The following is a 115,343-nucleotide window of genomic DNA, read 5'->3' on the forward strand; positions in this document are numbered from 1 at the left end:
GTGACGTTCACCTAAATCCAGAAAGAGAAGCTGCTTAGTAAATAAGCAAATGATGACAACTACCTTGAAAAACGCCGGTCATTGGCTTATATCAACTATCTGGTAGCTTTATCACACTGAGTCTTTATTTTTTTCATGGCTTTAACTTATTCTTACCTTTTACTGATTCCGCCTTTAAGTCGTTACTTAAGAAAGTATGGTCAGGGGACCACGGAAGGATCTCTGTTAAATAGAAATTAGAATCGATGAAACACTTTAGCACACGTAATGAGAGTATTACTTAAACCATTAAGTCAGTTTCAATCGAAGCATCTGCATACTGAAAGCCTCTTACAGAGTTACCATTTGTCTATCAAATATCACCTAGCCAATGAACAAACGGCCTTAATTAGACTTGGGCAAGTTTGCCTATGTCGCCACTGTTGCATCTAAGTTTACACACTTTGTACTAATAGTCAGACTTCTTAAATATCATAACCTTAAACATAACAATGGCATAAAATGGTAAGTAGAGTAGGATCAATTAGTCTAAAATTATGACTTCTAATCAAACTATTGTAAAAAGATTCAGACTATGTTGTTAGACAGGCCAATTCAATACTTGACTTACCTAAATCAAGAACCGATTTGTATTTTTTCCCCCAACAGTTCTAGCACGCTACATACTCTCAGTATCTCTGAGTCGCAAAACTCAATCGTATTCATCCAGAGGGCTGGTATAAAAATCGGTACCTGGACGTTTCTTAACAATGGTGAATTGCACGAAGCTATTGAAGTTATAAAACCTAAATTAGGAATTCAATAAAGCTACGTATAAACAACCTATTAACGCAAATAACGGTACCGCTAACCGATTGATTCAACTCTCTCCTTAGTCAACATTGATAGAATTAACATTATCAGAAACTATAAAAGGAAATTATTACTTTATGAAAATAAATGCCGCATGGAATATATTGATATCATTATTCGTGCTTACAGGGTGCAATGATACCTCTTCGGACTCCCCTACCTTACCACCAACAGAGCCCCCCCCAACAAAGCCAGTTCCACCGCCGGTTATTGAAACAGATATATGTAGCGCCCAAACTTCCCCTCAACCCTTTGACGCTTACCGTTTCTCGCAACAAGCAACACTCGGGGTAACTAGCGAGCAGCTTGATCAAATAAGACAAAGCCAAAGTCTTTGCGATTGGATTGACTCACAAATAGCCATGGAGCAAGATTATTCTTACTTCCAGGCAACGAAAGATACAGCTCATCATAGTGATCCAGATAATGCAATTTTCGATGTAAAACATCCTGAATATAACGGCTTTAATAATTTATCAACAACAGGTCAAACCGGAGGTAGCTTCGATTTAACAAGATACCAAAGTTATGCTTGGTGGGAGGGTACACTGGAGTCTGAGACCTTGTTAAGAAACCGGGTCGCCTATGCATTAAGTCAATTACTAGTAGTATCTCATACAGAAACACCTCTTCATCGTAGAGGTGAGTCTTTAGCTTATTACTATGACCTACTCTATACCAATGCCTTTGGTAACTATCGCGATATTTTAAAGGCAATCGCTATTTCACCAACAATGGGAGTATTCTTATCCCATGAAGGTAACCAAAAGTTAACGACACTGTCTGACGGTAGTATTGTAAGACCTGACGAAAACTTTGCTCGAGAAATTATGCAACTATTTTCTCTTGGTTTAAACCAATTAAATCAAGATGGATCTCTAAAGGCTGATTCGGAAGGTAACCCAATTCCTACTTACACTCTTGACGATGTAATTGAAGTTAGTCGAGTGCTAACAGGCTGGTACATAGATAATGACAACTACAACGGAAAAGGTGATAACTTTGGGCGCGCAAACTACAACAATGGTGAATATAGTTCACCTATGCTTGCTGATGAGAGTTATCATGACAAACAAGCAAAGACAGTTCTTGGTATCACTATTCCAGCAGGACAAACTGCTGAAGAAGATTTAGATGCTCTTATCGATATTTTGATGACTTCAAGCAACATCGCTCCGCATGTCTCTAGCTTTCTCATAACTCAATTGGTTACAGCCAACCCTACTCAAGGGTACATAGCTGATATTGTCAAAGTCTTTGAAGACAATGGTACTGGTGAAAAAGGAGATATGGCTTCTGTAATTAAAGCTATCTTGGTCCATCCTGAAGCTCGGGATGCTAAGTATTATACTTCGGATAGTTATGGACGAGCAAAAGAACCAGTATTTTTCATGGCTGATATAATGAAAAAGTTTGCTGTTCAAAAAGTACCAGGCATCCCTACGATAAGTGGTAATACATTTAAATCAAACGCAACTGACGGTATTTATGCAATTATAAACCCTATCACTGTATTTGGTTATGGGCCTCTACGTTCACCCACGGTTTTTAATTTTTATCCAACAGATAAAGCATACAATATTGAAGAAACATCATTACTAGCTCCTTCACTAGATCTCTACACTGACGCTTCGCTAGCCAAACTCACTTTCTATACAAGAGGTATAATTCAGAGCTCGCCTTATGAACTAATAATGTCTCCAACCGGAAGCATGTGTGGAGGAAACTCTTGTTCAAGCCTTTTTGAGTGGGGACAAACTTGGGGGCCAAGTAATGAAGCAAAAATAGTGCTGTCCTACGCTCAAGAAATTGAACTTTTGAAGTCTCATCTTAATGGTGATTTAAAGAATATCACTAGGCCTGAATTTCGGGAACCCGCAATACGAGCACTGATCGCTCACCTACATTCAAAAATAAATCACGAAACTTTACCAGATGGAATGATTGAAGAGCTCATCACGCACTTTGACGCTGCCGACTCATTTCCGATTTGGCAATGTCGAGAAGGCCAGGTTGTCGAAGAACAACTAGCACTAGAATGTTCGATCAATACGATCGGAGACGCGATTCAAACAATGGTATTTAACAGTTACAACCTGCTACAAAGGTAATAAAATCATGAAAAGAAGAGACTTTATTAAGAGCCTTGTGGGTTCGGTTCCAGCCACTGCGCTACCTATATCATTACTATCTCACTCAACCAAAGCAGCGACCGGAGACTACAAAGCTTTGGTAATAATAGAATTTGAAGGTGGAAACGACACATTAAGCATGTTTCCACCGATTAAGACTTCAGAGCCATCAACTGGTTTTGATCATGACACGTACTCAGCTATGAGACCATTGTTAGCTGTTGGCAACTTATCGCTAGGGGCACCGGTTACAGATGGCTCAAACCCTTACTGGCCAGGGACCGGAGGTGATATAACACAATGTTATACTAAGGGCTATTATGATGTGGGTAATGAACACATTGGCATAAATGGATTAATGCCTGAGTTAGCCGCAATGTATAAAAGCGGTGATTTAGCGACGGTAAATAATATTGGTACGTTAGTTTCCCCGTATGTAAAGGGTGCTCCAGTTTCAGAGCAGCCCCCACAACTAATGGGCCATAATAACCAGCGTAAACTTCAGCACAATGGCAATTCAAAGCAACTATTCTCAGATGGCTGGGCCAGTCGAGTTCACCAAGCAATGGGAAGTAGCGCCTCTGGGCCTAATGTTTCTCTTGATGGGTCAGCACAAATCATGCAGGGGGGAGCTGACTTTATGTCTTTAAATCCTGTAAAACCTGACAGGTTCAACCTAAATTCATCATTGAGTATTTCTCAAAAGTATAATGAATCAAACGACAATAAGATAGCAAGACTCATAGGAACCAAGATATTTTCGAGTGTAGATAAAACTACCGAATTAGTGAACCTATGGGATACTCTTCCACTCAATGGATACGGTGTGTATGGGGGAGATCTGTTTACTATCCCCGGAAAGAACGATACAGGCCTAACGTCCTCCAATGGACGGAATACTAATGACGGAAATTTAAAAGGAACGATGCTTAATGGGCTAGCATCAGTAGCACGCTTAATAGAGCTCGCAACTGGCTCTTACTCCTACTACCCTAGTACTCCCAATAGACAAGTTTTTTTCGTAAAGGTAGGCGGGCTTGACCATCATACTCGCCAAGATATCAAACATGCAGCCTATCTCAGAGAGATTTCACTAGCAATGTGGGACTTCAAAACTGCAATGGAAAATAAAGGCTTATGGAATAATGTCATTGTTCTGTCACAAACAGACTTTGGACGCACAGGACAAGAAAATAACGGAGGAACCGATCACGGTTGGTCTAGCCACCAGTTTATTGCTGGTGGAGCTGTATCAGGTAATCAAACCTATCACAGAGGCAACACACCAACAAATTTAGTACTTGGTGGTGAACATGATATTAGTGATCAAGGTCGTTATATCCCCACAACAAGTATCGATCAGTTATTTGCTACAGCAGCAAGCTGGTATGGTTTAGACTCAAAATTGTTAGATGCTGTTTTCCCCACCTTGGTAAACTTTAGGTCAAGTAGTGAGCCTGTAACAAAATCACTTATACCTGGTTTAGTTAACGGTGTTAGTTAATTAAGTTTAATCTAATCCATCATGCGTAATAAAGTGCTACATAAATAAACAAAGAATTAATGCTATTCCTAATATATGCATGTAGTAATCAACTTTTATTGCTTATATCTCAACACTTTACTCCAAAAAAAACCGCCTTACAACAAGGCGGTTTACCTAATAACCTACGAAAGAAATAATTCACGCTAATAATTCTTAAATTACTATAGTCTCTAACCCTGCTCTATTTCCTAAAAATTTGATCAAGTCGAACGACCATTTAACTCACATATAGAGAAATAACTACTCAGACAACAGCTCATTATTACTTTGGGGCATTTTATCATCTGAGTTTTTTGCAAAACTTGACAGTTCTCTAAAGTCTTCGTGTGTCCAAGTATCCTTATTTTTTAGAAATTTAGGTAACGACAAAAAAGCTTGTTCACTCTCTGACGAAACTAAGGTTAATTCCGCCAACTTTTCAACTTTTTTAAGGTGACGAATCGATAATGAATAAGGCTCATCCCCAAAGTCTGGCGTCATCTCTAAACTAAGTGTGTAGTCGCGGACTTTCACAACCCATTTTTCAGGTAAACGCTCTGAACTATCCCACCATTGGCCGTCGATGGCTTCTAACTCTTTTATGGTTTTTTCCTTGCTCACCGCTCCCATTTTTTTTAATACCGTTTGAAGTTGAGATGAGAATGCCTTTTCATACTCTCTAATCTGGATAGTCGGATTTTTCTGCAAAATTTTAATCGCAATAATTGCTCCAATTAAGTTTGAATATAGATCTTCAGTAGAAAACGCGGAAGCGTACTCTTTAAATCCACCGACAGATTCAAGACCAAACCATTGCGCAATTTCATGCCATTGAGCCAACCTAAAAGCCAATAACCCGCTTAAATTATGGATTACATCCATACGTTCTTGCTCTGTTTTAAACGAAATATCTTGTGGATAAATTTGAATAATACGTGCACGAAGCTCATCTGATAATACGATTTGATAATTTTTACCTAAATGCTTTCTTAACTCTACATTTAAATAATAAGTGTAGTCAGCTGTGTCACGAATATGCGCAGTATCGAGGAAGCCACCACGTTCGGTATAGATAATGCCATTTTTCTCTTCAGCACCACCAAATAAACTGCTAGTAACACTCTCGGAGCCATCATTGTATTTATGTTGATTTAGGTCACTAACATCAACGACATTCTCAAGGGAAAAAAATGGAACAGGAACAGGCCCTAACTCAGCCTTTAAGCCAGTTCCAAGGGCACAACACGGACGAACTCCTGTTGGTGGATCTATGGCAAAGGCATTCATGCTTATTATTGATAAGAAAAAGCTTAGTTTATATATTAGTTTCATAGTTAAAATGCTTCATTGATATTAAAGTAAACCGCAGATTCTTCGTTTCCGAACCCAAAATCTAAACGAACATTCACGCGAGGCTTAAAGGCAAAGCGATAACCAACACCATAAGTGGGAAGCCACTTCGTATCAGTTAATTCACTCATTTTTGAGCCTATGTTTCCCGCACCTACCCATGTCACTATTCCATGACGGTTATTGAATCTATATCTGTACTCAAGTTGGGCCGAAGCTTGAATACGATCGCGATATTGACCAGAGTAGTAGCCACGCATCCGTTCATCGCCTCCCATTTTGCTCATAGCAAACCAAGGTAAATTATCTTCGTCACTCAAGCCTTGTATGAAAAAATCAGCCGCGAGAATATTGCTTTTATTTACGTGGATAAACTCGCGATAATTTAGGGTTAGTTGTTGGTAATCATAATCCGATGAAAGTTTCTTGGAATAGGTTCTGTATTCTGCCAACAAATATCGGCCTTTATAAGGGGTTGGGATAAAATCACGACTGTCATATTCCAAGCCGAAAATAAGGCCAACATTATTTTTATCTTCGAGATTTTTTTTTGTTAAAGAACTTCCGTTTGATTTCTGGTTTCTTAAGATGGTGTAATCAAGGCCCGTCAAAAAGTAGAAATTGGGCGCAAACTGAAACGATATAGATGGTTCAGTATTAAAATACAATGCTTCATGCTCTGTTTTGTTCGATGATTCTTCCGCAGCTTCTCGACCAATGCCCCAAAATTGACTTGGGGTTTGGCTTATCCAAGTTGTGAAATTTAGCTTAATACTGTCTTGATTAAGATAGGTGGAGTTTGTTAAACCGACCCCGTAAGTACCTGCTGTCGATGCATAGCCCGAAATGTTAATCGTTGAGAGCTGATTTCCGGCATTTTCTCCCTGCGGGGCATACAGTCCCATAACAGCAACCCCGATCCCAAAACCTTGCTCTGGATTAGAAAATGGACCGGGTAGTACTCCCCAATCGATGTTCCCATCGGAAACATCAACGGATTCACTTGATCCTAGGTATTCCAGAGCAACTTCTGCCCAGTTGTTCTCCTCTTCTGCCAAAGTAAGTTGAATAGACAAGCTCCAAACGACAGCAATGTAGAATATTAGTTTTAGATACATGAAGATGAGTCTCAATTTCCTTGATAACAAGATTGTTAATTTAGGTGTACTAATAGAATTCAAGGCTCATTTAAAAGCGAGTATCTAACGTAATAAATGCACTTCTACGCTCTCCAAAACTAAACTCACCAATGAGATTAAATGTTGAGTTGATAGTGTATTGGAAGCCCATTACTGGTGCCCAATCCGTTGCTAGGCTTTGCTCAACGTTAAAGTGCCCATCATTATCTTTATTTACAAGATCGAGAAGGTTATGTAATTCCGGAGGTAAATCTAAATCCGATATGTTACCTGATAGGCTTTGCTGAATATTTTGATATTGACCACCAACCCAAGCTCTAATTGGTACGCCACGAGAGGCAAAGTCATAACCAAACCTTGGTGTGACTACAATAGATTGGATTCCACCGTCAATGATAGTTAGATTAGTTTTAGTGTAACTACCATCAACTATCGTAAACCAGTTTTTGAAACCGCCTGCAATAACGACGCCCCCGCCATACATGTCACCTTCAAGGTCTAATTGAAATGGCAAGTTTTGGGCTGATTTGATTGGTAGACCTTTAATATCAACACTGATATTAGTCTCTGAATACCCAGAAATTTTCCCACCGATGGCATAAAAATTAAGAAAGGGAAAAAGCCACATATCGGCTCTTAAGGTTAATACGTCGCTGCTTTGTCGGCCTCCAGTTGTTTCGATACCTATTGAGTCTTGTCCTATTGGCATGCTACCGAGTTTAAGTCCATCAAAGTTGATTGAGTCAACATTAATTCCTTGTTCTACATGCATATAGCCAACACTGATACCGAAAGCTTCGGGTAAAATATAGCCTTGTTCTTCTGCTTCGGACCTCCAAATAGGTAACTCAAGTGATTGTGCATTTACGTTAGTGGATAGCAATAGCATCGGAAGACTTATTAACGCTAATAAATTATTGTTATGCTTGAATGGTTGCCGAACAACGTTTGAGACAGCACTCATAATAGGATTTGTTGGGATTGATTTTATCACGTGCTTTAAACATTATGTATTAATTTATATATTAAGAATAATAAAGCACTTAGTTTTACTTAATAGCCATTTTACGACATTAATTGAAGATACTTTTAATTAACACTTGGGTGATTTATTAGATTGTTATTGGTTTTTAATAAAATCAACATCTACTCTTATTCCTATGAATGATTTATCGACCTCTCCATTGACTTCTACTATGGATTGAGTGTTAGAAGCCTGCATCATCCAATTATCATATTCGATTTCAACATTAATATACCCTGTTTCATCTCGAAACGTATAAATATCATCACCATGATATTCCATAATCTTACCTACCAAAGCTACCGGTAAGCCATCGATTAATAAGTCGCTATCGATAATGTCATTAGCAGTTGTCAAATAATACCTATATTCATTAGATCGACGCTCTAGTTCACTCATCATACTTTTAGTTATGAAAAACACAATAAAAATCAACATGATTACTGACTCAATAAAACCACTAAACCTTACCCATGTTGTTTCATGATCTTCGTAAACATAAAAACATTATTGGCCCCCATATTCTAACGTCATCTTCCTTCGACAAAATTCATATCGACTTATGCACCAAGCCTTATTCTCTTTTGAGCTAGAAACTCTTGCTGCCCTGAACCATTCTGCCGACGCTTCAAAATAATAGCCTCTTCTTTCTAACTCTGCCGCATATTCACTTAGCAAAACCGATTCATCATATTGCATGTTATTAACCATAAAACAATAACTCTATTTATAGTGAATTATCAAAAAAAGATATAGTATCAAATCACATAAAACTATATTTACCATCTTACGACAAGCATATAAATTAAACTATTTATCCAAACCGCTATGACCATACGTTATTTTAATTTTACTATGCGACATGTTAAAAATTCGTATATTTATGTAGATAGCAAGTTAGGTCGTAGTTCACCCCGAGTAGAAAAAACAACTCATTCTTAGAAGACGGTTTTGCTTTCCCTCCCCTAGAAGGGGGCGTCCGCAATATTAGCTCTTCAATAACTGCAATTGTTGTTCATACTCTATGTCCTTTTTATCTTGGTTCCGTCCATATCTAAAAAACACCCTCGAGCGAGTAAGTGATTTCCCTGCCGTAACTCTCCAAGTCTCATGCCTGTACTTCTGAGTCCAACGATATGGTATTTTCTACGCCAATAGACATGTTATGAACTTCTGAAATCGCCCATGTCATTGTTTCCTCTTGCTGGTAGTGGATAAGAGATTACTTCTAACATTGGAACTTCTTGAGGCTATTTTAGCCTCAAGGAACCATGACCACCGCCCTAGATGGTGGTTTTGAGGAGTCAATATAAATTAAGTTCTTAAAATATGCCGTAGATTTACTAAAGTACACGTTTTGTTTGATTTGGAATTGAGATTGAACTTTTACATAGAAAAATATAGCATTTATGATGTGCTTAATTTTACGTTCCGATGTGACTATAACATTTCCACCAATATCCGATGTAGTTAACTATGATATTTAGTGAAAGAGTGAATTTATAATACCTACAGCCTACAACAACATCAGGCCGCTAGCATTTTAATATTTTTTATCCGTTGGATATAATCATCAAACGGAACAATGCTACGTCTATAATTCAGTTAATACGCTCACATAACGTAAAAATATGGTTTCTTTAGGGGCTTTTTTATTAAAAAAAACTCAGCACTAATTGCTGAGTTTTCATAAATACAGTCCAGGTTGGAAATGGCTATTTTGCTAGAGTCAAATAGTCTACTTCAATATAGGTACTACCCCAATCACTATCCACTTCACCAACAATGGTCAACAATGTAGTTTCATCCGAAATAATACCCTCCCACCCTTCAAGGTCAACCTCAAGTTCAATAGTGTCATCACTATCATTAGTTTTGAACAAGTACATTTCATGGCCCAATGCTTTAATTATATAACCTGTAAGGGAAACAACGCTGCCATCTGACATCTGTTTGACCTCTGCGACAGTGGTCGTTGGATTTTCAGAGATCGCGTATTTTACACCAGGTCCTATATAGCCACCTCGAGCATGAGTAAACAAAGGTACTAATAATAGGATGACTATAAATTTGTTCATGATGTTCCGGAAATAGAATATATTCGGTTATTGTACCAATTTAAGAAACTCAACTTCAATATAGTTGCTACCCCATTCGCTATCTACTTCACCGACGATCTTCAACAACGTCTTGTCATCTGCGGTTATATTTCTCCACTCTTCGGCTTCGATTTCTACCTCAATAGTGTCACTACTGTCAGCGGTCTTAAACAAGTACATTTCCTTTCCTAAAGATTCAACAATGTAGCCTGATAAAGTCACCATACTATCTTCTGACATCCTTTTAGCCTGTGCAACAGATATTGTAGTTCTTTCGGAATTAGCTTGCTCGGAAGCTGGGCCAGTGAACCCACCTTGAGCATATGTAAATGAAGAAACCGTTAGAAGTGCAGCCGTTGATAGTAACTTTTTCATAATGACCTCAAATTAAAATGTGTAAGATGCGTTAATGCCAGCGTTAATATTTTGTGCTTTCTCGTCAGCTTGATAGCTAACTTCAGCGCCTAATGCAAAATGATTAGTGAAATTGTAAGCTAAACCTAGACTAGCAATGCCGCCCACAATCCATTCTTCGCTATTTTCATTATGAAGTACAGCTGACGTTTCAATGTCCTCTGGAAACTTCTCTTCATCTGTTTCGTGAACAACTTTTGAAGAATACTGATATTGAGTCAGACTCACTCCCGCCCCCAACTTAAAATCAAGCTTTTCTGTCAAGTGGAACGAATAAATAGGTTTTAACGTTAATTGGTGCACGTTAATCTCAGAACTAGCTTCTATCGACTCTTCATATAATTCAGTATCGGTAATATATAACTCTGATTCCCCTTCGTTGCTAAAATGACGATAACCTAACTCTAATGCCCAGCTTTCATTGAACTTGTAGCCCACAGCACCACCGAAACTTGCCGAGTCTTCATCAGTCGTCGCCATTGGAACTAAGTTCGATGGAGTGCTTATAGCCTGATCAGTATTGTTGAAACCGTAGTTCAAACTTACATAAGGATTAGCTAGTGCTACTGTTGGTACAGCTACGATTACACCGATAAGAAATAACTTTTTCATGTTTGTATGCCTTTTACTTTGAGAACTAATCTTTGTTGCAGGTATACTAATGACAAGAATGTGAAGGAGGAGTGAAGGAAAATATGAAAATTTTACTTGTTGACGATAGTTTCCAAATTTCAGAAACAATCGCCGACTACCTAGAGTTACGAAACTGTATCGTTGATTTTGCCTATAACGGCCAAGACGCTCTTTCCATTATTGAGGAGCAGTCTTTCGATGTTGTTGTCATGGACATTATGATGCCTAAAATGGATGGCATTAGCGCAGTCAAAAAAATACGTAGTGAACTGAACAAGACAGTCCCAATCATATACCTCAGTGCAAAAGATAAGCTAGAAGATCGCTTAGAAGGCTTTGATTCCGGTGCCGATGACTATCTCGTTAAGCCTTTTTCCTTAGAAGAGCTATATGCACGGATTACCGCTTTATACAATCGTACAAATAAGATGGTCTCTGCTATCGCAACTTTTAAAGACATTCAAATAAACACTGAACAAAAGCAGGTCAGTTTAGGCAGTAACCAGCTAAAACTTCCTCCTATTCAATACAAAATACTACTACTGCTTATCAAAAAAGCACCAAATCTAGTCACTAAGTCAGACATTATTGAACACATTTGGGGAGACAGTGAACCCAATAGTGACGCTCTACGCAGCCATATGTACGGAGTAAGAAATGCAATAAGTAAACAAGACTCTCAAACTCAACTGGAAACCGTATTTGGTAAAGGGTTCAAGCTGTCATGAGACCAACACCTAGTCTATTCACTAGCGTAAGAAGAACGCTAGCGCTTTTGATACTGACGCTGTGTGGCAGTTTTTGGGCCGTAGTCTACGTAGGAGAGACCAAACTGGAAAAATTAAGCTTGCACCAATGGCTCAAAAGTGAAGCTAAGCGAGTCACTATTGAAACTATCGAAGGTAACCCTGATTATCAGCCCGCTCCTGAAGTATTTGACTATTATAAGCTAACCCAACCCAAGGTTTTACCCGCTTGGCTGGCTGAATATAAAAAAGTAGGCCTATACGAACATATGCTCGGGACTGAGGACAAACACTTTATTATCAGCCGAATGCCTAATAGCAATATTTTGTTCTATATCGTATTCAAACACAATAAAGATGATTTTCTAGACACGTATGAGTCCGAGATTTACAAAAATTCATTGGTTATTGTGGTTAGTGCAACATTAATCATCTTCTTGTACTGCTACTTACTTTCATTGTGGTTATCTCGCCCACTTTCAATTTTGCAGGCTCAAGCAAGATCTGTTGGTCTGCGGAATAAAAAAATAAAGATCGAGACTAAATACAAAGAGACTCAAAACATCGAACAATCTCTTATTAAGAGTCAGGACGATTTAGAGCATTTCCTACAACGGGAAAATGAGTTCAATCGCTTTGCCTCCCATGAACTGCGTACCCCTATAGCTGTCATTGCTGGCTCAGTTGAACTATTGCAAGATGTGAATTTTGATCCGACGAGTCGAATTGGTGCAAAAACGGTCGAACGTATGCAAAGCGCCTCGAAAGAGATGCAACTGCTAACTGACGCATTTCTGCTACTTGGTAAAGAGCATATCGCAGAGGATCGAATAGACAAATGCGACCTCGGTCTGATAGTTGAAAATCAAATTGATAAATTATCAACGCTATTTAAACACCAGAAAGTAAAGGTTTCCTATGAAAGCCATAATCCTGCAAGCATGGAATCCCCTGTGAGTTTTGTAACGATTGCCATCAACAACTTACTTAAAAATGCATTTAGCTATGGCGAAGAGAGTATTCATATCCAGTTGAATCAAACTCGTTTGACTGTGAACAATCAATATGGCGCAAATAAAGAAGATTTTGCAGGGTATGGTGTAGGACTTGTGATTGTAGAAAGAGTAAGTCAAAAGATGGGGTGGTCTTTTTCGATTGAGAAGAATCAAAACCACTTTATCAGCCAGATTGACTTTAGTAACACTAGTAAAGTCTAGGAAACATTCAATTAGGTCCATAAGCATGGCGTCGTAAGTTCTTATTGGGCCTCTAGACAAATAGTTTAATTGTATGTTGATTTCGCCCACCTTTTTGTAACCCTGCTTGGGAAAAGTCAACTTACTTCAAGAACCGTTACCAATCATTTCGGTGCGTACGACGTGAAGTCATTGCAAACCATAATCGGATAAATGTTAGATAGACACAAGCTGTGCAGTGTTACATGATTGGTACTGGCTCAAACAGAAACCAAACCACCTAAAATTTAAGTGATTATTAAACAACATGTACTGAATCTTAGATACCCAAAACCTTGTAAGCTTGTTCAGCACTTTCGTTCAGTGCCAAAATTTAGGTACTAGCAACCATAACTGTCCATGAGGTAACTTTTACCCTATGCTTTCTTTGTATAAGATTCCGGCTACTGATGTACCTTCCTGGCAATTTTCTAATGTCAGAACTAAACATCTCCTAAATCAATATACTTGAAGCCCCTCACCTTATGTGTAATCCCCATGTCACAAAACTAAGAGGGTTTTCGCATATCTATTTTCGCCATAAACAACAGTTAGCTATAGGTTGTTATCTGACTTTACCCTATCTTACTGAAAAATAATCTATTTTTACATATTCGATCGGTTTGAATATTCAACTCATCTAACCATTGCATTCTATAATGTGATTTGCCTATAGCGTTGATGTCGAATGCCACTAGCCTTTACCAGACATTTTTAGCTTGTGCTAAAAATTCTGTATCGATTCTCTCCACGATTACCGCCTGTCTATCTTCTCACAATAATTTAGTAACCCTTAATATACCGACTGAACTTATGCCCCTGTACCTCTTTGTATCCGTTGAACTGGCCAATTTCGCGTATGTATGGCGGTAGACTGACTGCCCTGTTGCAATCCAATTGCTATCAGATAATGAGTTTTCACTTTATATTTGACGAATGGCACAGAATGACAATTAGACTTGTAAAGTATCTATTACTATTTACTAAATCCAATAATCATTAGAACTTTTATTCTATGCGAACAATACTACCAATTTTTATAATCAACTTTAGCGCTTCTTTTTCATTGCCAGTCCATTGTGAATACCTATATGGATGGGGGGATATTTCAATTAACTATTACGATTGGACAAAAGATACTGAAACTCGTAGTTACGGTTTTAAAAATGACTATGGTTTTATAGAAATTGAAGGTGGAGCGAACTTTTCTTGGGGTGAGATTTATGGATTATTTGATATGGAACTGCAAGAAAATGTGAATGAGTTTGGACAAAAAATATCTGGGCAATCTATCGGTTCAACATCAAAAGGGAATATTGCAGTAAAGACTGGTTTAGGCGACCTTCGGTATTTTTCTCAAACATACTCTACTGAGAGCCTTGGTTATCATTTCCGTGACAGTGTTTTTGGCGTTTCTTATTTAATCACAGACAGTAACTGGTCATTTGCGCCATTTATTGGCATTCATCATGTAAATACTGAGGATTTCGCTGACTTCAATGGTGGTATGTTTGGTTGGGTTGGATACTACAATTTTGAATTATCAGATCAAAGCTTCTCTATAACTCATTGGTTTGAAAGTGAGTTTTCCCGCTCGAGTGAGTATTTAGAAAGTAACATAGCAAGTGGCACCGAAACAGACTCTTTATCAGCGAATGGAGCTATTTCTTTGTGGTGGAATGCTACAAGTAATGTCTCTACGGGAATCCAATATTATTACGCACATAATAAGTTACAGCAGTCAAAGACTGATAGTGCAATAATCTACACCATAAAATACAACTTTTAATAACTACGGCCTATGGAGACAATTATGAAAAAACACAGAATAATACTTTTACTTGGTACGTCAATTTTAATCGGCTGCGCAGCCAGTAACAACAATAATAGTGAAAATATTATTCGCGCACATGGTATAGATACGGAGTTTCATATAGATGAGAAATCTAATCTAATTAATAAATTAGATTATTACAGTGTAAACACCGTCAACTCTGGAGTTTTAAACAACACTCACACGATTATAAAGACATTTAAAAGTGAAGATGGCGAATTGACGCATGCTTTCATCACAAGCTGCAACAATTGCAATTATAATCTTAATCCAAGCAGATCAGAGGGTATTACCTTTTCTGTTAAAGAGAAGAAAAACACATATCAAAGTCAGGTGAAACTTAAAGAAATATATAAGAAATACTCAATAAAAGGTGAGATTTTAAAAAAATCACTTCCTGATACAATGAAAAGCACTAGGTCTGAGTTATGCCTAAATTACTATACATCTAACACTGATAAAGTGAAGTTACACGTAGGTACAATACAAGAGTGTAGAAAAATCCCTGAAAAAGTAGAAAATGTACAACTAGTTAGCCTTGACTAAAATATTAAGGATAGACAATGAAGAATATATTATCGATACAGTCTCATGTTGTTTACGGTCATGCAGGCAACAGCTCAGCTGTATTCCCTATGCAGCGATTAGGCTGCGAGGTTTGGCCTATTCATACTGTGCAGTTTTCTAACCATACACAGTATGTTGAAGGGTGGAAAGGAAAAGTTTTTCCAGCTTCAGATATTGATAGCCTTATTGATGGCCTAAGCAACTTAAATGTACTGAATACTTGCGATGCAATTTTAACAGGTTATTTAGGAAGTCAAGAACAATGTAACTCTATATTACAAGCGTTAAATCGAATCAAAACAGTAAACCCTGCGACAATTTATATCTGCGATCCTGTAATGGGTGATGTAAACAAAGGATGTATTTTAGCTCCCGGCATTACAAAACGCTTGGTTGAGGATATTATGCCTATCGCTGATGTCATCATCCCAAACCAATTTGAGCTAACTCAGTTTACTAAGATTGATATACATAATATTGAGGATGCAGTTAGAGCATGTAAAAAAGCTCTTAAAATAGGGCCTGATGTTGTACTTGTCAAGCATGTACATACTCTATCAGATAAGCTATTTTCTACGATGTATGCTGATAGTACTGGTTGTTACCTAATTCAACGCCCCTATTTGTCGTTTATTAAACAGCCTGTAGGTGTTGGTGATTTAATTTCTGCAATTTTTACCGCAAAAATCGTAAACGGAAGTTCAAATCTTATTGCATTTAAACATACTGCTGAAGCGGTGTTTGGCATACTCAGTGAAACGAACAAGCTCAAGCAGTGGGAGTTGGCGACAGTAGAATTTCAAAGCGAGATATTTTCGCCCACAAATCACTTTGAGGTTCGAAAGTTACCTATGTAAACAATATCAATCTGACAAAGCTTTCTTGAAATTAGTGATATATGACTGCAAGCTAGAAAATATCGAAGCCCCCTATTTCGTATTTATTTTATAGAAGCCTTGCTCACTAATGACTAGCTCCAAGAATAAATCGCATAAGCCTTCACCTTAGCTGTGGCTACAGTGGATCATGAATGGGTTTACCATGGATAACGGGCAGACCTCATGGAGCATGAATACATTTTAAATTTATAGGCGTAGTTATATTTCACTCACCGAGACAGCGCTTTCAAGCTTAGTTAATAAAGCGCGATTCTGTACATAAAGGAAAAACGGCTCGGAGAACTATTATTGAAAATGATTTTGATAAAGCACATCCACGGGTTAAGTATCGTCAGAAAAAGTGTTTTAGTTTCAAACCGTCCTTCGTCATTTTAAAGAAATGACTAAGCTTGTATAAAATCAGGAGCATGGCAGTTCGGGGGGGCATTCGGCGCTAAAAAAGTATGTTTGCGCTCCGTCTAGAAGTCATAAAATGACAACAACTTGAGTGACTTTTCTGATAACATTCAATAATTAAGTGAAGGGGGAATGAGATTATCATGTGGCAAACTTGTAAGAGAATCCCATTAGTCAAATCTGCGTGTTTTCATGATCTTAGCGAGCTATTTGGGGACAAGAAAACAAATAAACAACGCTTAATGTCAATCGCTAACGTTCCTGATGATCTTCAATATCAATCACCTACCTGCCTACCAGAAAAAACGCTCCATAACCTGATTTTTGAATTTGGCGAGAATACCAGTAACGAACTATTTATCGACAAAATCAAAACCACATGTATAGAGAATTATGTCCCCAGTACGCTACGAATATTAAACCTAAACAATAAGTCAACTGTACGAGATGCTTTAGAAGAATTTTGTAAAGTAATTGATTGTTACAGTAACAACACATTAATAACGGTCGAAAAGTACCATGACAGTTATTGGTTAGCTAGATATAAAGGGGGAGAAAATGAGAAGTGGTATAAATACGGTGAGATGTTCACCATAATTTTCATGGTCACTCTACTAGAAAATTTAGCTTCGAGTAAAACCAAAACTGTTCAAGTAAGCGTTAAAAAACCAGAACTGGCAGAGTACTTTAAGTGCAAGCCATTGAGTCATATTCAACTTTATTTGGGCAGAAATGCCACAGGTATAAAAATAGATAATGATATTCTAGAACAGAGTTTAAACATAGAATCGACGTTTAATCTGAACTGTTTTGAGGAGCCTATTCCCAAAGGTTTCCTGGCATCCTTTGAGCTGGCGATAAAGCCTTATATACATTCTGGTCGATTGCCTATCTCTAGAGCGGCTAAAATCTTGGGCATCCACCCAAGGGCATTACAAAGGCAATTAAAAAATTCGGGGGTAACTTACTCGAATGTTATAGAAGATATGATACTGAAAAGATGTATAAAGCTACTTACATGCTCAAAAATATCTATTACCGAGATAGCAATGTCGATGGGCTACGCTGACACTGCGAATTTTACCCGCTTCATTCGAAAAAATCTGGGGTATAGTCCTTTACAATATCGAAAGAAATATAGAAATCCGGAAGCAAGTTAAAGTGAACGGTTGAACATTTGTTTGTTAAAGTAAGGTCCATTGATTAGCCGAAGGGAAAATTGTTGAGAGACTGAAATGTCTTTGTGTTGAGCTATCGTTCAAAGATTATGATCAATTCTATCGACTCAGTTGTGAGCAAGCATAAACTCAGGCTATAAACCAAATACGAGCACGTCTTGAATCAGACTCCACATTGATAAACTCAAACAATCCACTATCAGCCAAAGCTTGGAGAGCGCGCCGCTTGCGTAGCTCGGCAATCTAGCAGTAGTTAGCCATTAATGATTTCATTTATACTGTTAGCTCAAAGTACTAACTAAACGATTAAGGGAAATATCTTGATAGTGCTTTGAAAAAACTCACGCTGACCACAGCTCGAAGCTTTATGTCAAGATTTGGGCTCGGCGTAAATGTAGCACTGACACTCTTCGTAGCGGATGGAGACAGCACCAACCGATAAAGGATAGAATCATCATTCGCTGTATTATGGGGAGTTAATCCTATTCCAGCTTGATCGGATAAACCACCAGTATTAGGCTGAATCTTGGAGGTTGTCGCAGTGCGGGCAACGTTTCTGAAGGGTTATCAACTAAGAAAGGCATTCAATATGGAGCAATTATAACGCGAGAATAAATGCGTCAAGCACTCATTGGATATATAGACGTTGATGATAGTCAAACCAAACAGCACAGTCACTGGGTAGCTAAACCCGGTTAACATGAAAAACAACATGTCGATTAATGAAGTATCTAGCCTATCTAATTCAAATCACTTCTTCAATGCTATAGCTTCAAGGAACAATCACCACCGCCCTAAGCGGTGGTTTGATGAGCCTGTCAGCTAAACTAAATCTGCTAACTTCTTTGCTTGAGAGAGGTGCTTATTTGCCTAGACGCTAAGCTAGGCTTGCATATCTTTGTCTCGTAGCGGTATTATCAAACCAAGAGCCACCATAACACCACCGCCAATAAGTGTGTACCAAAGACGTGGCATAAACACGAGTTCAACGATTTCCAAGTTAAATGGACCTACGCCAATGGTGAGAATAAGAAACATGATTGATGCAGAGGCTACTGTGTAGTTATACTCGAGATATATCAAAATCATGTATAGAGATAAAATGACCAGCGACCACATCAGCACAACCTGAATCTCTGGAGATGCAATGTAGTTCAATAACACACCGACCGGGAGATAAAATAACGCGCCAATAACAGTACCGCTCAAACGTTCCCACGCTTTATGTGCTAAATTTTTTGAAACAGGACTGTGAATCATCATAAGTAGATAAGCCCCTAGAGCAGCCCCCATCCAGCCAAAGAACTCCAATGATAGAATAAGTCCGATGCCTAATCCCTTTCGTGATGAGTACTTTAAATCAGTAGTGTTTATTTTACGTTTTGGTTGACCTGTTTTTTTATCTTCTTTTGTCGTGTTATTGGGCCAAATAAGTATGCTCGCAATTATTGCGGCAGTGACCCCCAAAACAACTGATGCTGAGCGTTGTATCATCAACGCAGTATTCTCAATGTCACTCGGTATCATCATCATAGACAACAGCAAAAAGCTGAGTGGAAGAATATACTTAGGTACACCTTGGTGATGATTGTCACGCTCAATAAGAACTAAGACAAAAACGAACAATGATGTTGTTATTGGTGCAAAAGGCATCGAAGCCAGAGATAACGGTACAGCAATTAAAGTCATCAGCAAAGGTTCGAGACTCCCCTTTATGGTCGATTTTCCGTTGGAAAATTTAAGGTTGTAAAGAAATTGAATGATCCCTACTTCAACCGCAATAAAAGCCTCATTAGCATCATAGAAGTAGGCACTAATAACCAGAAGTACCATAGACAACAAAAACATTCTGTTACCTAAAATTAGATACTGTACAGGAGGTATTACACTCTTAATTTGATGTTTAAACATGATTGTTTCCGCAGTTTATTGAATGGAAATACGTAAATGTCTTTTTCTACATTTAGGTCTTGGATTATCTAGATTACATTTTTAACTTAGTTTTCAATTGTCATTTCATGACAAATCTCAAACAAAAGGCTTTATTGCGTACGTGCTGATCAGCTACGTCCACGACCTCTCGTAGCCATATGCCCAAACCACATAGAAAACAACTAATTGAAAATAAGACAACCAATCACTTATTAACCCCGACTCTCTGTTTTTGGGTTGATTAAGTGGTAAAAGAGGGGGGGTTTAAGGACCTCGCGAATTCTTTCTTCCTGCAAACGGTGAACAACTCGATCCGTGAGTTCATTGTGGTAGATATCTTCGCCTTCACCAAATTGTGCTGAGAAACGATAGGATACAACATCGTTCAGAATTGTGATGTTTTTACTACGGAAAGTTTTTTCGCCATACGCTCTACTAGTTCAGTGCAACGATCCATGAGCTCAAAAATCCTTTCTTTACGTAATAATTTGAACGCTGCATATACAGGAACGCCACGTGCTCTTCTTGATGCAGAACTACCAAAGTTAATTGCGTTTCGCTCTGGTTTTTCCATTGCATCGTCAAGGTAATCACCCATAGCTTTAGATCACTCAGCGGCGTATTTTATAATAATCATTCCACTGTCATACGGCATATTGAACTATTTATGGCTATCCGCATCAATAGAATCAGCTATCTCAATACCTTTAAATAGGTATTTTTCTTTATCACTTGCGACAGCCCATAAACCAATTGCACCATCTACGTGAAGCCACGCGTTGCCATGGTTCTCGACAGCATCAGCCAATTCATAAAATTGGTCGAAAGCACCGGAATCAATACAACAGGTTGAGCGTAAACAAGCATTGTGCCTTCTAAGCCTGAAATAATTTCTTTTAGGTTATCCGGGATAATGCGTAAGTTATCGTCAGTTGGTACTTTGAAAATCGTTTCAAGGGCTATGCCAATCTTTGATAGGTATTGCAAAATTAATTTCCAAACGAGTATCTACGAATAAATGTAATTTATAGCAGAGGTCGTTACTGTTTATTTAACCACTTCCCAATGTAAATCATCCGGTAAAACAAGATTGGAAGTACAAAGCGTAGCTTCCGAAGGTGTCTACAAATGCTGTACTTATATCAGCTGAATAACGCATCACGTTATTCGCACATCCTTATAGTAATCAAGGCGTATCTTAAACTTAGATACTAATTTCGAATCTATTTTGCATTAAGCAGAAAGTGTAAATAGTTGTCTTTTCATCATTGAACACCTAATTTAGCGCATGGGTTGTTAGCCACACAACAAAAATGCAAAACCAACAAAAACAGCAAGTTATAATTGGTTAATTACTCTAAAATCATATGAATTATTTTTGTTTAGTTGCTATTAACACCTCAACTTGAGATTCTAGTTGGGAGATTTGAAGCTACGCAGTCAACAAATTTTTCTAGCCCCCAGTATTTTTACTGTGTTTGATTTGCTTGAGCTTAGAAGAACTTAAGACTTTTTGACAGGGAAGAACGTAGCCCGAAAGTAATTGTTAACGTAGTTTGGAATGTTTAGTTTTGGAAAAACAAGATGATGTATGGGTTTTTAACCCCTTAAGTAGAGAGCAATTAACCCACGCTTTGACTAAAAAAACAAAGAAGCTCAAAGGTCCTGAATCTCGAGTCCTTGAACTACTGATAGCTAACCAAGGAACTGTGGTTTCTAAACAGGCAATTCTAGCTCATGCCTGGGGAGAGCGCATAGTAACAGACGCAAGCTTAACGCAAAGCATTTCGCAGATTCGCTTAGCATTAGGAGATAATGGTAGAGAGCAGAAAGTGATTAAGACCATGCCTAATGCAGGATACTTACTATTTGATAACATAATCGAACTGACTCATGACAGCAAAAGTTATGAAGACAATTTGGAGGATCCCCTTTCGACACTCCCCATCTCCCCTTCCCTCAATGATGAAAGTAGCCAACCGAGTAAAATAACAGGAAATCTGTTTGAACGCTACAACGCCGCACACTTATCAAAAGTGATTCTTTTTGTAGTAGCACTAATCCAAGTAACAAGCCTCCTTTATAAAATCAACACGCGAACACAATTACCAGCCGAAAACTGGGAGCAAGATCATAGCCAGGGGGTAACTTATATATATTCACCAAACCCTGTTAGTAAGCAACTTTATCAATATATCCAACAAAATAGTAAGCTTATAGATAAAAGCAAGCTTTCAATGCTTCTCATAACAGCAAACATTAGTGAATACTATATTTCTTGCATTTATCAGCATAGTGAGAACATGCAACACAGAGTGAAAAACCTAACTTTTTCGTTACAAGAAAGCCATTATTTTATTAGAGACACAATTCATGAAATTTGCCAATAGACCCAGGGTAACATTACTTATTATCATACTGTTATCAACAGGGGCTAAAATGTTTATGAATATAAACACTTGCCCAGACTTTATGTCCGGGCAAACTAGCCAGCTTTTTTATAGCAATAATTTGGACTTTACTCTTAAGGGAGATATTTACTTTTACGAGGATTATCAAACAATGAATTGTGGTGTTTTCAACTTTGAAAAATCACATATGAGCCGCTTTATCTATGGAGACAAGCAAGCTGTTTATACGAGTTATTTTGTTGACTTTTCAAATGATAATTTCATATACTTACACGACATGACTCGTGAAAGCAACAAAGTAGCACAGCCTAGTATGATTCAAACAGAAGCACATACACTTAGAGGGAAAAATAACCGAATACTTCCTATAGTGTTTTCAAATGACAAAGTAGTGTGCTACTCCAGTTTAATTGAGGGTGGTGTTAAATGCCTATCGCACCATACTTAATTAAATATCAACCTATCGATTACAGCGCCAAATAATGCATTTGGCGTTTCACTTTATAGTCATCTGTCTTCACAAACACCATAATCAGAGCACTCTTCATAGAAGATTAAACGAATGCATTCAGTCTAAAAACCAGAATGGCACTTAGAAGTAATCTAGATACTGTCTAAAGTATTTCATCGCAACATAAACATATCGGCTATATACCTTACTCATTCGTTTTATGAAACTATATGAGTTCGAAAGGTTGTGATTTAACTTCGTAAATTATACTATACTTAGTATTATCAATAGGATCTAGATTCAAAGGCGTTCATAAATGTCTGACTTAAGGAACACACCTGACTGGGTACTAAACCCCCGAAAAAACAAGCAGCTAACAAACATCACCACCAAGCAAACGAAAAAATTAAAGAGCCCTGAATGCAGAGTACTTGAATTATTATTAGAGCACCCAGGAAAGACCTTAACTAAAGACTCTCTACTATCTAACGCTTGGCCCGGGCGTGTAGTAACAGAAGCCAGCTTAACTCAAAGTATCGCTCAAATAAGACTAGCTTTAGGGGATAATGGGAAAAAACAAACATATATTAAAACCCTCCCTGGTATTGGCTATTCTATTAATGAAAATATGGTCAAACTCGAATCGGATACAGAAAAACAGATTCGTTGTTCAAAATCTAACTCAGCCTGTAGTAATAATTTTCCGACCTTAGAAGAGAGCATTCATGATAATAACATTCAGAAAAATCCAATTCATAATGACGAAGTCAAGGAAACCTTAAAAAATTCACACCACATCAACAACCCTGGTACTTTCACGGCCAAAAATTTAGCAAAATACACACTACTATTGACATTAACATTCATATCTTCAGCAAATTTATTCAGCTTGTTTGGTTTTTTTTATCAACCTTCATCTTTACCTATAGAAAAGTGGCATGAAGAAACCTTTGATGGTATCCAGTACAACTTCATAAAGTCGAATAGTAGCGAAAAGTTATCTAACTACCTAAAATCCGAGTTCAGCTCATTAAAGGGTCAAACGATAAAAAAGTTGTTTATCTCGCCTACTATACACAACACGTACGTAGTCTGTGTATACCAGCCACTTGCAAAAGACGATGATACGATGGTACGTAACTTTTCATTTAATACGACTCAAAGTAGTTATTTCATAAAGGAGGCCTTAATTGAACATTGTCAATAAATGGCTTTATGGCTTATCGGTTAGTGCATTATTAACAACTTTTATTCATATGTATGTATATGCTACACAAACCCCTGCGTTAATAAAATATTCAGATGAAGCTCTGGTTTTCAGTCATAATATTAACTACAAAGAAAACGGAGAATTCGACCAATACAAAGATTACCATACCATTAGACATTCTCTACTATTCCCCATGTCTTCAACAACTACCCGCGTATTCAAACCAGAAAACCACTCATTAACCTATCACTTTAAGATAGGTATATATGCTCGTGGAGTTATATCTCTCTACGATCTAAATCCTATGTTACGACCAGATTTTCACCCTATCAAAGCTACTTCACATACCCTTGCAAGCTACGAAAGTGTTTACATTCAAACCATTTACTCGGATAACGATTTTGTCTGTGTTTCAGAATTATTGCTCAACAGCATTCGGTGTCTAAGTAGAGGATAACGTAATTTTTAGAGTTGTAGTAATTTGGGAAGAATCTGATTTTGCTTGTCGCTATAGCGATACAACTTGCATAAATAAGTTTGAATTTGAATGATTCAGATTAGTTTACTAGCCTATGGCCCCCTTACAAGCTAATTTCCTTAACGAAAATAAGCAATTTTGCTAATTCAAAAACAATCGTAGGAAAGGTATGTCAAATCATTTTAAAGGTTACTCATTATCATCATTAAACGTTTTTAGGACTTATGTAAACACAAATAATTCAACAGCGAAAAAATCAGAAAAAGTCAAATCAACTCCATGCGCCGCTTGGGCAAGGTCTGCTTTTCTAACTAAAGAGTTGAAGCCAAAATGTCGCTAAGGTATGTATTAGATTCACTAGAAGAGTATCAAGCGTTAACAAGCCAAGAAGGACAGTATATTGACAAATTAACCATTGCATTAAAGTGTGCTTTCATTCAAAGCAAGTGGTTATCTAGAGTAGAGCGTGAGCAGCTTAAGAGCAAAGCATTAACACTCTTGAAACTTGAGGAGGAATTCTGCTCTAAAATAGATAATCACCTCGCCAAGGACATTATCCTCAAAATGAAACACCTTATTATGGTTAAATATTAGCCAAGCAAACCAAGAAAAAGAACATATTTGGGAGATCCCCCCCCGGATATGTTCTAAAATAAGTGCAACTTAAGGAGCGAGCTCCTTATTAATCCTAAGCTTTACGATAAGTTTTTGTCAGACATTTCTATTCAGCAGCTCTTAATTTTAGTCAGACTACGTTGAAATTCATCGTACACGCAGCCAAGCTCACCTAATACCCTCCCCTCTCTACTTAGATTGCTCACGATAGACGCACATAAAGAAAATGATAAGTTATGAGGAGTAATACCAACAGCATCTATATGATATGGTTCAATCTTAAAACCGTACTCCCTAAAACATTAAATACTGCACGATACGCATTACAATTTCTTTCTAACACTGATTTCTAATATTTTCTATTCTTCTTAGCAAAAACCTATCCCATTTAAAATGCTATGAGTTTATGCAACCAACCATACGGCTGCCACCTTATCTAATTTTTGATGAACAGTAGATTACTTCTGATAAGGGCCAGGGCTTCTTCAGCGGTTCAACTTAAATAGATAGTATTTACCACCCACTTTATAGGGTTATTATCCAAATAGACCTTAAAATTAATGGAGTTAATAATATTATTCACAATAGATCAGAACACTTTGCGTGGAAAAATTGTGATTTCGGATTAAGATGGCCCCGCTTCCACGATACATCCGATGTGCGATAAGTGGTTAAGCTTACAATAAACAGACTTAACAATTAAAATAGAGAGCAATATGTTAGTAACATTTCTAGGAAATCCAGTAGAACTAGTAGGTAACTTTCCAAAACACGGTCATAGTGCACCTGACTTTACGTTATGTGATAAGAACCTAAATGACATTAATCTAAGCAGTTTTTACGGCAAAAAAGTAGTATTAAACATTTTTCCTAGTATCGACACCCCTGTTTGTGCAAACAGCGTAAAAACCTTTAACAACTTAGCCAGAGAAATGCCGAATACCGTTGTGTTATGCGTATCTGCAGATTTGCCTTTCGCTCAAGCACGATTTATAGAAGCTGAAAGGTTAGAAAACGTAAGTATTGCATCATGTTTCCGTTCTCCTACATTTAGCACCTCATATGGAGTTAATATTAATGAAGGTGCTCTTAAAGGCTTAACATCACGCGCTGTCATCGTATTTGATGAATCATGTAGTGTAATTCATTCAGAGCTTGTTGATGAGATCACTGAAGAACCGAACTATGAGAATGTTACAGCAGCAGTAAAGGGGGCTTAACATGAAACATAATAGTGTGATTTTAGTAAGTTTATTAGTGTCAAGCTGGGCGAACGCAGCATTTGATGTGACCATACAATCTGCTGAATTGGGTGAGAACCAAAGTGTTACATTAGAAAACTCTACCATTTTTCATTTATCAGGACATTCTTTAAAAGAAGGAGACTTATTACCCAATATGGTTCTAAAGAGCTCCACCTTGGAACCTGTACCAACACGGGGAAGTGAAAAAGTGCGAATTTACAACATTCTTGTTTCAGTTGACACGCCAGTTTGTGTTGAGCAAGCAATTGAATTCGATAAATTAGCTCAAGAGTATAGCGATTACAGCGACAATATTGAATTCATTAGTGTAAGTGCAGATACCCCATTCGCTCAATCTCGTTTTATCAGTGAACAGAATATAAGTAATCACTCTAGCTTTTTATCAGACTCATTAAATCATGAATTTGGTACCATGACGGGAACGAATATTAAGGAGCTAGGACTATTATCGAGAGCTATTTTAGTTGTGGATAAGGAAGATCGCATAGTGCATATTCAAAGGGTTCCAGAACTTACACTTCTACCAGATCTAAAAACAGCTTTTGACAAAGCAATATTCCAAATCTAGTAAATAATCTACCGCGATGCAGCGTTATTTTGATTATGCATCGCGGTAATTTATATTATCTATAAAAAAACAGACTAATGACATTATCGACAGTTAAGTTACTACTACTTCTCGGATTATCTCTTATATCTATCTTCTATTGCACATCTATACTTCCGGAACCAGGAAACGTATGCAGTAACTTTAAAAAGTTAGAACTCTATCAATTCCAACCAAGATTAAACTATCAAATGTATCATACGAGCCCAATTGTACAATGTATATGGAGGTAAAGCACATTTAAAAAAACCACCGTCTCTAGAAGGTGGTTCCGAACATAAAGGACAAGCATATTACTATACACAAATCATTTAAACATTATCATTCATCACGCCAATAAAAACATTTAATCAAAGCATATCCAATGTGTACCATGTTAAAAAAAAATGAATTTAAATCCGTAACAGGAATTACGACTCCTATCATAGAGCATATCGTATTAGACGTTATAGTTATAAAAGAACAATTGTTCCATTCTTTGAAAACATCTCCTAGTGATTTTAGCGTTTACTACCAGCCAATTTATCAGATAAATAACCTAATAAACCCAAGCGCATTTGAAGCTCTAGCTCGTTGGTCAAATCCATACAACCTCGGCCCTGCACAATTTATGCAGATTATAGAAAGCGATGATTACCTCCGTCGAAAGTTTGCCATGTTAATTTCTCAACAAGTTCTAGCTGGAGCGCAGTTGCTGCTTTCGTATAGCCCAAATCTTCAATACGTTTCATTGAACGTAACGTTCAACGACCTCAATGAGCCTCATTATGTCGAAGCACTTAAACATTTAATCCTAAAATACCCTTCTGTTCATTCACGTATAGTGATCGAAATAACTGAAACACAACGCGTACATTTAACAAAAAAATTCATTGATAATATCAGCGAATTACATAAAATAGGTGTAGATGTCGCATTAGATGATCTTGGGGCTGGTTTTTCAACTATCGACTTAGTTCAATTATCGATATGGCAATTCGTTAAGTTGGATAAAAAATTAGTCGAAGGGATTGAAAAGTCTGAAAAAAAGTATCAAAATCTAAAGCTAACAATCGAACAATGCTTACCTTATCAATCAAAACTAGTAATAGAAGGTATTGAGAACATCAAACAACATGTCCTCATCAATCAGATTGAAAATTCAAACCTTCTCCTTCAAGGGTACTATTATGGTAAACCTAAATCTATTTCTTCGACAATAAAAGACATCTACAATAATACATACTCCTCATGTGAGTTTTAGTTTTTCCATTCAATCACTAGTACTATGAAATCGACCAATATTATATATATTCAGTCCCCCTTAGAATATAATTACACTCTGAGTAAGTGGTTTATCCTGGCCTTACTGAGGACGCTGCTTTTATATTTAAGAAGAACTATCTTACCTCTCTGTAGCCATGCCCCTTTCATCTGATTAGCTATATCTTGTTGTTTTCCTGTTCTAGTGGACTTTGTTGCCTCAATTAAATGAAACTAATTTTACAACCCATGACATGATCTACAATCATTCACCACAAAGCCTCGTTACAATACAAACCACAGGCATTAGACGTATTCAAACGATAAGTAACCGGGCCTAGAGTAAACATTAGAGACCACACCGATTCAGTAATCTAGTTATCATGATTCCGCGACTATCCGATCACCTCTTACATAACTCCAAAATTGGTGATCGGAATAATGGAAATACGCAGAAACTAGCTTTTCACTCTGTTTTGAGTGCTACAATGATTCATTACTCTATATTTGGACTAGCCGCATTTCGTTTAGTTATCCGTATTGCATCAGTCGCAGAGCAAAAACTAACCGTAGTCTCATTTTAGTGGGACAATGCTTAGACATTAATGTTACTGGCGCTAAGGCGTGTAGTTAAGATGCTTGATAAGTCAAAAAGCACTGAACGGATGTGAAATGTTGAATATAGCAGTAGAAGCAAGAACTTATTAAATCATTACTGAGAGTTAAACTTGTAGACAGTTACCGCTAGAAACATAAGTCGAGACATTATCTTGATGCCTGGTGGTCGTGCTTGCGACATGAACGGCTAACTCGAAATCTGTAGGTTGGTTCGGCCAAACTGTGTTGGAGCCAAAGACATTACTACCAAAGACGTCGACGCTCAGGAAAGGCAATGTATCAAATTAGACAGTTACTCGGGGACGTTAAGCTTAAGAAACAGCACAAAGATGTTCGAACTTTCGCCACAACTACAGCATTTAGGTTATCTAGAGGTAAAATTTTCGTATTGACTACAGCTATAAGTAGCAGGTGACTCTGTACCTAATTTAGACACATAATTAAAGCCATAAATCAACAGAAGGATGGGTTTTTTATCATTATTCGCTTTTCATAACCGAGTTTTCTAACTTTCCATTCACCTTAACCAAATACTTTTATGCCTGTGGAATCAATTGCGATTTTTTACTTGCATAGTCTACCTCTACACTTACCGATGCTGGTGTAGAGGGAGACCTGAGTGATACGATCTTCAACTTAAATACTGAAATCAATGACCCCTTGAATAGCATGAAGTGGAAAAAAAGAAGATCTTTATCATAAGGGCTGTTTCAGTCGTAGTATTAGAGCTCTCGGCCTCGATTCCGATGTGCTTGGTTATATTGGCTCGAGTCCGTGATTTTAGCTTTCGAATGTCCCATTTTCGTCCTCGTTCCATCACTCATATAAGATCCGGGTCATCATTATGGAGAACGGTTCAATTTAATTTAAGTAACAACTCCTACGAACGCCATAAGCCCATAACTCAGTGGGCGGTTTGTTGTTAACAAAATAATAAATTCAGTAAATCTGGCAAACCTAGTATAGGCTGATAGAACTAGTCGTCATAAAACATCAGTCTCATTAGTAATAGTTACGAAATCTGGGGTATGATTTACAAGAAAAGTTAAAAATCGGCTTCAAAAACTAAAGTCACTGTATCCGAATATGTACTACCAACTAAACCAACATCTCTAACCCCTTCAAGAGTAAAATCAATATAACCTGTATAGGGATTTTTACTGTCGGTAAAATTCGTCCCTTCTATATCTACTGGGATGTTGTGCTTCAAGCTGAATTCGTTCCCTTGCTGAGGAAACCTTACGTCCACACCCAATTTCATTGAAGTTCCGTCAAAATTACACCTTCCATCCCCAGAAGCTACGCCCGAACATGCCATTGTGATCGTATACTTCTGATTACTATGAGCACGAAACCATAATTCCCCATTATGAATATTGTCATCGCTAGATGGATTCAAAGAAATCGATGTATAAGGCATATATATTTTGAACACATGCCCAACAACCAAAGTTAGATTTGGGATTGACGGTGTTGTGAAAGTATGGCCAGTATGTGGATTATTTCTTGAAGTGATTCTGTATTCGGATTCTTGAAATTGGTAGCCCCCAGAAATTGAGTACACTCCGGGAGTAACAGTGCCTGCATTAATTACCTCAAAAGCTAATGAAGTCGAAAAATTGGCGTCATTGCCGAGGGCTTGACTTCCCCACACCAAAGGTGGATTTTCTCCAAATTGTCTCGCTATAGAAAAATTTGTAGCAGTACGAAGGTCAACGCAATTAGCATTGTTTGATGCGCCCAACCATCCACCTTGCACCACCCCTGTTTTACGCACACCTAGTGGAGTGATTCTTATTTGAACGGTTTCATCACTATCTCGCTCATTAAGTACGACGATGGCAGGATTAAGTAAATTAAATTTCCAGGCCCGTTGACCACTCTCCGGATGATTACCCGATATTTCAAAGAGAGAGCCAACCGCCCCATTGCTGTTACAGATAGGGGGGCGTGGATCACTTGGAAACGCGAAGTTATTGCCTCCAGACTCGTAATATAGGTAACCAATTGGTATTGAATATTCTGCGGAATGTGTTGAGGCCGAGGTTAAAATTAGACAACAAACAATGTAGTTATACAAGAGAGCAGCGCACGATTTCATAAATTTTCCTTGTAGTATTGATAGAAACATTAATTAAGTGACAATTAGTAATATATAATCAACATTTCACACCTCCTAGAAAAACAAAATCTTCACTATTGCGTCGCCCGACCATGTTCTCTATATCAATAGCACAAAGACTATTTCCTTGACCGTCAATCAATTCAATTATTGGATATTGTCTAGATACCGTCATTTGAAAATAACCATCGCTATCTTTGGAAGAAATATCAACTGATGATTCGTGATTTTTTATGGTAATATTGTTAACATTTATACTTTTAAAATCAACGAACCCTGCAGCTTCAAATGTTTTTCTTGGTGTTATTTTTAAATATGAAACATTACCTTTATACAATGTATATTCATTACTATAATTTTCTACCACTGCATTATGAGAGTTTATATATATATCACTTCTTGAATAAGTCGGTGTTGCTACAAAATTATTCCCAGACAGTAGTTTGACTGATCCCCCCCCACTAACATCGGCATAGACGTCAACATTCTTCCCCTGAGACTCATCTAGGTTGATGATAACACCTGATAAAGAGTTGTTGGAATTAGCCGCATATTGGCCTCCGGAAAAGTAGACGCTACCACTGGCATGACCATATGTACTTTGTCTATTTTTATTGGAAATAATATCACGATATAATTGACTACCAAAATACATATTGGCGCTATCAAGGGTGAATTCAGCATGAGTACCAGCGCTCACAAATTCTTTGCTAGCAGCAGCCGTTAGGCTCAGGGAGTTTAGCATTTCCCCTTCAGGCAAGTGCTTAGAAAGAATAACTTCGCTATAAGGAGATTCACCTCGACCAGCATAAGAAAAGTTTGTATTCAACATATAATCACCATTTTTTCCAAAATTAAAGTTAACTGATAGGTTACCAAATATACTGTCCTTAGATGACACTCCAATAGAGGAACTTAAATTAACAGGCACCCCAAAAACGTAAATTTCATTTTGGTTTTGGAGATTAAATTCATTATACGTGTGGTCAAACTTTGAGTTTTCTACTTTAGATGAGCTTGCAGTAAAAACTATCGAATTTGAGTATTTATTATTTGGCATAAGTGAAGAGTTTAAAAAATATGTATGCCTTTTTACATTAAACCGTTCATCCAACTGGTAACTTAAATGTCCTCCTATTCTTTTATCTAGGAATATTCCGGAATAATTTGTCTGTAACTTTACTCCCCAATTTTCGAAGTTAAGATCAAACTCGGTCGAAAACTTAGAACCAACATTATATATAGATTGATGGTCAATAACAGTACGCCAGTATCGCTTATTACCAATATTGACCAACGAAAAAGACTCCGTCGAAAAATTGGTTAGCTTTGATTGATAGAAAAATCCAGCAGCAAGATCCTTGTACTCGCCTTTTAGTGTATTATTTTGCTTTATGCCGTCGTCCATTACACCTAGTGCAAATGAGAATCCATCATCATTTAGATAATTATTGACCGTACGAGAAATAGGTTTTAACTTATCACCACTATTAGGCTTACGTACAATAGAAACCTCATAAAGACCGATAGGAAAATCAAATGTTGGTATTTGAACCATTCCAGGCTTAGCCGGGACTACATATAATAGACGACTTGCACGATAAACTTCGATTGTTCCTGAAAACGGCATGAAAATTTCCAGAGGCAAACCATAACCTAATTGTTTATTTATAAGCGTTTCGTTAGTTGAAGAGTACCAACCACCTATCATAGCTCGATTTGGAATCACACCAGTAACCGAATTAAATATATTACTCTCGCTTGATTGTTTAAATCCAAATTCTTGCCTTTGACCTTCGAAAGTTCTACTCCCCAATAACTTACTAAGTCCAGTTGTTTGTTCACCGTTGTAGCCATTAACTGAAGGGTCTGCTTCTAACAAGTACTCACCGAAAGAAATTCGACTCGTTAACAGTAAAGATCCATTTGCGGTTTCATTTTTCGTAAAATTAGCGCTGTAGCCTATACTACCACTGAGACTAGTTACTGTACTATTCCCTATATGTAAAATTTCGCGTTTACTGTCTTTAGATACACCTAAAATTCCCAATTTCTCATTTAGGGCAGGAATAACACTTTCATCCGGTTGTAAGTAAACCAATAATGTGTGTTCTTCTAATTTTTGATGCAATGAAAAAGTCATTACATCACATAGAGCCGGATCAGAAACAATTTTACTGATTGATCCAATAGAAGAGCAACTATAGGTTTTTTCTAAAACCAGTTCATCGCTTCCCAAACGATAATATTTATCTCTCCCCTCATAACTTATGAGTTCTCCGTCGGCAATGGTATTATCTAGGTATCGTAATTCGGTAGGTGTAACTTCATTCACTAATAAACCTTCAAATCCCTCCGGAACCATGGTTCTAAAACTTGGACGATTGTCAATAATTTCATTAGGTGATGCGTTCGCTCGAAATGTAATAAATAAGCTTAGAATTATAAGAATATATTTTGTTGATGTTCGCATATCACTAGATTTCATTTTGTCATTTTAGAGATAACTCTTTTACCGAGCCCGGGTTCATTTAAGGAACACTGCCATGACGAGACCTTGCCAGTTTTAAGTAAACTCCTAAAATCGATTGTTCTTTGGGGAGGTAGCCTAAACTCAGTATATAATTCACAACTTTTTCCATTGCAAACATTACATTGATTGAGCAACACTAAGCTATCACTATTATTGGATATAATATCACCATCGATTTTAACGTTATAGTTTGGGTCTTTCTTTATCACTGTTGCAAATGACGTTGATGATAATGAAAAAAACAATGAGGTACTGCCTTGTTCATTGCTACCATCATATTCAAACCTAGTAACTGGATAAAACCTTACCTTATAATTTCTGTCTTCATCTAAACTATCACCTGTATATATCATCCTAACATTAGTCTTTCCGTTTGGAGGAATAGCTATTTTGTCAGGCAGTATTATCAAGTCATTTTCCTTGAGTTTACCTTTTATTTCAGTTAACTTTTCTTCTCCTGTTCCAATACTGTCAGATTCGACATGGTAAACTTTAATTTTAACGAACATTGGATTCTTTTCATCTGGATTTAGAACTTTTAATAATGATGTTTTTCTCCCAACCTCAGAGTTCAACACTTTAACGGAACTCGTAACTGAAACTTGCACTGCGTCAGCAAAAACCTTAGATGAGAATAAAATAGTGACATATGTTAAAATCAAAAAAATACTTTTCATGGAGTAATTCTCTCTATTAAAAATATGGTATGTGTATATAATGATAAAGCGACCACCTACGGATGCAGGTGGTCAATTTTTATTGTACTAGTTAAAAGTCATCTTCAAACATTAGGTTTATAGTTCCACTATATACACCTACCACCTCGTACGAGGCACCCGACTGTGCACTAATTTTTAAATCGTACTCGTGAATCTTCTCCTGTCGTCCGCTTGATGAATCACTACTATCTACCAAATCATTTGTAGCAATAGTTGTATAAGTAGAGCTATTTAACGTATTTGACCCTAATTCCACAACAAGAGGGATTGTTGTATGGCCATCAACACTGGTCATTTCAGCTACACCGTTAATCATTGCTTTATAACCTTCCGAAGATTTAGCTCTAAGAGGAAGTGAATATGTAGTGAATGACTTAGTTTCATCATTATATTCCAGTTGAATACTACTAGGCCAAGAACCGAGCAAAGGTTTTACGTAAAATGTCGAACTAGGAATTGTTGCACTTATACTTAAAGTTTTGACTACTTGTTCGCCTTTTGCAGCATAAAGTGAAGAGCTACTTGTTAATGCAGCTAAAGCTAAAGAAACTATGATTTTATTTTTAAACATTACTAAAATTACCTTTTGATATTGACTGTTCGAAATAAATATTAAAATAAAACATACCTGTAAACAAAGTAATGAAACCTCATCTTATCCAGCATGATATTAATCAGACCCAAACATCATTAGCGCTATGCTTGATTCAGAAAAATTTATCTCAACAAACCTGATTAATAACAAATAATGTAACTTCATAATGATATTGAATGGTAAAAGTGCTTGAGTTTCAGGTTCAGTATCATCTTACTGCGAAAATTTCACACGTAATCAGAAAACTCGCAGGGACTTTTATAGCACCAAAGCAAGACTTAAATTCTGGCCTTAGAAGCTAGAAATAATAATATAAAGCTTTTGATGTGGATTACATTCAGCTTAATCGTAAGATCAAAAAATTTAACCTGACAACAAAATTATCATTCAAAAGGAAGGACTTAATGCAAGATTGGCTACCAACGCGAATAACCGAAAATCCAGAGCAGGGGTTGAGTTTTCAATAAAACTAAGCCGAATGGGGGTTAAAAATCACAACCTGATATGGAGGTGTTGAAAAAGTTGAGACCTGAATACTCAGAGAATTCCACTCTCCTTATAGAGCCCTCTAAGACGGTAGTTATATATTTCCAAACTATTTCTTTAGCTGACAAGCACTGGAAAGAATAACAACAGGCTCAGCCAAGCTGAGCCTTACTCTTTTAAACGTTGGAAAATTAAGCATAGGTAAAGTAATGATTTATAAATGGGCACTATTTTGAAGCCGAAACAGCACCTTAAGCACGCTCATTGAGGGTTTCGTTATTTTGATCTCAATACTGTCATAGCACTGTCATTATTATCGGAAAGTATATTTTAATAGTCATATCAATATGTTATTTAATGATCGCAAGTTTAAGAGATTTGTGTTTACACCTGAAATAGAATTGAAAAGGCGAATTCACTTCAAGACGTAGTTGGACCGCCAAAGTTTGGAGAACCTCACAGAAAAAGTTTACCTTATAAAGTTAAGGAGGGGGTCTTAGTACAATCACGTTACACCAATGATTATAAGGTGTACTAATTCATGCCTGAGTTGGCAGTTACCCACTTTTAGACTCGGTGCCTGTCAGATTATATCAGGGCTAATTCTTTTCAGCCCTTATTGATTTCCCACCTTCTAATGTCTCTATTGGTGTTCAGCAACAGCACATTTTTCCTTGATATGTACGATGATTGTTGTAGTCCATCCATTCGTCCAGATCTTTTTGCAACTCATCCATTGAGCCATACAGTTTCTTTCTGAACGTCACTTGGTAAAACTCATTCAATATGGTCTTGTGGAAACGCTCGCAGATCCCGTTTGTCTGTGGCGACATGGCTTTAGTGTGATCGATATCATTGATGGCTAATTAAAGTTGGTAATCATGTTGCTCAACTCGACCACAGTAATAAATACCCGGTCAGTCAAGATTCGCAGCATTGGCAACTCGTGAGTCTCGAAGAACGGTAGAACCTCGTCATTCAACATATCTGCTGCGGTAATAAGTGTTTGCGTCGTATAGAGCTTAGCGAAAGCAACTTTGCTATATGTATCAACGAACGTCTACTGATAGACGCGTTCAAGACCTTTCAGATTTCCAACATAGAACGTGTCTTGAGAGCCGAGATAACCTGGGTGTGCAGTTTCTATCTCACCACAGACCTTATCATCATGCTTCTTGCGCTCAAGGGCTGCGAGTTGCTCGTCCGCTAGGATTATACCTCCCTCTAAGACCTGTTTTTCCAGTGCGATAAGAGGTTTCTTGAAGTTTCCTAGGTCATTGCGGAGCCAAATTGAGCGTACGCCGCTTGGAGAGATAAACACGCCTAGTTTACGCAGCTCATTGCTTGTTCTGACTTGTCCATGCGCAGGGAAGTCGATGGAGTATTTGAGCACAGCCTACTCAGTCTAACTATCGACACGATTCTTTAAGTTTGGTGTTCTTCTGCTCTGATTAATCAGAGCATCAATATAGCCAGTTTCAACTAACTCTTGATAGCGATAAAACGAGTCTCGAGAGACACCCATAACTTTGCAAGTTCTAGATACATTGCCAAGTTCCTCTGCAAGATTGGAAGCGCAGCTTTGTGTTTGATGATTGGATTGCTAGTATGAAGCATGAGAGTTACCTCTCTTCTTTTCAAATCGAAGTGTCAGATCTAGTCGGAACTAATACATATAAAGATACGTAAATTAATAAATACTCTCTTTGTCCAGTGTCTATACCAAGGAGGGGAAATCTCCCACTCTTATTTAAGTATACCTTATTGGCCAGTCATCCCCTTCTCCCCACGAAATATAATTCGATCATTACCTCGGAAAATCCCAAATGTTACAACTGCTAATGGGTTTTCTTCATTTTGACTATTCCTATCCCAATCATACATAAGCCATGGTAATTGATTTGAGGTGTTTGAACATTTTTTCACATTACTCAACTCTAAATATAGTCTGACCGGCTCTCTAACCGAAAGAACTTGTGTTGCGCCTAAGCTATGTAACGAGCCCTCGGTTACAACATCAGATCCAGATAAAGAAGCGTTATCATCTATGTCGGACCAAATAACTTGAGAGCATGAATAAGCTCCGTTAAACAATGTAGTATTATCCTTAGTATTTGTCACAAACTTAGAACCATTCCAATACTCTACTTCTAGAGGGGCGGTTATCTTCTTACCTTGCTCTCCTCCAACATCCCCTAGGTTAAGTCGGCCAAATAAAATTTGAGGTTGTACTTTTAGTATATGATTGTCATTAGCAAATACTATAGGGTCTGGGTTCCCTTCCTGTCCCACTACTATAATGTTGGATACATCTACTTGTGTTGAAGTGTTGTATGGACCGTCAGGACTATAAGCATTTGCTTTTCGCCAACAGATACTGTTATCACAATCAGTTTCTTTTAAATTGATAAACACCCCTGTTGATTGTCCAGATTTATTTACCCATTCCTCTTGTTGAAAAGACGTAAAGTTGAAACGTTCACTGTTACCAGAGTCCTCTCTTAAATAAAATTGAGCCTTATAACCACTATCAAAATATGTATAGTTTTGAAGCTTAGAAAAACTGCCTCCTAAGGCTTCGATTTCTACCATAACGCCATCAAGAGGTTGCCCCATGTAAACGAAATCGTTTGAATATGGGTAAGACCATTGTGTTTCTGCGACTTAAAAAATGCAGGATAAAAACGCCCAACTGAACGGTATCTGGTATTAATTTCCATGCCTAGATACTGTGATATGGTTGTCACATCCAAACGAACACTACCAGCCTCATTCCAAACTAAATCATTAAAATAGTAATAATCGTTTGTCGATACGCTTTGGTTATGTTCCTTTGCTAACGTTCCCAATAAATCACCGTCTATACCACCTTCATCAGAGTTTGGAGTGCTAACGGCATGTGAAATAATAACCGTCGCTTGGGGTGCAGAATCTGAAAAGAAATTCTGAGTCACCGGTGTTGAGCAAAATTTTGACGTCTCAACTTGACCAGAGCTATTCCCTCCATCCTGCCAAACTATTGGTCTAACCATAACCCCAAATTGACTTCCGGTAGTTCTGAACCCCGCACCTGAGCCTGAGGTACCATCGATGTTTTCATCACTGCATATAGCAAAAGTCCAAGGGCGTACTTTAAGCTCTTGCACTCCGGAATACGTTTCACATTGTTGTTCGTCGCTTTCGTCAATTATACATTCAGTTGCATACAGAGAATACGAAACCTGACCAGACTCGAAATAGCGTAAATCTAATGCTGCTTCCGCTTCACCTTTTGAGTTCAACTCAAACCTTAACCTAAAATCGCTCACAGGAATATTTACAAAATCATCACTTGATATCTCCTTAACCTGAATAGATTCAAGGTTTAATACATCATTTATTGTAGGCTTAAGATAATTTGTAGTAGAAATAGATAGAGATTTCACACCCAGATAATCAACAGAGGTAACTGGCTGCAAGTTACCATCATCTGAAGCTTGACACTCCATAGGTTGAACGGTTGCTTTTAGAGGCCTCCCTAAAATAGCTCCAACGGATGTAGATGAAATGTTGAATTTATTTGCAACAAAAGTAACAACATGGCTAATTGAACTTGGAATGGTTGAGTCTATTAGTTCACCTACAACCGTGACTGTGCCAACGCCTGAGTTAGAAACGTCAAGCCATAACCTTCCTTGCGTATCTGCTCTATATAAACCGGAAGAACCTTCCCCCTTAACCAGAGTCAACGTTGCGCTGCTAGGTGCAGTTATACGGATATCCCCTGAGTACTCTCCAGTAGGGTTACCATCTGAGTCAGTAATTTGAAACTCAACTCGCTTAGATTCACAGCTCAAGACAATACTTGTATTTGAGGCAAGCGTAAGAAAAAAATCTTCCGTTTCTTCGATATTACATTGGGGCGGAGCTTTTCCTATAAATTGGTTCCCTGTGTCTTTATCCTCTGTTCCTATCGCAACGTGGGGCGCCGTTACTCCCCCCCTAATTACATTCCGCTCACCCCGCACTTCAAACCCGTGATAATGCCCAGGGTGAATATCCGCTGCAGGATCGATATAAAAATACGCATTTATAATTGAATCTTTCACTCCCTTCGAGAACTCAACTCTTGACTCGTCACCATGCCCAACAAATAAGAGGCTTTCTGAAGGACTTGAAGTGTTTACATAGATAGGGCCTTTTTTAATGTCGATTTCACGGTAGTGAACTTGCACATCACCCGAAGTTTGAAGTACCGAATCCTCTTCATCAAACTCAAATTTCCTATATGAACCTGGTTCGGGGTAACACACCTCATTTTTATTACATTTAAAATCCTCGTCAGACGTTTGAAAAGCTGGGAGAACAGCTGGAAATGAACCAGAACTAATACTCTGGTCAATTAGGCAATTTCTCCAACCAAGCAAAGGCAAGTCATTATAACGGCACCCACCTACATAAGAAGTACCGTTTGTAAACCCTCCAAATGAGAGTGCTTTACTCGAGTCATTTAAGACGACTACGTTGGCATCCTCGAAAGCATTATTTGCAACTGGCTGGTTGGCTAACGAGTGAAAAGCATCATTACTTTGTTCATAAATAGAAGATAATAGACGATGACTAAATGAGTCATAGGCTTCTTCGAGATTTACATGCAATGTACCAACGGGTAATGAGCCGCTATACAGATTAGTTTGTAATTCATCTTCTATATAGTGACGAATATCGAACTCAGGGGCTGGAGGCCAACACTCAGTATTATCATTGTTCAATCTTGATCGACCGGACAATTCAACAGTCTTAGCGGACAAAGAACCTTCGACCTGCGCCTCACCAGTAACCCTTATGGTATCTCGGCTAAATATATTTGCGTGTAAGGGGTTTGGGCCAGCTGTGTTTACGTAAACATATGCATCCGAGCCACCTAAACCCTCAGCCCAAATAATCAAGTTTTCGGACTTGTCATTTTTTGTAAATAATTGACTATCGCCATCAATCGATAGCGTATTCACAATCAATTTTGTGGGTTCTTCAAAAAAACAGTTGTTGAGTTCCCAATGTTTAGGTTACGAATGTGGTAAACGCCACCACTAAATTGATAATCAGCACCATCATCAAGTCTTATTTCGTCGTAGTAACCTTCAAGAATTGGGGTATCTTCATTTATTAAATCAACAGTACCTACATTTAAGTTCACTATATTGGGAGTCGAAACTAACAATCCATCATCAGCTATACAATCAAGTCCATCACAAGCCTTTTGGTCCTCCCAAGCCTTGTGGACACTATCACACCCAACGTAGCCTTGGTTTCTACGAGTACCGACTAAACTAACATCACTTTGCAAAACTAAAGAGGAGCTGCCTCCCCACGATTGTATAACATCTGGGAATATCGCACATGTATCCGAAATAGGTGGCTCTGGTGGTGCTGTTGAAGTCATCCCATTAACCACTCCTCCTGAATCAAGTTTAAGGTCTTTTGCGACTATTGAACCGAATATCTCAGTGTCCTTAATAGTTAACTTTTTTTTCGCTAATATGTGTCCATGAACTGTCGAGCCGTCGATAAACTCAGAATCACCTTTTAAGACTATTAACAAGTCATTAGGATCATCAGACAACACATCTACCCCACCACCATCAACTTTTAATTTGTTCACATATAATGTTGAAGGAGCTGTCACAATAACACTATCTCCCTCTTTAAGAGTCACATTTCCATTTGTCTTGTATATCCCACCGGCTAACATACCTCCACGTTCGTCTAAATCGATCGTAGTGGCCCCATTTGGAGGGTTAAAGTTTGGTTCTTCTGACAAAATCAAGCTAGAGTTAGCGACACAAGCTGACAAGCCACAACCGGCGGAATGATTACCATTTATAGAGGAATCAGAGGCATAACCTAGCTCATTACCATTACTAGAACCATAGATCACACCTTTCCCAGACAAATCAAGTTCAGCCTCTTCACCCTCCCAGGATTGAACTGCCGTTTGTGGGCGTACATGATTAAGTAATGGCCAATATAGTTCTGCAAGACAACTAGCCGTAATTTAGCCCAGGAAGGTTGCACCTTTAGACAGGCAAAAGATTACCTTCATGTCAAATTTGCAGTCAAACTCCTATCTACTGGTGAGTGCTCAGCTACTGAAATTGCATCACATCTCGACTATGCCGACCTTTCCCACTTTAGCCGAGCTTTTAAGCGTGTAACTGGTTCGTCCCCCTCAGATGCAACGACTAATATCCCATCTTTTTCAGCACAGCTTGAGATGTCAAAAGATATAACTTAATTATTAGATATCGCTTTCAAATATTCCTGAACCTGAGAAACTAAAGCCAGGCATGACTCTTTTCAAACATACAGATCAAATTGGCAGACTCGCATAGTCTCATCCGCACATATCTCAACGAAAATAAAACTATTGGATTTAGGCACTCATATTTATCACCACATGTTAAATTGCCCCAAATCCCCGGAAAATGCTAATATCATCGAATTAATTGCTGTTGTGGCTATAGATGATTGCTAATAGTGTTTGTGTAACCATAATCTAATTTCATCTTTCGGTACCCCACATGGTACCCCACCAGCTTAACCATAAAAACAAAAGGCAATAAATACATATGGTTGCAAGCAAAATTCAATGGTTTCCGGGTCACATGCATAAAGCCCGCAAAGAAATCGAAGAAGTTATCCCACAAGTTGATGTGATCATCGAAGTATTGGACGCTCGTATCCCGTTCAGTAGCGAAAACCCAATGATCTCTTCACTGCGCGGCGATAAGCCTTGTGTAAAAGTGTTGAACAAGCGTGACCTTGCAGATCCTGAACTGACTCAACGTTGGATTGAGCACTTCGAGAAAGAGCAAGGCGTTAAAGCGATTGCGATTACTACTAGCGTAAAAGAAGAAGTTAACCACGTTATGGAGCTAGTACGTAAGCTGGCGCCACACCGTGAACAGATGGGCAAGAACATTCGCACAATGATCATGGGGATCCCGAACGTAGGCAAATCGACCATCATCAACTGTTTGGCTGGACGTACGATTGCGGTTACAGGTAACCAACCTGCGGTAACTCGTCGCCAACAACGTATCAATCTGCAAAATGGCGTGATCCTTTCAGACACTCCTGGAATCCTTTGGCCTAAAGTAGAAAACCCACACAGTGGCTTCCGCTTGGCTGCAACAGGTGCTGTAAAAGATACGGCAATGGAATACGATGAAGTGGCATTCTACACAGTAGAATACCTAGCAAAGCAGTACCCTAACCTTTTGCAAGAACGTTACCAAATTGAAGAGCTGCCAGAGTCTGACATCGAATTGATGGAAGCGATTGGTCGTAAGCGTGGCGCACTTCGTGCCGGTGGTCATATCGACATTCACAAATGTTCGGAAATCCTACTTCACGAATTGCGTAACGGCACTTTAGGTAAGGTAACACTTGAGCTACCTGAAATGATCACACAAGAGCTGATCGAAGTTGAAGAAGCTGCTGCTCTGAAAGCCGAACAACAGATTAAGAAGAAAGAGGAGCGTCGTAAGCGTTACTTGAAGAACAAACGTTAATCTCTCTTAATCATTTTTACATCAGCGTCTAAAGTATTCATGTTCTATTCCCCATAGAACATGAATATTGCCTGATACGGTTTGTTGATCTAGCTAACATACTGACAAATCTATAGAAATGGTCGTTTACAATCCCAAAGACTGTGACATACTACGCAAATTATTGTGTATCAATCTCGGCTAATTTCTCAATGCGCTCTTATTCTGGGTTCAAGAATCAAAGATTTAAAACCTATTTCGATAATGAAATTTATTTGCCGTACATAAATTTCATCTACATCCCAATCTCAATATTCTGTGCTTTCATCATCACCGACTACATCCACTTTGGTAGCGAGTGCATTACGCCTATCATATTCCGAGTCATACTTTTTCTTTTGATGATGGCTGTCGCCAGATACTGCATTACAAGCAAACCCAACGTTTTGGAACTCGTAGAAAGTACTTTCCTTGTAATTAGCTCACTTTTCTTGGTCTATGTCGGTCGACTTGCTATTGAGCTGAACAACTTCGATTACCAAGGCGGTATCATTTTAGTGATGATCTACATTGGTACGTTTTCAAGGTTGTCAGCCAAGTACAGTATCTCTACCCTGTCGTTTATCTTTTTGGCTTATCTCATCGGCCTTGCGCCACTGCTTTATGAAGCTGAGCCAAAGCATGAGATCGACACAATTTCTGTTTATATTTCGGCTTACATCCTAATCTCAGCGGCCTGTATAAGACGTAATTTAGAAGTACACAAACGTTTCGCTCAATCCGAGCAACTACGTAAACAAGCGATTCAGCTTCGCAAACAATCCAATATGTTTGAGGCGCTTTCTTATCAAGACGCGCTAACGGGCTGCTACAACCGCCTTTATCTTCATCAGGTGATAGAACCGAGCATAAACCGTCAGCTATCCATTACATCGATCATGATAGATATTGATCATTTCAAATTGATTAACGACACCTACGGCCACCAAATGGGCGATATGGTGATCAAAGAATTGGCCGATGAAATTCAAAAACGACTACCGACCAGCAGTAACTGCTTTCGATACGGTGGTGAAGAGTTTTTGGTGATGGTTCAAGGAGAAACCGAGGCTTCAATTGAATCGCTAGTTAATTCCCTTTTAGAATCCCCTTCTCGCCTTAGGTTAGAAGTAACGATTTCAATCGGTGTGAAGCATGCACCGCAGGCCCTTGGTTCTGTAGAGCAACTTATCGACGACGCCGACCAAGCACTCTACATTTCGAAGAAAGGCGGTAGGAATAAGATCACATGGTGTGATTAATCGCCCAGTATTTCACGCGTCTTAGCGAATCATTAAAACGGCCACGAATCCAATCAAAAAAGCCCCGAACAATTTAATGCTCGGGGCTTTTGTCTTTGTTCTTCGGCTTTAAAGTAACTTCGGTCAGAAGTTGTTAATTAGCAAAAAAACCAGTATTAAACAAGAATCAACTAAGAATACACGACGCTTGCTGTTTTCTGTTCAAGTTCAACAGGAGAGTTCCAAGAAATCACTTTCTCGTTCACTTGACTACCGCATGGTGCGTTCCAAACTTGCTCAAGTTCTTCTTTGCCGCCAATCGCCTCATAAAAAGCTATCGCTTGGTGGTTCTCAGACATCACCTCTAGGTAAAGCCCTGAGTCCGAATAGTATTGCTGCAACCATTTTGATAATTCAGACAGTAGACGCTTACCAATACCTCTACCGCGATAATTATTGTCTACATGTAACGCATCAATGAACGTGCCACGCTCAAAGTTGTGATTACCAAACGCGCAGACGAAACCAACCAGTAAACCGCCTTCTTCAAGCAATAAAACATATTGGTTGAAAGGAGGATTAATCAAACGAGTCTGCCAAATAACAGATCTGTCCTCCAAAACATCATTCTCTAAGTAATCATCAGCAAGAATGCCGCGGTAATATAGCTTCCAGCTATCCGCATGTAATTGGGCAATCCGCTCATAATCTTTATATTCAGCTACCTTAATTTCCATTTATTAGCCCTTAGTACTTCCATTTATGACTTGCTACTACATTTCACACTACCTTTATACAATATTTAAGTAAAACATACTAATACACGTTTACACTTTCAATCTTGACTTACACGTGTACGCTGATATTCTAGCGCACAGATGTAAGCTCAATGGAAATTTGCTAATGAATAGTGCCGATAACCCATCAACAAAAAAGCCGCCATTAATCTGGCTCAATATTTTTATATTCTCTTTTAGTATGCTGCTTGCTGTTGTTGCGGCCCCTGTTTATGGCTACTTTTTTGGCTATGGTATGGAGCACTGGATATGGCTAGCGATCTGTTTTACGTTCTGTAACCTTTCAATCACGACAGGTTATCACCGTTTATGGTCACACAAAGCTTTTGAAGCGCATTCAAGCCTAAGATTCTTATTTGCATTAGGTGGTGCATTTGCCCTGCAGAACAGCGCGCTACACTGGTCTTCTGATCACCGAGTACACCACAAGCATGTCGATAATAATGACAAAGACCCATACTCTGCAAAACGAGGGTTTTGGTACTCACACATAGGCTGGATGATTCGTAATTACAGTACCTCAATGTATGAAAACTATGAAAACTGTCGTGATCTTAAAAAAGACAAGATTGTTATGTGGCAGCACAAACACTATGTTCTGTTGGCATTGCTGATGAACTTCGGTGTTCCTATCGCTTTAGGTGTTATTTACGGTGACGTGCTTGGCATGTTGTTAATCGTAGGTGCGGTTCGTTTGGTACTTAACCACCACACAACATTCTTCATTAACTCTCTTGCTCACATCTGGGGGAGCCAACCTTTTACTGACAAAAACACAGCGCGTGATAACGGTGTGTTAGCAGTACTCACTTTCGGCGAAGGCTACCACAACTTCCACCACATCTTTGAGAACGACTACCGTAACGGAATCTACTGGTGGCAATACGATCCAACAAAGTGGTTGATCAAGAGTGCTTCGCTGATGGGACTGGCAAGTAAGCTAAAGAAAACCCCTCAAGCTCGTATCGAGAAAGCCGAAGCGTCTATGCTACTTAAACGCACGCAGCAAAAAATTATGCACCGTGCCGACAAGCAACAAATCGCAGACAAGCTTCAGCAAGAGTTCGATGCTCTAGTATCAAACATGAACGAGTACTACGAAGTCAAAAAGCAGCTACTTGAAAGTAAACGTGAAGACGTTGTGAAAAAGTACGAACACTCAGTTCTTAAAGTTCGTTACCAGCAAATCAAAATGAATTTCGAACAACAGAAGAAAAATTGGGTGATGACAGTGGAACAATATGCTTAAGGCGGAGTAGTACGCTTAACACACCAATAACAACTCAGTTTATTTCTTATTCAAAAGCCCTCATCTTGCCATGAGGGCTTTTTTATTTCACAGATCTAATTAAATTCATGAAATTTAAGTATTTATTCAAATAACAGACACCAGTTCCAAATGTCACATTTTCAATGCAACAAAATGTCATTCCAGAATCATACCTGTGACTAATGTCACTTACAGAATGACATCCATCTCATAACATGCGCGTCCCAAAATTCTTTCAGCAATCAGCGGACCCATTTTATGAAAATGTTAAAAACCTCTATCGCTTTCGCTATCTCTTCTGCGCTTTTAATTGGTTGCAGCAGCGACACTGATTACGTTCAACCTGAAGAAGTAAAGATCGCTACTTATAACTTGTCTTTTGATCGTGCGACATTCCAAGATCTCGTCACTGAAATGCAAATCGAACCTAGCGTTCAAGCGAGGTTGGTGTCCGATTATTTGGACAATACAATTAGCGCCGCTGACAAAGAAAAGGCAGCAAAAGTTATTCAGATCCGTAACGTCGCAGCTGTGATTCAAAAGAATCGTCCTGATGTGCTTATGATGGCTGAGTTTAACAATGACGGAACAGGTGCTGATAAATCAGCGCTTGAAGGTTTTCAAAAGAACTACCTTTCTGTTGCTCAAAGTATTGAAGGTGCAGGTGGCGACGCGAACCTAGAGCCAATCTCATACCCATACTTTGAAAGCTACTCAACTAATACAGGTTTACTGAACGAATTTGGTTTTGATTTAGATAATGATGGTAACGCTGGAACATTGCCAGGAGATGCGTGGGGCTTCGGTTTGTATCATGGGCAATACGCATTTGCTCTAATGTCAAAATATGAAATCGATACAGCCAACACTCGTACATTCCAAGAGTTCAAATGGAAAGATCTCGAAGGTGCCACTATTCCAACAATCACTGTTTGCGACGACCCTAGTAAGTTCCCAACAGGTATGGTTTGCGGCGATGAGTGGTACACGGCCGAAGAATGGGCAGAAGTTCGTTTATCTTCAAAGAACCACGTTGATGCGCCGATCCTCATCCCAACCAAAGATGGCACAGAAACCGTTCACTTACTGATGTCACACCCTACTCCGCCCGCTTTCGATGTAGGTAAGAACATTGAACAGAACGCAGCAGAAGTCGACTTCTGGCACCAGTACATCCAAAACAAATCATTCATCTATGACGACTCAGGAAAAACTGGCGGCTTAGAGCAAGGTAAACACTTTGTCATGATGGGCGATCAAAACCTAGACCCAGTAGATGGCGACGGTATTAGTTCTGTAATGCAGGACTTGCACAATGATGTATTAGTTAACCAAGATGTCACCAATGGCAGCTTGTACCCAACAAGTTATGGTGCAGCTGAACATGCGGTAGATAAATCATCGTCTCACCCACAGCCAAACCGTATCACTTCAACATTTGGACTTGCTGTAGATTACGCACTGCCGTCCGCTTCATTAAACATTGTTGAATCTGGTGTTTATTGGTCAGCTTCGTACGAAGAAGGACGCAAGCTATTCAATGACTCACGAATTGGTGATTATGGTAACGGAAAAGATGTTTCTTCAGATCACCGTATGGTTTGGGTCAAAGCAGATTTCAGTAACTAACCCACTCAATTGAACCCTAAGAAGCCCTCATATTACTTGCACTTATTGAGTTAAAAACCAAGGAATTAGAATGAGTAAGCTAACCATTATTGCAACAATCGTCTCTAAAGGAAGTAAGATTGAGTTAGTTAAATCCGAGATGATTAAATTGATCGATAAAACCCGTATTGAAGATGGCTGTATTAACTACGATCTACACCAAGATAACGATAATCCGGCTCACTTCGTTTTTCATGAAAACTGGGAGTCTGAAGCTCACCTAGAGCAGCACTTAGCAAGCCAGCACATCGCTGAGTACGTAGCTGCGACCGAAGATTGTATTGAAAGCTTTGTGATGAACAAAATGACGCATATTGCATAGCCGAACGACTCAATCCTAATTCAAAAAAAACCCTGCTCTTAACGCAGGGTTTCGCTTTTCTTGCCTGTCATACTTTTTCGAGTTCATTTTGCACCCGGCTCGATGTGCCACTTCCTCCCTCATAAACAGAGCCTAACCTATCCACAGTCGAAATATTCCTAAACGAATATCAAGCAACCTCACGAAAGATCATTCACATTCATTTAAATACTGTTCGCGCGCTTTGACCATAAACTAAGCGCCAAATTACAAGAACAACAGTCGACAGGAATGTAGATGAATACCAAACAACTTGAGAACGCTGTAGGTGAAGTAAGTTTATTCAATCAGCACCTCCACTTAATCCAATCCGTGCATACCATTCCGACCCAAAAAATGAATTGGGAGTCGATTACGATGAAAGCTGCGCCGGCAATGCGAACGGTTCGATTCGATCACTGTCTATTCATCACGACTAACACTTAGTTCGTCGTGTTAAATCACTTTATATACAAAACCATTATGTCGAAACACGCTATCTCACGAACATCGCACCCATTAGCAAATACAATTTCATCCACACGATTCCTACCAAAGCTAACTTTCGTTCTAATCGCTTTCTCTATGCCCGTATTCGCAGAAGAGATTGAAGAAGTGGTACTCGAGGACGAAGTCGTATTAAGTGAAGGTTCTGAGTTAAACGAAGAAGCTGAAGAATCTCCTTTTACGACCCTGACCAAGCTCGGGTTTATCTACTCTCAAAACACCAGCTCATCTTTATCAATCAACTCTGGAATCTCTGTTGGATACAAAAAAGAGAACTGGGGTCAACGTGTCCAATTCGATACGTACTATACCGATGCTGAAAATGATGAAGACGGCACTAATCGCTATACCACCAACTATGGCATCAGCTATGACTTAAACGAAGTCACCTATTTGGTTGCGACAACACGTTTTGAACACGACCACTTTGGTACCTATCGTAAGCAGTTCATTGCTGCTACCGGACTAGGTCGTCACTTTTATGATACTGAAAGAATTAAACTCCAAGGCTCCGCTGGTCCGGGTTACCGAATCAGTAAACGACAATCCTCCGATGAAGAGTTCCCCAACAAAGAAAACTATGAATTGATCGTTAATGCCAGTGTTGATGGCTCATTAACGCTCACAGAAACGTTTTCTATGGGCGCAACCGCTAACATGGCTTACGGTGAGGAAAACACCAACTACAACCTCAAAGGCTATCTAAAGAATATTCTGATGGGTAATTTGGCGCTAACCTTTGATACCGAATATATCTACAACACCACTGTTGCATCTGACCAAAGTAACGCCGAAATCTACAGCTCAATGAATCTAAACTACGATTTCTAACCGCCCTCACTGCTTTCTACACTTAATCTAGTCCACAATAGCAAAAGGCCCTCACAATGAGGGCCTTGAAGTATCTAGCTTCTCGCTACACTGTTTTGGTTCTCAATCGAGTAAGTATGTCCATCTGTTTTAGATTCGCCATACCAACGTAAGCCACTGGCACTAAGAACAGTGAGAAGAAGGTTCCGGCTGTTAAACCTCCGACCAACACTAAACCAATATTGATTCGACCTAACGACCCCGGACCATCTGCTAATGCCAATGGCAATGAACCAAGGATCATCGTCAGTGAGGTCATCAAGATAGGACGCAGCCTTGAACGCGCGCTGCTGATCGCCGCTTCTTTTGCACTCACGCCAGATTTGCGTTTCTCGTTGGCAAACTCCACCAGCAAAATACCGTGTTTGGTCACTAGGCCAACCAATGTCAGCAGTCCGATCTTCGAATAAATATTGAGACTTTGACCAAATACCGACAGCGTCAAAATCGCACCCACGATACACAATGGCACCGTCAGCAAGATGATCATTGGGTCGACAAAGCTTTCAAACTGCGCGGCCAAGATCAGGAAAATAAAAATCAATGCTAATACGAACAGCACTTGTGCTCCTGCTGTTGAATCAACTAAGTCTTTAACAATTCCATTGAATTCGTAGCTCTGCGCCGGTTTCAATAAGCTTGGAACCGTATCATCAATGTAGGCTTTCACATCACTCGCCGTGTATCCGGGCATCAAATCTGCGGTAATTTCAGCGCTGTCTTTACCCATGAACGTCTTAAAGTTAGATTCCGATGTCACTTGTTTGATTGATACAAACTGAGACAAAGGAAGCCTTTGCCCCGACTGTGAATCCACATACAGCTTATCGAGAACCTTAAAGTCGCCGAGATCCTTTCGGTTAACTTGAACTTGAATGGGGTATGTATAACCGTCATCGGCTTGCAAATCTGCCGCTTTCACAGAACCAAGGAAGGTCGATAACGCGTTGGTTACGTTACTGTAATCAACACCAGACAACACAATCGCATTACGGTCAATCGACAAGTCATAACGTAATTGGTCGCGTAACATCGAATTTTTAATGTTGGTCACGCCCTCATAACTCTCAAGCGCCTCAACGACCTCACTTGCGGTTTCAGACAACACCGAGGTGTCGCGGTTAACCGTCGTCAGCTCAAAGATCATATTGGTCGCTATGCTTAAGTTATCTGCCGAGCGAACCTTGAAAGACATGCCATAAGCCGAGACCGAACTTTTCGCTTTGGCGATAAACTCGTTAACCAGTTCATCAGCTGACTGGTCACGTTCGCCCCATGATTTCAATAAAACGTGATTAGTCGGGGTCCCTTCGATGTAAGACAAGTTTGCCTCTACCGAACGATCACCTTTGAACACACTGTTAAGTTGCTCGTTGTTGTCTAGGTGATACTGACGACCTACCCCTGTTGGTGGCGTTGAAGTCACCTCGACAAAACCAGTGTCTTCGGTTGGAAGTAGCACTTGAGGCATTTTCCAAACCGCCAAAACAGACAGAGCAATCAACACCAAAGCAATACAGCTCATCAGTGTTTTACGCTCAAACCATTTGCCCAGTTCTTTGGTGTACAAGTCAGACAGAACATTCAGCTTCGCATCAACTTTTTTGTACCACCTTGCTGGCTTTGTAACTGGCTTCATTAAGTAAGCACACATCATGGGCGAGAGCGTTAAAGCAACAAACCCTGAGATGATCACTGCAGCAGCTAATGTGAAAGCAAATTGTCTAAATAGATCGGCGGTTAAGCCCGACATCAGGCCAATAGGTAGATATACGACCGCTAACGTGAGCGTCATCGCTATCACAGGAAAAACGATCTCTCGACACCCTTTGATTGCAGCATTAAAAGGGGTTTCGCCCTCTTCGATATGTCGGTAACAGTTTTCAGCCACAACAATGGCATCATCGACAACTAAACCAATTGCAAGAATGATGGCCAAGATAGTCAGCACGTTGATACTAAACCCAAGTAGATGCATGACTGCAAATACACCTATCACACACACTGGGATGGTAATGATCGGAATCGAAGCCACACGAACAGAACCAAGGAATAAAACCACGACCGCTGAAACCAGAACAATCGCTTCGACTAAAGTCATGAAGCCTTCGTCAATTGCGGTTTTAATGAAATCAGCTTGGTTGTAGACCATCTTCATCTCAATGCCTTCAGGCAACTGAGGTTGAATCACGTCTATTTGCTTCTTAACCTTATTGGCAACCGTCACTGGGTTTTCACTTTTCAGTGGCAGTACCTGAATCGACATCGCTAAATTGTCATCTACACGAAGAATGCTCGGCGTAAGGCTCTCTTCGCCCATTTTGACTTCAGCAATATCTCCGACACGAATGATCTTGCCGTTATCGACACGAACCACCAAATCTCGTACATCATCAACACTAGTCACTTGGTTGACTGGGTTAATGGAGAAATCTCGCACCTGACCTTTGATAGTACCCGCGGTAAACGTCGCGTTGTATGAGCTTAATGTACCGACTACGTCTGACGCACTCATGTTAAGCGCCATCATTCGATCAGGTTGTAACCACACACGAACTGCTTTTTCACTGCCACCATACGGCCCCCAAATCCCCCCCACACCTTGTATGTGCTTAAACTGGGGCACGACTTGCTGGCTAATGTAGTCATACATATCTTGCTTAGACATCTTGCCTGTATTCACAAACGTGATGATGTTACTCGGCATACTGGTGTCAGAAGAATCATCCGTTACCGTTGGCTTATCCGTCATACTCGGCGGGAAATCACCAATCGCTTCGACACTGCTGCGCAGGTTGTTCATCAAGCTGGTGTATTCGACGTCATCAATGTCATCTTCAAAGATAATTTTTAGATTACATGTTCCTTCCTGACAGTCCGTCGTCATGGTTTTCACGCTGTCGAGGCCAGTTGCGGCGGTAATTAGCTTATCTGCCACATTGCGCGACATGAACTCTGCACTGGCGCCATTGACCGCTGCTGTTACCGTTGCTGACGGTGTTTTATGTTCAGGAAAATATTGGATTGAGAGCTTTTGAAACGACAGAAGCCCAAGCAAAACAATGGTGATGCTCAGTACAGAAGCAAACACCGGGTGCTTAATACAGATCTCAGGAAGCTTCATTCAAATTCTCCTTCGTTGCGGCTTCCTTGCTTAATGTTTCCTTGCTTTGAGTTTCGCTTACTGATTTCTCAACAGTCGAGCTTGTTTCTGCTTGCTCGCTGTTTTCGCGGATCGTTTCGTCTACACCTTTTGATGCTTCAGTCCAATCAACCGAAGGCTCAATCGGATGTGGTTCATCCACCTGTGTTGCGGTCTTTTCTACTTGAGGCTCAGCAGTCTGCTGAGTGTTCTCTTTGTCTGTCGGCTCTGTGATTAACTCAACCGTTTTTTGTTCAGCATTTGGATTCATTACCTTAACTAGTGAGGCTTTCTTGAGATTCTGTTGCCCCGTCACAACGACGTTATCACCTAGTTTTAAGCCCTTTTCTACAACAACGTAACCATCGTTAGTATTTACGCCTAATTCCACAATGCGTTGCTCGATTTTTTCACCATTCACTACCCAAACAAAGCGCTCCGCATCTCTTGCTTGAACGGAATTTTGAGAAACCACCATCTGCGTCGAGTCTTCGCTCGTCATCTGACTTACTTTGGCAAACATACCCGGAACCAAGCGATGTTCTGGGTTAGTCACGTGCGCGTGTACTTCTACACGGCCTGAACTTTCGTCCACCGCCGGCGCAATGTAATCCACCACGCCAGAAAAGGCTTTATCGACAAATGCATCAACTTGGATGGAAACATTCTGACCTAGTTTTGCGTTACCCAAGTCAGACTGTCCAATTGAATACTGAACTTCGACAGGATCGAGTTTGATCAAACTCACCAACGCAGTTGAGCTATCAATCTTACTACCCACTGAGTGAGTAAAATTTGTTAGCTGCCCATCAAATGGCGCAACCAACAAATAGTCATTCATCAGCGCTTCTTTCTGACGGAAATCAGCTGCTGCTAGATTCGCCTGCTCTCCCAGTTCTTCCACATCTTGCTGAGACATAGAGTCAGGCTGTTTCTTTAGTAATTCTTGTACCCGTTTTAATTTCGACTTGGCTAACGCTAACGAGCTTCTAGCTTTATCTAAATCGGCTTTCGCTTTGGTGTTATCTAGTTGAGCAATCAGCTCACCTTTCTTAACCGAATCTCCATCTTTGAAATGGATTTCGAGAATTTTGTCGGAAGCGCTGAAGGTCAATGCAGCAGAATCTGTTGCTCTAATTTTGCCAACTTCGTTGATTGAAGAAGTGAATGCTTGTTTGTGAGCCTTTTCAATGGTCACTGGAATCAGGGGCGAGTCTTCGGCAAATGAGGGAGTGATATGTAAGGCAAACAGAGCCAAACAGATTGTTTTACTAAGCTTTGTAAATTTCATTTTTAATAACCATAACCGTCAAATTCATCTGAATTAAACGTTTTTCTAAGCAGCTATTTTTTACTTAATGAGCTTCCAGCTATTTAAATAATGCTAAAACAGCTAATAATGAGAATTGGGCCCAACTCACTGTCGAGCCCAGCAATGTTTATATGATTCCTAAAGTTTTCGTTCTAAACTCCAAAGTAAAAGTTAAAAACGATGTTGATATTGAACACCAAGTAAAACAGCGTCAGCGCTCACATCTGCAGTTATATTGGAACTCGTTCCTGGAATCGTCGTCAGGCTTTCGTCAATATCTTGTGATTCTCCGATGATAAAGCCGACACCAATGTCCACAGAACTGGCGGCCGTGAAGTTATATGTCCCTCCGAATGTGAACCAATGACGGTTAACATCAGGAATTGATAACGATGTGAGTTCGTCAGTTGGGGAAATGTCGTACATGTAGCCCGCTCGTAGAACGATGTCTTTGGACATGGTGTATGTACCACCGACGGAAATATGTCCTGCATCTTTCCATTGATACTCTTTAATTGAGTCGTCATAAGAGTCAGATGTTAGCGAGTCAAATTCAGACCAGTTCACCCACTGCAAGCTGTAATGGAAAGCCCACTGTTCGTTGAGCTGGTGCCAACCGGAAAACTCTAGAGTGTCTGGTAGAGGTACATTCATCTTGTCGGCAGGGACACCACCTTTGGTAATGTCACCTTCAACTTCAATATCTGGGCTGTAACGGTAAGTAATACCAACCTTGTTATGTTCATTGACTTGGTAGGTCGCACCAACATTAGCCCCCAAACCGAAACCATCGGCATCTACGTTTAACAAGTTTTGGCGGTATATTTCACCCTCACCGTAAATAACATCTAGCCCTGCGCCCAAATTGATTTTTTCAGACAACTCATAAGCCACAGCGAAACCAACATTGATACTGGAAAGTGCCGTTTTTCCACCAAACTCATCCGCTTCAAACGACTCATCAAACTCAACATCGGTACCGAAGTTAGAATGCACAGTGGCACCTAAGGTAAATTTAGAGCCTTGAATCGGATGAACATAGTGAAGGTTTGGAACTAATGTCCCTACGTCTAGAGATTGATCATCGAGTGTTTCTGTATCGCCTTTCATTGGTGTGTAGCTAACACTAGACACATCAATACCACTATCTATATAAATGGCACCTACAGACAACATAGGTTGGTCGATATATGCCATTGCAGCGCTGTTTTTAGCGACAATCGCGGCACTGTCTGCCATCACAGCATCACCGGCGAATGCACGGCCTAAGCCTGTTGCAGACTGCGCGTTAAGTTGAAATCCAGCCGCATTAGTCAGGCAAGGAACAATAGCAGCTACAGTGCCCAATAAGAGTTTATTCTTCATTATGAGGCACCTCTGCTTCGATGTGATCTTCGTTATTAATGACGACTACTGCACCGTCACTCATTACCATAGAAGCAACGGCAATTTGTTGAGTGCCCACCGCTTCACGAACGTCTGACATGTTTTCACCTGGTGTGCCCGGCAAGCCATTTTCATCAACGGGACCTTCATAGGGGAACAAATACGTACCATGTCCGCCGGTAGTTGTTCTCACGGCTCCACGCTTTTCATCAATATTTTCTGATGTACCTGTAATTGGGTCTAAGCCAAGCGCAGTAATCAGTGGTTCAGTACCAGTACGAATGTTATCTGGCGCGGTATTCGGAATTACGCTATCTGGGACATAATCAACACCAACGTCACAGGTTTCCCCGCAATCTCCAACGGCAGCTAACAAAAGAGTTGGTTGCTCAGCAGCTACTTGGCGAGAGATAAAGCTAGCAGGGTCAGCACTATCAATTGTTGCTTGAACCCCTTGTTTAAGGTCAGTTACAACAAGATCAAATATGTCATTCTCCAGCTGACTCACAAGCAGCGCGTTATCTGTTGAAAGTGCGACAAACTCCCGAAGCGCTTCAATGCACTGCTGATTCGTTGCTTCTGTTGTACATGTATCTGGTATCACAGTTTCAGCAATACCGCGCTGAACATCTGGGGATTTCTTAACCCCTTCTGACATTTCAGGACCTAAGGTTTGAGAAGACAAAACCAAATTGGTTAGCCCCTGCCCCGGAACAACAAAGTTCACCGTATTGAATTCGAAATTAGAATTAGTATCCGAGTGAAAATCAGGGTTTGCTTGGCTAAACTCACTCACCATTACCGACATAATTCCACCCAGCGATTGTCCAATTAAGTGAACGTCATCTTTTTTCACCCAAGCTTCTTGGCTTAGCGCATAACGAAGACCTAAAAAGTCAGACACTGATTGCTGAAGGTTAGAACGCAGTGCTAAAGGGGAATCAATATTGATGAAGAACGCCTTGTTTGCTCGAGCACTGATTTCTATTGGATTTTCTGGGTCGCTAATGTCATACCGCATTCGCTCACCATGATATGGCATGTCGATCGCAACGACGGCGTAACCTTTTTTTGTATATTCCGCAGCCATCAAAGAAGCGGTACCGCGTTCAGCCGTAACACCATGAATAAATATTGCTGTAGGTAACTGACTACTTTTGTCCCATCCATTAGGAACATAAATATCTGCAGTTATATCTAACTCTTCGGTTATCTTCGGAGTTGGGACTCTTTCCGTAGGGAAACCACCATCGATGTTTGTAATCCATTCGTAAAGTGGAGGACAGTTATCCTTCGGTTCAAACTCATCAATGATACATTCTGATTCTCTTGCTTTAGTAAAAGGTAAATAGGAAGGAATCTTAAGCTGTTTGGTATAGAGATCGTAATCTTTCTTCCGTTCTGTAATCGGATTTAACTGACTAGTAAAAGAACTTCCAAATACCTCATGGTTATATTTCATCGCATCCAAGAGAGCATAAGAACTCTGAGTTTTAAACTGTGCGGCATATACAGGAATTCCTTTACCCGGATATATCTCTTCATATGAGCTTATAGCGCTGATAACTTGAGTGTGGAGATCTTGTTCTTTGTCGTTATTAAATTGTGCCTCGGAGTATATTAATTGATCAAAGCTAGCGTCTGCTTTTAAAGGTTCGTCAAATTCAGTTTTAACTCCATCAGTCACAACGATCGAATAAGTCGTATCTTCTTTTAATCCTGATTTACACTGAATAATAATATTAGAACCATCAGCTGATATTTGAGTGCCAACTTCCTCACCAGTTGACTCATTAATTAACACCACGTTCCCCGATAAAGTTTCATTATTCAGTGGAAAACGCTTATCAGAATTAACACTTTGTAAAGGAATTAAAATCGGTTCCGCACAAAGCCCCCAACCGTCTAGGGCTGCGTATGAATTGTTATAGTCCTGATAATAAGCATCATTGGTCGATGACATCGCGGCAGCGGGCTCACCGACTCCGGTAATGGTGCCATCGTCGTCGTACCCATATCCGTCGTTCGGTTTTGGTAGTTCATTAATGTTGTAAGGAACCAATACTGAAACAGGTTCTTGAGTCGAGTCTTCAGACTGACAGCCGAGTAAGGCAAGCGTAATTAGTCCACATAGATATGGCTTATTGAATTCGTTCAAAACAGCTCCTTCGTAGTTTTCGCATTTAACTGGTGTGGTCGTGCGATTTATCGTTATTTGAGTTGCCGGTTGAGTCGGAGGTAAGTTCGACTGTTATTCGCAGAGAGCAAGGCAACACAAGTTGGAATGACACGTTGATAAAACTACGTAAGAAATTTGAGCATTTAACCCACACCCACTAAATCAGCGTCACCTGTTAATGATCCAATAGCTACTAACGGCAAGCACCTGAAACCGCATTAAACAACCTCAAAAAGGTATATAAGGAAATCTAATTAGGTTAATAATCAACATAAATTCAGTTACTTAAATATCAAAGACGATGAAATCAGTAAGTTTATGTTTGTTGTAAGATTTGTTATATTTAGGTTAGAACGCTTATAACAATGAGAACGCAGATGTCTGCTGAATTTATTATCAATGATGATATACAGGTCAATTTAGAAGAGAGTGAAATCCATCACTTTAAGACGGGCCGTACCTACCCAATAGGTTCTAATGAATCAGAGCTGCTTAAGTTTTTTATCTCGAGACCCAATGAGGTGATCACTCGCCAAGTTCTGATTGAACAAGTGTGGGTGTCTAAAGGTATCTACGTTGAAGATGGCAGCCTAATGCAGACCATCTCGATTTGCCGAAAAGCATTAGAAGATAAGAGCGGGATGATCATCGTCACTGAGCGCGGTAAAGGCTACCGATTTGCAGGACAAGTGACACAAGACAAGGAACACGCGCTGCGTAAAATTCAATCGCAACCCAAACAAGAAACGAATCAACCTGAAGACAACACAGCGACAGATAGCATAGCGACAGAAAATTCAACAACCGAGACAACGGCCGCGACGAAAAAGACAAACAGTGTAGTAGCGCTGGTTGCATTATTTGTAGTGGCTGCAGGTTTATCCCATTATTTGTTTTCTTATTTAGATAGAAATAGCCTAGGCGAAGACCTCGTGGGCCAGCATTTTATCTCTTGTAAAATTGAATCCGACGAATTCACTTTTAACGAGTTATTCAACGTCACGCTTTATGAATATAAGGGACGAAAAATAATCATCGATAATTCAGGAAAATCTCTGAGCTTTCCAGCAGGATTTAAAGGAGTGACTTGTGAATAACAAAACGAATACAGCAATTTTTGTGGTACTGCTTGGCGTATTAGTCGGCTGGCTTTCTACTTTTATTCCTAAATCACACCTTGAAGGGCATTATTTAGCAAATACAGCATCAATTATTAACCCGTCCAATAATATGATTCATAACCAGTCTTCTATTAACATCGAATTTAAGAAGAATGACAGTTATGACCTATTATACGTGTCGACCAAGCAAGTCGGTTTTACGTCATCAGGATCTTACTCTGTCACTCAACACGACATCTCACTGGATGAGAACCAACACCAGCAAATCATCCCGAATCGCGAGTTGTCGTTTTACGAAAAAGTCATGATAAGTGAAGGTTCTACACTATCGTCTGACGCCATGCCTTACATTCCATTGAATAGAGAAGAGTTTTTACTGGTGACGCGTTATGGGATGATTCATTTTTGTAAGAAGGTAGTCTGCTCTGAGCTGTCAACGTATTCAAATGACATTCCTGACGTTGATATGAACTAAACTCACTCGCTATTTTTAACCCTAATTATATTTTAGTGCTAGCTTGTGTTTTAACGCTTACTTAGGAAAATAAGTAGGCGTTAAACGTAAGTAAGTGTCAAAGCTAGTAATCGTCAAAGCTAAGATTCTCACCTCTTTACTCCGATAAATACCCACTTCGTTACACGTTTCCTTCCAAAGTACAAAAAACACTCACGATTTATAAAACCAAACCTCCATATGCAACTAGAACAATCAAAGGTGATCCAAGTTATATTCTAACGAGCCGCAAAATTTGTTTATTAACATCTAAACAACAGTAGTTAATCACGATTTACAACCACAATTAACATCGAAAAAAATGTTTGTCTTAGATCATATCAACCTCAACTATGCCTCGTGCCACAGTGCAGTTTTCTGTACATTCATTGTCATATTCTGAAACACTTTCTTATATTTTTTAAACTTTGTGGAGATTTCTATGTTAGAGCTCTTGATCGGATTAGTGATTACTATTGCTGTTGGTTACTTTATTGTAAAAGGCTATAAAGCGGCGGGTGTATTACTAACTGCTGGCCTTGCCCTACTTCTTATCACCGGCCTTATTGGTCACACAGTCTTACCAGCTAAAGTCGCTTCAACAGGTAACATGGTTACCGACTCACTAGAATTTGTTAAATACATGCTTCAGTACCGCGGGGGCGGCCTAGGCATGCAAATCATGCTTCTTTGTGGTTTTGCTTCTTACATGACGCACATTGGTGCTAACAATGTGGTAGTGAAACAGTTCTCTAAACCACTTGCTGCGATCAAATCTCCCTACGTACTTCTTGTTGCGGCTTACATCGTAGCGTGTCTAATGTCTCTAGCAGTAAGTTCTGCAACGGGTCTCGGTGTACTATTGATGGCAACCCTATTCCCAATGATGACGGCAATGGGTATTTCTCGCCCAGCGGCAGTTGCGGTTTGTGCATCACCTGCAGCCATCATTCTTTCACCAACCTCTGGTGATGTGGTAATCGCGGCAGAAAAGTCAGGCATGTCTCTTGATGTGTTTGCTGTTCAAACGGTACTGCCTGTTTCTATCTGTGCGATCATCGTGATGGCGGGTGCGGCTTTCTTCTGGAACAAATACCTAGATAAGAAAGAAAACACACCAATGGAAAAAGTTGACGTTTCTGAAATCGAAACAACGGCACCAGCTTTCTACGCTGCACTTCCATTTCTACCTATCATCGGCGTTTTCCTATTCAACGGTCGTACGATTCCAGGGCTTTCACTTGATATCTACACCATTGTGGTAGGTTCTATCTTCGTGGGCGCGGTCATCGATTACGTTGTTAAGAAGTTTGACGGCGAGAAAACATTAGAAGATTTAGACTCTTGCTACCAAGGTATGGCTGACGCGTTCAAAGGCGTGGTAATGCTGTTGGTTGCGGCAGGCGTATTTGCTCAAGGTCTAATGTCTATTGGTGCGATTGATAACCTAATCGGTCTTGCTGAATCTGCAGGCGCAGGCGGTATCGCATTGATGCTTATCCTGACGGGTCTAACGGTGGCTGCAGCTATCGCGACAGGTTCTGGTAACGCGCCATTCTATGCATTCGTAGAACTGGCTCCATCACTGGCTGCGAAAATGGGCTTGAACCCAGCGTTCCTAATCATCCCAATGCTTCAAGCATCGAACCTAGGCCGTACCATTTCGCCAGTATCTGGTGTAATTGTAGCGACATCTGGTATGGGTAAAATCAGCCCATTTGAAGTAGTAAAACGTACGTCTGTACCTGTAATCTGTGGTCTTATTACGGTTATCTTCGGTACGCTTGTATTGGTTCCTATGGCAGCGTAAGCCAACGTTAGTAAGCACAGCTACTTAGTAACACCAATATCGATATAAAATGCTTAAACAAAAGGCGCTGAACTTAATAAGTTCAGCGCCTTTTTAATATCACTGTCTCAACATCGTTAAGACTATCGAGACACGTATAAGCAGTCAGGCTTGAAATAGTTTTATTTCAAAGGAACAAGCCCTACTTCATTTCACCATAGCGTTCTAGATACAGAACCGTGGCAGCAGTACGTGAAGGCACTTGCAGCTTTTTCAGCAAGCTTTTCATATGTACCTTAACTGTCGATTCAGAAATAAACAGGTGATCAGCGATCTGTTTGTTGCGGTAACCTTTCGCAACTTCTTGAAGGATTTGCATTTCGCGTTCAGTCAGTTGGTCGAAGATATCATTACGGCTACCTGCGTCATTTAAGTAACGAGCAACCACACTGCTGTATGCCTTGTCACCACTGTGTGCTTGCTTAAGCAGTTCGATTAACTCATCGGGTTCTGTGTCTTTCAACAAGTAACCATCAGCACCCGCTTTTACAATCGCTTCAATGTCTGCAGGGCTATCAGAGACAGTCAGGATTACAATGTTTGCGCTTGAGCCGTCAGTACGAAGTGCTTTCAGCGTATCAAGTCCAGACATACCTTTCATATTAAGATCCAATAAGATCAAATCAGGTTCTTCTTCATGGGCAAGAGCGACTGCTTCAGTACCGTTACTTGCTTCTGCAATCACTTCGAATTCATCTTCAAAGCTCAGTAATTGACTTATACCTCTACGCATCAATGGATGATCATCAACCAGCATTACTTTACAAATCGTCAACTTTAACTTCCTTCAAACTTTTATATTTCAATATGACTGTACAGCCTTCACCTTGAGCTGCTTCAATCGTTAAGTCGCCATTCAGTCTTGCCGCACGCTCCTGCATAATGCTCATCCCGTAGTGGTTCGTCTTAGAACTACTTGAGTCAAAGCCATCTCCATTATCTTTAATCACGACTAATACTTCACCGTCCTCATCGATACAGCATACATCTATCAAGTCGGCATTGGCGTGTTTTATTGCATTTATTGTTGCCTCACGAATCAACTGAAGCAAGTGAACCTGACTATGTGCATCAAGCTCTATGGATGAAAGATTATTGGTTAGGTTAATCTTTGCATCTGTTCTTTCGCTGAGCTCTTCAAGCATGGTGCTCAAAGCATCTCCGAAGTTGCCCTCTTTTATGGTCAACCTGAATGTGGTGAGTAGCTCTCTTAACTGAGTATAGGCGTCTGCTAAACCGTTACCGATTTCCGACGCTATTTGTTCTGACTGCTCTCTGTGTTGCTGCTCTGGTAACTTTCCAATCACACGCTTTAATAATGTAACTTGGATTTTCAAGTAGGATAGTGATTGAGCCAGTGAATCGTGCAACTCACGTGCGATCGTCGCTCGTTCTTCCATAATAATAAGCTGTTCGGCTTTCTTTTGGGCACGATTATAATAAATAGCTCGAGATAACAGTTGAATAAAGCTCTCGATCAACGCCTTGGTAGAATGCCCATGGTGATACGAACAGTACAAGTAACCGAGAATGAGTTCGTTATCATCTAGCTTCATCTCGAACTTTTCGTAATCTAAATTCGAATCGTAGCCTTCATCCATAATCAATGAACGACCCGAGTTATCAGCTATCTCAAGCCTTAACGACTCTATTCCTTCTAGACTGACTAGGTGCTGCAGAATAGCTCGGAAATTTTCAGGCGCGATACGTGTCACCGTGAGCTCTTGTGACGAGTGATAAAGTGCCTGCAGTGACTGGTTAGCATTTTGTAGTTCTACCGTCTTAGCATCTACTACATCTTCAAGATTGCGATAAAGCACGCCGAGATCTTTCGCCATCGAGTTAAAGGTTTTAGTCAAAATGCCCATTTCGTTGCTACTGGTCACTTTGAGTTCTACTTCAAAATCACTGTTCTTAATTCGCTGGCTGGCTCCAACTAAGGCATGTAGCGGTTTAACAACTTGTTTACGTACAAAGTGAACAACAAAAAGAGATATGACCAGAATTCCGCCTAAACCAATACCACCAGCCCACGCCAGTTTTATCAGCTTATCTTCAGAGAACTCTTGCAGCTTAAAAACGAAGCCATCGATTTCAGTCACGAAGTTTTCAACCAACACGAGATAGTGTTTGCGGTCTTCACTGTTCAATACACGTTTCAGCTCATGCCAACGGCCAATGATTAGATAGTAGTCTTCTGTGATGTCTGTCGGAACTTCCCAACTTACCAAATTGGTCATCGACGGTGAGTAAAGAGAGCTTTCGAATTCACGGATATGAGAATCATAATCAACTGATTCTATTTGAATATCATGGGCTAGACGGTAACTCTGCATTCGCATTGAACCTGCGACATTCACCGCTTCTGCATCATTCAGACTTGAAGCCAATGTAAAGATAGCAAAGCCAGTCGTAGTAACCGACAACAGCAGTATAGATAGCAGTGACTTAGCTATCGTACTCGTTACAGATGAAACCGGTTTTATAAGCAAAAGAGCCTTCCTATTGATAAATGACTTGCCAGCAAGACGTATTGTCACACATCAAAAATCATAGCTCCATTCAATATGTGATCACTCGCTTCGTAATTTATTGATCTGAGACAATATATGCCCCCAATTAGCCCTAAGGGGGTATTTATACAATTGTTTCTAAAACTACACTACTTGTGAGGACAAATTACAAGATATTAATGGAATAATGACCTACAATTACAACATCTTAGCAACATCTATGGGTATCTAGTGGTAGATCTATCAAAACGCCGTCTATTTTCTAGGCAAAAAGTTGATTCAAGCCAGATTCGTTTGCCTTGGATTAAAAACCTAGAAAGCTTTGCAGATGACTGCACTCGTTGCGGTAAATGCATCGAGAGTTGTGAGACTGAGATAATCATTGTAGGCGATGGTGGGTTTCCTACTGTCGATTTCTCAATTGATGAATGTACGTTCTGCTATCAATGCGCAGACGTTTGTCCTGAACCCATTTTTACGCCAAAGCAAGGAGAGCCTTGGCAAGCAAAAGCAAGTATCTCTGATAAGTGTTTAGCGCAACAAAATGTTGAATGCCGAAGCTGTGGTGACATGTGTGAACCTATGGCCATTCAATTTCAACTTAGAGCAGGCAGTGTTGCTCTACCAAAAATCGAGTTAAATGAGTGTAACGGTTGTGGAGCCTGCGTAGCAGTTTGCCCTACTTCAGCTATTCTTGTGAGTAATGCATAAATAAAAATAACGAGAGCAATTTATGGCACTAAATGAAGTGCATATATCAAGTTTAGTCGTGCATGTGAGCCCAGAGCATCTCAATGAGATCAAAGCAGAGATCGAGCAATTCGATAACGCTGAAATCTACGGAGATAGCCCTGAAGGCAAAATCATCGTGGTCCTAGAAACCGAAAACCAAGGTTTTGTAACGGACACCATCGAAGCAATAAACAACATTAAGAACGTTTTAGGGACAGCTTTGGTTTATCACCAAATCGAAACTGGACTAGAAGAAACGGATTTAGAAACTGGAAGCAACAATTCTCAACTTGAGGGTGAAGTATGAAAATGACAAGACGTGCGTTTGTGAAAGCAAACGCAGCTGCATCAGCGGCAGCCGTTGCAGGTGTGACACTACCAGCAACAGCAACCAATCTGATTGCTAGCTCTGATCAAACAAAAATCACGTGGGATAAAGCGCCTTGTCGTTTTTGTGGTACGGGCTGTTCGGTACTAGTAGGTACTCAAAACGGCAAAGTGGTTGCGACTCAAGGCGACCCAGAAGCACCGGTAAACAAAGGCCTTAACTGTATCAAAGGCTACTTCCTTTCAAAAATCATGTACGGCAAAGACCGTCTAGAACAGCCTCTTCTTCGTATGAAAGATGGCGAGTTCCATAAAGATGGTGATTTCGCACCAGTATCTTGGGACAAAGCGTTCGACGTGATGGCTGAGAAATGGAAAGCATCTCTTAAGAAGAACGGCCCAACAGGTGTTGGTATGTTCGGTTCTGGTCAGTGGACAGTAATGGAAGGCTACGCAGCCGTTAAGATGATGAAAGCGGGTTTCCGTTCAAACAACATCGATCCAAACGCTCGTCACTGTATGGCTTCTGCGGTAGGTGCATTCATGCGTACCTTCGGTATCGATGAGCCAATGGGTTGTTACGATGACTTTGAACACGCAGACGCATTTGTACTGTGGGGTTCAAACATGGCAGAAATGCACCCAGTACTATGGACTCGTATTACAGACCGTCGTCTAAGCCACCCACACGTTCAAGTAAACGTACTGTCTACTTACTACCACCGTTCTTTTGAGCTTGCAGACACTGGTTACATCTTCAACCCTCAGTCTGACCTTGCGATTGCAAACTTCATCGCAAACTACATCATCCAAAACGATGCAGTTAACTGGGACTTCGTGAACAAACACACGAACTTCAAGCAAGCAACAACAGACATCGGTTACGGTCTTCGTGATGATGATCCTCTACAGAAAGCAGCAGCAAACCCTAACTCAGGCGCAATGACTGCAATCTCTTTCGAAGATTACAAAGCATCGGTTGCTGAGTACACAGTAGAAAAAGCATCTGAAATGTCAGGCGTATCTGAAGAGAACCTGATCAAGCTTGCTAAGCAATACGCGGATCCAAACATCAAAGTGATGTCTCTATGGACAATGGGTATGAACCAACATACTCGTGGTGTATGGATGAACAGCCTTGTGTACAACATCCACCTTCTAACAGGTAAGATTTCTACTCCAGGTAACAGCCCATTCTCACTAACTGGTCAGCCATCTGCGTGTGGTACAGCTCGTGAAGTAGGTACGTTCTCTCACCGTCTACCTGCAGATATGGTGGTTGCTAACCCTAAACACCGTAAGATTGCAGAAGACATCTGGAAACTTCCAGAAGGCACTATCCCAGCAAAACCTGGTAAACACGCTGTTGCTCAAGACCGAGCATTGAAAGACGGTACGATCAACGCTTACTGGGTAATGTGTAACAACAACATGCAAGCTGGTCCAAACATCAACACTGAGCGTCTACCTGGTTACCGTAACCCAGACAACTTCATTGTTTGTTCAGACCCGTACCCAACAGCAACAGCTCAAGCTGCTGACCTTATCCTTCCTACCGCAATGTGGATTGAGAAAGAAGGTGCTTACGGTAACGCTGAGCGTCGTACACAAGCTTGGTACCAACAAGTGAAAACAGTAGGTGAAGCTAAGTCTGACCTATGGCAAATCATGGAGTTCTCTAAGCGCTTCACTATTGAAGAAGTTTGGGGGGAAGAACTGGTTGCGAAAATGCCTGAGTACCGTGGCAAAACCATGTACGACGTGCTTTACAAAAACGGCAATGTTGATGCGTTCCCTCTGTCTGAAGCTCAAGAGCTTAACGACGATGCACAAGCACAAGGTTTCTACGTTCAAAAAGGTCTATTCGAAGAGTACGCTGCATTTGGTCGCGACCACGGTCACGATTTAGCACCATACGATACTTATCACAAAGTACGCGGCCTACGTTGGCCAGTTGTTGACGGTAAAGAAACACTATGGCGCTTTAAAGAAGGTTCAGATCCATACGCTAAGAAAGGCTCTGGCTGGGACTTCTACGGAAAACCAGATGGTAAAGCGCTGATCATCAATGCTCCATATGAAGCTCCACCAGAAGTACCAAACGAAGAATACGATATGTGGCTATGTACAGGCCGTGTTCTTGAGCACTGGCATACAGGTACTATGACTCGTCGTGTACCAGAGCTTTACAAAGCAGTACCGGATGCACTTTGTTACATCCACCCTGCTGACGCTAAAGCTCGTGGTCTTCGCCGTGGTGATGAAGTTCTTATCGAAAACAAACGTGGTGAAGTTCGTGTGCGTGTTGAAACTCGCGGCCGTAACCGTCCACCACAAGGCTTGGTATTCGTACCATTCTTTGATGCAAGAATTCTGATCAACAAGTTGATCTTGGATGCAACGGATCCTCTGTCTAAACAGACGGACTACAAGAAGTGTCCAGTTAAGATCACTAAAGTCGCTTAAGCCCTAGGCTTAGAGAGACGATCTTAAGTATCTAATATTGCGGCTACTTTTTTCACGCTTTTGAAAAAAGTAGTCCTCTCAAAGAATTAGCCTTTAGGCGGAGAAATTAACCATGAAAAAACTGATTACTGCTCTACTATCAGCTGGTCTTTTGCTAGCTGGTGCAGTTCAAGCTCAAGCTGAACTGGATAACCCAGGCGGCATTGGTGGCGTAGAATCTCTACGTGGTGCAAGTGAACTTGAAGCAACTCGCGCAGCAGATGACTTCAAAAAGTTCCCTCGTGACCAAGTACTTGAGAGTGACTACGTATACCAACCACCTCTAGTGCCTCATACTATTCGTAGCTATGAAGTTTCTCTTAACGCTAACAAGTGTCTTTCTTGCCACAGCTGGAAAAACGCAAAAGAAATGGGTGCTACTAAAGTGAGTGTAACTCACTACATGAACCGTGAAGATGCGGTACTTGCAGACGTATCACCTCGTCGTTACTTCTGTCTACAGTGTCACGTACCTCAAGCTAATGCTAAGCCACTAGTTGAGAACGAGTTCAAACCTGTAGATTCACTGCGTTAATCGTAGCCGGACTGTAAGAGAGGCTATATATGATAAAATTACTTAAAGCGTTTTGGAAAAGACTCGCGACACCAAGTAAAGCAGCCGTAGGCGTTGTTTTGTTCTTGGGTTTCTCGGGTGGTCTTTTGTTCTGGGGTGCATTCAACACGGGTATGGAGGCAACTAACACGGAAGAGTTCTGTTCTGGCTGTCACGCACCTATCGTTGCTGAAATCCAAGAGACAATTCACTACTCTAACCGTTCTGGTGTTCGTGCTATCTGTTCAGACTGTCACGTACCTCATGAATGGACAGATAAAATTGTTCGTAAGGTTCAAGCATCTAAAGAGCTATACGCACACTTTATTGCGAAAACCATCAATACTGAAGAAAAGTTCAAAGCACGTCGTGCTCACCTAGCGGAACGCGAATGGGCTCGATTGAAAAAGAACGATTCACTTGAGTGTCGTAACTGTCACCAGTTCGATTACATGGACTTCTCAGAGCAGAGCCCTCGTAGCGCGAAACAACACTCGACTGCGCTAGCTTCTGGTGAAAAAACGTGTGTAGACTGTCACAAAGGTATTGCACACAAACTACCAGACATGCACGGCGTTGAAGGCTGGCAATAAGGAGCGATTGAATGAGTACTTTAGAAAGCGTAATTTGGCACATCCTAGGTTACAGCGCTATGCCAGTTATCATTCTTGGCGGCTTCGCAGGTGTTGCAGCCGTTTCTCTTTGGATTTTATCTATGGGTAAAGACAAAGAAATCGATTAATAATCGAGATTGCATCAACGTCTACCAGTTACTTCTGATAATGCGTTGATAGGAAAAGCCACTGATTTCAGTGGCTTTTTTATTATCTGACGCTCTGTACTTTTACTTTCAAATACGTATACGTACTCTAAGCTTCACTTTCCGGTACGTCTTTCTTAGCAACTTCTGTATCAACGTTTTCTTTATCGACGATAGGAAGTACCTGTTTTACATAGTTACCTGGAGCCTTGCCAATCACAGGATTAAGCTCTGAGCCTTGATTGAAAGGTTCGATTTTTTCTTCAGTTTCAAAACCTTGGAGCCACTGATTCCAGTGTGTCCACCATGAACCTTCATTGTGAGTCGCATTCGATAACCACTCGTCTGCAGAATCATCTAAGTTATCGTTAAGCCAGAATCCATACTTCTTCTTGTCTGGGTGATTAACAATACCCGCAATATGACCAGACTCGCCCAGCACGAACGTCTTGTTGCCACCGGTATTCAAGGCACCACGGTAAGTCCCCTGCCAAAGAGCTATATGATCTTCTTTGGCTGAAATGAAGTAGCTTGGTATTTTTATCTTATTGAGATCAATCCAAACACCGCCCACTTTCACGCCTTTGTCTTGAACCAGTTTGTTTTCTAGATAAAGCTCTCGCAACAAGAAGTTATGACACTTAGCCGCCACGTTTGTGCTGTCACTGTTCCAGTACAGAAGATCAAACTCCATCGGGCTGCTGCCTTTGAGGTAGTTATCAATGTAATAGTTCCAGTACAGACTATTTTCACGAAGCAAACTGAACGTCACACTCAACGAACGACCATCCATATAGCCCTTGCCATCGTTCTGCTTCTCTATGGCGTTGATGATCGTTTCATTGATATAGGCGCCCACCTCACCCGGCTGCGAGAAATCCAACAAGGTGGTAAAGAACGTCGCGGTTTTAATACGTTTCTTCATGCGTTTTGCAGCGTAGTAAGCCACCGTCGAAGCCAACACTGTGCCGCCAATACAGTAACCTGCTGCATTAATCTGCTCTTTACCGGTAATGTCTTCAATCGCAGCAACGGCTTTAACCACGCCTTCCGTAACATAATCACCAAACTCAGTGTCTTTCTGCGCTTCACCAGGGTTGCGCCAAGACATCATGAATACGCTATGTCCTTGCTCAAGTAACCAGCGAACCATCGAGTTCTTCTCACGAAGGTCAAGAATGTAGTACTTATTGATGAACGGCGGAACGATTAACAAAGGCGTCGCGTTAACCTGCGGTGTCTTTGGATGGTACTGAATCAGCTCAAACAGCTCGTTTTGAAAGACAACATCACCTTCGGTGTTCGCAACATCCACACCCAATCGGAAAGCGTTGTTGTTGGTCATGCGGATCTTGAGTATATCGGCGCTTGCTTCAACGTCTGCTTGTAACTGCTCTAATCCATCGAGGAGGTTTTCACCATTTCGCTCAAGCGTCAGTTTCATCAACTCTGGATTCGTTGCAATAAAGTTGCTTGGAGAAAGTGCATTGATTGCCTGACGAGAAAAGAACGCCACTCGCTCTTTGGTTTTTTCGTCAATACCTTCGATCGAGTTGATGGTGTCGATATAGCTTTTACTGAATAACAAATAGGATTGTTTTATAAAGCTGTAGAACGGGTCGTTTTTCCACGCTTCATCAATAAAGCGCTTGTCGCTGCGGTCTTCTGAGATAACACTCTCGGTGTTGCCCATCAGCGCGGCATTCTGCCAGATCTTAAGTTGCTGTTCCCACCATTGAGATTGTAACTGAAGTAGAACGGCGGGTTGGTTAGCGGCTTGCTCGAAGATTTTTGATGCATCATCAAAGTTCAATTCTTGCATCGCTTGGTTTAGGGGAGATTGCGCGGCTTCCTTGTTTTGTTCAAAGCTTTCCCACCATTGCTGGTTCGTTTGTTGAAGTTTAACAAGGTAGTCCGAAAAGAAGTGTTGAAACATAACATGACTCCAATAATCGGAAAATCGCCACCGAGCCTCACAGTAAACACTGCGCTAACTCGATGGCGATTAAATTTATGCAGGTGTAACTGTTTTCAAGTTTTCAGTTGTTAGTGTTTCAACATCTTCTTTGAACTCTTTTGCAGCAGCTTGCATTTTTGAGCTATCACTCATCATCTGTTGAGACAGTTGAGTTAGCGCTGCTAGTTGCTGGCTGTTGAACGCCGTTAGGCTAGCCACGTCTTTGATTTCAGTCACTGCTTTCATTTGCGCAAGACCCATGTCCGTGTAAGTCTGCATTGCATTCATTTGCAGTTCAGTCATCGTTTGGACGTTCTTTGCAACCAACTTGTTGAACTTTAAGTACGGTTCAAATTGCTTTTCAGTTTGGTCAGTAATTGTTTTGAAAATATCCGTGTACATAAGTAACTCCTGATGAATACATAGTTTAATAAATTTGTGTCACTATCGTTTCAGCCAACGCTCATCGATTAACTCACGATGCTTTGAAAAGCTGATCCGATATTTAAGCTTGCTACCGATATATCAGGCTCTAACCTTCAATACCTTTTAGCAAAACAGCGGTTCCCATTCCTCCACCCACACAGAGTGAAGCAACGCCATAAGTCGTTTTCTGTTCAAGCATTTCATGGATGAGTGAAACAATAATTCGATTGCCTGAAGCACCTAAAGGATGGCCAAGCGCGATTGCACCACCATTCACATTGACCTTTGGCTTGAACTCATCAAGCGGTAAGTCATGCTGCTCTGACAATTGGTACATTACGCCAAGAGCTTGTGCTGCAAACGCTTCATTCAATTCAAACAAATCTACTTCTTCTAGAGTTAGATTCGCCTTATCAAGCGTTTTAGAAACGGCTTCTACTGGGCCTAACCCCATAATCTTTGGGTCCAGACCTGACTGTGCATAACTGGTCAGTTCCACTAAAGGTGTTAGACCATGTTTCACTACCGCCGATTCAGACGCTAAGATGATTGCACTCGCGCCATCATTGATGCCCGAAGCGTTACCCGCAGTGACAGACCCTTCACGGTCAAATGCTGGGCGAAGCTTTTGTAGACCTTCGAAGGTTGCGTCTGACTTCGGGTACTCATCGGTATCAAAAGTGACAGTTTGTCGACGCTGCTTAACTTCTACAGGCACAATTTGATCGTTAAACTTACCCGCTTCAATCGCCGCGACTGCTTTCTGTTGGCTTTCTAGGGCATAGTTATCTTGAGCAAGGCGAGAAATATTCAACGTATTCGCGATATTTTCAGCGGTCATGCCCATGTGGTAGTGATTAAACGCATCGGTTAAGCCATCACCAACCAGTAAGTCTTTCATTGAGATGTCACCCATTTTGTGACCGTTACGAACGCTCGCTGGTACCACAAAAGGAATTTGAGACATGACTTCAACGCCAGCAGCAATAACGACTTCAGCATCTTGTGCTTTGATGTGCGCCGCTGCATCCATCACTGATTTCATGCCGCTGCCGCAAATCATGTTCACGCCGTATGCAGGTGTTTCCTCAGGTAACCCTGCATAGATGGAAGCCTGACGAGCAACCCCCATGCCTTGACCTGCCGAAATCACGTTGCCGACAATCACTTCATCAATCGCATCCAACGCAAGATCGACAGACTCAAGTGCGCCTTTGATAGCAACGCCAGCCAAATCACCAGCAGATACGTTTTTTAGTGACCCGGTGAATGCACCAATAGGAGTGCGCTTAGCTGCAACAATAAATACTTTTTCCATCATTCCATTCCCTTCAGTTTCGCCAATTAGTGCATGTACAAGCCGCCATTCACAGACAATGTTTCGCCTGTAATGTACGCGCCAGATTCACTCGCTAAAAAGCCCACTGCGTCCGCAATTTCAACAGGTGTTGCTAAGCGTTTCATCGGGATTTGGTTCTTGATTGAATCCAGTACTTCAGGCTTCATTTGCTCAACCATAGGAGTTGCTGTGTAGCCAGGGGCAATTACGTTCACTGTTACGCCACTACGAGCGCCTTCCGCAGCCAAAGCTTTAGAGAAACCAATCATTCCAGCTTTCGCTGCCGAGTAGTTAGTTTGTCCGAATTGACCTTTAAGACCATTGACGGAAGAGATATTGATGACTCGACAATTACCCTTTTCGCACATAGGAGCGAACAAAGGTTGAGTCACGTTGAACAAACTGTTTAAGTTCGTTTCGATAACCTCTTTCCATGCTTCAGCATCCATCTTTTTAAATACGCTATCACGAGTAATACCTGCGTTGTTGACCAGTACATCCACAGTGCCTTCTTCTTCTAACAACTTGCTTAAGCTCAGCGCACATTCCGCAGTATTGGTAACATCTAATTCAAACAATCTCACTTGATCTTCGGTGAATTTTTTTTCGTTAAACCATTCCAATGCACATTGGTAGTTTCCTGTAAAATAAGTCGCGATGACACGATAACCGTCTGCAACTAATTTAGAGGAAATTGCTGAGCCGATACCGCCTTTTGACCCTGTAATTAAAGCAAGCTTTTTCATTAATGGTTCCATCCCTTACAAGCAATTAAATAACAATGATGTTAATAAGATAATGTCTTAGTTGATAATTAAACTTTACGTTTTGCTTTAATTAAACCCTACAACTCAAAATCAAAAAATATTATTACAAATGGAAAATATTTATATCTTATGATTAAAAACTTGACTTCCCTCTCAAAACCAATGAAATGTTGCAAACATGTAAACTAATGCAAGATACTGATATCAAAAAGATTTATTTACTTTCAACTTTATCACCAAGTAGATAAGTCATTGTTAACAAGAGATAAACCCATATTTCTTAGCTTGTTTCAAGAAGAATGCAAAGTGAGATTTTGAAACGATTGATCATGGTAATAATAATAAAACTCTTATTAGCCATTAATAAATGGTTCCTTATCATTCCATATAAAACTCAATATAATTAACGTTCTGGATTGGAAAACTGAACATTATGAATAGGCAAAAAAAGCCCACTCAATCTATGAGTGGGCTTAAGTAAACATTATTAATAAATAGAGCGTGGGGTTCTACCTCATAAATATTTCATTTGTATTTACGTCAAGATAAATTTTATTTTCAAGGGACAACCCACCACAATAAATAAAATAAACATCTCGATTGCTGTACTTAACCGATTTCACCCACCCGCCGAGTTCTTCAAAATCACTTGGGACACACTCCCCTTCAGAGATCAGTTTAGCCACCGAATTACGGAATTTCTCTTGATGAATCTTGAGGTCATCAGACTTAACCAAATAGGAATCTAATATCTCTTTGCTTTCTTTTTCTGAGATAATCACTTCATCATTAGATAGACCTGACATAGACACCCATTCAGCTGTCTGCGGGCCACCTTCTTTGAGAACAATATAATCAGAGATACGAGCCCATTCGCCTTGTTTCTCTAACACTTCGATCTTTTCACCTTTGTAGAGATAATCTGTTATCAACCCATCAATTTCAGGCTGTTCTACCACTTCAAGCTTTCTATCCAAAACGTAAAATTCCGTCTGTTCTGGTTCAGGCTGAAGATCCATTATGGGTGCAAGGTCAGATTCTGACTGCTGAGTAACTTCTACAGCTGGCTCTTCTATTTTCTCTGGTGGAATTGGGTCTTTATTCATGATCAAGAAGTAATACGCAGCTCCTCCTCCCAATATTAACAACACAAGTAAAGCGATCAGCGCTTTTTTCATCAAATCCACCAGCTCTTCCGTTTTAGGTATGGTTCAAGTGTACATCAACTCATGCTGCTGCTCATCTATACTCTATATAGAGAACGCGGTAAGTAGAGGAAAGTCATGAGTTTTTGGGTGAAGGTTATCATTGTGTGTGTACCTTTGAGTACTAATGTCGTGCTAGCAAACCAATGTAGCAGTGAAAACTGGCAAATACTGTTGGATCGCCAGCTCTCATTTGAAGGACGTTACAACCAATACACCAAAGAATTCAACCAAGTTCTCTCAACCTACAAGTCACAAACGCTGTTATCCAAACATTTCACCAAAAAGCAGATCATTAAGCTTTGGGCAAAGTACGAACAAAGGTTTAATGTACAGCTCAATAGTCATATGAATACCGCTTACAATGTCTCTGAGGTTCTATTAAAACAGGCATACGTTGTGTCTACCGAGTTAGATGGGGCTGAGTCTCTCACACATTCTTGGCAAGCCGTCGCTAAACATTGTGCTAGAGCAAAACTACCGAGACAAACAGAAAGCGCGCAGGTGCACGTACAAAGCTCACAATCACTCTCTCGAGATCTCTATACACTCAGTGAAAAATTTCGGCAGCTGTCTACAATATACCGTACAGAAGCTACGATGCTTGATGAAGCACGCCACACAAACCAACCGGTAAGCGATGTATCAAACTGAAGAAACCATTAGATCACCTCACTGTTCGACTGGACTTTTCCGATAAATATGTTCTACCCAGTTCATAATATTCTAAGAGCTCGCTAATCAAAGCTTTATCAATAAGTTGTAAAACTAATGTGCTAACTATCAACAATGAAGTTCAATTTCCGACCAATGCAAGCGAGTATGTGAGATATTCATCACAAAATAGATTTACAAACGCCAGAAAATTGTTATCATGAATCTTCATATAACTTAATAACAAGAAACATTTTGGCTAGGTAATATGCAAAAGACTATGGCTTTCAACTGCTTGAGTAACACGGAATGGACTGCAGAGATAAGAGGTAAACTTTTATCTGTAGCTAAACACATGGAAGAGTTCGGTTCAGTAAGTGAGCTAGAGCTATGTAAGATATTTGGAGAAACAATTTGGAATGATGGTGTGGATTACCATTCACATGCTTTTTCATTCAGAATTAATGCACAAACTGGGGATTGTTCAATCTCTCACTTTAAGTATCACTAAGTTTTGCACCTATCATATACGGAGTACCTTTCACGAGGTGCTCCGTTTTTTATTGCCGTGATTTTGTCATTTTGTGGAAGATCTTTTGTCACCTTCGCATTGTTATCCAAAGATCAAACCATTTCGTTTTCAGCTCACTATACTCGATAACACTCACACTTTCCCTCTGCTTAGTCGGTGTAAACAGGAAGCGGCGCATTGCCTTTCACTTGTCTTATCGCTAGATGAGTATGGATGTCTTTAACGTTAGAGAGACGCTGAAGCTTTCTGGTAAACGCTTCATAGGCCATCAGGTTCGAGCTAACGACTTCTAACAGATAATCATAAGCGCCAGAAACGACATGGCAGCTGATCACCTCCTCCATCTCGACAATGGCACCTTCGAACTTATCGATCGACACTTCTTGGTGGTTGTTTAGGCTCACTTCGACAAACACACTCATCGCCACACCCACCTTCTCTCGAGATAAGCTCACGCGGTAACCGTCGATAATGCCTTTTTCTTCAAGCCTTTTGATACGTCTAGCACAAGGTGACGGGGATAAGCCGACTTCATCAGCTAACTCTGCTGTGGTCAATCTACCGTCCTTTTGCAGCAACTCGAGAAGATGTCTATCAATTCTGTCCATAGTGAAAGCCATTCATTAGTTCAATTCGTTAACAATTGAAAGAATGTTAGCAGAAATCCTCAATGATAGGTCAAGTTAGAACGAAACTTGCCAACTTGAGGCACGAGCTCTCCTCCATAATTAGTCATCATTCACTTTCATTGTTTATTATGAACCTTGGCTATCTATCAATTACCGTCACTCTGCTGATCTGGGCGAGCTTTTTCCTTTCTCTTAAAGGCGGCGCGAATTCAGATTTAACACCTGCAGATATCGCTCTCACAAGATTTCTCATACCGGCTTTGGTGCTATTACCGTTGATGTGGAAAGCACGCTGCGCCATTGCAGTCGTCCCTAAACGATATCTAACGGGTATGTTTGTGGGTAGCGGATTGCCTTATCTACTTGTTGCCGGAACGGCCATGCAGTTTGTCCCCGTATCACATGGCAGTGCGTTAGTTCCGGGGACACTTCCGCTGTTCGTCACAGGAATTGCAGTACTCTTTTTTAAGCAACCACTCAGCCGACACCGTGTTGTAGGTTTAGGTCTGGTTTTGCTCGGCATACTGTTGTTTTTGGGGAGTAGCTTAAACAGCTTCAACTTTGAATACACCAAAGGTCACTTACTGTTCCTGTGCGGGAGCTTAATGTGGGCAACCTTCACTATCTCTGCCCGTGTCGCCAACCTAGATGCTTTGGTCAGTGCAGGGTTTATTTCTCTCTGCTCTACTTTGTTGTTAGTGCTGCTTATCCTCACCGGAAAGCTCCCTAGCCATTTAATGGATACCCCTTTCGCTCAATGGCCTTTCGCAGAGCTAGCCATTCATTCAATGGTACAAGGTGTTGGAGCGGGTTTAATAGCGGCGTTCACTTACCTTTATGCGGTCAATACCTTAGGGGCTGAACGTTCTGCCGCCTTTGGCAGTGCAACCCCCGCAGTAGCAACCTTGTTAGCCATCCCGCTTTTTAACGAGATTCCCGATGCGATGACTTGGCTCGCCCTTGGTTCGATTTGCATTGGCAGTTTGGTTGCGAGCAACATTTTTATGAGAAACGACCAGTCCATGCAATACCAACCGCCAAGTCATAGTAAAGCGTAGCGCTTTTTATATTCACCATTTTCGCTAGTTTTCAGGTATGCGGCATCCAGATAAGCCTGCAAAGGTAGGCTTATCTAAAATCTGCTTTTTCTAAGCTCGCTTCTCCATTAAACTGTCCGACCTTTTTGCTGATTCAAGAGAACACCATGCAACGCGACTACACCTTAACTTGTTTAATCACCATGCCTCGTCATGAACTAGAAGAATTTAGTTTAAGAATGATCCATCGCCTTGTTCCTGAAGACGCAATGACAGAATTGTTCACGTTCGAACAAGAAGAAGTAACCAGTGAAGAGCGCATGCAGTCGGCAAAATTCGATGCGATGCTGCGAATGACGGCTATTGCGCTTGGCGAAGTAAACCTAGCGTTTTCTGAGTCGGATAACTCACAACAAAACATCGAGCGCATGACTCGCCTACTGCTTTGGCACTTCTACTCAATCTCTTTCAACCTTGAAGAAGCAATCGCAATCGAAGTGCACTGCGAAAAAGTAGAGAAGATCTTAAAGAACGCACCTAAAGATGCATTCGGTTGGGTTAAAGAGTTAACTGAGTTGCTTCACTTCTACGCAAAAGTAAATGAAGGCAACGAAGAGAAGAAAGACGCGTAACCTTGCTTAATCTTTAGCTGGCTGCAATTCAAAAACAGCCCAGCGAATACCAAAGGCAGAAAGAACTATATCGAAGGCAAGTAAAAGCTTTGCTGAAATGAGTTCTCTGCCTTTGTTGTTTCTAGCACACTGTGATGCAACATCAGTATCGACTGAGCGATCTTGGTTCCTATGCCCAATGAACCATTCGGTGCTTCCTGCTCCACCTCATTGTGAATCACGACTCTCACCCGCTTCGAATCCGGTTCAAAATCAACACTCAGTGAAACTGCTGTTCCACTTGGGCTATGCCTCAACGCATTGTCTAACAAGTTCAAAATCAACCTTTCAAGCAAGTCACTGTCACCAGCCGCTTTTACTCCATCAGGCATATCCACCTTAAGTTCGACATCTTTATGGCGGTACTGACTTTGAATCGTTTCTAAGCACTCACTCAGTAACCCATTCAAATCTATCGACACGTATTGATAGGTAGGAACAGAATTGTCATGTTTGGCACTGTCGAGCAGTGAATGGAGCTGTTCAGACAACTTATTGCCATTGCGGTAAGCAACGTCAATTAATGGGTCTGATTGCGGGTTTTGAATCTTCCACGTTTCTAGATAACCCAACACGCTCGACAATGGCGTTTTCAAATCATGACTGAGCTGCAATAAGCTTTGTCTGCGATGTGATGACTGATATTCAAGCTGTAAGAATTGCTGTTGAATGTGTTTCGCCATCAACTGATAAGAGCGTGCAATCGGCACCAACTCCGGTACTTGATGAATGAAGTTGGGGTCAAGACGGAAATCTTGTTCTGCTTGCTGCTGCAGTTTGTTTGTAACTTCTTCGATAGGGTTTAAGAGGCTGCGTTTCACGAGCAGGTAAGCCCCAATCGCAAAACCTAAGATAGAGATCAGCATAAGTCCTGCTAGCGCCATATAAGGTGTGTCGACTTGCGAATTAGCGATCACGGTATGGCGATTACTGCCAATCAACACATACAGATACCCAACTGTTGAACCCAACTCTTCAATCGCAGCAACGGAAAATACCTTACGAGAATCAGGATTGATCGGGTCTTCGCCAAGAATCGGATAAGGCTCGTCATTTAAAAATTGTCTAATGGGTGCTAAGTCTATCTGGCTTGCCAACACAGTGCCTTCTGGCGCAGCGTGCGTCGTGATATTTCCTTGGCTGTCGAGAAAATAAATGTCGAAATCGGGACCAATCAACATCAAGGTATGAAATATGGATTTAAGGGCTTTGGGGTTGTAGTCAGTCCCAATCATCAGAGGGTTATCATCGCGCATGTGAACCGCGAGCTCTTTGTGTAAGCTTTGTTTAGTTCTTTGTTCTATGGTCTCTTTTTGCCAATGATACGTGTAGGCAATCACCACACTCACGAGCAGAAACCACAAACTGGTAAACAACACTAAACGCGATTTGAAACTCATGTTCTCTCCTCGATGGCTCTTAAGCTTAGGACGCGACACATAGGTCTAAACTTTCGACTCGAACTTATAACCAACACCCCAAACGGTTTTAATGAAATCATCGTCGCTATTCGGCATGGCCAACTTAGTTCTCAAGCGGTTAACCGTGCTACACACCGTGTGGTGATAACCAGAATGATCGGTATTCCAAACGTGATTGAGCAGTTCGTCTTTGCTATAGACACGTCCCGGTCGGGTGGCTAAAAAGTGCAGTAACGTAAACTCGGTTGCTGTCAGTGGGACATCTTGATTATTCAAAGAAACCTGATGACGCTCAGGTTGGATGGTAAGCCCACCAAAGTTCATTACGGATTCGGTTGATTGCGGATCTTTCACTGTTGCTTCAGAGTGACTTAAGCGACGCAGTACGCTCCTTACTCGAGCTTGAAACTCGAGCACACTGAAAGGCTTGGTTATGTAGTCATCAACCCCAGCTTCTAAACCCGACACCTTATCTAGCTCAGTATCTCTTGCTGTAAGCATTAGAACAGGCCTCCAGTCTTCTTGCTGACGTAACAATCGACAGAAATCGAGACCATCTCCGTCAGGTAAGCCTCGATCAAGCACGATCAAATCAAACTGGCTTCCCTGATATAGCGCTTGAGCCTTTTCAATTGAGTTGGTTCTTACAACGTCATGCCCTTGGAACTTGAGGTGCATCTGCACTAGCTCGGCCAAGTCGTCATCGTCTTCAACTAACAATATGTTTGCCATCAAATTTACCGCAGCACTGTTCATTATCCCTGCTCTATTCGGAGTCTGCCCACCTTTCAATTGACCGGAACAGAGCAGGAATTCTTTCATCGTGTGTTCAACCAGTTACTCAGTGCGAGTAATAGTGATTCGCGCACCGGGGTTAAGGAAGCGATGATTGCCACTTAATGCAGAGGTAGCTAGACCATCATCTTGGCTGATGACACCAGAGTGGAAGCTGACGACATCGGTGTCGTTTCTATCACTGTTAAAACCTTCCCCACCACCAGCAGGCCCAGGAATGGTTTCTGCAAGCTCGTCGTTGAGCTCCGTTCCTGAATCCCACACATTCATATTCATCGTGAACGTGTCACCCACCGCTAACGATTTCAGCGATAAACCAGATTCACCAACAAACGCATCATTGGTGTTGACTAGCATTGAAGCAACGGAGATGTACCCTTCTTGATTTAGAACGACACGAATAGACACCGTGTCTTGTTCTCCGGAAAGAATCAGCCCATTTCCTGAGATGCCCTGATAAACATTAGCGTCGCTGTCGCTGAGCGCTAGGAGTTCAGCATTACTGCCGCCTTCAGCTAAGTATTCAAGGTCAACGGAAGCACTTTGGCCGATTTCAAACAGATCAAAACTGGTGTTGTGCGTCAGCACTGCGAGTGGCGACATGGGTTGGTTGGGCGTGAGGTTAGTAACACTCACATCGTAACGGTAGTAATCATCGTCATCATCAGGACAACCGGCCAATACGGCGACAGAAGCAGCGATAAATAAAATTCTAGCTTTCATACATCCCCCTTACTTCACGACGATAGTGATAGTTGCCACAGGGTTTAACCAGCGATGGCTACTGCTATCGAGGTCACTAATACCGCCTGCAGCATCACTATCACCAATGTTACCCGGATGAATATGAACCTTAGCGTTAGACACGGCAGTTTCTACACCTGTACCACCAGCGCCAAACGTAATGAAAGGCGGATTTGGCATACTACCAGCCAACTCATCATTGGCTTCAGTACCTGCATCATAACCATTCAGTGTGGCTTTATAGGTACCGGCTTGAGTTGGGATTTTCCAGCTGTCTAATCCAACAAAACCATCGTTGGTCGGCAACAACATCGCGCCTAGTGACAAGTAAGCTAAATCACCCGTATCAATATCGAATGTGGTCGCGACACCTGGGTCAAGAATGCCACTAGCGGGGTTTTCTACTACTACACCACCTGCATTAGCTATGACACCAGAAAGGCCTGAGATGTCACCACCTTCCGCCATGGATTCCAACTCGGCAGAAGCGGTTTCCCCTGTTCTAAACATGAACAAGCTTGAGTCATGAGCCGCAGCTAAGATTGGCGTAAAGTAGATCCCTTTCGTTGCATTAGTGACAGTGACTTCAAGCTCAGCAGCCTGAACTTGAGCCGCTCCGAAGGCCAGCATAGCCGAGCTGATCACTAAGCTGATTTGAGTACGTTTATTCATATTGATTCCATCCTTTATCGAGTCCTTTCGTGACTGGCGAATCAATAACATCGAAATACGTGTTATCTAGTCAGCCACGAACTGTGGTGTTGTTGACTCTAAGAATGGCGATCGAATCTATCAGCAACTTCATTGAATTCTCATAAAAGTCTCACAAGTTTATCCAAACTTATTACAGCCCAGACAAGTAGCCATAGAACGCTGATATCTAAGAGAAATTGATCGATTCACAAAGCAAGAGGGAAACATTAAAAAGAGAATAAGAAAGGAAGAAAACACAAAAAGGCCGAATCGACATACCGATTCGGCCTCTGTTTTTGTGTATGGTTGCTCGTTCTAAAAGCCGTGTAGACCTCTAAGCAAAGCTAACAGTACAACATCAATTTAGAACGCGTAGTTTGCGTCAATAAGCTCGCTGACTTCAACTTTCGTCACTTCAGCACGCGCTTCAAGCCACTGTGCAACTTGCAGTTGCTCTGCTTCAGTTACAGAACGGTAACGCTCGATAGAACACAAGAAACCTTCAAACAGCTCAAGGCCACCGCCACCAAAGCATAGGCCGATGCTGTCGATGAAATCGATGAACTCATCAATGAACACATCGTATTGGTCAAAATCAGTAATCGATGTCTTGCAGCTTACTTCAAAACCCAGAATCGCGAATTCACCTAGGTATAGCTTTTTGCGTAGGCGACGATTTTTGTTTTCGATTTTATCTAATTTCATAACTGTCTCTCTTTTCATTTGATTAAGCATTTATACACAGTTCTAACCCAATCCCCAAGAGTTTTGTATTGCATGAGCGTGTTAATGGCAAAATTCGTGCTACAGAAACAAAACCTTAATCAAATCTATAAAAATCTGTCACTTAACTGCTTCACGATTAGTCACACATTGACCTAACTTATTAACTCATTAGTTAATAACTGGGTTAGTCATGAATAACGAATAATAAAATCAGCCAATAGGAAGCAGTCGAGATGAGCAAGGAAACATTTGATAGCACTCGTTTTAACAAGAGCAAAAACAAACCCTTCGAAGAAGTTCTAGATGCAAACCTTTCAAGAAGAAACGTATTAAAAGGCGGTTTAGGCATCAGTGCAATGACCGCTTTTGGCGCGTTTGGTTTAGCGGGTCACAGCACAGCTAACGCCGCAACAATGCAAGCAACGGGCGCGCAGAAAAGCACCGCAACTCTAGCGTTTGAATCGGTTAAAGGCTCATTGACTGACAGTGTTGTCGTACCGAAAGGCTACACAGCACAAGTGCTCGTTCCTTGGGGCACGCCACTTAACAAGCAAGGTAATGCTTGGTTAAAAGACGGTACAAACAACGCACAAGACCAAGCTAATGCACTGGGAATGCACCACGATGGCATGCACTTCTTCCCGCTTGATGGCAACAGCAATGATGGTTTGTTGGTGATCAACCACGAATACATTGACCAAAAAGCCCTGCACGCTAACGGCCCGACATACAATGAAGGCGCTCGTCCTAACATTGATGAAGTACGCAAAGAGATTAACGCACACGGCGTGAGTGTTGTTCGCGTTAAGCTTGAAGACAACCAATGGGTAATGGTCGACGACGATCCGCTTAACCGCCGCTACACAGGCGCGACAGTCATGGATCTATCTGGCCCTGTCGCTCACAGTGAGTTTACCAAAACCAGATTCTCACAAGACGGCAGCCAAGCTCGCGGCACATTAAATAACTGTGGCAACGGCTACACACCTTGGGGCACTTACCTAACTTGTGAAGAGAACTGGCCAGGTTACTTCGTCAATAAAGGGACAACGACACCAGCTCAAGAACGTATCGGCATCGCTACTGACAAAACACGCTACGGTTGGGACACACTTTCTGGTGACAAACAAGAACGCTTGGACGAGTTCGCACGCTTTGACGTGACACCAACCGCTGATTCTCCAATGGACGATTACCGTAACGAAGCACACGGTCACGGCTACATTGTTGAGATCGACCCATACACAGCAAACTCTCGTGCGAAGAAACGTTCTGCTCTGGGCTGCTTCCGTCATGAAGGCTGTACGTTTGGTAGGCTAACCGAAGGCGAGCCGATCGTATTCTACTCTGGCCACGATTCTCGTTTCGAATACCTATACAAATTTGTTTCTGAAGCGAAATGGGACCCACGTGACGCTGAGCCAAGCAACCGCCTAAGCGCGGGTGACAAATACATGGACAAAGGCACGCTTTACGTCGCTAAGTTCAACGACGATGGTTCGGGCACATGGTTACCGCTAACATTAAGCAGCAAAACCACCAACGGTGGCAAGCTAGGTGATACGTTTGACTCTCAAGCAGCACTTATCGTAAATACAGCGGGCGCAGCTGACCTTGTAGGCGCAACGCCAATGGATCGCCCTGAATGGTGCTCTGTAGACCCAATGACAGGTACCGCTTACCTAACGCTAACTAATAACAACAAGCGTAAAGAAGCCAATTCAGCGAACCCTCGCGTAAACAATAAGTTTGGTCATGTTATCCGTTGGGATGAAGGCAAAACGGCAGGCGAATTTGATTGGGATATCTTTGTATTCGGTTCACCTGCAGCGGAAGACAAGTCTATCAACCGCTCTGGTCTAACAGACATGAACCAATTCGCGAGCCCTGATGGCCTAGCGTTTGATGCTCGTGGCATCCTGTGGATTCAGACAGATAACGGCGCAGACGAAGTAACCGGCTACACCAATGACCAAATGCTGGCTGTTGTTCCATCTCAATTAACGGATGACAAAGGCAACAGCGCGGTGATTGATGCAAACAACCAAGCACAGCTTAAACGCTTCTTTGTGGGTCCAAACGGATGTGAAGTAACTGGCTTTACTATCAGCCCAGACTTCAAATCACTGTTTGTGAACATTCAACACCCAGCAAACTGGCCATCGTCTGAAGATGCAACGGCTCAAACTCAAGGCAATGTTCGCCCGAGAGCATCGACAGTTGTCATTCGCCGTGAAGACGGTGGTGAAATCGCGGTTTAATAAGCAAATCTAGCTAAGGTCAGCAATCTTACTGCTATCTAGTTTCTGTTCGCTAGCTAAGTAAAATCAAAAAGAGCGATAAGGCTAATTGCCCTATCGCTCTTTTTATATTCTATTCATTCTTTGGTTTAAGTAAGAATCCGAATTTTCAAAACTCACCGTAATCCTAAGTACTCATCATCCCAAGCACGCGTCATCCTCGAGAAGGAGGAACGACTGAGTCGGGGATCTCTCTACCCGTTGTCGTTAAAGCAGAATTAACTCACGAACAACCATACACCCACGCCCATCATTAGCGTGCCGGCAATACGGTTCATCAACTTCACATTGTCAGCCTTGCCGAGCATGTGTTTAAGGCTCTTACCGCCTGTCGCGTACAGAGTCATACAAACAAATTCAGAAGCCAAGATAATAGACACCAAAATCATCAGTTGAGGCGCTAAATCTTTACTGCTGTTGATAAAAGGAGGAAGCAGAGAGATCATAAATGCCCACCCCTTCGGGTTCGCAATTGCAGTCACGAAGCCTTGAACCACCAAGTCCCAATCATTGTTCACTTGAGCTTCTTGATTATCAGTACTGATCGCCAGTTTGCCTCTTGAACGCCACATCTGAACGCCTAAATAGAACAAGTACCCTGCGCCCACAAACTTGAAGCCTGTAAATAACCATGGGTAATTCAGCATGATCGAAGCTATACCCAATACTGCGGCCACTGAAACTACCGCGACGCCAGCCAGTTCACCGATCATCATCCATAATGTACGCTTGTAACCGATGCTCATGCCCAACGTTAACGCCAAGGTCATACACATGCCAGGTGTGATTGACACAAAGAAAAACGTGGGAATGAAAGCCCAAAGTAGCGCGCTATCCATATTATTACCTTATCGACTTATTTTTATTTGAGTGTTTTAGCTTGTTGAACTGTCTTTGTAAGGAGCGACCTTGTATTTAGCGACACAACGAAAAAGAGCCACAATACAGTGGCTCTTTTTCATTACCAACCGTAATTTTACTTACGACGGTTTTTAATTCGCTTCATCATAGTCAAACGACGTTCTGCACTCGCTTGATCTTGAGGCTCTTCGTTCGCGTTGTTCTTACGACCTTGGCGGTTTTTGTAAGCCGACTTGGTGTTCAGCTTTTCAATGTAAGCGTCGCGCTTCTTCGGTTCGTAACCTGGTTGTTCGACACGACGAATACGTTGTTGAATCAATTTCTCAACCTGAACCACGGTTAACTCTTCTTCGCGGTTAACGAAAGAGACAGCATGACCTTGCTTACCTGCACGACCAGTACGTCCAATACGGTGAACATAGTCTTCTGCTAGGAAAGGCATGTCGTAGTTGATTACGTGTGGTAAGTCTTCGATATCAAGACCACGAGCCGCAACGTCTGTTGCTACCATTACACGCGCTTTACCTTCTTTAAAATCGTCTAGAGCACGACGACGAGCACTTTGCGCTTTATCACCGTGACACAATACTGCTTTAATGCCATCTAGCTTAAGCTCTTTAACCACGTCATTCGCTGTTTCTTTGTAGTTCACAAACACCAGCACTTGGCGCCAGTTTTTACGGCCAATCAGTTCAGAAAGTAGTTCTGTTTTACGTTCTTGATCCACGGGGTAAACCACGTGACCGACAGTAGCAGCCGTTGAGTTTTCACGTTCAACACTGATACGTTTTGGTTTACGTAGAATATCAACCGAAAGTTGGTTCAACTGAGTCGAAGTCGTTGCAGAGAACATCATGATTTGTGGAGAGGTTTCTACATCCAACATGATCTTACGAACCGCATTGATAAAGCCCATATCAAGGATACGGTCAGCTTCATCGAAAACTAGGAATTCTAGGTTAGCAATAGACACGTTACCCGCTTCTAAGTGCTCTTCCAAGCGGCCCGGAGTCGCAACCAGAATGTCCACACCCAGCTCTAATTGACGAACCTGTGAAGACATCTTGTTACCACCGTAAACCGCAGAAACGCTTAGTTCAGTGTATTTAACGTAGTCTTTGATGTTTTGAGCGATCTGCGCAGCAAGTTCACGAGTTGGAGCCAGAATAAGGCCGCGAGCCGTTCCTCGAGATGCTTTTTTGCCGCTATTCAGTAGGTGCTGAATAACAGGCAATGAGAATGCCGCTGTTTTACCCGTACCGGTTTGAGCAGTAGCAAAAATATCATGGCCTTTACGAGCCATTGGAATCGCTTTTTGTTGAATTGGAGTGAGTTTTTCATAACCACACTCAGTCAACGCTTTGACTAATTCAGGAGCAAAACCTTGAGAGGAAAATGACATTGTTACGGGTTCCTTAAGCAGACAGCCTACATTCTTATTTCAGCCGAGCACTATAAAGTAATTAGAGTGATTTATCTCACATTTATCGTGATATAACGCAAACTTTCTCATTTAATCCGGTGTTTACCACGCCATCGACGAAGTAAACACCCGATTATTCAGTTCAAACAGAGATTAAACCCTATTTGATGCCACACAGCTTGAGCAGAATCTGTTCAAGATCGCCCCATGGCATTAGCTGTGAGTCGATCACTTCCAGTCGAGATTCAAAGCCATCGAGTGTGATTTCATTGACTGACACGACTTGATTCGCCACGTTAAACGCGTAGCAACCTTGGTCTGTATTCACCACGGCTTTTACACGTTCAGCCGTCAAATCAGACAACATTGAGAATAGTGCATCAAAGTCGAACTTATGCTCTGCACCAAACAGCCATCCACAACTAAAATAACCCTGTCCTTTATTCTCTTTACGGATGAAAGCTTCACCGGGAGGAAGTTGGAATTGAGGTTCTTGTTCAGCGTGATCGTGATGGTGCGCTTCAATATGAGATGAAGCACTGCCATACACTCTTTCAATGTCCAACACTTCCAGTGGCACTTCGCCGTCATGGATTAGCTTATGGAAGACTTTTGCTGGCGTTTGAACAGTCACCCAATCATTAAACACATCGATATCTTCAGCATGAACAAGGTCTACCTTAGTACCAAGAATCACATCTGCACTGTTTAGTTGATCATTGAAATTCTGATTCGACGTGTACTTTTCATTAGATAGATTTCGTGGGTCTACCAAACCAAGCGTCGCTTTTAAATCAACATAAGGTGTGTATTGTTCTGAAGTTAACGTTGCAATCACTTGTTTAGGGTGACCAAGCCCTGTTGGCTCAATCAATAAACGATCTGGCTTTTGGCGAAGTAAGGCATTAATGCCCACCGACATAGGAACGCCTGCTGTACAACACATGCAACCACCCGGTACTTCTTTAATCAAAGCGCCTTGATCTGTCATCAATGCACCATCAATACCAATTTCCCCGAACTCATTAACCAGAACAGCCCAGTTTTCATTTTCAGGTTTATTTTTTAACAGGTTCAAAATGGCTGTCGTTTTACCAACACCCAAGAAACCCGTAATAATATTTGTAGGAACTTTTTTAGTCATATCAGTTCTCCTTTTTAAGGGAGTATATACTCAATCACTAAAAAGTTGACCCCAATCGATTGTTTACACTGAGATTCGTTGATAAAGGTTAGCGCGAAAATAATCAGAAGAGATAGACAGTAGAGGCAGAATGCGGAAATGGGATGCTCCAGACAGACTAAAGGCGTACTTACTCAGTACGCCTCACCCTCGTTACTCAATCGTGAGTTCGCGAATCAGGAAGCCTTAAATATCGACCTGAACATTTAACGAGGAACTAAAACTTTGTTTCTGAATCCATCCAAATTGTGTGTAAAACCTCACTTCTCCTTGCGGTTCGTTATGTTGCTTTACGATTTAACTATGGTTCATTTTTGGGGATATTCAAGCCGCCACCAGAGAAACGATCAAAATTGTGACGGCGATTCCACTATTGCCCATAGATTCCATTTATGTAACACGCACATTCCATAAATGAAATTCAACTTTCCATCTTTGTTGCTATAGGATATGCAGAGGAAGCGTATAATTTACGGCAAGCCCGCCTCAACCTATTCAGGAGCCTTATCTCAATGACCAGAAGAGAGAAAATTAAGCAGTCCCTACTAGCCAAAATGCCAAGGGATGCTATGAATCAATTTCTCTCAAGGGATAAAACCCCAGCTTCCGTTCTCTTTCTTTCTTGTATTGTAGGTGTACTTGCTGGCGTGGTGGGTACCTATTTCGAAGTCGCGGTTCATTTCATCACAGAAACTCGTACCGATTGGCTTAAAGATGAAATCGGCAGCTATTTACCCCTTTGGCTAGCCGCTTTCCTTATTAGTGCTGCATTTGCCTTTATTGGTTACTTCCTCGTTCATCGCTTTGCTCCAGAGGCTGCAGGCTCAGGCATCCCTGAAATTGAAGGGGCGATGGACGGTATGCGCCCTGTTCGATGGTGGAGAGTATTGCCAGTAAAATTCTTTGGCGGTATGGGCGCATTAGGTTCTGGGATGGTTTTAGGTCGAGAAGGACCAACCGTTCAAATGGGCGGCAGTATTGGTCGCATGGTCACCGATATCTTTCGAGTCAAAGATGACGACACTCGCCACTCACTATTAGCTTCCGGTGCCGCAGGTGGTTTAGCCGCCGCATTCAATGCACCACTGGCTGGCATCATGTTTGTAGTCGAGGAGATGAGACCACAGTTTCGCTACTCACTCATATCGATCAAAGCCGTCATCATCTCAGCGATTTCAGCCAACATTGTGTTTCGTTCTATCAATGGCCAATCTGCCGTTATCACAATGCCTCAATACCAACCGCCTGAACTGGATGCTCTGTGGTTATTCTTGTTGTTAGGCGTATTGTTCGGCCTGTTTGGTGTAATTTTCAATAAGCTGATTACACTTTCGCAAGACCTGTTTGTGGCAATACACAAGAATGACCGTAAACGCTACTTAATGACAGGTTCCCTGCTGGGCGGTTGCTTTGGCTTATTGCTGCTCTATATACCGGAGTTGACTGGCGGTGGTATTGGTATCATCCCGAACATCACTAATGGCAACTACAGCGCAAACGTGCTGCTGTTAATCTTCTTAGGGCGCGTGCTCACCACGCTACTTTGTTTCGGCTCTGGTGCACCGGGTGGTATCTTTGCACCAATGCTTGCTCTAGGCACACTCTTTGGTTATGCGTTCGGGCTTATCGCGGCGGCATTCTTTCCGGAACTGAATATTGAGCCGGGCATGTTTGCAATTGCTGGCATGGGAGCCTTATTTGCCGCCACCGTGCGAGCACCTATCACTGGTATTCTATTGGTTATTGAAATGACCAATAACTACTACCTCATACTGCCGTTAATCATCACCTGCTTAGGTGCGGTAATCATTGCTCAAATGTTTGGTGGGCAGCCAATTTACAGCCAATTACTCAACCGTACGCTGAAAAATGAGAAGCTAAGACAACAAGACCTCCCTCAGCAAGAGGAAGTGCGTTAATTACAAATGACTCATGAAACAAAAGCACACATTCAACGTGCTTAATCTCCCGATTCTGTATCAAAATCAAAAAAGCAAACGTTAAACTTGATATCATCCACTCAAAATTAGTTGAGTGCCCTCAAAATCTATTGATGGGTGACCTACACACTCTAACTAAAGCAAAAAATGCAATATTCTGTAATTAACTAAGTCGGAGTAAGTCGTTGAACTGGAGAAGATTGACCCAAGTAAAAAATGTGCCGCCATCTCAGGCGTCTTTAGCACTTGGCGTTATTGGGTTAGGACAAGCTTGGGCATTATATATCCCAGGCATTGGTGAGATCATTCGCCCCTACCTCGCTTCATTCGGCGCGCTATTATTGCTGCCTGTTTTACTCCGTTATCTAACGAGCTTTAATACCTTCCTTAATGACATACGCCACCCACTAGTGGGTAGCTTAATGGCACCAATGAGTATGGCACTTCTGATTCTGTGCGACTATTTAGCCGAGATATCGCCAGTCATCGCCTACCCAGTTTGGTTCTGTGCGCTATTGCTGCACTTTACCATGATGGTATTGTTCTTTAGCTTTCAAATCATCAACTTCAAAATGTCGAACATTGTACCGAGTTGGTTTCTATATCCGGTGGGTTTGATCAGTAGTTCTTTAGCAGGTACACAGTTCGGGCACACCGTCTTTTCAGAAACACTTGCGGCCACTTGTATTGGTATCTATTTCCTTATGCTGCCAGTAGTGTTGTACCGCTTGGTGTTCGAAGGTAATCTTCCTCGCAGAGCAAGACCAACACTCGCTATCATGGCGGCTCCGGTTAACTTATCTTTAGCCGCTTACTTGGTTAACTTCGACAACCCAGACCCGATTCTGACAGGCGCATTGGCTGGCATTGCTATCACCATGACACTGCTGATCTACTTGTGTTATATCCGCCTAATGCGTCTGAAGTTCCAACCTTCAATTGCTGCCGTCACCTTCCCATCCGTGATCAGCGCTATTGCCATGCATCGATTAACCACGTTTTTCGGCGAGGAATACCCACAATGGTATTGGCTGCACAAATTCGGATTCTTTGAGCTAACTATCGCAACCATCCTAGTGATTTGGGTTGCAGGCGGTTACGTGAAAATGTACTGGCCTGAGTTTTTTGATACTCACTATATGTCGAAAAAGACGAAGCGCTCTTAATCAAGAGCGCCCTCTTTGCTAGAGACATATCTATTCAGCGCTACACCAAACAAAAAAAGGCCTCACACTGTGAGGCCTTTTGAATAGGCAAGGTTCTTAATAGATCGGGCGGGTGTTAATAGAACAGCCGGGAGATCTTAGAAGTTAGCGTGAGGGCCGAATACTTCGTAGTGAACGCGTGAACGGTCAACTTTCAATGCATCTAGCTGCTCTACGATGTTTTTCATGAAGCCAACAGGGCCACAGATGTAGAAGTCGCTCTCTTCAAAACCTTTAGTATCAGAGATAGACGCTAGATCCATTTGACCTTGATGCGTATTTTTACATGCAGACTCATCTTTGTTCATGTACCACGTTTTCGCTTCCCAACCTTTGTCGGTAACAATGTCTTTAACACGGGTTGTGAACGAGTGTTGACCTACGTTTTCACAAGCGTGAAGGTAAAGTACTGGTTCGTTTTTATCTTCCGTGTTTAGGAACTCAAGCATAGACTGCATTGGTGTAACTCCCACACCTGCAGAGATAAGCGTTACCGGCTTGCTGCGTTCTTGATACATGAAGTCACCCGCTGGTGCGTACAGACTAACCTCATCACCAACAGCAACCGTATCGTGTAGGTGGTTAGATACAACTCCTTGTGTCTCTTGACCTTGTCCTTCACGTTTAACAGAGATGCGGTATTGCTTGCCGTTTGGCTTATCAGACAGTGAGTATTGACGAATCTCGCTGTATTGAGAGCCTTCCGGTTTCACTTCGATACCGATGTATTGACCTGGTGTGTAATCCAGAACGTCACCGCCATCTTTTGGCTGAAGAATAAAGCTAGTTACTAGAGCTGATTCTTCAATCTTATCTGCAATCACGAACGTACGTGCTGCTTCCCAGCCACCTACCGCTTGCTTACGCTGCAGGTAAAGCTCTGCTTCACGGTCGATGAATACTTGAGCTAAGAAAAGGTAAGCCGCTGTCCACGCCTCTTCCACTTCTGGAGTGAACGCTTCTGTTGCCAATTCACGCAGTGTTTCAATCAGGTGCAAACCAACAATTTGGTAGTGCTCTGGTTGAATGTTAAAGCTTGTGTGTTTCTGAGCAATACGTTCAACGGCTGTTGTTAACGCTGCTAGGTTTTCAATGTTCTTTGCATAAGCCGCGATAGCTTCAAACAGTGCAACGCCTTGGCGACCTGTTCTTTGGTGAGTCATATTGAAGATATCTTTCAACTCAGGGTTATGCGTGAACATACGTTGATAAAAGTGCTGAGTTAAAGCTGGGCCTGCGCTCTCAAGTAGCGGGATAGTAGATTTGATGATTTCGATATGTGCGTTGTTAAGCATGAATTTACTCCGAACACTGAGTCTTATGACCTATATGTCATTTTGACTACTTGAAAAATTAAGAATGACTTTTCGATTTTCTGAAACCTTAGTTATTTTTAGAAACTGAGTTATTTTGACTCATTTATGTTTCATAAAAATCGTAAAACCTGATTAATACCACCTGATTGATTGAGATCAAGAATACTCTTTTTAATCAGAGTTATAATCGGGCTTCGATGACTCTTCTGCACAATCGATGCCAAGTTTATCAATCCCCGTCATTACTGGTTTTAATCTCAAAACCCATCTTATAAAAATGTCAAAAAGACCTTTTTTTTAGGTCAATAAGACTCTATTATGTATATAAACACACAGAGTTAGAGTTTTTTATGCAAGATATCTCCGCATCTACCCTCATGGAAATGACCATTGGCCTTGCAAGTGGTGTGAACGATCAAGATCGTTTTAATCGCCTTATCGATGCCATCCGTAAAACCATTACGTGTGATTGTGTCGCGCTTTTAAGCCTTCAAGGTGACACACTAGTACCTATCGCAATGCAAGGGCTCAGTCGAGACACGTTCGGTCGTCGTTTCATCATTTCAGAGCACCCACGTTTTGCGGAGATATGTGCATCTCGCTCTCCTGTTCGTTTCGATTCTGATAGTTCACTCCCTGATCCTTTTGATGGTCTGCTGATCGATCATGATGGCGATCTGCCAATGCACGCCTGCATGGGTTTACCTCTGCTGTTTGGTGACAAATTATTAGGAGTGCTAACCCTAGACAGCCTAAAACCTGATGTCTTCGCTAATATTCCAGCACGTAACCTTGAAGTACTAGCAGCGATTGCGGCTTCAAGCATGCAGATGGCATTGACCTTTTCTCAGCTTGAACATCAAGCCAAACAGTCTAAGCAGCTATTAGAAGAGTTAAACGTTGAAGCGTGGGAGCGTGACGGCGGCGAGTTGATTGGTAACAGTGATACCATGGTCGCGCTCAAGAACGACATCGCGGTTGTCGCACCGTCTGAATTTAATATCTTGATTCATGGGGATACTGGTGTTGGTAAAGAGCTCGTTGCTCGTACCCTGCACCACCAATCGCAGCGTAAACGTAACCCACTCGTCTACGTAAACTGTGCTGCAATTCCTGAAAACTTAGTAGAAAGTGAATTGTTTGGTCACGTTCGTGGTGCGTTTACTGGCGCAGACAAAAACCGCTTAGGTAAGTTTGCTCTAGCCGATGGTGGCACACTGTTCTTAGATGAAATTGGTGAATTACCCTTAGCTGCGCAAAGTAAGTTACTGCGTGCGCTGCAAAACAACGAAATTCAACCTGTTGGCCAAGACAATATCCAAACCATTGATGTTCGTGTTCTGGCTGCAACCAACCGAGATTTAAAGCAAGAAGTTGAAGACGGTCGATTCAGAGCCGATTTATACCATCGACTGAGTGTGTACCCTATCGCGGTGCCTGCACTGAAAGATCGTGGTGACGACATCAGCCTATTGGCTGGTTTCTTCTTAGAACAAGCGCGTCGTAAGCTTGGTATCAACCAAGTTAAGTTCCGCTCTGACGTTCTTTCTTTCCTAAACCGTTATGGTTGGCCAGGTAACGTTCGTGAACTTGAGCACGTGATCAGTCGTTCAGCATTGAAAGCATTGGCGCGTAGCACCAATAAAAACCTCGTGACAATCACTAAAGAAGATTGTGGTCCACTCGACCAAGATCAGCCGATTGCGACTACACAGGTGAAGAACACGCCATTATCAACACCAACGATCGACCTCTCTGCAGGGTTACGTGGTGCAACGGATGATTTTCAACGCAGTATCATTACTGAGGTATTGGAAGATGCCAATTTTAACTGGGCACAAGCAGGCCGTGTTCTGAAAACAGACCGAGCAAACCTGACTCGACTGTCTAAGCGTTTAGGGCTAAATGTGGCTAAGTCTCACACGATCGAACGGACAAAATAGATATTAGCGGTTTGTTGCGAGCATCTGACAAAACTTGTGTATATAATGCTGCAAATTGTAACGCTAATTTTAAATATGTAGAGAGAGTTATGAAGTTTATCCGTTGGTTCTTAGGTCGTGTCATCTTGTTATTGAACTTTGTTTTCAGCCCACGTGGTGTGAAGCGTTCTCAAGAAGAGCAAAGCAAAGTGAATGAGCAAGCAAAAACGCACACGTTATACCAATTCGAAGCGTGCCCATTTTGTGTGAAAGTGCGCCGCGCGATGAAACGTCAATCGGTTCAATTTGAACTTCGTGATGCAAAAAACAACGAGCAACACCGTGCAGAACTTGAAGCTGGCGGCGGTCGTGTGAAAGTGCCTTGTCTACGTATCGAAAAAGACGGCAAAACTGAGTGGATGTACGAATCTTCAGATATCGTGACTTACTTAGAAAAGCAGTTTGCATAAGCAATAAAACTACAAAAGCCAGATACAAAAAATCCCTCGAATGTGAGGGATTTTTTATGTCTGTTATTTAGCGCTAGTCGTTTTCAAATTAGGAGTGAAAGCTCAAATGACTACTTCGCGACAATCAGCATCAATTCCACACGGCGGTTACACGCCTTGCCTTGCGCAGAGGCGTTCGTACAAGCTGGTACATACTCACCAAAGCCTCGTGTATAAATGGAGCGGCTTGACACGTAGTTACTCTCTAATCGAGCCTTCACTTCTTTTGCACGCTGCTCTGATAGCGGATCATTGATTCGATCTGTGCCCGTATTATCGGTGTGACCTTCAATCACCACATCAATATCTTGGCGCTGAGCAAGGTAGCTGCCCAACGTATCTAGCCATTGGTTATAAGCTGGTTCAGGGAAAGCAGAACCTGTTTTAAAGTTCACGTGCTGCTCAAGCTTTACCATCACATGGTTACCCGGCAATACTTCAAAATCGATGCGGTTTTGTCTTAGAAAGACTTCCAGTGGATCGTTAGTCGATACGCCACGTCCGTAGTTGGTAGTGATGGTGCTTTGTTGATGGGTGCTGCTCTGAATCGAGTATCCACGATTGCTTACTACATGAGTCGTTTGAACCACACCCCATTCAGGATGCATCAAGTCGTAATCGGTTTGCGGTGCAGTTTCTAGCATATCATCGCCCAACATGCCCGTTGGTAATGTCGTTTCACACCCTGCCAAAGCTATGCTTAACATTATCGCTAAATATCTCATTACTTCACCAACCACTCATGCATATAAACCATTCATTAATGTCTATATCGGCACCGAGGGAAAAACTTTAGACGAAAACTTTATACCAAAAGAAACCAGACAAAAAAAGTGCTGTTGATCACAATTAACCGTCAACTAGCCTGCCGTCACCCGCTAGTTCCAACTGTTTGCATTTATTTACCTTATAATTGTTTTCCAATGCGTACTAAATAGTTAGAATCTCACGACTTCTCAACGCTAGAGCAAACATTATGTTTAAACCATTTACTAAATTCATCACAGCACTCGCTGCCGTACTTATTATCGCGGGTTGTAGTGAAACAGACGAGCCACAAAAAGGCGTTCAATACGAAGCGCTTCCAACTGCTCTAACAGAATTTAACTTGTCTCCGATCACTGAAATCTTCTCTCTTAACTGTGGTCACTGCCGTCAAATGGAAAGTGCTATTCCAGAGATTGAATCTCTAACAGACCAAACTATTGGCAAGATGCACGTGACGTTCAACGAAAGCGCTCAAATCAGCGCAATGATCTACTACACAGCAGTGATGCAGCTTGATGCGACGCCTGACCACGCGTTTATGGACGACCTATTTGGTGCCGTTCAAATGGGTGCAGATGCAACACCAGAGCAGCGTCAACAAGCACTAGAGACAGCGTTTACTGCTCGTGGTTTGATTAGCCCATACCAGCTGAACAAAGAACAACAAGTCGCTCTTTTCGACTACGTTAAAAAAGCAGAAGAGATCTCAGTAAAAGGTCAGATCAACTCAGTACCAACCTTTATCATCAAAGGTAAATACCAAGTACTAACAGCAGGTCACCAAGACGTTGCTGGTATCGCAAAAACGATCAACTACCTTTTGACTCAACCATAATCGCTGCTTTGCCAGCGGGTTAACACATTCTGCATTAACTACGAAATTCAGCACTCAATATAAATAGGTTTTACTATGTCTAAATTTGTCATCCCGGTCATTGTCTTTCTTTTGGCGGGTTTCATGATTTACCGTACTTGGACGAATCATAAGTCTGGCGGAGAAAACTTCGAACAAGGCCAGCAATTTCTAATTGAAAACGGCACTAAAGAAGGCGTGATTACGACTGAAAGCGGTCTTCAATACCTTGTTCTTGAAGAAGGTACAGGCACAGAACACCCAACTAAGAACAGCAAAGTAACGGTTCACTACCATGGTACGCTGATCGATGGCACTGTTTTCGACAGCTCTGTTGAGCGTGGCGAGCCAATCTCATTTGCCCTTAAGCAAGTAATCAAAGGCTGGCAAGAAGGTTTGACTTACATGGTTGAAGGCCAAAAAGTTCGTCTATTCATTCCAAGCACTCTAGCTTACGGTAAAGGCGGTTCAGGCCCTATCCCACCATCATCGACTCTGATTTTTGATGTAGAACTCATCTCTATCAAATAATCGAAGTGACTGATTAAGCCCCAACATACGCGCTATGTTGGGGCTTTTTTATATCTGAACATTTAAAAGCACTTTGACCACTTTCGCAAAGACCGCATATAACTTAGAAAACCGCCATCTAGACGACTGGTCTAATTTAACTTATAGTACCGCCCATGAACGAAAAAACGAATGACACACGCCTACATGTTTTAGATGTTGGCTATCAACTAATAGTAAACAACGGCTTTAACGGCGTTGGCCTATCGCAATTGCTTAAAGAAGCGGACGTGCCGAAAGGATCGTTTTACCACTACTTTAAATCTAAAGAGCAATTTGGTGAGGCATTGATTCAGCACTATTTTGAAAACTACATCACTAAGATTGAAGCTATTTTAGTACACGGTGAAGGTAATCATTATCAGCGAATCTTGAGCTATTTCTCGCTATGGGCGAAGACCGAAAACGGTACCTGTAATGCTCATAAATGCTTAGTCGTTAAACTCAGCGCGGAAGTTTCTGATCTCTCTGATCCTATGCGCCAAGCGCTGTTAAAAGGTGCTGAGAAAGTGACGAATACCGTCGAACAGTGCATTGTCGGCGGTATTGCAGATGGCTCTATAAAGGTTGAAGACAGCCAAGAAGCAGCTCAGAACCTATACTCTATGTGGTTAGGTGCAAGCTTATTAAGCAAACTGAGCCAGAGCTCCCATAGCTTACAGACGGCTTTAAGCCTTACTGAACGAATTTTAAAAGGTGAAAGCCAATAACGCGCAGCACGTTTGATTGGCTTTAACTTAAAACAAATCACCCGCCCTCTTATCAATTTGATGACGGCGGGATTTTTAGACAACAAGACTAGACGACTGGTCTAATTCTAAATATATAAAACATAAATTAAGGATATCCAATGACTCAACAAGACAATCGCCGCATCGTATTGGCTTCTCGCCCAGTTGGCGCACCGACTCAAGACAACTTCCGTTTAGAGACAGTAGCCGCGCCAAGTATCAAAGACGGCGAGATGTTACTTCGCTCAGTTTACCTTTCTCTCGACCCATACATGCGTGGTCGTATGAGCGATGCTAAATCCTACGCAGATCCCGTTACGGTTGATGAAGTAATGGTTGGCGCAACCGTATGTCAGGTTGAAGAATCAAACCACGCTGATTACGAAATTGGCGAATGGGTTCTGGCTTACACAGGTTGGCAAGATCTTGGTGTGTCTAACGGTGAAGGCCTAATCAAACTAGGCAAAGAACCAACGCACCCTTCTTACGCGCTTGGCATCATGGGTATGCCTGGTTTTACTGCTTACATGGGATTGCTTGATATCGGCCAACCTAAAGAAGGCGACACGCTAGTCGTTGCGGCAGCAACAGGTGCTGTAGGCGCAACCGTTGGACAAATCGGCAAACTAAAAGGCTGTCGTGTTATCGGCGTTGCAGGCGGTCAAGAGAAGTGTCTGTACGCGAAAGATGTACTTGGCTTTGATGAATGTATCGACCACAAAGCTGACGACTTCGCGGAGCAATTGGCTAAAGCGTGTGACAACGGCATCGACGTTTACTTTGAAAACGTTGGTGGCAAGGTATTCGATGCAGTAATGCCTCTGCTTAACACAGGTGCTCGTATTCCTGTGTGTGGTCTTATCTCTCAATACAATGCGACTTCACTGCCTGAAGGCCCAGATCGTATGTCTAGCCTGATGGGCATGCTGCTGGTTAAACGAATTAAGATGCAAGGCTTCATCATCTTTGATGACTACGCACACCGTTACAACGAGTTTGCTGTTCAAATGACAGAATGGCTATCTCAAGGCAAGATGCACTATCGTGAGCACCTGGTTGAAGGTCTAGAGAATGCGCCACAAGCATTCATGGGCCTATTGGAAGGTCAGAACTTCGGTAAGCTTGTTATCAAAACAAACGAAGCTAAATAAATTCAATAAACTGAACCCGTTAACTAGGTAGAATCATGATTACTTTGCATCACCTGAATAAGTCACGCTCAAAGCGTATCATCTGGCTATTGGAAGAGCTTGGGGTGGATTACCAAATCAAACCATACCAACGAGACAGTGTCACTTTTCTTGCGCCACCAGAACTTAAATCCATTCACCCATTGGGTAAATCTCCTGTCATTGAAGACGATGGCGTCGTGATCACTGAATCTGGTGCGATCACGGAGTACCTAATTGACAAATACGGTCAGGGTAAGTTCGCACCTACACGCGGCACCGCAGACTACGTGGAATATTCGCAGTGGCTTCACTTCGCTGAGAGTTCAGGTATTTTGCCAATGTTGCTTAAGATCTTTGTGATGAAAGACGGCTGTGAAACTAACTTCCTAGGCGGTTATGCAGACGATGAAAACCAAAAGATCTTAACTTACGTGAATAATGCACTTGAAGGGAAAACCTACTTGGTTGCAGACACACTAACAGGTGCAGATTTTATGATGTCGTTCATCGTAGAGATCGTTGGTAACTTTGGTGCAACTGCGCTTTACCCTAACATTGCTAAATACGGTGAGCTTTTAACGAGCCACCCTGCTTACCAAAAAGCCGAGCAAGTAGAGCTAGTGCACTCTAACTAATCAAGATTTGTTCCATTCAATGCTTCCATAGCATGAACATAACAATCTAAATGAAGCCAAAGCCGATTTATCTTCTGCTTTGGCTTCTCATTTGTCTTCATTTCGACAACAATACCGAACTCTAACTGAACAGCCATAGAGTTTGATCTTAATGCCAGCAAACCTCGCTCAATACACACCTCTGCACCTAGCAAACACGAATGTAGATTTAGCGCTACCGACTCGCTTTACGTTTCCGTATTACTATACCCCGCACCCTACGTGTGAATTAGCTATGCTGCAGATTCAGCAATCACTTATCGACTGTGGTGTGAATGAAAACTCGCTAGGTAATCTCTACGCTGTGCTTCTTGTTCAGAATCCAACCACACAAGAGTTAGGTTACCTTTCTGCGTTTTCAGGCTTGCTGTTAGATCCGGCTTTGGTCTCTCAGTTAAACAACATTCACTTTGTTCCACCAGCCTTCGATTCAAAACAGTTTCAATCTCAAAACAGTGCCAACCTCGCTCGCCAGTTACAACTCGCGGACGACATTAAGAAGCTACAACAATCGCACAACCTAGACGCATTATTGGCTGAACTTGAAGGGTTAAAAATCGAATCAGCACAATCTATCAAAGCCTTTCAGTTAGCAATGACCGCGAACAAAGCCCAACGTAACGAACTCAGAGAACAAGCCAATCAAGAAAAAGCATTAGGGAATCTAGAGTCAGCGGCGAATTTGCTCAAACAACTGGGCAATCAAAGTAGCCAAGAGAAACGTGACCTAAAAGCGCTTCGTATTGAATGGAAACAGAAGATCGCAGAACGTCAATCACACGTTGATTTGATTGAAAACGAACTGAAAAACCGTAAGCAAGATCACCAGGCAGTTTCAGAACAATTGGAAACTCAACGTCTCTCTCACTATCGCTTTATCAATCAAGCCAAGCAATCTAAGAATTTACTCGAGTTACTCGATGGCAAAGATGCGCTTGAAGGCTCTGGTGACTGCTGCCTACCTAAGTTGCTTAACTTCGCCTTTGAGCATGGGCTTAAGCCGTTAGCATTGTCTGAATTTTGGTGGGGATTACCAACTACAGATATCATTCGACAACACGCAAACCTCTACCCTGTTTGCCAGAGTAAAAGCTTTGAGATCCTCGAACACCAGCTAAGTGGCATCGAATTGGAAGATAACCCTTTAATCGTTAACCCTGCAATCGGCAAGTCTTTCGATATTATCTATGAAGATAACGAGATCGTGGTGGTAAATAAACCTGAGGAATTTCTCTCGGTTCCTGGCAAATTTATCGAAGACTCGGTTTATTCCCGTATTAAAGCGCGCTACCCTGAAGCGACAGGGCCTTTGATAATCCATAGGTTAGATATGTCGACGTCAGGCTTATTGATCTTGGCGCTGACCGCAGAGTCAAACAAGCACATCCAGAAGCAATTCATTGATAGAACCGTAGAGAAACGATATACAGCTCTGTTAGATGGTGAAATCCATGGTGAATCCGGCGATATTAGCCTTCCCTTGCGTGGCGACATCACCGACAGACCAAGACAGCTCGTTTGTCATGAACATGGGCGCAACGCAGAAACGCACTGGCAAGCAGTCAGCACCAATAACGGAAAAACCAAGGTGCACTTGTATCCAAAAACAGGCCGTACCCACCAGCTACGCATACACTGCGCTCACCCACAAGGACTTGGCGTACCAATTCGTGGTGACGACTTATACGGATACAAACGCGAGCGCTTACACCTGCACGCTGGCTACCTAAAGTTGATTCACCCGACAACAGGTGAATGGATGGAGTTCGAAGTGCCTTCTGAGTTCTAAATGGTTTCGGTTTAGTAGGGCTTCGTGCCCTACTCTTATTTTCTTTAGCTCTCATCTCTATCGCTGCAGACGAATAAACTTAGTACGATGCAATGACCAAGAAGCCAGAACCCAACAGTGTCACCATCGCGGGAATACCATCCTTCCACGTATCGAATCTCAAATGAAAGTAAATCGCCCCTAGTGAAGTACTTGCTAATATCAAACCTCCCATCAGTTGCGTATGTTCAGGTGCTAAACCAACCAAAGCACAGAGCAACAATACAGCTCCAGTAAACTCAACCATGCCAACTAGAAACATGATCACTCGGTTTAATCCATAGCTTTTAAAAAAGCCAAGTTGAATTTCAAACACTTTACGCTGCCAAGCAAGTGTCTTGATTGAGCTTGCCAATAAAAAGAACACCACCAGTAATACACTCACCACTGTAATCATATTGTCACCTTTCTTAAGAGTTATTAACGTCAATGGGATTATTTAATCATTCATAAATCGAACGATAAATGCTAATTTTATGATAGTTAAGATTCCAATTTGGAATGATTAAGTTTAGATAGCAGACATAAGGCAAGTAGAATGGATAAAATTGAGTGTATTCGTATCTTCGTGGAAACTGCACAGCTGAACAGTTTTACTGCTACTGCCAATAAGCTCGATATGACACAAAGTGCCGTCAGTAAAAAGATTGCGTGGTTAGAAAGTGATTTAGGAATGACGTTGTTTCAGCGAAACAGTCGCAAAATATCCCTAACCCATGCAGGCAAAGACTACTTGACTTATTGTGTCCGCTTCCTAGAAGAAATGTCCGCAATAGAAAGTCAGCTCAAGCGAGAAACTGAGTCCGTAGAAGGTGAATTAAAAATATCCGCTCCAAGTGCCTTTGCAACCATGTTACTCAGTGAACCGCTTCAAGCATTCATTGAACAACACCCAGGGATACGTATTAACCTCAGCGTTGACGACCACATCGTTAATCTCAATGAACACAATATTGATGTCGCCATCCGCGCATCACAGCTTAAAGACTCAGGGCTAAAAGCACGCTTGTTGTTTAATAACAAAGTTCACTACTTCGCATCACCTGAATACCTAGAGAAACACGGAGCACCGCAACAGCCACAAGAACTGAGCAAACACCAATGCTTAACCTACTCACTGATGACGCCTGCGAATGAATGGCGTTTTACCGACCAGAGCCACAAAGCCAGCAGTATTAAAGTAAATCAAATATTCACTTCAGACAGCCCGGAAATGCTGCTTAAGATGGCTCGTCAAGGTTTAGGTATTGTCGCTTTGCCGAATTGGATGGGTAAGGAATTTGTTGAGAAAAGGGAATTAACACGGTTATTGGTAGACTGGAGTAATGACCAGTTACCAATGTATGCGGTGTATCATGCGAGCGACTATTTGCCCCAAAGAATCCGAGTGTTTATCGATTTTCTTGCAGAGCATTTGAGCTCAACGAATAGTTAAAGCTCTAAGAACAGCTAGAGCTCAACTGAGATCGATAGCTAAGATAAAGTCTTAGCCCATTACATCCTTGCGCTGATCAACGCATTCATAAGAGCCCATTTCGAACTCACGGCAGATCCAAGGTCGGTTTTCGTAAATAGTACACATCAGTGTTTCTCTATCTACCGCAGAACACCAACCGTCGTCTAATCTCAACATGGTTTCGCCACCCCACTCGTCATACGCAATATGCTCTTCAGGAACGCCGGTATCTGTGATGATCATAACCTCTAAACGACAACAGCATGCCTGACAATTGGCACATGTTACTTCGGGCTCGGTTACGTTCTTTATCTCTATCGTCATAAGTGACTACACTGCTAAATTTTGCGTATAGTAATCGAAACCGCCCGCTACGGCTAATAAAGATGGTACGAAGCGGTGTTTTCATTGATGTAAAAATAACAATGGGCGCTGTGATTCACTCACAACGCCCAATTTTTCTACTTTTCATTGCGACTTATCGCCACAAGCTCTATTTAGAATAGGCTCGCGAAGAACAACTTAACATAGTCCATTAAACGTTTGAACAAACCGCCCTGTTCAACCGCTTCCAGCGCAATTAACGGCTGGGTTTGCACATCTTCACCATCAACGGTGTAATGAACCACCCCTAACGTTTGACCTTCTGCAATTGGGGCTTTCAGTTCAGAGTTAAGCTCGATAGATGCAGTCAGCTTTTTACTGTCTGACTTAGGCAGCGTAATAAACGTGTCTTCTGCAACACCTAACTTCAATGTGTCTTGATCACCAAACCACACCTTCTCTTCAGCCACTTGATCGCCGCCTTGGTGCGGGTTTAGTGTATCGAAGAAACGGAAACCATAGCTCAACAACTGCTTGCTGTCTGACTCACGGCTCTTAACACTTGATGCGCCCATCACAACCGCGATAAGTCTCATCTCACCTTGTGTCGCTGAACTCGCTAAACTGTAGCCTGCGCCAGATGTGTAGCCCGTTTTCATACCATCAACCGTTAAGCTTCTATCACGCAACAAGCCATTACGGTTGTGTTGTGTAATGCCGTTATAACTGAAAGAACGCTCGCTGTATAAACCATACACATCCGGTAAATCACGAATAATGGCACGACCGAGCAGCGCGATATCGTAAGGAGTCGAATAGAGATCGTCAGCGTCTAAGCCATGTGCATTGGCAAAATGGGTGTTTTCTAGTTTAAGAGATGCAGCCCAAGAGTTCATTAAATCCACAAATGCATCTTGTGAGCCCGCAACGTGTTCCGCAATCGCAACACTCGCATCGTTACCCGATTGAATAATCAAGCCACGGTAAAGATCCATCATAGCTATATCAGTGTTTACTTCTATAAACATTTTTGAAGAGTCAGGGAAATTCTTAGCCCACGCATTTTCGCTGATTCGTACCTGATCGTCAGCAGAGATATTGCCTCGCTTCATCTCTTGTCCAGCCACATAGCTGGTCATCAGTTTGGTCAAACTCGCTGGATTTAACTTAGTGTGTGCATTTTTTTCGACCAGCACATCACCAGAATTAAAATCAATTAACACATACCCTTTTGCGCCTAGGCTAGGTGGGCTTGGTACTATAGAAGGTGCTGCGATCGCTGCATTACTTACCATCGCTGCGTTACTTACAATGAATATACTTAATAGAGGGAGAGAGTATTTGGAGAAGAGTTTCATTGAATCAAACCTAAGTTAACGTTTTGTGCAGTATAGACAAATGCTAGCAAAAGAAGCGCGAACTTTACGTTGCTTTACGTATTTGTACCGTTCGTTACAAATAAAAAAGCAGAATCTGCGATCTGACCATTTTTTCAACAAGAAATATTGATTCAATGAATGTGTACATCGCTTAATTCTAGCGTTCGGGCATACGTCTAAATAGCATATCTATAAAGCCAGTAATGCGCTGTTTGCTTTCGCTTGGCTCTAAGTCAGGCTGGATACCAGACTGAGCTAGAGCTTGCCACAATACGACTTCAGATTCAGGAACGAAAAAGGCAATGTACAAAGACCCTTTCTCCGCTACTTTACCTTCACCATCGTAAAATGGCACACCAGTAGATAGCTTAATCGCATCGAAGATAGACTCATCGTTCAGTTCCGATTCTTCCGCTAATCCAAAGCCTACAACAACATCGCCGACACCATCCTGTTTTAACTGATAACCCTTACTAGAGAGCTGTTCTTGAATCGCGTCACGCACCAGATCAGTAACCACGGTTTCATCGTATTTTTGAGAAAGGTAAACCTGTTCTGACTCAGGATGCCATGAATACGTCAGCACGCCGTGTTTCATGAAATCAAAATCACCGCTAGTGACCACACCATAATTATGCGTGGGTGGTATTTCTTGCGTAGTACATGCGGTCAGCCCAATAGCCATCAAAGCCAACAGTGCTACTTTTTTTATGCTTTTTGTTGCACAAATGGATCGTTTTATCATTCGTGACTCCCTTACCCATATAAGAATAACTATCAATTCAACCTCCAACATAAATAGTAATTATGTTAATAGAAAGGTCATTAAACGTTTGCGTAATCGCTAACCTTCACTTCTGTCCATTTTGGGGGTTTTATCACAAAAACAGAGTTGGTATAGTTTACCCCGTTAAACAAAACCAGACCATTCGAGGCACGGAGCTTCCTCAATCATCTCATGAAGAGAAGAATTGGTACCGACAAAGTATCGGCAAATTTAAGAGGGTCAAACAATGGAATTCAATATGGTTGAAATTTTAGGTTACGCTGCGTCTATTATGGTCGCAATTTCATTAACAATGAAAGATATCGTTCGTCTGCGTGTCCTTAACTTTGTTGGCTGTACACTCTTTACAGCATACGGCGTTATGATTGACGCATGGCCAGTTGTCGCGACCAACGGTTTCATCGCTTGTGTAAACATCTACTTTCTTGCAAAAATGCAAAAGGAAAAAAAAACGGAAGCGATGAAAGCAGCGAAAGCTTAAATTAGCGATTAGCATTTCAAATAATTCTGAAAAAGCCCAAATAAAGCGATCTATTTGGGCTTTTTTATATCTGTTATTCCTCTACACGCTCACTACCTTCTACTTTTTCACCGTTCGGACATAGCGGGCGTAAAACATAGTAAGACCATGAATAAAAAACGCCGAACAGGATTGAGTTCGGCGTTTGACTCTACGTTAAGTGGTTTGTTTAAGGAGGTGGGGATAGAAAGCTCTCACCTCTATCAACAAATCAATACTATGAACACACTTTGGTCCAGCTACCGTCACTGCCCGGCTCAGAACTTGTCCACCAGTTAGCTTGGTAAATACTACCGTTGTGAACGACTTGGTCACCCGTGTTTGCATGGCTTGGATTACCTGCCCAATCTTTCTGAGGTAGATCTGGGTAAACAGTTAAACCTGCAGTATCACACGTACCAGGGTTTGTGCCACCATCGCCAGGGTTACCACCACCAGAGCTGATATCACCTAATGGTAGATCAGGTTGCTCGAAGCTAAAGGCATAGTCGACGCCATTCACGCTCACTGCATAGTTTGCAGGGCCTGAAATTGGCAAGTAATACACCATATCTAGCTCATACACACCACCAGCAGGAAGATCTTCCCATGCAGGTAACGTGAACGCTACGCGGTGCATAGTACCGTCTAGTCCGCCGATGTTATCCGCACGAGTATGACCCGAAGCAATCACAGACAAACCACCGCCCGATTGATCTTTCGCGTTATCAGGTGCTGACACTGGGATATCGAATTGGAACTCAGTTCCCCCCGGAAGTGCTTGCCCTGTGTTGTTCGTGAACGTGATCTTAGGGTTGATTGGGTAGTTTTGGTCACCGACTTTGAAGCCACCAACCGATACCGCGATATCTAGCGCTTCTGTTGGGATAGCACCCGTCGCGACTTTGTTTCCATATGGTGTTGCAGACTTAAACTTATCGTAGATAGCTTTCGTCATTGTGTTACCCATATGGAACTCACCGTTACCGCTGTTACATGCTTGCTCAGTGGTATCGATTGAAGTTCGGTTGCCGCTCGCATCGAGTACATAACAGTTATAATCCCCTGCTAGTTCCCAGAACATAATGCCGCCGATTTCTTTATCGATAACGTAGTCCGCTTTCACATCGATAGACTGCTTATCTTCTGTAGAAAGGAATACGCCCTTCTCTGCGTTCCACAACCAAGGTGCAACCGCCACACTATCGTAGTTACGCGTGTAAGTTCCCGTTAGAACATCTGAAGGATCATTCATAGGATCAAGCTTGTAAGCTTCTGCATATGAGCCCCAAATTCCTTTTTCTAGGTTCTTCGCGTGCCACATTGGGTTTGAACCCGCACCCATCTCGTTGCCTTTCGGATCGGTATCGTGCCACATGTTGTCGATACCAATAGCGCCATGACCACAGTTGTTCTTCTCGCCTTCGCCTGTACCCGCCGCACATTCAGATTGATTTGGTAGCGCAGCTCGCCCCCAAAGACCATTTTCGCCACCAGTTACACCTTGCCAACCACGCGTGTAGTAAGGCACACCGATGTTAATACGACCTGCTGGCATTGAGCCACGGAAGTAATGGTAAGCCCAATCCGTGTTCAAATAACCGATACCGCCGTAAGCCGCCGTGTCGTAAACATTCCACTGTGCTAACTCAGAATCTTTACCTGTATCAAACAAGGCAGCGTTATGACCAACGTGATCGTTCCACGCACCGTGAAGATCGTAAGACATGATGTTCACGTAATCGAGATACTTGGTTACATCAAATGTTTCCATACCGCGCAATAGGTAGCCAGAAGAAGGCGCTGCGATCGTTAACATGTAGTGATTGCCATCTTGCGCAGACGCAGCATCGAGCTTCTCACGTAGCACTTTCATCAACACTTGATACGAAGCCCATAGGTACTGACGACGTGGTTCCATGAAATCTTTGTCGTATGGGTTACCAGCGCCTGCCATTGAGGTTGGGTATTCGTAATCGATATCTAGACCATCGAACTGGTATTTACGAAGCATTTCAACCGCTGAAGTCGCGAAGGTTTCGATACCTTGATGGTTGATAGAACCATCAGCATTTGTCGTCATGGTGTAGAAACCACCGTCAGCAACTCGGCTGCCATCGGTCGCGAAGTGACCTCCGGTTTCCGCCCAACCACCGATTGAGATTAGCGTTTTCACTCCATGTTTTTTCTTCGCTGTCGCTAATGCACCGAAATGACCTTTGAAGCCTAATGCAGGGTCAACTTCCACGCCCGGCCACTCTTTACCAACCGCTGCGTTGTTCGGATCGTTCACATCACCAACGTTTACTTTACCGTCTGAACCGATGCTCACGAACGCGTAGTTAATATGTGTCAGTTGTTCCCAAGGAATATCATTGACTAAGTAAGCAGCTTGTGGGTCATCCCCAGCACGCCAACTTGTGAAGTAACCAATGACACGACGTGGATGATCCGCGCCCATTTTCTCACGACCTTCATCATCGTAAATCGTACAGTAAGGAACATCGACACCTTGAGTTTGGTATAAGCCATCAGGGCGACATGTGTTCACTGTTGGAGCGCCATTCACAGTTAAAGAAGCCAATGCTGAATCTGCCGTCGCACCTTGGTCGTCTGTTGCTCTCGCGTAAACCGCTAAAGAACCTGCTTGAGTTGTTGTGTAATCTAACGTGTACGGGCTAGTTGCAGCTGTGCCAACAAGAGCACCAGCCACGTAGAAATCAACCTTATCGACAATGCCATCGCTGTCTGTTGCTGTTGCGGTAAGTGTTACCACACCACCAACATCGACCGAAGCTGCTGAAAGCGCAACCGAAACTGTCGGTGCTTCATTTCCAGGTGTAACGGAATCGACAGAGACAGAAACCGCGCTTGCTAGACTTACCGCACCTTCATTATCCGTTGCAACAACAGAAACCTGATGATTACCCGACGTTGCAGCCCAAGTCGCTTCGAAAGGTGCCGCTGTGACTACCGCAACAGATACGCCATCAACAAAGAACTCAACCGAAGCCACACTGCCATCAGCGTCTAGTGCTGTTGCACTCAATACAATATTGTCGCCTTCAGTAATCACGTCAGAAGCAGAGGGTGCCGTTAATGAAGCTGTTGGTACTTCATTAGGCGTACCACCACCTCCGTCGCCGCTACACACATCGACTTTCTTCCATTGTGCGTAGTCGCCTTCAAATTGGCTTGGGTTGTTATTTTGATTCCAGTAATTTGCCGTATAAGCACTGCCGTCATGTGAAACCTGATCACCTCCTGTGTATACAATGGCAGAATCCCACGTTTCTAACGTTGAGCAATCCACAGCCGCATAGCTGTTGAACGCCATTAAGCATGACGCGGTGAGCGTACTGAGTGTAAAAACCTTCTTAGCCACTCTTCCTTGATTTAGGTGCATGTTAGCTATCCCTTAAGTTGTTGTTTCAAGATGTTTAATTTAAATGGGATTTTCCTCGCCACTTAAATCTCTTCGCAAAACAACTGTAGGTAACAGCGCTAATTTAACACCTAAAATATTCAGTATTTATAAAATGACTCGCATTAATTTGTTTATAGCATGCAATGAGTCGACACTTATTTTGCACCAACAACTAATATTAATTTATTTCGGAAAGCTAAAAAATAACGTCTCAAAAATCAGAAATGTGATTTGGATTCGAGAAAAAATTCGTATCAAAACTAGCCAAAAAGTAGTGATTTAAAGGCGATTTGGGATTCATTTGGGAATTCGCCCACTTTTTGATAACAAATGTGTTAGTATCGGCGGCTTTTTTGACGAACCTCACATTTCTATGCAAGTGTGGGAGAAATACATAGGCTTGAAAGAGCCAAATATAGCGAAGAAATAATGTCCAACTTGACGCAAGTCGCCAACGAAAACATCAACGCAGAATCTACTTCTATCAATTTCAATAAAGCTCAATCTTTGGGTGAAAAGCTGGAACTCGGAAATCCAGTCTTTTGGCTTAGTGGCAGTTTTTTAACCCTCTTTGTCATCCTCGCTTTCACCAACACCTCCGTGTTGTCCGAACTTGTTAACATCGGCTTTAGTTATTCAACTAAGTGGTTCGGTGCTTTCTGGCAAGTCCTACTGCTTCTCAACTTCATTATCGGTTTAGTGCTTGCACTAGGTCGCACAGGCCAAGTTCGCTTAGGGACGCTTGCCCTACCTGAAATGACCACCTTTAAATGGATGTCTATCGTCCTATGTACGCTCCTAGCGGGTGGTGGTGTATTCTGGGCTGCCGCTGAGCCAATTGCTCACTTCGTTTCAGCTCCGCCACTGTATGGCAACGCAGATCCTCAAGCGATGGCATTCAATGCCCTGTCACAATCTTTCATGCATTGGGGTTTCCTTGCATGGGCAATCTTAGGTGGCTTGTCTTCTATCGTGTTAATGCACCTGCATTACGACAAAGGCCTTCCTCTTAAGCCTCGTACTCTGCTTTACCCAGTACTTGGCGACAAAGCAATTAACAGCTGGATTGGCAACGTAGTAGACGCATGCAGCATCGTCGCTGTAGCCGCAGGTACTATCGGTCCTATCGGTTTCCTTGGCCTACAAATCAGCTACGCGCTGAGCGAACTGTTTGGCATTTCAGATACATTCGCAACGCAAAGTGTTGTTATTATCTTTGCTATCGCTATGTACACGCTTTCTGCTTTGAGCGGCGTGAACAAAGGTATCCAACTGGTAAGCCGTTACAACATCATCTTGTCTGTGTGTCTAATCGGCTACATCCTTCTTGTTGGCCCAACGAGCTTCATTGTTGATGGCTACCTGCAAGGTATGGGTGAAATGGTTGATAACTTCATCCCAATGGCACTATACCGCCAAGATACAGCGTGGCTAGGTGGCTGGACTGTGTTCTTCTGGGGTTGGTTCTTAGGTTATGGTCCAATGATGGCTATCTTCATTGCTCGCATCTCACGCGGCCGTACTATTCGCCAAATGATCGTTTCTATCAGCATCGTTGCACCACTTGTAACGTGTTTCTGGTTCAGCATCGTTGGTGGCAGTGGTTTAGCGTTTGAACTAGAGACCCCAGGTGTCATTTCTAACGCGTTCGAAGGCTTTAACCTTCCAGCGGTGCTACTGGCCATTACCGCTCAACTGCCGTTCCCGACTTTGATTGCGATTCTGTTCCTGATCCTGACGACCACGTTCATCGTGACAACAGGTGACTCGATGACTTACACCATCAGTGTAGTAATGACAGGCACGACAGAGCCGAACGCAGCGGTACGTACTTTCTGGGGTATCATTATGGGTGCGGTAGCTATTGCACTTATCTCGATGGGCTCAGGCGGCATCTCCGCTCTACAGTCGTTCATTGTGATCACAGCCGTTCCGGTTTCGTTCATCTTGCTGCCGTGTCTATGGCACGCACCGAAGATCGCGAAACAGATGGCAAGAGATCAAGGCATCGCTTAATACCTAATCCGATTTAGTTTCAGATAGCGTAGACACTAAAAAGCCACTCAAGTGATTCACCTGAGTGGCTTTGTTTTATCTGCTCGTTAAATGTATCGACGAAGCTTATTTCTACCGATAGTTCGGTTTATTGAAACTGTTCACCCGCAGCAACCATGAATGACATTTCAACCAATAGCTCAGGATTAGCAAGTTCTGCTTTCACGCATGCTCGGCTTGGCGCGCAGCCTTCAGGGAACCACGCTTCCCAAACTTCATTTAGTGCATCAAAGTTAGCGAAATCCGTTAGGTAAATCGTTACGGACAACACGCGAGATTTGTCACTGCCTACTAAGCTCATCATTTCTTCAGCTTGACCAAAAATTTGCTGAACCTGACTTTTGATACCTGCCGTTGTATCCGTTTCAGCAACTTCCACAAAACTTGCGATACCGTTGAAAACAGTCACATCTGACCAACGCTTGGTCGGGTTAATTCTATGAATTTTCACTGGTTATACTCTTCTTATAATTAGGGGGAACATCAGCGTAATTTAATCCAAATCGCAAATATTGAAAACAAAAATTGGAAAACTCGTAGCTCCTTTTGAACAGCATGATCGTCTACCTATTACTTCAGTTCTCAACACCACTAGTCTTTCGGTTCATATCGAGACAATTAGTCGCCACCTGTTAAATCTCTAGATAAATATATTAATTATTATTCTCGACGCGAAATTTAATCTGAACTCTTGCGGTCATATTCAGGGATTTTATTAAATGGAGTACTTTTATGCATGTTCAAACCTATGATTTAAAACAGAGTAATGTGGGATATAACCTTGGTGTGGTTGGCGTGGCATTAGTGCTAGCTTGGATTGGTATTTATAAGTTTACGCCAACCGAAGCAATGCTCATTGAACCGCTAATCGCAAATCATCCAGCAATGAACTGGCTTTACAGTCTGTTCTCGGTACAAGCTGTGTCTAACATGGTGGGTGGCACGGAGATCATTGTAGCGATTGGACTGATAGTTGGATTTAAGAAACCGACGGTTGCCTTCTACTCAGGCATTGCAGCAGCGGCTATCTTTGTTGTGACACTCAGTTTCCTTATTACAACGCCAAACGCTTGGAAAGTATCAGATGGTATCTTAGTCACTAACTTCTTCCTCGTGAAAGACATCCTGTTTTTGGCTATCGCGATTAGCGTAATCGAACGTAACAAACCTCAGAAGTAACCGTAACGTAAACCTTTAAATAAAAAGGCTCGAAGCTGGCTAGAAGGACGCTGCCAGCTTCTGATGTATAAGGTTTTACTTGGCAATACCATCGTGATTAAAGCACTGTCTCGTTACTAAGCCCCATTTTTCGTCCTGATACTGGTCTTCAACGAAGTTGCCTGAAGTGTAGTCATTGACCACCTCTCTCCAGAATTTAACAGCATGCTCTGCACCTAGTACTTGCTTGATCTCCCAACTGCCCTTTAGGTGTTCAAACAGTTCAGAAATAAACTGTTTTCCTACTTTATTTTTTCGAAAATAAGGCACTACATAGAAGTCGCAAATCTCAAACTCGTTTGGCGCTTTGGTTTCAATGGCGGTTAACGCGGCAGGAACTCCATCAATGTAGAGTAAGTAACCCGTAACGCTATCACCAAGCGTCGGGTAGATCTCAAACAAGCCGTACTCGTCTGGTTTATCTCCAATGATCTTTGAAAACTCGGCCGCATACCCCTGATACAAATTCGCGTATACCTGTTGATTACCGCTATAGACTGTCACAATGTTCATAAACAACTCTCTTTCTAACAATCACTATTGATGCCATATATTATGAATCATAAACGGTAACTTTGTCTTCTCGAAACTAAGGTAAGTCTCTTAACTTCTTAGCTGGGTTACCTGCATAGATACCTTTCTCAGTGATGTCTTTGGTGACCACACTGCCCGCGCCGATTACTGCACCTTCACATATGTTCACAGGCAGAACCGTGGCGTTAGAACCAATCGTGACGTTGTCAGCTATCCAGGTACGACCCCAGCTTTCAGGATTGGGATCTGGCTTGCCATCTCTAAATAAGTCGTTGGCAAACATGACTCCGTGGCCAACAAAGCAGTCACTGCCAATAGTCACATACTCGCAAATAAAAGTGTGAGATTGAATCTTAGCTCTTGCACCTATCACGGAGTTCTTTTGAATCTCAACAAAGGGGCCAATGAATACATCATCTTTAAGCTCACAGCCATAAACGTTGCTTGGCTCGATGATAGTGACATTCTCACCACAGGTAATATCAGTAATCTGTGCTTTTAAAACTCTAGGGCTTGCCATGCTTCCTCTAAGATCAACACCATATATCAATCTAAACAATTGTGCCGTAAGCAATTAAGTACAAGCAAATTGTAAGAAAGAGAGTTGGTAGTGGATCAAAGATTCCATGAGTCTGATAACTAAAACAGCCCAACCAACACGACTGACATCAGTACCCCACCTATAAAGCTAGGCGCATGAAATGGGCGAGCTTTAGATTTTACGTACTCTATCTGAAGCTCTTCTTGATAAGTTTTGACGGCGAGTTCTTTTACGTAGTTATTTTGCATAATAAGCTCCTTTTCTATGATTAAGAGAAGCTTAGGACTTGAAGCTAGGTTGAGGTAAAGCAAAAATTCAAATTAATTGAACACTTTATTTCGCTCGACCTTCTAATGTTTGTAAGTGTAGGAATGTAAACGACAGACAAGAAGACTAGAGCAGAGATCGGTACACACACAACTCACGATCTTCACCATGAATTTTGCGTACCTGTTTCTCAACGAACTCAACACCGAGTTTTCGGATAACAGACTCTGAGCGTTTATTTTCAGACAAGTGCATCACTTCCAACTCAGTGAGTCCCAAATGAGCTTTACCGTATTCTACTAGCGCAGAAGAAGCTTCAAACGCGATGCCCTGCCCCCAAAACGGAACACCAAGCCAATAGCCAAGAGTACCAACGCCATCGACTAAACTAGGGAAGCTGACCGCACCAATGATTTCATCGTTAGCTTTAAGAGTTATCGCGTAAATCACACCCTTTTCTTCATTAAAGAAAGACTCGTGCGAGTTAATCCATTCAACCGCCATCGTTGGTTTGTATGGATGAGGAATGGCAGCTGTCATATCCGCTATCACTTTCTCACCCGCGAGATCAGCGACGCGCTCGCTATCACTCAACCTAAATGGCCTTAAGATTAATCGTTCTGTGATAATGTTCTGCTGCATAACCTTTCCCTCACCTATCGTCTTATAACGATTATTCAAGAATGACCCTAAAGACATCATTATTCACGCCACCCACACCCACTAATTCTCCAGTTTCCATATGAAGTGAAGTGTTTAATTGTCGAGTTGAGCGTGGCTCTTTCGTTTCTCGAATCACGAGCAGATCGACCAAGTAGCCAGAGTATTGCTTTCGTATTAATCCTGAAAAAGTAACACTTTCAACCCTATCCGCGAGTACAGAATTAAATGTTTTATCTTCTAAAACACCCGCGGAGATGGATGTATCACCATAAAATAGCGTGATGGTTGTTGGGTCGGGAGTTAACTTTTGATTGGATGAACACCCCATCATAGCTAAGCACAACATTAAAATAACTCGAAATTGCATAAACTGGTTTTCTTACGTTAAGCGTATGTTTTTCATATTAAAACACTTCACATCAATAAACACCATATGTCGGGCAGAAGCTTGTTTAGAGTAAGTTATGTAGTGAGGCTTAACGAAGGAGTTACGTCTTGAGATGGGTTCGTTAATCAGAGAATCGGCTCTAGCTCCTTGTTCAGAAGCTAAAGCCGACATTAGATCGAGATTATCGAATTGGGTTCAGTGAATTAAGCAACAACGTCTTGTGGAGGTGTGCCTTCGCAGTTAGAAACGACAGCATCAATTTGAATCAGTGCATTCATAGGAATCTCTGAAACCCCCACCACCGTTCTTGCCGGTAAGTCAGCATTAAAGAACGTAGTGTAGACCTCGTTCACCGCATCAATATCTGAAATATCTTTAAGTTGAATATTAATTTTCACCGTATCGTCCATGCTATGGTCAACACTTTCAATGATCGCCTTAATATTCTTAAGACACTGTTCAGTTTGCTCTTTTATACCACCAGCAATCACTGCATTGGTTTTCGGATCTA

The 115,343-nt window shown here is 41.6% G+C and carries 105 protein-coding genes and 2 pseudogenes (1 of these 107 running past the window's edge); 52 read left to right on the forward strand and 55 right to left on the reverse strand.

The features are described 5' to 3' along the window. The first annotated feature begins 929 nt into the window (after nucleotides 1-929). Both FTW16_RS08400 and FTW16_RS08405 read left to right on the forward strand, forming a co-directional pair. Nucleotides 930-2,963 carry a DUF1800 family protein gene (locus FTW16_RS08400; protein WP_146490679.1) on the forward strand — a complete coding sequence of 678 codons (2,034 nt, stop codon included), beginning with the start codon at nucleotides 930-932 and terminating at the stop codon, nucleotides 2,961-2,963. Between the two features lie 7 nt (nucleotides 2,964-2,970). Beyond that, nucleotides 2,971-4,488, forward strand: a complete 1,518-nt coding sequence (locus FTW16_RS08405; protein ID WP_146490680.1) for a DUF1501 domain-containing protein — start codon at nucleotides 2,971-2,973, stop codon at nucleotides 4,486-4,488. Nucleotides 4,489-4,770: 282 nt separating this feature from the next. On the opposite strand, the gene FTW16_RS08410 is transcribed toward FTW16_RS08405, so the two are convergent. The 8 genes from FTW16_RS08410 to FTW16_RS08445 form a co-directional block, all read right to left on the reverse strand. Further along, entirely contained in the window at nucleotides 4,771-5,841 is a 1,071-nt protein-coding gene (locus FTW16_RS08410; protein ID WP_146490681.1) for a DUF4056 domain-containing protein, read from the reverse strand. A 2-nt stretch (nucleotides 5,842-5,843) separates the two neighbouring features. Next, entirely contained in the window at nucleotides 5,844-6,977 is a 1,134-nt protein-coding gene (locus tag FTW16_RS08415; RefSeq protein WP_146490682.1) for a BamA/TamA family outer membrane protein, read from the reverse strand. 70 nt (nucleotides 6,978-7,047) lie between these two features. Beyond that, nucleotides 7,048-7,992, reverse strand: a complete 945-nt coding sequence (locus FTW16_RS08420; protein WP_315897543.1) for a TonB-dependent receptor — start codon at nucleotides 7,990-7,992, stop codon at nucleotides 7,048-7,050. A gap of 126 nt (nucleotides 7,993-8,118) precedes the next feature. Further along, nucleotides 8,119-8,460, reverse strand: coding sequence for a NirD/YgiW/YdeI family stress tolerance protein (locus FTW16_RS08425; protein ID WP_146490683.1), 342 nt, complete (start codon nucleotides 8,458-8,460; stop codon nucleotides 8,119-8,121). 69 nt (nucleotides 8,461-8,529) lie between these two features. Then, nucleotides 8,530-8,733: an ANR family transcriptional regulator gene (locus FTW16_RS24905; RefSeq protein ID WP_146490684.1), complete on the reverse strand. Its 204-nt coding sequence runs from the start codon at nucleotides 8,731-8,733 to the stop codon at nucleotides 8,530-8,532. Between the two features lie 1,004 nt (nucleotides 8,734-9,737). Further along, nucleotides 9,738-10,100, reverse strand: coding sequence for a YgiW/YdeI family stress tolerance OB fold protein (locus FTW16_RS08435; RefSeq protein ID WP_146490685.1), 363 nt, complete (start codon nucleotides 10,098-10,100; stop codon nucleotides 9,738-9,740). A 27-nt stretch (nucleotides 10,101-10,127) separates the two neighbouring features. After that, nucleotides 10,128-10,496: a YgiW/YdeI family stress tolerance OB fold protein gene (locus FTW16_RS08440; protein WP_146490686.1), complete on the reverse strand. Its 369-nt coding sequence runs from the start codon at nucleotides 10,494-10,496 to the stop codon at nucleotides 10,128-10,130. 12 nt (nucleotides 10,497-10,508) lie between these two features. After that, nucleotides 10,509-11,147, reverse strand: coding sequence for an AcfA family outer membrane beta-barrel protein (locus tag FTW16_RS08445; RefSeq protein WP_146490687.1), 639 nt, complete (start codon nucleotides 11,145-11,147; stop codon nucleotides 10,509-10,511). 83 nt (nucleotides 11,148-11,230) lie between these two features. Between FTW16_RS08445 and FTW16_RS08450 the strand changes: the two genes are divergently transcribed. The 6 genes from FTW16_RS08450 to FTW16_RS08475 all read left to right on the forward strand — a co-directional run bounded on the left by FTW16_RS08450 (nucleotide 11,231) and on the right by FTW16_RS08475 (nucleotide 18,005). Continuing rightward, nucleotides 11,231-11,896 carry a response regulator transcription factor gene (locus tag FTW16_RS08450; protein ID WP_146490688.1) on the forward strand — a complete coding sequence of 222 codons (666 nt, stop codon included), beginning with the start codon at nucleotides 11,231-11,233 and terminating at the stop codon, nucleotides 11,894-11,896. Then, on the forward strand, nucleotides 11,893-13,131 hold the full coding sequence (locus FTW16_RS08455; protein ID WP_146490689.1) for a sensor histidine kinase: 1,239 nt from the start codon (nucleotides 11,893-11,895) through the stop codon (nucleotides 13,129-13,131). Before FTW16_RS08450 ends, FTW16_RS08455 begins: the two co-directional genes overlap by 4 nt. A gap of 1,033 nt (nucleotides 13,132-14,164) precedes the next feature. Then, entirely contained in the window at nucleotides 14,165-14,938 is a 774-nt protein-coding gene (locus FTW16_RS08460) for an outer membrane protein OmpK (protein WP_146490690.1), read from the forward strand. Nucleotides 14,939-14,962: 24 nt separating this feature from the next. Next, complete coding sequence (locus FTW16_RS08465) at nucleotides 14,963-15,529, forward strand: hypothetical protein (protein WP_146490691.1); 567 nt, start codon at nucleotides 14,963-14,965, stop codon at nucleotides 15,527-15,529. A 17-nt stretch (nucleotides 15,530-15,546) separates the two neighbouring features. After that, entirely contained in the window at nucleotides 15,547-16,407 is an 861-nt protein-coding gene (gene pdxY / locus FTW16_RS08470) for a pyridoxal kinase PdxY (RefSeq protein ID WP_146490692.1), read from the forward strand. 581 nt (nucleotides 16,408-16,988) lie between these two features. Then, nucleotides 16,989-18,005 carry a helix-turn-helix domain-containing protein gene (locus FTW16_RS08475; RefSeq protein ID WP_146490693.1) on the forward strand — a complete coding sequence of 339 codons (1,017 nt, stop codon included), beginning with the start codon at nucleotides 16,989-16,991 and terminating at the stop codon, nucleotides 18,003-18,005. A 900-nt stretch (nucleotides 18,006-18,905) separates the two neighbouring features. On the opposite strand, the gene FTW16_RS08480 is transcribed toward FTW16_RS08475, so the two are convergent. The 4 genes from FTW16_RS08480 to FTW16_RS24920 all read right to left on the reverse strand — a co-directional run bounded on the left by FTW16_RS08480 (nucleotide 18,906) and on the right by FTW16_RS24920 (nucleotide 20,942). Next, nucleotides 18,906-19,934, reverse strand: coding sequence for a hypothetical protein (locus FTW16_RS08480; protein ID WP_146490694.1), 1,029 nt, complete (start codon nucleotides 19,932-19,934; stop codon nucleotides 18,906-18,908). A 406-nt stretch (nucleotides 19,935-20,340) separates the two neighbouring features. Then, nucleotides 20,341-20,553 carry a hypothetical protein gene (locus FTW16_RS24910; protein ID WP_409994445.1) on the reverse strand — a complete coding sequence of 71 codons (213 nt, stop codon included), beginning with the start codon at nucleotides 20,551-20,553 and terminating at the stop codon, nucleotides 20,341-20,343. 63 nt (nucleotides 20,554-20,616) lie between these two features. Next, nucleotides 20,617-20,763: a hypothetical protein gene (locus FTW16_RS24915; RefSeq protein WP_409994446.1), complete on the reverse strand. Its 147-nt coding sequence runs from the start codon at nucleotides 20,761-20,763 to the stop codon at nucleotides 20,617-20,619. After that, the gene (locus tag FTW16_RS24920; RefSeq protein ID WP_409994447.1) at nucleotides 20,718-20,942 is read right to left on the reverse strand and encodes a hypothetical protein; all 225 of its coding nucleotides are present in this window, start codon (nucleotides 20,940-20,942) and stop codon (nucleotides 20,718-20,720) included. Before FTW16_RS24920 ends, FTW16_RS24915 begins: the two co-directional genes overlap by 46 nt. A gap of 584 nt (nucleotides 20,943-21,526) precedes the next feature. On the opposite strand from FTW16_RS24920, the gene FTW16_RS08490 reads away from it, so the two are divergent. From FTW16_RS08490 to FTW16_RS08525, 7 genes are all read left to right on the forward strand, one after another. Beyond that, the gene (locus FTW16_RS08490; RefSeq protein WP_146490695.1) at nucleotides 21,527-22,345 is read left to right on the forward strand and encodes a transcriptional regulator; all 819 of its coding nucleotides are present in this window, start codon (nucleotides 21,527-21,529) and stop codon (nucleotides 22,343-22,345) included. Further along, on the forward strand, nucleotides 22,329-22,814 hold the full coding sequence (locus FTW16_RS08495) for a hypothetical protein (protein WP_146490696.1): 486 nt from the start codon (nucleotides 22,329-22,331) through the stop codon (nucleotides 22,812-22,814). Before FTW16_RS08490 ends, FTW16_RS08495 begins: the two co-directional genes overlap by 17 nt. 319 nt (nucleotides 22,815-23,133) lie before the next feature. Continuing rightward, nucleotides 23,134-24,024 carry a transcriptional regulator gene (locus FTW16_RS08500; protein WP_146490697.1) on the forward strand — a complete coding sequence of 297 codons (891 nt, stop codon included), beginning with the start codon at nucleotides 23,134-23,136 and terminating at the stop codon, nucleotides 24,022-24,024. Continuing rightward, the gene (locus FTW16_RS08505) at nucleotides 24,008-24,484 is read left to right on the forward strand and encodes a hypothetical protein (protein ID WP_146490698.1); all 477 of its coding nucleotides are present in this window, start codon (nucleotides 24,008-24,010) and stop codon (nucleotides 24,482-24,484) included. Before FTW16_RS08500 ends, FTW16_RS08505 begins: the two co-directional genes overlap by 17 nt. A 1,352-nt stretch (nucleotides 24,485-25,836) precedes the next feature. Further along, the gene (tpx, locus tag FTW16_RS08515; protein WP_146490699.1) at nucleotides 25,837-26,340 is read left to right on the forward strand and encodes a thiol peroxidase; all 504 of its coding nucleotides are present in this window, start codon (nucleotides 25,837-25,839) and stop codon (nucleotides 26,338-26,340) included. A 1-nt stretch (nucleotide 26,341) separates the two neighbouring features. Further along, on the forward strand, nucleotides 26,342-26,953 hold the full coding sequence (locus FTW16_RS08520; RefSeq protein ID WP_146490700.1) for a redoxin family protein: 612 nt from the start codon (nucleotides 26,342-26,344) through the stop codon (nucleotides 26,951-26,953). A 412-nt stretch (nucleotides 26,954-27,365) separates the two neighbouring features. Beyond that, complete coding sequence (locus FTW16_RS08525; protein ID WP_186728042.1) at nucleotides 27,366-28,235, forward strand: EAL domain-containing protein; 870 nt, start codon at nucleotides 27,366-27,368, stop codon at nucleotides 28,233-28,235. Between the two features lie 1,662 nt (nucleotides 28,236-29,897). Here the strand turns inward: FTW16_RS08525 and FTW16_RS08530 are convergent. From FTW16_RS08530 to FTW16_RS08545, 4 genes are all read right to left on the reverse strand, one after another. Continuing rightward, nucleotides 29,898-30,953, reverse strand: coding sequence for a hypothetical protein (locus tag FTW16_RS08530; protein ID WP_146490702.1), 1,056 nt, complete (start codon nucleotides 30,951-30,953; stop codon nucleotides 29,898-29,900). A gap of 58 nt (nucleotides 30,954-31,011) precedes the next feature. Beyond that, the gene (locus tag FTW16_RS08535) at nucleotides 31,012-33,462 is read right to left on the reverse strand and encodes a TcfC E-set like domain-containing protein (RefSeq protein ID WP_146490703.1); all 2,451 of its coding nucleotides are present in this window, start codon (nucleotides 33,460-33,462) and stop codon (nucleotides 31,012-31,014) included. Continuing rightward, entirely contained in the window at nucleotides 33,459-34,184 is a 726-nt protein-coding gene (locus FTW16_RS08540; protein WP_146490704.1) for a hypothetical protein, read from the reverse strand. The genes FTW16_RS08535 and FTW16_RS08540 overlap by 4 nt, the downstream gene beginning before the upstream one ends. Nucleotides 34,185-34,275: 91 nt before the next feature. Then, nucleotides 34,276-34,797: a CS1 type fimbrial major subunit gene (locus tag FTW16_RS08545; protein ID WP_146490705.1), complete on the reverse strand. Its 522-nt coding sequence runs from the start codon at nucleotides 34,795-34,797 to the stop codon at nucleotides 34,276-34,278. Between the two features lie 528 nt (nucleotides 34,798-35,325). Here FTW16_RS08545 and FTW16_RS24720 point away from each other — a divergent pair. Continuing rightward, nucleotides 35,326-35,451, forward strand: coding sequence for a hexameric tyrosine-coordinated heme protein (locus FTW16_RS24720; RefSeq protein WP_261383426.1), 126 nt, complete (start codon nucleotides 35,326-35,328; stop codon nucleotides 35,449-35,451). Nucleotides 35,452-35,963: 512 nt separating this feature from the next. On the opposite strand, the pseudogene FTW16_RS08555 reads toward FTW16_RS24720, so the two are convergent. The 4 genes and pseudogenes from FTW16_RS08555 to FTW16_RS08570 all read right to left on the reverse strand — a co-directional run. Continuing rightward, nucleotides 35,964-36,924: pseudogene (locus FTW16_RS08555) on the reverse strand (IS481 family transposase); the annotation flags it as partial. 144 nt (nucleotides 36,925-37,068) lie between these two features. Then, nucleotides 37,069-37,923, reverse strand: a complete 855-nt coding sequence (locus FTW16_RS08560) for a DUF6701 domain-containing protein (protein ID WP_146490706.1) — start codon at nucleotides 37,921-37,923, stop codon at nucleotides 37,069-37,071. Continuing rightward, nucleotides 37,893-40,298 carry a DUF6701 domain-containing protein gene (locus tag FTW16_RS08565; protein WP_315897544.1) on the reverse strand — a complete coding sequence of 802 codons (2,406 nt, stop codon included), beginning with the start codon at nucleotides 40,296-40,298 and terminating at the stop codon, nucleotides 37,893-37,895. The genes FTW16_RS08560 and FTW16_RS08565 overlap by 31 nt, the downstream gene beginning before the upstream one ends. 2 nt (nucleotides 40,299-40,300) lie before the next feature. Next, the gene (locus FTW16_RS08570; protein ID WP_146490708.1) at nucleotides 40,301-41,224 is read right to left on the reverse strand and encodes a polymer-forming cytoskeletal protein; all 924 of its coding nucleotides are present in this window, start codon (nucleotides 41,222-41,224) and stop codon (nucleotides 40,301-40,303) included. A 120-nt stretch (nucleotides 41,225-41,344) separates the two neighbouring features. Between FTW16_RS08570 and FTW16_RS24925 the strand changes: the two are divergent. The 3 genes and pseudogenes from FTW16_RS24925 to FTW16_RS08585 form a co-directional block, all read left to right on the forward strand. Further along, nucleotides 41,345-41,581, forward strand: a pseudogene (locus FTW16_RS24925) (helix-turn-helix domain-containing protein); the annotation flags it as partial. Nucleotides 41,582-41,915: 334 nt separating this feature from the next. Next, on the forward strand, nucleotides 41,916-42,860 hold the full coding sequence (gene ylqF / locus FTW16_RS08580) for a ribosome biogenesis GTPase YlqF (RefSeq protein ID WP_086714176.1): 945 nt from the start codon (nucleotides 41,916-41,918) through the stop codon (nucleotides 42,858-42,860). 254 nt (nucleotides 42,861-43,114) lie between these two features. Further along, nucleotides 43,115-44,140, forward strand: a complete 1,026-nt coding sequence (locus FTW16_RS08585) for a GGDEF domain-containing protein (RefSeq protein ID WP_146490709.1) — start codon at nucleotides 43,115-43,117, stop codon at nucleotides 44,138-44,140. 170 nt (nucleotides 44,141-44,310) lie between these two features. On the opposite strand, the gene FTW16_RS08590 is transcribed toward FTW16_RS08585, so the two are convergent. After that, complete coding sequence (locus FTW16_RS08590) at nucleotides 44,311-44,856, reverse strand: GNAT family N-acetyltransferase (RefSeq protein WP_146490710.1); 546 nt, start codon at nucleotides 44,854-44,856, stop codon at nucleotides 44,311-44,313. A 166-nt stretch (nucleotides 44,857-45,022) separates the two neighbouring features. Here FTW16_RS08590 and FTW16_RS08595 point away from each other — a divergent pair, with 166 nt between their 5' ends. From FTW16_RS08595 to FTW16_RS08615, 5 genes are all read left to right on the forward strand, one after another. Then, nucleotides 45,023-46,165, forward strand: a complete 1,143-nt coding sequence (locus tag FTW16_RS08595) for an acyl-CoA desaturase (RefSeq protein ID WP_146490711.1) — start codon at nucleotides 45,023-45,025, stop codon at nucleotides 46,163-46,165. Nucleotides 46,166-46,444: 279 nt separating this feature from the next. Then, nucleotides 46,445-47,815, forward strand: a complete 1,371-nt coding sequence (locus tag FTW16_RS08600) for an endonuclease/exonuclease/phosphatase family protein (protein ID WP_146490712.1) — start codon at nucleotides 46,445-46,447, stop codon at nucleotides 47,813-47,815. Between the two features lie 70 nt (nucleotides 47,816-47,885). Beyond that, complete coding sequence (locus FTW16_RS08605; RefSeq protein ID WP_146490713.1) at nucleotides 47,886-48,176, forward strand: putative quinol monooxygenase; 291 nt, start codon at nucleotides 47,886-47,888, stop codon at nucleotides 48,174-48,176. Between the two features lie 276 nt (nucleotides 48,177-48,452). Further along, nucleotides 48,453-48,641, forward strand: coding sequence for a hypothetical protein (locus FTW16_RS08610; protein WP_146490714.1), 189 nt, complete (start codon nucleotides 48,453-48,455; stop codon nucleotides 48,639-48,641). A 138-nt stretch (nucleotides 48,642-48,779) separates the two neighbouring features. After that, a complete protein-coding gene (locus tag FTW16_RS08615; RefSeq protein ID WP_146490876.1) occupies nucleotides 48,780-49,532 on the forward strand; it encodes a YdiY family protein in 753 nt (250 codons plus the stop codon). 85 nt (nucleotides 49,533-49,617) lie between these two features. On the opposite strand, the gene FTW16_RS08620 is transcribed toward FTW16_RS08615, so the two are convergent. The 4 genes from FTW16_RS08620 to FTW16_RS08635 all read right to left on the reverse strand — a co-directional run bounded on the left by FTW16_RS08620 (nucleotide 49,618) and on the right by FTW16_RS08635 (nucleotide 57,620). Then, a complete protein-coding gene (locus FTW16_RS08620) occupies nucleotides 49,618-52,695 on the reverse strand; it encodes an efflux RND transporter permease subunit (protein WP_146490715.1) in 3,078 nt (1,025 codons plus the stop codon). Further along, nucleotides 52,682-54,004: an efflux RND transporter periplasmic adaptor subunit gene (locus FTW16_RS08625; RefSeq protein WP_146490716.1), complete on the reverse strand. Its 1,323-nt coding sequence runs from the start codon at nucleotides 54,002-54,004 to the stop codon at nucleotides 52,682-52,684. Before FTW16_RS08625 ends, FTW16_RS08620 begins: the two co-directional genes overlap by 14 nt. Before the next feature lie 192 nt (nucleotides 54,005-54,196). Next, the gene (locus FTW16_RS08630) at nucleotides 54,197-55,390 is read right to left on the reverse strand and encodes an outer membrane protein transport protein (protein WP_146490717.1); all 1,194 of its coding nucleotides are present in this window, start codon (nucleotides 55,388-55,390) and stop codon (nucleotides 54,197-54,199) included. Next, nucleotides 55,380-57,620, reverse strand: a complete 2,241-nt coding sequence (locus tag FTW16_RS08635; protein ID WP_146490718.1) for a lipase — start codon at nucleotides 57,618-57,620, stop codon at nucleotides 55,380-55,382. Before FTW16_RS08635 ends, FTW16_RS08630 begins: the two co-directional genes overlap by 11 nt. A 347-nt stretch (nucleotides 57,621-57,967) precedes the next feature. Here FTW16_RS08635 and FTW16_RS08640 point away from each other — a divergent pair, with 347 nt between their 5' ends. From FTW16_RS08640 to dcuC, 3 genes are all read left to right on the forward strand, one after another. Continuing rightward, complete coding sequence (locus FTW16_RS08640) at nucleotides 57,968-58,687, forward strand: transcriptional regulator (protein ID WP_146490719.1); 720 nt, start codon at nucleotides 57,968-57,970, stop codon at nucleotides 58,685-58,687. Then, nucleotides 58,680-59,186, forward strand: a complete 507-nt coding sequence (locus tag FTW16_RS08645; RefSeq protein ID WP_004731312.1) for a hypothetical protein — start codon at nucleotides 58,680-58,682, stop codon at nucleotides 59,184-59,186. Before FTW16_RS08640 ends, FTW16_RS08645 begins: the two co-directional genes overlap by 8 nt. Nucleotides 59,187-59,646: 460 nt before the next feature. Further along, nucleotides 59,647-61,014: an anaerobic C4-dicarboxylate transporter DcuC gene (gene dcuC / locus FTW16_RS08650; protein ID WP_009845449.1), complete on the forward strand. Its 1,368-nt coding sequence runs from the start codon at nucleotides 59,647-59,649 to the stop codon at nucleotides 61,012-61,014. Between the two features lie 181 nt (nucleotides 61,015-61,195). On the opposite strand, the gene FTW16_RS08655 is transcribed toward dcuC, so the two are convergent. Both FTW16_RS08655 and narQ read right to left on the reverse strand, forming a co-directional pair. Then, entirely contained in the window at nucleotides 61,196-61,828 is a 633-nt protein-coding gene (locus FTW16_RS08655) for a response regulator (protein ID WP_008219279.1), read from the reverse strand. Continuing rightward, a complete protein-coding gene (gene narQ / locus FTW16_RS08660) occupies nucleotides 61,815-63,545 on the reverse strand; it encodes a nitrate/nitrite two-component system sensor histidine kinase NarQ (protein ID WP_146490720.1) in 1,731 nt (576 codons plus the stop codon). The genes FTW16_RS08655 and narQ overlap by 14 nt, the downstream gene beginning before the upstream one ends. A 252-nt stretch (nucleotides 63,546-63,797) precedes the next feature. On the opposite strand from narQ, the gene napF reads away from it, so the two are divergent. The 6 genes from napF (at nucleotide 63,798) to FTW16_RS08690 (ending at nucleotide 68,425) form a co-directional block, all read left to right on the forward strand. Next, nucleotides 63,798-64,277: a ferredoxin-type protein NapF gene (gene napF, locus FTW16_RS08665; RefSeq protein WP_048660078.1), complete on the forward strand. Its 480-nt coding sequence runs from the start codon at nucleotides 63,798-63,800 to the stop codon at nucleotides 64,275-64,277. 22 nt (nucleotides 64,278-64,299) lie between these two features. Next, a complete protein-coding gene (locus FTW16_RS08670; protein WP_017058194.1) occupies nucleotides 64,300-64,605 on the forward strand; it encodes a chaperone NapD in 306 nt (101 codons plus the stop codon). Beyond that, nucleotides 64,602-67,091, forward strand: coding sequence for a periplasmic nitrate reductase subunit alpha (gene napA, locus FTW16_RS08675; RefSeq protein ID WP_048660077.1), 2,490 nt, complete (start codon nucleotides 64,602-64,604; stop codon nucleotides 67,089-67,091). The genes FTW16_RS08670 and napA overlap by 4 nt, the downstream gene beginning before the upstream one ends. 112 nt (nucleotides 67,092-67,203) lie before the next feature. Beyond that, entirely contained in the window at nucleotides 67,204-67,665 is a 462-nt protein-coding gene (locus FTW16_RS08680; RefSeq protein ID WP_004731324.1) for a nitrate reductase cytochrome c-type subunit, read from the forward strand. A gap of 29 nt (nucleotides 67,666-67,694) precedes the next feature. Continuing rightward, nucleotides 67,695-68,276: a NapC/NirT family cytochrome c gene (locus FTW16_RS08685; protein ID WP_009845456.1), complete on the forward strand. Its 582-nt coding sequence runs from the start codon at nucleotides 67,695-67,697 to the stop codon at nucleotides 68,274-68,276. 11 nt (nucleotides 68,277-68,287) lie between these two features. Further along, the gene (locus FTW16_RS08690; protein ID WP_010430103.1) at nucleotides 68,288-68,425 is read left to right on the forward strand and encodes a TIGR02808 family protein; all 138 of its coding nucleotides are present in this window, start codon (nucleotides 68,288-68,290) and stop codon (nucleotides 68,423-68,425) included. A gap of 127 nt (nucleotides 68,426-68,552) precedes the next feature. On the opposite strand, the gene phaC is transcribed toward FTW16_RS08690, so the two are convergent. From phaC to FTW16_RS08715, 5 genes are all read right to left on the reverse strand, one after another. Next, on the reverse strand, nucleotides 68,553-70,379 hold the full coding sequence (gene phaC, locus FTW16_RS08695) for a class I poly(R)-hydroxyalkanoic acid synthase (RefSeq protein WP_146490721.1): 1,827 nt from the start codon (nucleotides 70,377-70,379) through the stop codon (nucleotides 68,553-68,555). Nucleotides 70,380-70,454: 75 nt separating this feature from the next. Next, entirely contained in the window at nucleotides 70,455-70,802 is a 348-nt protein-coding gene (locus FTW16_RS08700; RefSeq protein WP_055318901.1) for a phasin family protein, read from the reverse strand. 130 nt (nucleotides 70,803-70,932) lie between these two features. After that, entirely contained in the window at nucleotides 70,933-72,144 is a 1,212-nt protein-coding gene (locus tag FTW16_RS08705) for an acetyl-CoA C-acetyltransferase (RefSeq protein WP_146490722.1), read from the reverse strand. Nucleotides 72,145-72,170: 26 nt separating this feature from the next. Next, complete coding sequence (locus FTW16_RS08710; RefSeq protein WP_146490723.1) at nucleotides 72,171-72,911, reverse strand: SDR family oxidoreductase; 741 nt, start codon at nucleotides 72,909-72,911, stop codon at nucleotides 72,171-72,173. A 530-nt stretch (nucleotides 72,912-73,441) separates the two neighbouring features. Further along, nucleotides 73,442-74,119 (reverse strand): SH3 domain-containing protein, encoded by a 678-nt coding sequence (locus tag FTW16_RS08715; protein ID WP_146490724.1) that lies wholly within the window; start codon nucleotides 74,117-74,119, stop codon nucleotides 73,442-73,444. Nucleotides 74,120-74,215: 96 nt separating this feature from the next. Here FTW16_RS08715 and FTW16_RS08720 point away from each other — a divergent pair, with 96 nt between their 5' ends. Both FTW16_RS08720 and FTW16_RS08725 read left to right on the forward strand, forming a co-directional pair. Beyond that, nucleotides 74,216-74,791, forward strand: coding sequence for a hypothetical protein (locus FTW16_RS08720; RefSeq protein WP_146490725.1), 576 nt, complete (start codon nucleotides 74,216-74,218; stop codon nucleotides 74,789-74,791). A gap of 268 nt (nucleotides 74,792-75,059) precedes the next feature. Beyond that, nucleotides 75,060-75,302 (forward strand): hypothetical protein, encoded by a 243-nt coding sequence (locus FTW16_RS08725; RefSeq protein ID WP_146490726.1) that lies wholly within the window; start codon nucleotides 75,060-75,062, stop codon nucleotides 75,300-75,302. 170 nt (nucleotides 75,303-75,472) lie between these two features. Here FTW16_RS08725 and FTW16_RS08730 read toward each other — a convergent pair whose 3' ends face one another. Next, nucleotides 75,473-75,931 carry an Lrp/AsnC family transcriptional regulator gene (locus FTW16_RS08730; protein ID WP_146490727.1) on the reverse strand — a complete coding sequence of 153 codons (459 nt, stop codon included), beginning with the start codon at nucleotides 75,929-75,931 and terminating at the stop codon, nucleotides 75,473-75,475. Between the two features lie 149 nt (nucleotides 75,932-76,080). Here FTW16_RS08730 and FTW16_RS08735 point away from each other — a divergent pair, with 149 nt between their 5' ends. Further along, the gene (locus FTW16_RS08735; protein WP_146490728.1) at nucleotides 76,081-77,010 is read left to right on the forward strand and encodes a DMT family transporter; all 930 of its coding nucleotides are present in this window, start codon (nucleotides 76,081-76,083) and stop codon (nucleotides 77,008-77,010) included. Nucleotides 77,011-77,156: 146 nt separating this feature from the next. Further along, nucleotides 77,157-77,621, forward strand: coding sequence for an exoribonuclease R (locus FTW16_RS08740; RefSeq protein WP_146490729.1), 465 nt, complete (start codon nucleotides 77,157-77,159; stop codon nucleotides 77,619-77,621). 65 nt (nucleotides 77,622-77,686) lie between these two features. Here FTW16_RS08740 and FTW16_RS08745 read toward each other — a convergent pair whose 3' ends face one another. The 5 genes from FTW16_RS08745 to FTW16_RS08765 form a co-directional block, all read right to left on the reverse strand. Then, nucleotides 77,687-79,060, reverse strand: a complete 1,374-nt coding sequence (locus FTW16_RS08745; RefSeq protein ID WP_146490730.1) for a sensor histidine kinase — start codon at nucleotides 79,058-79,060, stop codon at nucleotides 77,687-77,689. Between the two features lie 45 nt (nucleotides 79,061-79,105). Continuing rightward, entirely contained in the window at nucleotides 79,106-79,837 is a 732-nt protein-coding gene (locus FTW16_RS08750) for a winged helix-turn-helix domain-containing protein (protein WP_146490877.1), read from the reverse strand. Nucleotides 79,838-79,918: 81 nt separating this feature from the next. Continuing rightward, the gene (locus tag FTW16_RS08755; protein ID WP_146490731.1) at nucleotides 79,919-80,599 is read right to left on the reverse strand and encodes a spondin domain-containing protein; all 681 of its coding nucleotides are present in this window, start codon (nucleotides 80,597-80,599) and stop codon (nucleotides 79,919-79,921) included. A gap of 9 nt (nucleotides 80,600-80,608) precedes the next feature. After that, the gene (locus FTW16_RS08760) at nucleotides 80,609-81,292 is read right to left on the reverse strand and encodes a spondin domain-containing protein (protein WP_146490732.1); all 684 of its coding nucleotides are present in this window, start codon (nucleotides 81,290-81,292) and stop codon (nucleotides 80,609-80,611) included. A 384-nt stretch (nucleotides 81,293-81,676) separates the two neighbouring features. Further along, nucleotides 81,677-82,018: a YggL family protein gene (locus tag FTW16_RS08765; RefSeq protein ID WP_057623238.1), complete on the reverse strand. Its 342-nt coding sequence runs from the start codon at nucleotides 82,016-82,018 to the stop codon at nucleotides 81,677-81,679. A gap of 254 nt (nucleotides 82,019-82,272) precedes the next feature. On the opposite strand from FTW16_RS08765, the gene FTW16_RS08770 reads away from it, so the two are divergent. Further along, nucleotides 82,273-84,300: a PhoX family protein gene (locus tag FTW16_RS08770; protein ID WP_146490733.1), complete on the forward strand. Its 2,028-nt coding sequence runs from the start codon at nucleotides 82,273-82,275 to the stop codon at nucleotides 84,298-84,300. Nucleotides 84,301-84,557: 257 nt separating this feature from the next. Here the strand turns inward: FTW16_RS08770 and FTW16_RS08775 are convergent, their stop codons facing one another. From FTW16_RS08775 to FTW16_RS08785, 3 genes are all read right to left on the reverse strand, one after another. After that, nucleotides 84,558-85,178: a LysE family translocator gene (locus tag FTW16_RS08775; RefSeq protein WP_146490734.1), complete on the reverse strand. Its 621-nt coding sequence runs from the start codon at nucleotides 85,176-85,178 to the stop codon at nucleotides 84,558-84,560. Between the two features lie 137 nt (nucleotides 85,179-85,315). Further along, nucleotides 85,316-86,602 (reverse strand): DEAD/DEAH box helicase, encoded by a 1,287-nt coding sequence (locus FTW16_RS08780; RefSeq protein ID WP_017631840.1) that lies wholly within the window; start codon nucleotides 86,600-86,602, stop codon nucleotides 85,316-85,318. 181 nt (nucleotides 86,603-86,783) lie between these two features. Then, a complete protein-coding gene (locus FTW16_RS08785; RefSeq protein WP_146490735.1) occupies nucleotides 86,784-87,767 on the reverse strand; it encodes a CobW family GTP-binding protein in 984 nt (327 codons plus the stop codon). Nucleotides 87,768-88,318: 551 nt separating this feature from the next. Here FTW16_RS08785 and clcA point away from each other — a divergent pair. Together clcA and FTW16_RS08795 are read left to right on the forward strand one after the other, a co-directional pair. Then, nucleotides 88,319-89,725, forward strand: a complete 1,407-nt coding sequence (clcA, locus tag FTW16_RS08790; protein ID WP_146490736.1) for a H(+)/Cl(-) exchange transporter ClcA — start codon at nucleotides 88,319-88,321, stop codon at nucleotides 89,723-89,725. 239 nt (nucleotides 89,726-89,964) lie between these two features. Then, nucleotides 89,965-90,912 carry a TDT family transporter gene (locus FTW16_RS08795; RefSeq protein WP_146490878.1) on the forward strand — a complete coding sequence of 316 codons (948 nt, stop codon included), beginning with the start codon at nucleotides 89,965-89,967 and terminating at the stop codon, nucleotides 90,910-90,912. A 137-nt stretch (nucleotides 90,913-91,049) separates the two neighbouring features. On the opposite strand, the gene hmpA is transcribed toward FTW16_RS08795, so the two are convergent. Continuing rightward, nucleotides 91,050-92,246, reverse strand: a complete 1,197-nt coding sequence (gene hmpA, locus FTW16_RS08800; RefSeq protein ID WP_146490737.1) for an NO-inducible flavohemoprotein — start codon at nucleotides 92,244-92,246, stop codon at nucleotides 91,050-91,052. A gap of 371 nt (nucleotides 92,247-92,617) precedes the next feature. On the opposite strand from hmpA, the gene norR reads away from it, so the two are divergent. Further along, complete coding sequence (norR, locus tag FTW16_RS08805) at nucleotides 92,618-94,210, forward strand: nitric oxide reductase transcriptional regulator NorR (RefSeq protein ID WP_146490738.1); 1,593 nt, start codon at nucleotides 92,618-92,620, stop codon at nucleotides 94,208-94,210. Between the two features lie 89 nt (nucleotides 94,211-94,299). Next, nucleotides 94,300-94,659 (forward strand): glutaredoxin family protein, encoded by a 360-nt coding sequence (locus FTW16_RS08810; RefSeq protein WP_017062638.1) that lies wholly within the window; start codon nucleotides 94,300-94,302, stop codon nucleotides 94,657-94,659. A 110-nt stretch (nucleotides 94,660-94,769) separates the two neighbouring features. On the opposite strand, the gene FTW16_RS08815 is transcribed toward FTW16_RS08810, so the two are convergent. Continuing rightward, the gene (locus tag FTW16_RS08815; RefSeq protein WP_146490739.1) at nucleotides 94,770-95,405 is read right to left on the reverse strand and encodes an OmpA family protein; all 636 of its coding nucleotides are present in this window, start codon (nucleotides 95,403-95,405) and stop codon (nucleotides 94,770-94,772) included. 269 nt (nucleotides 95,406-95,674) lie between these two features. Between FTW16_RS08815 and FTW16_RS08825 the strand changes: the two genes are divergently transcribed. The 6 genes from FTW16_RS08825 (at nucleotide 95,675) to FTW16_RS08850 (ending at nucleotide 101,255) form a co-directional block, all read left to right on the forward strand. Further along, complete coding sequence (locus FTW16_RS08825; RefSeq protein WP_146490740.1) at nucleotides 95,675-96,301, forward strand: thioredoxin domain-containing protein; 627 nt, start codon at nucleotides 95,675-95,677, stop codon at nucleotides 96,299-96,301. Nucleotides 96,302-96,376: 75 nt separating this feature from the next. Then, entirely contained in the window at nucleotides 96,377-96,850 is a 474-nt protein-coding gene (locus tag FTW16_RS08830; protein WP_017062642.1) for an FKBP-type peptidyl-prolyl cis-trans isomerase, read from the forward strand. A 155-nt stretch (nucleotides 96,851-97,005) separates the two neighbouring features. Beyond that, on the forward strand, nucleotides 97,006-97,599 hold the full coding sequence (locus tag FTW16_RS08835) for a TetR/AcrR family transcriptional regulator (protein WP_146490741.1): 594 nt from the start codon (nucleotides 97,006-97,008) through the stop codon (nucleotides 97,597-97,599). A gap of 140 nt (nucleotides 97,600-97,739) precedes the next feature. Beyond that, on the forward strand, nucleotides 97,740-98,771 hold the full coding sequence (locus tag FTW16_RS08840) for an NADP-dependent oxidoreductase (protein WP_146490742.1): 1,032 nt from the start codon (nucleotides 97,740-97,742) through the stop codon (nucleotides 98,769-98,771). A 35-nt stretch (nucleotides 98,772-98,806) separates the two neighbouring features. Then, nucleotides 98,807-99,427: a glutathione S-transferase family protein gene (locus tag FTW16_RS08845; RefSeq protein ID WP_146490743.1), complete on the forward strand. Its 621-nt coding sequence runs from the start codon at nucleotides 98,807-98,809 to the stop codon at nucleotides 99,425-99,427. 151 nt (nucleotides 99,428-99,578) lie between these two features. Continuing rightward, entirely contained in the window at nucleotides 99,579-101,255 is a 1,677-nt protein-coding gene (locus FTW16_RS08850; RefSeq protein WP_146490744.1) for an RluA family pseudouridine synthase, read from the forward strand. 79 nt (nucleotides 101,256-101,334) lie between these two features. Here FTW16_RS08850 and FTW16_RS08855 read toward each other — a convergent pair whose 3' ends face one another. Next, on the reverse strand, nucleotides 101,335-101,715 hold the full coding sequence (locus tag FTW16_RS08855) for a DoxX family protein (RefSeq protein ID WP_146490879.1): 381 nt from the start codon (nucleotides 101,713-101,715) through the stop codon (nucleotides 101,335-101,337). A gap of 117 nt (nucleotides 101,716-101,832) precedes the next feature. Here FTW16_RS08855 and FTW16_RS08860 point away from each other — a divergent pair, with 117 nt between their 5' ends. Further along, nucleotides 101,833-102,729 carry a LysR family transcriptional regulator gene (locus FTW16_RS08860; RefSeq protein ID WP_146490745.1) on the forward strand — a complete coding sequence of 299 codons (897 nt, stop codon included), beginning with the start codon at nucleotides 101,833-101,835 and terminating at the stop codon, nucleotides 102,727-102,729. Between the two features lie 51 nt (nucleotides 102,730-102,780). Here FTW16_RS08860 and FTW16_RS08865 read toward each other — a convergent pair whose 3' ends face one another. The 3 genes from FTW16_RS08865 to FTW16_RS08875 all read right to left on the reverse strand — a co-directional run bounded on the left by FTW16_RS08865 (nucleotide 102,781) and on the right by FTW16_RS08875 (nucleotide 105,198). After that, nucleotides 102,781-103,074: a YkgJ family cysteine cluster protein gene (locus tag FTW16_RS08865; RefSeq protein ID WP_146490746.1), complete on the reverse strand. Its 294-nt coding sequence runs from the start codon at nucleotides 103,072-103,074 to the stop codon at nucleotides 102,781-102,783. A 173-nt stretch (nucleotides 103,075-103,247) separates the two neighbouring features. Beyond that, nucleotides 103,248-104,432 (reverse strand): D-alanyl-D-alanine carboxypeptidase family protein, encoded by a 1,185-nt coding sequence (locus FTW16_RS08870; RefSeq protein WP_146490747.1) that lies wholly within the window; start codon nucleotides 104,430-104,432, stop codon nucleotides 103,248-103,250. 178 nt (nucleotides 104,433-104,610) lie between these two features. Further along, nucleotides 104,611-105,198 carry a DUF4136 domain-containing protein gene (locus tag FTW16_RS08875; RefSeq protein WP_146490748.1) on the reverse strand — a complete coding sequence of 196 codons (588 nt, stop codon included), beginning with the start codon at nucleotides 105,196-105,198 and terminating at the stop codon, nucleotides 104,611-104,613. Between the two features lie 268 nt (nucleotides 105,199-105,466). On the opposite strand from FTW16_RS08875, the gene FTW16_RS08880 reads away from it, so the two are divergent. Continuing rightward, on the forward strand, nucleotides 105,467-105,721 hold the full coding sequence (locus FTW16_RS08880) for a YgjV family protein (RefSeq protein WP_019821983.1): 255 nt from the start codon (nucleotides 105,467-105,469) through the stop codon (nucleotides 105,719-105,721). 256 nt (nucleotides 105,722-105,977) lie between these two features. Here the strand turns inward: FTW16_RS08880 and FTW16_RS08885 are convergent, their stop codons facing one another. Then, nucleotides 105,978-109,145 (reverse strand): chitinase C-terminal domain-containing protein, encoded by a 3,168-nt coding sequence (locus tag FTW16_RS08885; RefSeq protein WP_146490749.1) that lies wholly within the window; start codon nucleotides 109,143-109,145, stop codon nucleotides 105,978-105,980. Nucleotides 109,146-109,595: 450 nt separating this feature from the next. Here FTW16_RS08885 and FTW16_RS08895 point away from each other — a divergent pair, with 450 nt between their 5' ends. Beyond that, on the forward strand, nucleotides 109,596-111,182 hold the full coding sequence (locus tag FTW16_RS08895) for a BCCT family transporter (protein WP_146490750.1): 1,587 nt from the start codon (nucleotides 109,596-109,598) through the stop codon (nucleotides 111,180-111,182). 127 nt (nucleotides 111,183-111,309) lie between these two features. Here the strand turns inward: FTW16_RS08895 and FTW16_RS08900 are convergent, their stop codons facing one another. Beyond that, nucleotides 111,310-111,672, reverse strand: a complete 363-nt coding sequence (locus tag FTW16_RS08900) for a RidA family protein (protein WP_146490751.1) — start codon at nucleotides 111,670-111,672, stop codon at nucleotides 111,310-111,312. Between the two features lie 281 nt (nucleotides 111,673-111,953). On the opposite strand from FTW16_RS08900, the gene FTW16_RS08905 reads away from it, so the two are divergent. After that, nucleotides 111,954-112,400 (forward strand): DUF417 family protein, encoded by a 447-nt coding sequence (locus FTW16_RS08905; RefSeq protein ID WP_146490752.1) that lies wholly within the window; start codon nucleotides 111,954-111,956, stop codon nucleotides 112,398-112,400. Nucleotides 112,401-112,475: 75 nt separating this feature from the next. Here the strand turns inward: FTW16_RS08905 and FTW16_RS08910 are convergent, their stop codons facing one another. From FTW16_RS08910 to FTW16_RS08930, 6 genes are all read right to left on the reverse strand, one after another. Next, the gene (locus FTW16_RS08910; RefSeq protein WP_146490753.1) at nucleotides 112,476-112,952 is read right to left on the reverse strand and encodes a GNAT family N-acetyltransferase; all 477 of its coding nucleotides are present in this window, start codon (nucleotides 112,950-112,952) and stop codon (nucleotides 112,476-112,478) included. Between the two features lie 76 nt (nucleotides 112,953-113,028). Continuing rightward, nucleotides 113,029-113,493, reverse strand: coding sequence for an acyltransferase (locus FTW16_RS08915; RefSeq protein WP_146490754.1), 465 nt, complete (start codon nucleotides 113,491-113,493; stop codon nucleotides 113,029-113,031). A 119-nt stretch (nucleotides 113,494-113,612) separates the two neighbouring features. Then, nucleotides 113,613-113,762 carry a hypothetical protein gene (locus tag FTW16_RS24475; RefSeq protein ID WP_186728044.1) on the reverse strand — a complete coding sequence of 50 codons (150 nt, stop codon included), beginning with the start codon at nucleotides 113,760-113,762 and terminating at the stop codon, nucleotides 113,613-113,615. A gap of 145 nt (nucleotides 113,763-113,907) precedes the next feature. Beyond that, the gene (locus FTW16_RS08920; RefSeq protein ID WP_146490755.1) at nucleotides 113,908-114,423 is read right to left on the reverse strand and encodes a GNAT family N-acetyltransferase; all 516 of its coding nucleotides are present in this window, start codon (nucleotides 114,421-114,423) and stop codon (nucleotides 113,908-113,910) included. Nucleotides 114,424-114,454: 31 nt separating this feature from the next. Continuing rightward, nucleotides 114,455-114,811 carry a hypothetical protein gene (locus FTW16_RS08925; protein WP_146490756.1) on the reverse strand — a complete coding sequence of 119 codons (357 nt, stop codon included), beginning with the start codon at nucleotides 114,809-114,811 and terminating at the stop codon, nucleotides 114,455-114,457. A gap of 224 nt (nucleotides 114,812-115,035) precedes the next feature. Beyond that, nucleotides 115,036-115,343: the 3' portion of a RidA family protein gene (locus FTW16_RS08930; RefSeq protein WP_146490757.1), read on the reverse strand. The gene runs 940 nt beyond the window's last position; 308 of the gene's 1,248 nt are visible here — the last part of the coding sequence; its start codon lies beyond the right edge, outside the window — the gene reads right to left on this strand; its stop codon occupies nucleotides 115,036-115,038.

This window comes from Vibrio sp. T20 (assembly GCF_007858795.1).
Taxonomy (GTDB): Bacteria; Pseudomonadota; Gammaproteobacteria; order Enterobacterales; family Vibrionaceae; genus Vibrio; species Vibrio satsumensis.

Excerpts from the sequence above, each read along its gene's own strand:
- FTW16_RS08400 (WP_146490679.1), top strand. The coding sequence starts at position 930 with ATGAAAATAAATGCCGCATGGAATATATTGATATCATTATTCGTGCTT.
- FTW16_RS08405 (WP_146490680.1), top strand. The coding sequence starts at position 2,971 with ATGAAAAGAAGAGACTTTATTAAGAGCCTTGTGGGTTCGGTTCCAGCC.
- FTW16_RS08410 (WP_146490681.1), bottom strand. The coding sequence starts at position 5,841 with ATGAAACTAATATATAAACTAAGCTTTTTCTTATCAATAATAAGCATG.
- FTW16_RS08415 (WP_146490682.1), bottom strand. The coding sequence starts at position 6,977 with ATGTATCTAAAACTAATATTCTACATTGCTGTCGTTTGGAGCTTGTCT.
- FTW16_RS08425 (WP_146490683.1), bottom strand. The coding sequence starts at position 8,460 with ATGTTGATTTTTATTGTGTTTTTCATAACTAAAAGTATGATGAGTGAA.
- FTW16_RS24905 (WP_146490684.1), bottom strand. The coding sequence starts at position 8,733 with ATGGTTAATAACATGCAATATGATGAATCGGTTTTGCTAAGTGAATAT.
- FTW16_RS08435 (WP_146490685.1), bottom strand. The coding sequence starts at position 10,100 with ATGAACAAATTTATAGTCATCCTATTATTAGTACCTTTGTTTACTCAT.
- FTW16_RS08440 (WP_146490686.1), bottom strand. The coding sequence starts at position 10,496 with ATGAAAAAGTTACTATCAACGGCTGCACTTCTAACGGTTTCTTCATTT.
- FTW16_RS08445 (WP_146490687.1), bottom strand. The coding sequence starts at position 11,147 with ATGAAAAAGTTATTTCTTATCGGTGTAATCGTAGCTGTACCAACAGTA.
- FTW16_RS08450 (WP_146490688.1), top strand. The coding sequence starts at position 11,231 with ATGAAAATTTTACTTGTTGACGATAGTTTCCAAATTTCAGAAACAATC.
- FTW16_RS08455 (WP_146490689.1), top strand. The coding sequence starts at position 11,893 with ATGAGACCAACACCTAGTCTATTCACTAGCGTAAGAAGAACGCTAGCG.
- FTW16_RS08460 (WP_146490690.1), top strand. The coding sequence starts at position 14,165 with ATGCGAACAATACTACCAATTTTTATAATCAACTTTAGCGCTTCTTTT.
- FTW16_RS08465 (WP_146490691.1), top strand. The coding sequence starts at position 14,963 with ATGAAAAAACACAGAATAATACTTTTACTTGGTACGTCAATTTTAATC.
- pdxY (WP_146490692.1), top strand. The coding sequence starts at position 15,547 with ATGAAGAATATATTATCGATACAGTCTCATGTTGTTTACGGTCATGCA.
- FTW16_RS08475 (WP_146490693.1), top strand. The coding sequence starts at position 16,989 with ATGTGGCAAACTTGTAAGAGAATCCCATTAGTCAAATCTGCGTGTTTT.
- FTW16_RS08480 (WP_146490694.1), bottom strand. The coding sequence starts at position 19,934 with ATGTTTAAACATCAAATTAAGAGTGTAATACCTCCTGTACAGTATCTA.
- FTW16_RS24910 (WP_409994445.1), bottom strand. The coding sequence starts at position 20,553 with ATGGGTGATTACCTTGACGATGCAATGGAAAAACCAGAGCGAAACGCA.
- FTW16_RS08495 (WP_146490696.1), top strand. The coding sequence starts at position 22,329 with ATGAAATTTGCCAATAGACCCAGGGTAACATTACTTATTATCATACTG.
- FTW16_RS08500 (WP_146490697.1), top strand. The coding sequence starts at position 23,134 with ATGTCTGACTTAAGGAACACACCTGACTGGGTACTAAACCCCCGAAAA.
- tpx (WP_146490699.1), top strand. The coding sequence starts at position 25,837 with ATGTTAGTAACATTTCTAGGAAATCCAGTAGAACTAGTAGGTAACTTT.
- FTW16_RS08520 (WP_146490700.1), top strand. The coding sequence starts at position 26,342 with ATGAAACATAATAGTGTGATTTTAGTAAGTTTATTAGTGTCAAGCTGG.
- FTW16_RS08525 (WP_186728042.1), top strand. The coding sequence starts at position 27,366 with ATGTTAAAAAAAAATGAATTTAAATCCGTAACAGGAATTACGACTCCT.
- FTW16_RS08530 (WP_146490702.1), bottom strand. The coding sequence starts at position 30,953 with ATGAAATCGTGCGCTGCTCTCTTGTATAACTACATTGTTTGTTGTCTA.
- FTW16_RS08535 (WP_146490703.1), bottom strand. The coding sequence starts at position 33,462 with ATGAAATCTAGTGATATGCGAACATCAACAAAATATATTCTTATAATT.
- FTW16_RS08540 (WP_146490704.1), bottom strand. The coding sequence starts at position 34,184 with ATGAAAAGTATTTTTTTGATTTTAACATATGTCACTATTTTATTCTCA.
- FTW16_RS08545 (WP_146490705.1), bottom strand. The coding sequence starts at position 34,797 with ATGTTTAAAAATAAAATCATAGTTTCTTTAGCTTTAGCTGCATTAACA.
- FTW16_RS24720 (WP_261383426.1), top strand. The coding sequence starts at position 35,326 with ATGGAGGTGTTGAAAAAGTTGAGACCTGAATACTCAGAGAATTCCACT.
- FTW16_RS08560 (WP_146490706.1), bottom strand. The coding sequence starts at position 37,923 with ATGGGGCAACCTCTTGATGGCGTTATGGTAGAAATCGAAGCCTTAGGA.
- ylqF (WP_086714176.1), top strand. The coding sequence starts at position 41,916 with ATGGTTGCAAGCAAAATTCAATGGTTTCCGGGTCACATGCATAAAGCC.
- FTW16_RS08590 (WP_146490710.1), bottom strand. The coding sequence starts at position 44,856 with ATGGAAATTAAGGTAGCTGAATATAAAGATTATGAGCGGATTGCCCAA.
- FTW16_RS08595 (WP_146490711.1), top strand. The coding sequence starts at position 45,023 with ATGAATAGTGCCGATAACCCATCAACAAAAAAGCCGCCATTAATCTGG.
- FTW16_RS08600 (WP_146490712.1), top strand. The coding sequence starts at position 46,445 with ATGAAAATGTTAAAAACCTCTATCGCTTTCGCTATCTCTTCTGCGCTT.
- FTW16_RS08605 (WP_146490713.1), top strand. The coding sequence starts at position 47,886 with ATGAGTAAGCTAACCATTATTGCAACAATCGTCTCTAAAGGAAGTAAG.
- FTW16_RS08610 (WP_146490714.1), top strand. The coding sequence starts at position 48,453 with ATGAATACCAAACAACTTGAGAACGCTGTAGGTGAAGTAAGTTTATTC.
- FTW16_RS08615 (WP_146490876.1), top strand. The coding sequence starts at position 48,780 with ATGCCCGTATTCGCAGAAGAGATTGAAGAAGTGGTACTCGAGGACGAA.
- FTW16_RS08620 (WP_146490715.1), bottom strand. The coding sequence starts at position 52,695 with ATGAAGCTTCCTGAGATCTGTATTAAGCACCCGGTGTTTGCTTCTGTA.
- FTW16_RS08625 (WP_146490716.1), bottom strand. The coding sequence starts at position 54,004 with ATGAAATTTACAAAGCTTAGTAAAACAATCTGTTTGGCTCTGTTTGCC.
- FTW16_RS08630 (WP_146490717.1), bottom strand. The coding sequence starts at position 55,390 with ATGAAGAATAAACTCTTATTGGGCACTGTAGCTGCTATTGTTCCTTGC.
- FTW16_RS08640 (WP_146490719.1), top strand. The coding sequence starts at position 57,968 with ATGTCTGCTGAATTTATTATCAATGATGATATACAGGTCAATTTAGAA.
- dcuC (WP_009845449.1), top strand. The coding sequence starts at position 59,647 with ATGTTAGAGCTCTTGATCGGATTAGTGATTACTATTGCTGTTGGTTAC.
- FTW16_RS08670 (WP_017058194.1), top strand. The coding sequence starts at position 64,300 with ATGGCACTAAATGAAGTGCATATATCAAGTTTAGTCGTGCATGTGAGC.
- napA (WP_048660077.1), top strand. The coding sequence starts at position 64,602 with ATGAAAATGACAAGACGTGCGTTTGTGAAAGCAAACGCAGCTGCATCA.
- FTW16_RS08680 (WP_004731324.1), top strand. The coding sequence starts at position 67,204 with ATGAAAAAACTGATTACTGCTCTACTATCAGCTGGTCTTTTGCTAGCT.
- FTW16_RS08685 (WP_009845456.1), top strand. The coding sequence starts at position 67,695 with ATGATAAAATTACTTAAAGCGTTTTGGAAAAGACTCGCGACACCAAGT.
- FTW16_RS08690 (WP_010430103.1), top strand. The coding sequence starts at position 68,288 with ATGAGTACTTTAGAAAGCGTAATTTGGCACATCCTAGGTTACAGCGCT.
- phaC (WP_146490721.1), bottom strand. The coding sequence starts at position 70,379 with ATGTTTCAACACTTCTTTTCGGACTACCTTGTTAAACTTCAACAAACG.
- FTW16_RS08700 (WP_055318901.1), bottom strand. The coding sequence starts at position 70,802 with ATGTACACGGATATTTTCAAAACAATTACTGACCAAACTGAAAAGCAA.
- FTW16_RS08705 (WP_146490722.1), bottom strand. The coding sequence starts at position 72,144 with ATGGAAAAAGTATTTATTGTTGCAGCTAAGCGCACTCCTATTGGTGCA.
- FTW16_RS08710 (WP_146490723.1), bottom strand. The coding sequence starts at position 72,911 with ATGAAAAAGCTTGCTTTAATTACAGGGTCAAAAGGCGGTATCGGCTCA.
- FTW16_RS08720 (WP_146490725.1), top strand. The coding sequence starts at position 74,216 with ATGAGTTTTTGGGTGAAGGTTATCATTGTGTGTGTACCTTTGAGTACT.
- FTW16_RS08725 (WP_146490726.1), top strand. The coding sequence starts at position 75,060 with ATGCAAAAGACTATGGCTTTCAACTGCTTGAGTAACACGGAATGGACT.
- FTW16_RS08730 (WP_146490727.1), bottom strand. The coding sequence starts at position 75,931 with ATGGACAGAATTGATAGACATCTTCTCGAGTTGCTGCAAAAGGACGGT.
- FTW16_RS08735 (WP_146490728.1), top strand. The coding sequence starts at position 76,081 with ATGAACCTTGGCTATCTATCAATTACCGTCACTCTGCTGATCTGGGCG.
- FTW16_RS08740 (WP_146490729.1), top strand. The coding sequence starts at position 77,157 with ATGCAACGCGACTACACCTTAACTTGTTTAATCACCATGCCTCGTCAT.
- FTW16_RS08745 (WP_146490730.1), bottom strand. The coding sequence starts at position 79,060 with ATGAGTTTCAAATCGCGTTTAGTGTTGTTTACCAGTTTGTGGTTTCTG.
- FTW16_RS08750 (WP_146490877.1), bottom strand. The coding sequence starts at position 79,837 with ATGAACAGTGCTGCGGTAAATTTGATGGCAAACATATTGTTAGTTGAA.
- FTW16_RS08755 (WP_146490731.1), bottom strand. The coding sequence starts at position 80,599 with ATGAAAGCTAGAATTTTATTTATCGCTGCTTCTGTCGCCGTATTGGCC.
- FTW16_RS08760 (WP_146490732.1), bottom strand. The coding sequence starts at position 81,292 with ATGAATAAACGTACTCAAATCAGCTTAGTGATCAGCTCGGCTATGCTG.
- FTW16_RS08765 (WP_057623238.1), bottom strand. The coding sequence starts at position 82,018 with ATGAAATTAGATAAAATCGAAAACAAAAATCGTCGCCTACGCAAAAAG.
- FTW16_RS08770 (WP_146490733.1), top strand. The coding sequence starts at position 82,273 with ATGAGCAAGGAAACATTTGATAGCACTCGTTTTAACAAGAGCAAAAAC.
- FTW16_RS08775 (WP_146490734.1), bottom strand. The coding sequence starts at position 85,178 with ATGGATAGCGCGCTACTTTGGGCTTTCATTCCCACGTTTTTCTTTGTG.
- FTW16_RS08780 (WP_017631840.1), bottom strand. The coding sequence starts at position 86,602 with ATGTCATTTTCCTCTCAAGGTTTTGCTCCTGAATTAGTCAAAGCGTTG.
- FTW16_RS08785 (WP_146490735.1), bottom strand. The coding sequence starts at position 87,767 with ATGACTAAAAAAGTTCCTACAAATATTATTACGGGTTTCTTGGGTGTT.
- clcA (WP_146490736.1), top strand. The coding sequence starts at position 88,319 with ATGACCAGAAGAGAGAAAATTAAGCAGTCCCTACTAGCCAAAATGCCA.
- hmpA (WP_146490737.1), bottom strand. The coding sequence starts at position 92,246 with ATGCTTAACAACGCACATATCGAAATCATCAAATCTACTATCCCGCTA.
- norR (WP_146490738.1), top strand. The coding sequence starts at position 92,618 with ATGCAAGATATCTCCGCATCTACCCTCATGGAAATGACCATTGGCCTT.
- FTW16_RS08810 (WP_017062638.1), top strand. The coding sequence starts at position 94,300 with ATGAAGTTTATCCGTTGGTTCTTAGGTCGTGTCATCTTGTTATTGAAC.
- FTW16_RS08815 (WP_146490739.1), bottom strand. The coding sequence starts at position 95,405 with ATGTTAAGCATAGCTTTGGCAGGGTGTGAAACGACATTACCAACGGGC.
- FTW16_RS08825 (WP_146490740.1), top strand. The coding sequence starts at position 95,675 with ATGTTTAAACCATTTACTAAATTCATCACAGCACTCGCTGCCGTACTT.
- FTW16_RS08830 (WP_017062642.1), top strand. The coding sequence starts at position 96,377 with ATGTCTAAATTTGTCATCCCGGTCATTGTCTTTCTTTTGGCGGGTTTC.
- FTW16_RS08835 (WP_146490741.1), top strand. The coding sequence starts at position 97,006 with ATGAACGAAAAAACGAATGACACACGCCTACATGTTTTAGATGTTGGC.
- FTW16_RS08840 (WP_146490742.1), top strand. The coding sequence starts at position 97,740 with ATGACTCAACAAGACAATCGCCGCATCGTATTGGCTTCTCGCCCAGTT.
- FTW16_RS08845 (WP_146490743.1), top strand. The coding sequence starts at position 98,807 with ATGATTACTTTGCATCACCTGAATAAGTCACGCTCAAAGCGTATCATC.
- FTW16_RS08850 (WP_146490744.1), top strand. The coding sequence starts at position 99,579 with ATGCCAGCAAACCTCGCTCAATACACACCTCTGCACCTAGCAAACACG.
- FTW16_RS08860 (WP_146490745.1), top strand. The coding sequence starts at position 101,833 with ATGGATAAAATTGAGTGTATTCGTATCTTCGTGGAAACTGCACAGCTG.
- FTW16_RS08865 (WP_146490746.1), bottom strand. The coding sequence starts at position 103,074 with ATGACGATAGAGATAAAGAACGTAACCGAGCCCGAAGTAACATGTGCC.
- FTW16_RS08870 (WP_146490747.1), bottom strand. The coding sequence starts at position 104,432 with ATGAAACTCTTCTCCAAATACTCTCTCCCTCTATTAAGTATATTCATT.
- FTW16_RS08875 (WP_146490748.1), bottom strand. The coding sequence starts at position 105,198 with ATGATAAAACGATCCATTTGTGCAACAAAAAGCATAAAAAAAGTAGCA.
- FTW16_RS08880 (WP_019821983.1), top strand. The coding sequence starts at position 105,467 with ATGGAATTCAATATGGTTGAAATTTTAGGTTACGCTGCGTCTATTATG.
- FTW16_RS08885 (WP_146490749.1), bottom strand. The coding sequence starts at position 109,145 with ATGCACCTAAATCAAGGAAGAGTGGCTAAGAAGGTTTTTACACTCAGT.
- FTW16_RS08895 (WP_146490750.1), top strand. The coding sequence starts at position 109,596 with ATGTCCAACTTGACGCAAGTCGCCAACGAAAACATCAACGCAGAATCT.
- FTW16_RS08905 (WP_146490752.1), top strand. The coding sequence starts at position 111,954 with ATGCATGTTCAAACCTATGATTTAAAACAGAGTAATGTGGGATATAAC.
- FTW16_RS08910 (WP_146490753.1), bottom strand. The coding sequence starts at position 112,952 with ATGAACATTGTGACAGTCTATAGCGGTAATCAACAGGTATACGCGAAT.
- FTW16_RS08915 (WP_146490754.1), bottom strand. The coding sequence starts at position 113,493 with ATGGCAAGCCCTAGAGTTTTAAAAGCACAGATTACTGATATTACCTGT.
- FTW16_RS24475 (WP_186728044.1), bottom strand. The coding sequence starts at position 113,762 with ATGCAAAATAACTACGTAAAAGAACTCGCCGTCAAAACTTATCAAGAA.
- FTW16_RS08920 (WP_146490755.1), bottom strand. The coding sequence starts at position 114,423 with ATGCAGCAGAACATTATCACAGAACGATTAATCTTAAGGCCATTTAGG.
- FTW16_RS08925 (WP_146490756.1), bottom strand. The coding sequence starts at position 114,811 with ATGCAATTTCGAGTTATTTTAATGTTGTGCTTAGCTATGATGGGGTGT.